Origin of the sequence: Pseudomonas sp. MWU16-30323, from assembly GCF_020515595.1 — a bacterium.
In the GTDB taxonomy this organism is placed as follows: domain Bacteria; phylum Pseudomonadota; class Gammaproteobacteria; order Pseudomonadales; family Pseudomonadaceae; genus Aquipseudomonas; species Aquipseudomonas yamanorum.
In genome coordinates, this window is record NZ_JAIWYM010000009.1 from 115,344 (window position 1) to 227,670 (window position 112,327).

The 112,327-nt window shown below is 61.4% G+C and carries 104 protein-coding genes and 3 pseudogenes (1 of these 107 running past the window's edge); 51 read left to right on the forward strand and 56 right to left on the reverse strand.

The window, feature by feature from the left end:
- The 4 genes from LIY45_RS13385 to LIY45_RS13400 all read left to right on the forward strand — a co-directional run.
- A protein-coding gene (locus tag LIY45_RS13385) for a colicin E3/pyocin S6 family cytotoxin (RefSeq protein WP_226476597.1) crosses the window boundary here: on the forward strand, positions 1-1,130 show its 3' portion. Its footprint begins 34 nt before the window's first position; 1,130 of the gene's 1,164 nt are visible here — the last part of the coding sequence; the start codon falls outside the window, past its left edge; its stop codon occupies positions 1,128-1,130.
- Complete coding sequence (locus tag LIY45_RS13390; RefSeq protein ID WP_260525325.1) at positions 1,127-1,414, forward strand: cloacin immunity family protein; 288 nt, start codon at positions 1,127-1,129, stop codon at positions 1,412-1,414. The genes LIY45_RS13385 and LIY45_RS13390 overlap by 4 nt, the downstream gene beginning before the upstream one ends.
- A 153-nt stretch (positions 1,415-1,567) precedes the next feature.
- Positions 1,568-1,846, forward strand: coding sequence for a colicin E3-like toxin immunity protein (locus LIY45_RS13395; RefSeq protein ID WP_226476598.1), 279 nt, complete (start codon positions 1,568-1,570; stop codon positions 1,844-1,846).
- A 9-nt stretch (positions 1,847-1,855) separates the two neighbouring features.
- Entirely contained in the window at positions 1,856-2,326 is a 471-nt protein-coding gene (locus LIY45_RS13400; protein WP_226476599.1) for a hypothetical protein, read from the forward strand.
- On the opposite strand, the gene LIY45_RS13405 is transcribed toward LIY45_RS13400, so the two are convergent.
- Both LIY45_RS13405 and LIY45_RS13410 read right to left on the reverse strand, forming a co-directional pair.
- Entirely contained in the window at positions 2,283-3,680 is a 1,398-nt protein-coding gene (locus LIY45_RS13405) for a sensor histidine kinase (protein WP_226476600.1), read from the reverse strand. The genes LIY45_RS13400 and LIY45_RS13405 overlap by 44 nt on opposite strands.
- Positions 3,677-4,339 (reverse strand): response regulator, encoded by a 663-nt coding sequence (locus tag LIY45_RS13410; RefSeq protein ID WP_201141075.1) that lies wholly within the window; start codon positions 4,337-4,339, stop codon positions 3,677-3,679. Before LIY45_RS13410 ends, LIY45_RS13405 begins: the two co-directional genes overlap by 4 nt.
- Positions 4,340-4,486: 147 nt before the next feature.
- On the opposite strand from LIY45_RS13410, the gene LIY45_RS13415 reads away from it, so the two are divergent.
- The 9 genes from LIY45_RS13415 to phnX all read left to right on the forward strand — a co-directional run bounded on the left by LIY45_RS13415 (position 4,487) and on the right by phnX (position 13,639).
- Positions 4,487-4,753, forward strand: a complete 267-nt coding sequence (locus LIY45_RS13415) for a PepSY domain-containing protein (RefSeq protein WP_017476120.1) — start codon at positions 4,487-4,489, stop codon at positions 4,751-4,753.
- The gene (locus LIY45_RS13420; protein WP_226476601.1) at positions 4,753-5,298 is read left to right on the forward strand and encodes a cytochrome b/b6 domain-containing protein; all 546 of its coding nucleotides are present in this window, start codon (positions 4,753-4,755) and stop codon (positions 5,296-5,298) included. Before LIY45_RS13415 ends, LIY45_RS13420 begins: the two co-directional genes overlap by 1 nt.
- A 23-nt stretch (positions 5,299-5,321) precedes the next feature.
- Entirely contained in the window at positions 5,322-6,590 is a 1,269-nt protein-coding gene (locus LIY45_RS13425) for a sialidase family protein (RefSeq protein WP_226476602.1), read from the forward strand.
- Entirely contained in the window at positions 6,590-7,189 is a 600-nt protein-coding gene (locus tag LIY45_RS13430) for a hypothetical protein (protein ID WP_226476603.1), read from the forward strand. Before LIY45_RS13425 ends, LIY45_RS13430 begins: the two co-directional genes overlap by 1 nt.
- Positions 7,189-9,207, forward strand: coding sequence for an LTA synthase family protein (locus LIY45_RS13435; RefSeq protein WP_226476604.1), 2,019 nt, complete (start codon positions 7,189-7,191; stop codon positions 9,205-9,207). Before LIY45_RS13430 ends, LIY45_RS13435 begins: the two co-directional genes overlap by 1 nt.
- A gap of 126 nt (positions 9,208-9,333) precedes the next feature.
- Positions 9,334-10,425 (forward strand): iron-containing alcohol dehydrogenase PsrA, encoded by a 1,092-nt coding sequence (gene psrA / locus LIY45_RS13440; protein WP_226476605.1) that lies wholly within the window; start codon positions 9,334-9,336, stop codon positions 10,423-10,425.
- 93 nt (positions 10,426-10,518) lie between these two features.
- Positions 10,519-11,814 carry an MFS transporter gene (locus LIY45_RS13445; protein ID WP_226476606.1) on the forward strand — a complete coding sequence of 432 codons (1,296 nt, stop codon included), beginning with the start codon at positions 10,519-10,521 and terminating at the stop codon, positions 11,812-11,814.
- A 36-nt stretch (positions 11,815-11,850) separates the two neighbouring features.
- Complete coding sequence (locus LIY45_RS13450; RefSeq protein WP_017476113.1) at positions 11,851-12,723, forward strand: LysR substrate-binding domain-containing protein; 873 nt, start codon at positions 11,851-11,853, stop codon at positions 12,721-12,723.
- A gap of 88 nt (positions 12,724-12,811) precedes the next feature.
- Positions 12,812-13,639: a phosphonoacetaldehyde hydrolase gene (gene phnX / locus LIY45_RS13455; protein WP_226476607.1), complete on the forward strand. Its 828-nt coding sequence runs from the start codon at positions 12,812-12,814 to the stop codon at positions 13,637-13,639.
- A 39-nt stretch (positions 13,640-13,678) separates the two neighbouring features.
- On the opposite strand, the gene LIY45_RS13460 is transcribed toward phnX, so the two are convergent.
- Complete coding sequence (locus tag LIY45_RS13460; protein ID WP_226476608.1) at positions 13,679-14,644, reverse strand: oxidoreductase; 966 nt, start codon at positions 14,642-14,644, stop codon at positions 13,679-13,681.
- Positions 14,645-14,741: 97 nt separating this feature from the next.
- On the opposite strand from LIY45_RS13460, the gene LIY45_RS13465 reads away from it, so the two are divergent.
- The gene (locus tag LIY45_RS13465; protein WP_226476609.1) at positions 14,742-15,686 is read left to right on the forward strand and encodes an AraC family transcriptional regulator; all 945 of its coding nucleotides are present in this window, start codon (positions 14,742-14,744) and stop codon (positions 15,684-15,686) included.
- Here LIY45_RS13465 and LIY45_RS13470 read toward each other — a convergent pair.
- From LIY45_RS13470 to LIY45_RS13485, 4 genes and pseudogenes are all read right to left on the reverse strand, one after another.
- Positions 15,650-16,096 carry an NUDIX hydrolase gene (locus tag LIY45_RS13470; RefSeq protein ID WP_226476610.1) on the reverse strand — a complete coding sequence of 149 codons (447 nt, stop codon included), beginning with the start codon at positions 16,094-16,096 and terminating at the stop codon, positions 15,650-15,652. The two genes, LIY45_RS13465 and LIY45_RS13470, sit on opposite strands and share 37 nt — an antisense overlap.
- A gap of 30 nt (positions 16,097-16,126) precedes the next feature.
- Entirely contained in the window at positions 16,127-16,510 is a 384-nt protein-coding gene (locus LIY45_RS13475) for a cytochrome c family protein (protein WP_017476110.1), read from the reverse strand.
- Positions 16,507-16,941 (reverse strand): VOC family protein, encoded by a 435-nt coding sequence (locus tag LIY45_RS13480; RefSeq protein ID WP_226476611.1) that lies wholly within the window; start codon positions 16,939-16,941, stop codon positions 16,507-16,509. The genes LIY45_RS13475 and LIY45_RS13480 overlap by 4 nt, the downstream gene beginning before the upstream one ends.
- A gap of 23 nt (positions 16,942-16,964) precedes the next feature.
- Positions 16,965-17,162, reverse strand: a pseudogene (locus LIY45_RS13485) (GNAT family N-acetyltransferase); the annotation flags it as partial.
- Between the two features lie 109 nt (positions 17,163-17,271).
- Between LIY45_RS13485 and LIY45_RS13490 the strand changes: the two are divergent.
- The 3 genes from LIY45_RS13490 to LIY45_RS13500 all read left to right on the forward strand — a co-directional run bounded on the left by LIY45_RS13490 (position 17,272) and on the right by LIY45_RS13500 (position 20,605).
- A complete protein-coding gene (locus LIY45_RS13490) occupies positions 17,272-17,649 on the forward strand; it encodes a response regulator (protein WP_226476612.1) in 378 nt (125 codons plus the stop codon).
- A 101-nt stretch (positions 17,650-17,750) separates the two neighbouring features.
- The gene (locus LIY45_RS13495; protein WP_017476106.1) at positions 17,751-18,365 is read left to right on the forward strand and encodes a biliverdin-producing heme oxygenase; all 615 of its coding nucleotides are present in this window, start codon (positions 17,751-17,753) and stop codon (positions 18,363-18,365) included.
- Complete coding sequence (locus LIY45_RS13500; protein ID WP_226476613.1) at positions 18,362-20,605, forward strand: ATP-binding protein; 2,244 nt, start codon at positions 18,362-18,364, stop codon at positions 20,603-20,605. The genes LIY45_RS13495 and LIY45_RS13500 overlap by 4 nt, the downstream gene beginning before the upstream one ends.
- A 306-nt stretch (positions 20,606-20,911) precedes the next feature.
- Here the strand turns inward: LIY45_RS13500 and LIY45_RS13505 are convergent, their stop codons facing one another.
- Positions 20,912-22,231, reverse strand: coding sequence for an ATP-binding protein (locus LIY45_RS13505; RefSeq protein WP_226476614.1), 1,320 nt, complete (start codon positions 22,229-22,231; stop codon positions 20,912-20,914).
- Positions 22,228-22,938, reverse strand: a complete 711-nt coding sequence (locus LIY45_RS13510) for a response regulator (protein WP_226476615.1) — start codon at positions 22,936-22,938, stop codon at positions 22,228-22,230. The genes LIY45_RS13505 and LIY45_RS13510 overlap by 4 nt, the downstream gene beginning before the upstream one ends.
- A gap of 164 nt (positions 22,939-23,102) precedes the next feature.
- Between LIY45_RS13510 and LIY45_RS13515 the strand changes: the two genes are divergently transcribed.
- The 5 genes from LIY45_RS13515 (at position 23,103) to LIY45_RS13535 (ending at position 27,665) form a co-directional block, all read left to right on the forward strand.
- Positions 23,103-23,891 (forward strand): VacJ family lipoprotein, encoded by a 789-nt coding sequence (locus LIY45_RS13515; protein ID WP_226476616.1) that lies wholly within the window; start codon positions 23,103-23,105, stop codon positions 23,889-23,891.
- Positions 23,881-24,159 carry a hypothetical protein gene (locus LIY45_RS13520; RefSeq protein ID WP_226476617.1) on the forward strand — a complete coding sequence of 93 codons (279 nt, stop codon included), beginning with the start codon at positions 23,881-23,883 and terminating at the stop codon, positions 24,157-24,159. The genes LIY45_RS13515 and LIY45_RS13520 overlap by 11 nt, the downstream gene beginning before the upstream one ends.
- A 112-nt stretch (positions 24,160-24,271) precedes the next feature.
- Complete coding sequence (locus LIY45_RS13525; protein WP_226476618.1) at positions 24,272-24,478, forward strand: hypothetical protein; 207 nt, start codon at positions 24,272-24,274, stop codon at positions 24,476-24,478.
- 114 nt (positions 24,479-24,592) lie between these two features.
- Positions 24,593-26,512: an alkaline phosphatase D family protein gene (locus LIY45_RS13530; protein WP_226476619.1), complete on the forward strand. Its 1,920-nt coding sequence runs from the start codon at positions 24,593-24,595 to the stop codon at positions 26,510-26,512.
- 139 nt (positions 26,513-26,651) lie between these two features.
- On the forward strand, positions 26,652-27,665 hold the full coding sequence (locus tag LIY45_RS13535) for a diguanylate cyclase (RefSeq protein ID WP_226476620.1): 1,014 nt from the start codon (positions 26,652-26,654) through the stop codon (positions 27,663-27,665).
- Between the two features lie 5 nt (positions 27,666-27,670).
- On the opposite strand, the gene LIY45_RS13540 is transcribed toward LIY45_RS13535, so the two are convergent.
- Entirely contained in the window at positions 27,671-28,699 is a 1,029-nt protein-coding gene (locus LIY45_RS13540; RefSeq protein ID WP_017476097.1) for an amino acid ABC transporter substrate-binding protein, read from the reverse strand.
- A 170-nt stretch (positions 28,700-28,869) separates the two neighbouring features.
- Here LIY45_RS13540 and LIY45_RS13545 point away from each other — a divergent pair, with 170 nt between their 5' ends.
- Positions 28,870-29,760, forward strand: a complete 891-nt coding sequence (locus LIY45_RS13545) for a LysR substrate-binding domain-containing protein (protein ID WP_026077801.1) — start codon at positions 28,870-28,872, stop codon at positions 29,758-29,760.
- Positions 29,761-29,849: 89 nt separating this feature from the next.
- Entirely contained in the window at positions 29,850-31,100 is a 1,251-nt protein-coding gene (locus LIY45_RS13550) for an aspartate aminotransferase family protein (RefSeq protein WP_226476621.1), read from the forward strand.
- Positions 31,101-31,144: 44 nt separating this feature from the next.
- On the opposite strand, the gene LIY45_RS13555 is transcribed toward LIY45_RS13550, so the two are convergent.
- On the reverse strand, positions 31,145-31,528 hold the full coding sequence (locus LIY45_RS13555) for a DUF1640 domain-containing protein (protein WP_017476094.1): 384 nt from the start codon (positions 31,526-31,528) through the stop codon (positions 31,145-31,147).
- The gene (locus tag LIY45_RS13560) at positions 31,518-31,787 is read right to left on the reverse strand and encodes a hypothetical protein (RefSeq protein WP_226476622.1); all 270 of its coding nucleotides are present in this window, start codon (positions 31,785-31,787) and stop codon (positions 31,518-31,520) included. Before LIY45_RS13560 ends, LIY45_RS13555 begins: the two co-directional genes overlap by 11 nt.
- 292 nt (positions 31,788-32,079) lie before the next feature.
- Between LIY45_RS13560 and LIY45_RS13565 the strand changes: the two genes are divergently transcribed.
- From LIY45_RS13565 to LIY45_RS13580, 4 genes are all read left to right on the forward strand, one after another.
- Positions 32,080-33,417 carry a carbohydrate porin gene (locus LIY45_RS13565; protein ID WP_226476623.1) on the forward strand — a complete coding sequence of 446 codons (1,338 nt, stop codon included), beginning with the start codon at positions 32,080-32,082 and terminating at the stop codon, positions 33,415-33,417.
- A 101-nt stretch (positions 33,418-33,518) separates the two neighbouring features.
- Positions 33,519-35,936: a glucose/quinate/shikimate family membrane-bound PQQ-dependent dehydrogenase gene (locus tag LIY45_RS13570; RefSeq protein WP_226476624.1), complete on the forward strand. Its 2,418-nt coding sequence runs from the start codon at positions 33,519-33,521 to the stop codon at positions 35,934-35,936.
- A gap of 244 nt (positions 35,937-36,180) precedes the next feature.
- Positions 36,181-37,038 (forward strand): 2OG-Fe(II) oxygenase, encoded by an 858-nt coding sequence (locus tag LIY45_RS13575; protein ID WP_226476625.1) that lies wholly within the window; start codon positions 36,181-36,183, stop codon positions 37,036-37,038.
- A gap of 34 nt (positions 37,039-37,072) precedes the next feature.
- Positions 37,073-38,497 (forward strand): pyridoxal-dependent decarboxylase, encoded by a 1,425-nt coding sequence (locus tag LIY45_RS13580; protein ID WP_226476626.1) that lies wholly within the window; start codon positions 37,073-37,075, stop codon positions 38,495-38,497.
- Positions 38,498-38,527: 30 nt separating this feature from the next.
- Here the strand turns inward: LIY45_RS13580 and LIY45_RS13585 are convergent, their stop codons facing one another.
- The 9 genes from LIY45_RS13585 to LIY45_RS13625 form a co-directional block, all read right to left on the reverse strand.
- On the reverse strand, positions 38,528-40,864 hold the full coding sequence (locus LIY45_RS13585; protein ID WP_226476627.1) for a bifunctional diguanylate cyclase/phosphodiesterase: 2,337 nt from the start codon (positions 40,862-40,864) through the stop codon (positions 38,528-38,530).
- Between the two features lie 203 nt (positions 40,865-41,067).
- Positions 41,068-42,240 (reverse strand): PotD/PotF family extracellular solute-binding protein, encoded by a 1,173-nt coding sequence (locus LIY45_RS13590; protein ID WP_063033037.1) that lies wholly within the window; start codon positions 42,238-42,240, stop codon positions 41,068-41,070.
- Entirely contained in the window at positions 42,237-43,211 is a 975-nt protein-coding gene (locus LIY45_RS13595) for a GTP-binding protein (RefSeq protein ID WP_017476088.1), read from the reverse strand. Before LIY45_RS13595 ends, LIY45_RS13590 begins: the two co-directional genes overlap by 4 nt.
- Entirely contained in the window at positions 43,208-43,507 is a 300-nt protein-coding gene (locus LIY45_RS13600) for a hypothetical protein (RefSeq protein ID WP_017476087.1), read from the reverse strand. The genes LIY45_RS13595 and LIY45_RS13600 overlap by 4 nt, the downstream gene beginning before the upstream one ends.
- 13 nt (positions 43,508-43,520) lie before the next feature.
- A complete protein-coding gene (locus LIY45_RS13605) occupies positions 43,521-44,270 on the reverse strand; it encodes an SDR family NAD(P)-dependent oxidoreductase (RefSeq protein ID WP_226476628.1) in 750 nt (249 codons plus the stop codon).
- A 144-nt stretch (positions 44,271-44,414) separates the two neighbouring features.
- Positions 44,415-45,176, reverse strand: a complete 762-nt coding sequence (locus LIY45_RS13610) for an SDR family NAD(P)-dependent oxidoreductase (RefSeq protein ID WP_226476629.1) — start codon at positions 45,174-45,176, stop codon at positions 44,415-44,417.
- An 11-nt stretch (positions 45,177-45,187) separates the two neighbouring features.
- Entirely contained in the window at positions 45,188-46,528 is a 1,341-nt protein-coding gene (locus LIY45_RS13615; protein WP_226476630.1) for an MFS transporter, read from the reverse strand.
- A 42-nt stretch (positions 46,529-46,570) separates the two neighbouring features.
- Complete coding sequence (locus tag LIY45_RS13620; RefSeq protein WP_003234086.1) at positions 46,571-47,449, reverse strand: polysaccharide deacetylase; 879 nt, start codon at positions 47,447-47,449, stop codon at positions 46,571-46,573.
- Positions 47,450-47,460: 11 nt separating this feature from the next.
- Complete coding sequence (locus tag LIY45_RS13625; RefSeq protein ID WP_226476631.1) at positions 47,461-48,804, reverse strand: amidase; 1,344 nt, start codon at positions 48,802-48,804, stop codon at positions 47,461-47,463.
- 335 nt (positions 48,805-49,139) lie between these two features.
- Here LIY45_RS13625 and LIY45_RS13630 point away from each other — a divergent pair, with 335 nt between their 5' ends.
- From LIY45_RS13630 to cmoB, 6 genes are all read left to right on the forward strand, one after another.
- On the forward strand, positions 49,140-50,129 hold the full coding sequence (locus tag LIY45_RS13630) for a GntR family transcriptional regulator (RefSeq protein ID WP_017476082.1): 990 nt from the start codon (positions 49,140-49,142) through the stop codon (positions 50,127-50,129).
- A gap of 157 nt (positions 50,130-50,286) precedes the next feature.
- Entirely contained in the window at positions 50,287-52,707 is a 2,421-nt protein-coding gene (lon, locus tag LIY45_RS13635) for an endopeptidase La (protein ID WP_226476632.1), read from the forward strand.
- 202 nt (positions 52,708-52,909) lie between these two features.
- Entirely contained in the window at positions 52,910-53,302 is a 393-nt protein-coding gene (locus LIY45_RS13640; protein ID WP_063033042.1) for a protease inhibitor I42 family protein, read from the forward strand.
- Position 53,303: 1 nt separating this feature from the next.
- A complete protein-coding gene (locus LIY45_RS13645) occupies positions 53,304-53,960 on the forward strand; it encodes a lysoplasmalogenase (protein WP_226476633.1) in 657 nt (218 codons plus the stop codon).
- Positions 53,961-53,996: 36 nt separating this feature from the next.
- Positions 53,997-54,740 carry a carboxy-S-adenosyl-L-methionine synthase CmoA gene (gene cmoA, locus LIY45_RS13650; RefSeq protein ID WP_093201534.1) on the forward strand — a complete coding sequence of 248 codons (744 nt, stop codon included), beginning with the start codon at positions 53,997-53,999 and terminating at the stop codon, positions 54,738-54,740.
- On the forward strand, positions 54,737-55,693 hold the full coding sequence (gene cmoB, locus LIY45_RS13655; protein ID WP_226476634.1) for a tRNA 5-methoxyuridine(34)/uridine 5-oxyacetic acid(34) synthase CmoB: 957 nt from the start codon (positions 54,737-54,739) through the stop codon (positions 55,691-55,693). Before cmoA ends, cmoB begins: the two co-directional genes overlap by 4 nt.
- 138 nt (positions 55,694-55,831) lie before the next feature.
- Here the strand turns inward: cmoB and tadA are convergent, their stop codons facing one another.
- The 10 genes from tadA to lptF form a co-directional block, all read right to left on the reverse strand.
- On the reverse strand, positions 55,832-56,323 hold the full coding sequence (tadA, locus tag LIY45_RS13660; protein ID WP_010176928.1) for a tRNA adenosine(34) deaminase TadA: 492 nt from the start codon (positions 56,321-56,323) through the stop codon (positions 55,832-55,834).
- Positions 56,323-57,705 carry a multicopper oxidase family protein gene (locus LIY45_RS13665; protein ID WP_226476635.1) on the reverse strand — a complete coding sequence of 461 codons (1,383 nt, stop codon included), beginning with the start codon at positions 57,703-57,705 and terminating at the stop codon, positions 56,323-56,325. Before LIY45_RS13665 ends, tadA begins: the two co-directional genes overlap by 1 nt.
- A gap of 226 nt (positions 57,706-57,931) precedes the next feature.
- A complete protein-coding gene (gene pdxJ, locus LIY45_RS13670) occupies positions 57,932-58,675 on the reverse strand; it encodes a pyridoxine 5'-phosphate synthase (RefSeq protein WP_063033049.1) in 744 nt (247 codons plus the stop codon).
- A gap of 52 nt (positions 58,676-58,727) precedes the next feature.
- On the reverse strand, positions 58,728-59,417 hold the full coding sequence (recO, locus tag LIY45_RS13675) for a DNA repair protein RecO (protein ID WP_226476636.1): 690 nt from the start codon (positions 59,415-59,417) through the stop codon (positions 58,728-58,730).
- Positions 59,418-59,675: 258 nt separating this feature from the next.
- Entirely contained in the window at positions 59,676-60,578 is a 903-nt protein-coding gene (gene era, locus LIY45_RS13680) for a GTPase Era (protein WP_003210432.1), read from the reverse strand.
- Positions 60,571-61,260: a ribonuclease III gene (gene rnc / locus LIY45_RS13685; protein WP_003210434.1), complete on the reverse strand. Its 690-nt coding sequence runs from the start codon at positions 61,258-61,260 to the stop codon at positions 60,571-60,573. Before rnc ends, era begins: the two co-directional genes overlap by 8 nt.
- Before the next feature lie 147 nt (positions 61,261-61,407).
- Positions 61,408-62,262, reverse strand: a complete 855-nt coding sequence (lepB, locus tag LIY45_RS13690; protein WP_226476637.1) for a signal peptidase I — start codon at positions 62,260-62,262, stop codon at positions 61,408-61,410.
- 5 nt (positions 62,263-62,267) lie between these two features.
- Positions 62,268-64,067, reverse strand: a complete 1,800-nt coding sequence (gene lepA, locus LIY45_RS13695; protein WP_003210439.1) for a translation elongation factor 4 — start codon at positions 64,065-64,067, stop codon at positions 62,268-62,270.
- Positions 64,068-64,219: 152 nt separating this feature from the next.
- Positions 64,220-65,299 carry an LPS export ABC transporter permease LptG gene (gene lptG, locus LIY45_RS13700; RefSeq protein ID WP_226476638.1) on the reverse strand — a complete coding sequence of 360 codons (1,080 nt, stop codon included), beginning with the start codon at positions 65,297-65,299 and terminating at the stop codon, positions 64,220-64,222.
- Positions 65,292-66,410, reverse strand: coding sequence for an LPS export ABC transporter permease LptF (gene lptF, locus LIY45_RS13705; RefSeq protein WP_226476639.1), 1,119 nt, complete (start codon positions 66,408-66,410; stop codon positions 65,292-65,294). The genes lptG and lptF overlap by 8 nt, the downstream gene beginning before the upstream one ends.
- A gap of 282 nt (positions 66,411-66,692) precedes the next feature.
- Between lptF and LIY45_RS13710 the strand changes: the two genes are divergently transcribed.
- From LIY45_RS13710 to rlmF, 5 genes are all read left to right on the forward strand, one after another.
- Positions 66,693-68,183: a leucyl aminopeptidase gene (locus tag LIY45_RS13710; RefSeq protein ID WP_226476640.1), complete on the forward strand. Its 1,491-nt coding sequence runs from the start codon at positions 66,693-66,695 to the stop codon at positions 68,181-68,183.
- Positions 68,184-68,234: 51 nt separating this feature from the next.
- Positions 68,235-68,663, forward strand: a complete 429-nt coding sequence (locus LIY45_RS13715) for a DNA polymerase III subunit chi (RefSeq protein WP_226476641.1) — start codon at positions 68,235-68,237, stop codon at positions 68,661-68,663.
- Between the two features lie 7 nt (positions 68,664-68,670).
- Complete coding sequence (locus tag LIY45_RS13720) at positions 68,671-69,075, forward strand: DNA polymerase III subunit chi (RefSeq protein WP_226476670.1); 405 nt, start codon at positions 68,671-68,673, stop codon at positions 69,073-69,075.
- Positions 69,076-69,304: 229 nt separating this feature from the next.
- Complete coding sequence (locus LIY45_RS13725) at positions 69,305-72,151, forward strand: valine--tRNA ligase (RefSeq protein ID WP_226476642.1); 2,847 nt, start codon at positions 69,305-69,307, stop codon at positions 72,149-72,151.
- 248 nt (positions 72,152-72,399) lie between these two features.
- The gene (gene rlmF / locus LIY45_RS13730; RefSeq protein ID WP_226476643.1) at positions 72,400-73,422 is read left to right on the forward strand and encodes a 23S rRNA (adenine(1618)-N(6))-methyltransferase RlmF; all 1,023 of its coding nucleotides are present in this window, start codon (positions 72,400-72,402) and stop codon (positions 73,420-73,422) included.
- Between the two features lie 3 nt (positions 73,423-73,425).
- Here rlmF and LIY45_RS13735 read toward each other — a convergent pair.
- Both LIY45_RS13735 and LIY45_RS13740 read right to left on the reverse strand, forming a co-directional pair.
- Positions 73,426-73,536 (reverse strand): annotated as a pseudogene (locus LIY45_RS13735) (outer membrane lipoprotein carrier protein LolA); the annotation flags it as partial.
- A gap of 61 nt (positions 73,537-73,597) precedes the next feature.
- Entirely contained in the window at positions 73,598-73,879 is a 282-nt protein-coding gene (locus LIY45_RS13740) for an HU family DNA-binding protein (RefSeq protein ID WP_017476062.1), read from the reverse strand.
- 397 nt (positions 73,880-74,276) lie between these two features.
- Between LIY45_RS13740 and yejK the strand changes: the two genes are divergently transcribed.
- Together yejK and LIY45_RS13750 are read left to right on the forward strand one after the other, a co-directional pair.
- Positions 74,277-75,281, forward strand: coding sequence for a nucleoid-associated protein YejK (gene yejK / locus LIY45_RS13745; protein ID WP_003212745.1), 1,005 nt, complete (start codon positions 74,277-74,279; stop codon positions 75,279-75,281).
- Positions 75,281-75,631, forward strand: a complete 351-nt coding sequence (locus LIY45_RS13750) for a glutaredoxin family protein (protein ID WP_226476644.1) — start codon at positions 75,281-75,283, stop codon at positions 75,629-75,631. The genes yejK and LIY45_RS13750 overlap by 1 nt, the downstream gene beginning before the upstream one ends.
- Before the next feature lie 195 nt (positions 75,632-75,826).
- On the opposite strand, the gene LIY45_RS13755 is transcribed toward LIY45_RS13750, so the two are convergent.
- The 6 genes from LIY45_RS13755 to LIY45_RS13780 form a co-directional block, all read right to left on the reverse strand.
- Positions 75,827-78,067 carry a TonB-dependent receptor gene (locus LIY45_RS13755; protein WP_226476645.1) on the reverse strand — a complete coding sequence of 747 codons (2,241 nt, stop codon included), beginning with the start codon at positions 78,065-78,067 and terminating at the stop codon, positions 75,827-75,829.
- A gap of 273 nt (positions 78,068-78,340) precedes the next feature.
- Positions 78,341-79,330, reverse strand: coding sequence for a FecR family protein (locus LIY45_RS13760; protein WP_226476646.1), 990 nt, complete (start codon positions 79,328-79,330; stop codon positions 78,341-78,343).
- The gene (locus tag LIY45_RS13765; RefSeq protein ID WP_226476671.1) at positions 79,327-79,890 is read right to left on the reverse strand and encodes an RNA polymerase sigma factor; all 564 of its coding nucleotides are present in this window, start codon (positions 79,888-79,890) and stop codon (positions 79,327-79,329) included. Before LIY45_RS13765 ends, LIY45_RS13760 begins: the two co-directional genes overlap by 4 nt.
- An 8-nt stretch (positions 79,891-79,898) precedes the next feature.
- Entirely contained in the window at positions 79,899-80,225 is a 327-nt protein-coding gene (locus LIY45_RS13770) for a DUF3325 domain-containing protein (protein ID WP_063033063.1), read from the reverse strand.
- Positions 80,226-81,800: a PepSY-associated TM helix domain-containing protein gene (locus LIY45_RS13775; RefSeq protein ID WP_226476647.1), complete on the reverse strand. Its 1,575-nt coding sequence runs from the start codon at positions 81,798-81,800 to the stop codon at positions 80,226-80,228.
- Positions 81,797-82,099 (reverse strand): DUF3649 domain-containing protein, encoded by a 303-nt coding sequence (locus tag LIY45_RS13780; protein ID WP_017476055.1) that lies wholly within the window; start codon positions 82,097-82,099, stop codon positions 81,797-81,799. Before LIY45_RS13780 ends, LIY45_RS13775 begins: the two co-directional genes overlap by 4 nt.
- Positions 82,100-82,258: 159 nt before the next feature.
- Between LIY45_RS13780 and LIY45_RS13785 the strand changes: the two genes are divergently transcribed.
- From LIY45_RS13785 to fecA, 3 genes are all read left to right on the forward strand, one after another.
- Positions 82,259-82,747: a sigma-70 family RNA polymerase sigma factor gene (locus tag LIY45_RS13785; RefSeq protein WP_226476648.1), complete on the forward strand. Its 489-nt coding sequence runs from the start codon at positions 82,259-82,261 to the stop codon at positions 82,745-82,747.
- Positions 82,744-83,685 carry a FecR family protein gene (locus LIY45_RS13790; protein ID WP_226476649.1) on the forward strand — a complete coding sequence of 314 codons (942 nt, stop codon included), beginning with the start codon at positions 82,744-82,746 and terminating at the stop codon, positions 83,683-83,685. Before LIY45_RS13785 ends, LIY45_RS13790 begins: the two co-directional genes overlap by 4 nt.
- Before the next feature lie 90 nt (positions 83,686-83,775).
- Entirely contained in the window at positions 83,776-86,121 is a 2,346-nt protein-coding gene (fecA, locus tag LIY45_RS13795) for a TonB-dependent Fe(3+) dicitrate receptor FecA (RefSeq protein ID WP_226476650.1), read from the forward strand.
- Here the strand turns inward: fecA and LIY45_RS13800 are convergent, their stop codons facing one another.
- Positions 86,122-86,994, reverse strand: a complete 873-nt coding sequence (locus LIY45_RS13800) for a LysR family transcriptional regulator (protein ID WP_226476651.1) — start codon at positions 86,992-86,994, stop codon at positions 86,122-86,124.
- Positions 86,995-87,098: 104 nt separating this feature from the next.
- Between LIY45_RS13800 and LIY45_RS13805 the strand changes: the two genes are divergently transcribed.
- On the forward strand, positions 87,099-88,607 hold the full coding sequence (locus LIY45_RS13805; protein WP_226476652.1) for an MFS transporter: 1,509 nt from the start codon (positions 87,099-87,101) through the stop codon (positions 88,605-88,607).
- A gap of 68 nt (positions 88,608-88,675) precedes the next feature.
- Here LIY45_RS13805 and LIY45_RS13810 read toward each other — a convergent pair whose 3' ends face one another.
- Positions 88,676-89,086, reverse strand: coding sequence for an HPF/RaiA family ribosome-associated protein (locus LIY45_RS13810; RefSeq protein WP_017476049.1), 411 nt, complete (start codon positions 89,084-89,086; stop codon positions 88,676-88,678).
- A gap of 211 nt (positions 89,087-89,297) precedes the next feature.
- Complete coding sequence (locus LIY45_RS13815) at positions 89,298-90,245, reverse strand: LysR substrate-binding domain-containing protein (protein ID WP_017476048.1); 948 nt, start codon at positions 90,243-90,245, stop codon at positions 89,298-89,300.
- 137 nt (positions 90,246-90,382) lie between these two features.
- Between LIY45_RS13815 and LIY45_RS13820 the strand changes: the two genes are divergently transcribed.
- The 3 genes from LIY45_RS13820 to LIY45_RS13830 all read left to right on the forward strand — a co-directional run bounded on the left by LIY45_RS13820 (position 90,383) and on the right by LIY45_RS13830 (position 93,733).
- Entirely contained in the window at positions 90,383-91,759 is a 1,377-nt protein-coding gene (locus LIY45_RS13820; RefSeq protein ID WP_226476653.1) for an L-serine ammonia-lyase, read from the forward strand.
- A 60-nt stretch (positions 91,760-91,819) separates the two neighbouring features.
- Positions 91,820-93,115 carry a serine/threonine transporter gene (locus LIY45_RS13825; RefSeq protein WP_226476654.1) on the forward strand — a complete coding sequence of 432 codons (1,296 nt, stop codon included), beginning with the start codon at positions 91,820-91,822 and terminating at the stop codon, positions 93,113-93,115.
- Between the two features lie 300 nt (positions 93,116-93,415).
- The gene (locus LIY45_RS13830; RefSeq protein WP_226476655.1) at positions 93,416-93,733 is read left to right on the forward strand and encodes a DUF3509 domain-containing protein; all 318 of its coding nucleotides are present in this window, start codon (positions 93,416-93,418) and stop codon (positions 93,731-93,733) included.
- Here LIY45_RS13830 and LIY45_RS13835 read toward each other — a convergent pair.
- From LIY45_RS13835 to LIY45_RS13850, 4 genes and pseudogenes are all read right to left on the reverse strand, one after another.
- A complete protein-coding gene (locus tag LIY45_RS13835) occupies positions 93,730-94,218 on the reverse strand; it encodes a phosphate-starvation-inducible PsiE family protein (protein WP_017476044.1) in 489 nt (162 codons plus the stop codon). The two genes, LIY45_RS13830 and LIY45_RS13835, sit on opposite strands and share 4 nt — an antisense overlap.
- 172 nt (positions 94,219-94,390) lie before the next feature.
- Positions 94,391-94,659 (reverse strand): annotated as a pseudogene (locus LIY45_RS13840) (type II toxin-antitoxin system RelE/ParE family toxin).
- Complete coding sequence (locus LIY45_RS13845) at positions 94,649-94,840, reverse strand: antitoxin (RefSeq protein ID WP_226476656.1); 192 nt, start codon at positions 94,838-94,840, stop codon at positions 94,649-94,651. Before LIY45_RS13845 ends, LIY45_RS13840 begins: the two are co-directional and overlap by 11 nt.
- A 173-nt stretch (positions 94,841-95,013) precedes the next feature.
- Positions 95,014-95,349 carry a DUF6124 family protein gene (locus LIY45_RS13850; protein ID WP_226476657.1) on the reverse strand — a complete coding sequence of 112 codons (336 nt, stop codon included), beginning with the start codon at positions 95,347-95,349 and terminating at the stop codon, positions 95,014-95,016.
- Between the two features lie 455 nt (positions 95,350-95,804).
- Between LIY45_RS13850 and LIY45_RS13855 the strand changes: the two genes are divergently transcribed.
- Entirely contained in the window at positions 95,805-96,065 is a 261-nt protein-coding gene (locus LIY45_RS13855; RefSeq protein ID WP_003212789.1) for a YebG family protein, read from the forward strand.
- Positions 96,066-96,329: 264 nt separating this feature from the next.
- Here the strand turns inward: LIY45_RS13855 and LIY45_RS13860 are convergent, their stop codons facing one another.
- Positions 96,330-97,055: a dienelactone hydrolase family protein gene (locus tag LIY45_RS13860; RefSeq protein WP_226476658.1), complete on the reverse strand. Its 726-nt coding sequence runs from the start codon at positions 97,053-97,055 to the stop codon at positions 96,330-96,332.
- 137 nt (positions 97,056-97,192) lie between these two features.
- Positions 97,193-98,212 carry a Glu/Leu/Phe/Val dehydrogenase dimerization domain-containing protein gene (locus LIY45_RS13865; protein ID WP_010176963.1) on the reverse strand — a complete coding sequence of 340 codons (1,020 nt, stop codon included), beginning with the start codon at positions 98,210-98,212 and terminating at the stop codon, positions 97,193-97,195.
- 186 nt (positions 98,213-98,398) lie between these two features.
- Here LIY45_RS13865 and LIY45_RS13870 point away from each other — a divergent pair, with 186 nt between their 5' ends.
- Positions 98,399-99,202: a transglutaminase family protein gene (locus LIY45_RS13870; protein ID WP_017476041.1), complete on the forward strand. Its 804-nt coding sequence runs from the start codon at positions 98,399-98,401 to the stop codon at positions 99,200-99,202.
- On the opposite strand, the gene LIY45_RS13875 is transcribed toward LIY45_RS13870, so the two are convergent.
- The 4 genes from LIY45_RS13875 to hmgA all read right to left on the reverse strand — a co-directional run bounded on the left by LIY45_RS13875 (position 99,126) and on the right by hmgA (position 103,802).
- A complete protein-coding gene (locus LIY45_RS13875) occupies positions 99,126-100,511 on the reverse strand; it encodes an aromatic acid/H+ symport family MFS transporter (RefSeq protein WP_226476659.1) in 1,386 nt (461 codons plus the stop codon). The two genes, LIY45_RS13870 and LIY45_RS13875, sit on opposite strands and share 77 nt — an antisense overlap.
- A gap of 63 nt (positions 100,512-100,574) precedes the next feature.
- Positions 100,575-101,216 (reverse strand): maleylacetoacetate isomerase, encoded by a 642-nt coding sequence (gene maiA, locus LIY45_RS13880; RefSeq protein WP_226476660.1) that lies wholly within the window; start codon positions 101,214-101,216, stop codon positions 100,575-100,577.
- A gap of 12 nt (positions 101,217-101,228) precedes the next feature.
- The gene (gene fahA, locus LIY45_RS13885) at positions 101,229-102,515 is read right to left on the reverse strand and encodes a fumarylacetoacetase (RefSeq protein WP_226476661.1); all 1,287 of its coding nucleotides are present in this window, start codon (positions 102,513-102,515) and stop codon (positions 101,229-101,231) included.
- Positions 102,516-102,518: 3 nt separating this feature from the next.
- Positions 102,519-103,802, reverse strand: coding sequence for a homogentisate 1,2-dioxygenase (gene hmgA / locus LIY45_RS13890; RefSeq protein ID WP_226476662.1), 1,284 nt, complete (start codon positions 103,800-103,802; stop codon positions 102,519-102,521).
- 119 nt (positions 103,803-103,921) lie between these two features.
- Here hmgA and LIY45_RS13895 point away from each other — a divergent pair, with 119 nt between their 5' ends.
- On the forward strand, positions 103,922-104,713 hold the full coding sequence (locus LIY45_RS13895; protein ID WP_226476663.1) for an IclR family transcriptional regulator: 792 nt from the start codon (positions 103,922-103,924) through the stop codon (positions 104,711-104,713).
- Positions 104,714-104,848: 135 nt separating this feature from the next.
- Here the strand turns inward: LIY45_RS13895 and LIY45_RS13900 are convergent, their stop codons facing one another.
- The 4 genes from LIY45_RS13900 to LIY45_RS13915 all read right to left on the reverse strand — a co-directional run bounded on the left by LIY45_RS13900 (position 104,849) and on the right by LIY45_RS13915 (position 112,146).
- Positions 104,849-107,329 carry a LuxR C-terminal-related transcriptional regulator gene (locus tag LIY45_RS13900; protein WP_226476664.1) on the reverse strand — a complete coding sequence of 827 codons (2,481 nt, stop codon included), beginning with the start codon at positions 107,327-107,329 and terminating at the stop codon, positions 104,849-104,851.
- Positions 107,330-107,568: 239 nt separating this feature from the next.
- Entirely contained in the window at positions 107,569-108,936 is a 1,368-nt protein-coding gene (locus LIY45_RS13905; RefSeq protein ID WP_017476034.1) for a DUF1329 domain-containing protein, read from the reverse strand.
- A 26-nt stretch (positions 108,937-108,962) separates the two neighbouring features.
- Positions 108,963-110,750 (reverse strand): DUF1302 domain-containing protein, encoded by a 1,788-nt coding sequence (locus LIY45_RS13910; protein WP_226476665.1) that lies wholly within the window; start codon positions 110,748-110,750, stop codon positions 108,963-108,965.
- Between the two features lie 484 nt (positions 110,751-111,234).
- Entirely contained in the window at positions 111,235-112,146 is a 912-nt protein-coding gene (locus tag LIY45_RS13915; RefSeq protein ID WP_226476666.1) for an SDR family oxidoreductase, read from the reverse strand.
- Between the last annotated feature and the right edge of the window lie 181 nt (positions 112,147-112,327).

Sequence of the window (112,327 nt, forward strand, 5' to 3'; positions counted from 1 at the left end):
AGCAGCTGAAACGGCGAATTCTGACGCCGCAGCCTAAGCAGATTCCGTATTCACCGTTCATTGATTTGTATGAAGCCCCTCCCGCGCCCACGCCTGAACCCACGAAGATTCCAGGCCATGTGTTCGCCAAGTCGTGCCATCTGCCCGACGGGATCATCAGCTACAACAATCCCACCGGCTATGTGCCGCTTGAGCTGATCAAGGACTACGGCCACTTCACGCTTTTAGGCGGGCGGGAGATGGACAGCCACGGCGGCGTCTCCCTCAAGAAAATCAGTGGTAGCACCCTACCCGTTGGGCTAGGCCAGCTTGTACTGCGCACAGCCGTGTTGGAATCCACGGCTGCGGCGGTCGGTGCCGCCGCAGGGGGTTTGCTTGCAGGGCTGGTGGCTCTGGCATGGCCATCGGAGCTTGGCGACAGTGCGCTCTATAGCGAAGAGCAGCTTCGTCACCTGCAAAAAGCCCGCTCGCGGATGCGGTTGCATATCGAGCAACGCGCCGACGGGACGCTGAAGGGGTATGGGTTTTATACCGGCAAAAACGCCGACTGGCAGATGATCGATGTGGTGCAGTTTCAGAGTCGTGACAGCCAGTTTGTGGCGGATCTTGGCGAGGGTGTGGAGCTGATTTGGACGCCGGCCATTGATCCTGGCGACACCCTTGGCATACCGGCATTGGAGGCTGCACCGCAAGCTCCGGTGATGTGGATTTATCCGCCGACGGAGGCGGCCAAACAAATTCTGGTGAACCCGATTTATCCGCCGGAGTACCGGGATTTTATTCTGGTGTTTCCGGTGGAGTCGGGGGTTCGGCCGCTGTATGTGGTGGTTAGCGAGCCACGAAAGGGGCTGAAAAACCCGGACCATGATTATTTCCCGGCCCCTAGAACCGAAGACATAACTGGTTTCCCAGGTTTGATAGAGCAAAAGAGAAAGACCCCACGCCAGGGTGGCGGTGGCTTACGTGAGCGTTGGAAGGACGCTAAAGGAAGGAGGCTTTATGAATGGGACTCCAAAAAGGGCGAATTGGAAGCGTATCGCTACAGCGACGTCAGTCACCTAGGCTCATTTGACCCCTATACCGGCGAGCAGCGCGGCCCAGCAAAAGATGAAAGGCGTATAGAAAAATGAATGGGGAATTGATTGTGGCTATGAAAATCCGACTGGAATGGTTCAACAAACTTACGGCAAATCTGGAGGGCGATGAATACTCGGAAAACTTTGAACATGATGACATCATTCTTAAGTCATTCGGGCTGGAGGAAGAACCGCAAATTTACGCAGGAGGATTCGACGTTCTACCTGCTTGGATAGCGATCCTTCAGCCCTATTTTCAGCACGTGATTGATCCTCGCCTATTCGACTACCAGATATCGTTTCGCTACCAAGGCAGTTGGCCCCCTCCTCCCAAGTAACCAAACCTTTACGCCATGAAGCATATGGTTCTTGTAGGTCTATGGCGACGGTGACGTTGTTCACCTCGGCGCCTTTGGTCCATACACCGGCGAACGTCGAGGTCGAGCTAAACCCGAACGCCGCCTATATACAGAGAAAGTGGAAAACACATCATGGTTATGAAAGCCAGGTTGCGCTGGTACGACAAGCACAGCAATTACGTGAAGGCAGATGAATACTCGGCAGATTTTGATAATGCGGAGAGCTTTTTTGAAAGCCTAGGGTTGAGTCAAGAAACAGCCGTATACGCGGACGTGTTCAATGTTCTCCCAGGCTGGATAGCGATTATCCAACCGCATTTCAAACACATAATTGAACCCGCGATCTTCGATTACCAAATCTCTTTCAGTTACCAAGGCACATTGCCTTCCCAAGCCTTCGAGAGGTCATAAAGGAACCCAATGAAAAAGCCCCCTCTCTATCGCTCAGTCAACACCCGCACGTACAACGTGCATCACGGAAGTTGCCGCACCTATAGGCAACAACGCCATAGCAAAAGCGAAAAGAACTCCACCCTAAGCCGTGGCTCGATGCACAGCCATCACCGGCACGGCTTCGATTACACACCATTATTCCGGTTTCTCCTGTCCAAGGTCGGTCATCGGTGGGATGAAGTTTTCAGCGAGGCCAATGCCCGCCTGGATCGCCCGGAACCTGTGTTCTGGATGGTTGCCGTGTGTGAAAGCGACAAAAACGAGTACGTGCGAATCGGCGAGTCCACCTATTACAGCGGCTTATACGTCGACGAGGCGGGCTTGCTACAAAAGGTTAACCCGCAATTGACACCCGCGTTCATGAAGCCGTTTTGTAACTGCTGCACCCACACCTTCAACGGTGTGGTATTCCCACCGGTTTCAGCACGCAGGCGCTAAAACTCAACCGCGCACACAACCCACCCACCTCCCGGTTATACAACTCCAACCGCCCCCCAATCTTCCCCACGATCATCTGCACAATCGCCAGCCCCAACCCCGCTCCATTCGCATTCCCGCGACTATAAAACCGCTCGAACAACCGCCCGATCTCCTCTTCATCAATCCCCGGCCCTGCATCCTCCACACACAGCCGCACCACTCCCGAATCCGAACCCCGTACCACCACCCGCACTTCACTCCCCGCCGGCGAGAAATTCAGCGCATTGGTCACCAGGTTCTGCAAGGCAATCGCCAACGCCACCGGATCCGTTTCAATCCAGCCTTCCTCATCCCCTTCCAGAACCAGTTCAACGCCCTTCTCCATCGCCAGGGGCGTCAGTTCCGCAAGTTCTTCGCGTACCAACTCCGTCAACGAAATACGCAGGCGAACGGTGTTGTTCAACTGCGGCTCGATCCGCGCCATGGTCAGCAGCTGGCTGCCAATCCGCGTCGCGCGGTCCACGCCATTGACCAGAAAGCCCAATGCCTCTCGCCGCTCTTCCTCGGTGCCCGCGCTCTGGGCGTTCTGCGCATGAATGCTCAATATCGCCAACGGCGTGCGCAACTCATGGGCCGCATCCGCAATAAACCGTCGCTCGCGCTCCAGCAGGTCGTCCACTTGCACCAGCAGGCGGTTCAGCGCGGTTTGCATCGGTTCCAGGTCCGCCGGCAACGGTTCAAGTTGCAGCGGCCGCAATGTCTCGCTATCTCGCCCGCGAATCGCCTGGGCCATGGCGCGCAGGGGTTTGAGGCCCCAGCCGATGGTCAGCCAGATCAACAGTGCCAGCAGCGGTACGCCAATCAGGATGGGCCAGAGGGTGTGGCGGATGATGCGCTGGATCACGTCCTGGCGAATGTCGTCGCGTTCGCCCACCCAGATCAGCAGGCCTTGTTGCATGTCGGCGAGCATGAACGCGCACCAGTCGTTGCCGTTTTCCATCAGGTCATGCGGCCCGAGGGTGGTGGGCGGTGTGTTGAGGATCGGGGCGTCGGTGGAGCGCACCAGCAGTTGGCCGTCGGCGCGCCATACCTGGAAGGTCAGGCGGGTTTCATAAGGGTGCGCGGCGCCGTCTTCGCCGACGCGGCTCATGGCCTGGTCGAAGGCCTGGTAGAGGCGCTCCCAGTCGGCATCGCCGGGGTCGCGCTGGCGCAGTACGCCTTGCAGCAAACGGGCACTCTGGGCGAGTTGGGCGTCGTAGACTTCTTCGATTTCGTGGTGGCTGTCCCGCAGAACGAGCCAGCTGATCAGGCCATCACCCAGCAGGATCAGCACCAGCACCGGGATGAGGATGCGCGCGCGGACCGAGTTCATGGCTTGAGTTCCACCACGTAGCCAACGCCACGCACGGTGCGGATCAGTTCGGTGGAGAGTTTTTTGCGCAGGTTGTGGATAAGGACTTCGAGGGTGTTGCTTTCGACGCGGTCCTGCCAGCCGTACAGCGCGCGGGACAGACGTTCACGGGTGACGACTTTGCCGGGGCGCACCATCAGTTGATGAAGCAGTTGGTATTCCATCGGCGTGACCACAACATCCTCGCCTTGATAGCTGACCTGTTGGGTCGCCGGGTCCAGGCTCACGCCCGCATGCTCCAGCAGTGGCTGCGCCCGGCCCAGGCTGCGGCGCAACAGAGCGCGCACACGGGCCTTGAATTCTTCGACGTCGAAGGGTTTGACCAGGTAGTCGTCGGCGCCGGCGTCCAGGCCGGCGATGCGCTCGGCGGTGCCGTCGCGGGCGGTGAGGATCAGCACCGGCAGGTCGTATTGCTCGGCACGCAGGGTTTGCAGGAGGGTCAGGCCGTCGAGGCGTGGCAAGCCCAGGTCAAGCAGCAGCAAGTCGAAGCTTTCGGTGCGCAGCGCGTGCAAGGCGCTGACGCCATCCTGCAGCCAGTCCAGGGTGTAGCCTTCGGCGCCCAGGGCTACACGGATCCCTTGGCCAAGGGCACGATCATCTTCGACAAGGAGCAGGCGCATAACTGATTCTCTGTAGGAAACGGCCGCATGATGCCGCGTAACGGCCGGGGCCATTTTGGGAAAGATGTTACGGGCCGTTGCCAACTAAGCTTTCGCTAAGGTTGGTTTAGCACAGTGAAATCTCCCACATCTGCTGAGAGCGTTTCCATGCGTAAAATTCTCTTGCTGTCGCTGATTATCGCCAGCCCCATGGCCATCGCCGGCCCGCAATGCACCACTGCCGAGCGCTCGCAATGGCAGGACCAGAAGGTTTTTCAGGAGCAACTGAAAGCCCAAGGCTACGAGATCAGCAAATTCAAGGTCACCGATGGCAACTGCTACGAGATCTACGGCTTTGACAAGGACAAGCGCAAGGTCGAGATCTACCACGATCCAGTCACCGGCAAGGCCGTGAAGACTGAGATCAAGGGCTGATGCCAGCCACCTCCCTGCGCCTCTGGGACCCGGTGGTGAGGGTGTTTCACCTCTCCATCGCCGGCGTCTTTGTGGCCAATTACTTCTTCAACGAAGCAGGCGACGACTGGCATGTATGGCTGGGTTATTACGCCATGGCCTGGTTGCTGGTGCGGTTGGTGTGGGGATTTGTCGGACCGCGCAGCGCGCGCTGGTCGGACTTCTGGCCGACGCTGGAACGGCTCAAGGGCCATGCACGTTCACTGCTCAACCGCCGACCACAGCATCGCCTGGGCCATTCGCCCATCGGCGCGCTGGTGATGATCCTGATGTTGCTGGCGCTGCTGACCCTCGGTGTCAGCGGCTTTTTGATGCAGGAAATCGACGCCCTGTGGGGCGCCGATTGGCCGCTGCTGTTGCACGAAACCGCCGCCAATGTATTGGCCGGCCTGGTGGGCGTGCATGTGCTGGCGGCGGTGTTTGAAAGTATCCAGGTGCGGGACAACCTGCCTTTATCCATGCTCACCGGCCGCAGGAGGCGCCTGCCGGATGACCGTGCGCAGTAATCCTTTTCCCCGACAGGTTCTCTATGCGCCCGTTTCTAATGATCTGCAGTCTGTTAGCGGTATTTGCCGCCGCCTGGCAAAGCCATCCGCCCCACGTGCTGTCGCCGTTTGCTCAAGCCCCCAAGGACAACTCGCCAGCCGCGGCCACCCCGCAATACAGCAGCCGCTTTGTCTCCTCGCAGCTCAATGACTTTGTGCACTCCTCCTCGCTCACTGCGCTGCCCGGCGGCGACCTGATGGCCGTATGGTTTGCCGGTTCCCGCGAAGGTGCCGCCGATGTGCAGGTGCGCACCGCGCGCTTTGACGCCAAAAGCGCCGAATGGGGCCCGGAGCAAGTACTCGCCACCCGGGAAAGCACCCGCGACGGCACCCAGCGGTACATCCGCAAGCTGGGCAACCCGGTGATCGCCCTGGCGCCGGACAATCGCCTGTGGATGTTCTACGTCTCGGTATCGGTAGGCGGCTGGGCCACCAGTGCGATCAACGTGATGGTCTCGGACGATCTCGGCACCCACTGGTCTGCACCTCGGCAATTGGTCACTTCACCGTTTTTCAACATCAGCACGCTGGTGCGCGCCGCGCCGGTATTTCACGCCGACGGTTCCATCGGCCTGCCGGTGTACCACGAGTTCATGGGCAAATTCGCCGAGTACCTGTACTTGAGCCCCGACGGTGCGGTGGTCGACAAATTCCGGATCAGCCGCGGGAAGAATTCGCTGCAACCGACCATCGTCCCCCAGGACGGCCAGCGCGCCATCGCCATGCTGCGTTACGCCGGCGAGACCTATCACAAGGTCCTCGCCAGCCGCACCGAAGACGCGGGCCAAACCTGGAGCGAGCCCTACCCACTGGAGCCGTCCAACCCCAATTCCTCGTTGGCAGCCGTCAGCACTGAAGGCGACGGCTTGCTGGTGGCCCTCAACGACCTGCAGGACGGCCGCTTCAAGCTGAGCCTGTACGGCACCGATGCCAAGCTCAACCAGTGGCGCACCGTGGTGGAACTGGACCAATCCCCCGACCCATTGGGCCAACCGTTCTCTCCCGAGGCCTACAAGGAAATCATCGGTGAAGGCTTCCGCGCCTCCAGCGGTGCCCTGCGCCTGCCGCTGGAGCAACGTTTCCTCAGCAGCCTGGATTACCGGGTGTGCAAGCCCCGTGGCTGCGATTTCGAATACGAGTACCCGTACTTCAGCCGCAGCCCGGACGGCATGTACCACCTGGTGTACTCGTGGAATAACACCTTTATCAAACATGTCAGCTTCAATGAAGCCTGGCTGTCGGAGCGCCTGTGATGGTTTCTGTATGGCAAGCGCATTTGAGTTTTGTGCTGTTGGGTTTTGTATTGCTGAGCCTGCTGCGCGTAACGACGCCCTGGCGGCCGTGGTTGCTGCCGGTGTTGGTGGTGGTGAGTTTTATCCCGGTCAACGAGCTGCCGCTGGCGGCGTATGTGCGCAGCTTCACCGACGACCTGGCCATCAGCACCCTGGTGTTGTTGGCGTGGGTCAGCCTGTGCCGTTTGGGCGTGGTGCAGCCGCTCCAGCGCCCGCAGAAGGTCCAGGTATTGCTGCTGTTTGGCGCCCTGAGCCTGGTGCTGTACCCCGCAACGATGGGCCTGACCTATTTCGATCCCTACCGCTGGGGTTTCAACCCTCGGCCGATGATTGTACTGATCGGCGTGACGGCGCTGTTGATGCTCTGGCTGCGTAATACGTTGGCGGTGTGGATGCTCGCGGCGGGCACCCTGGCGTTTGCACTTCGGCTCAAGGCCTCGGAAAACTACTGGGACTACCTGATCGACCCACTGCTGACGGGCTACTGCCTGGTGGCCGGGTTGTGGATGCTGGCGATGGCTGCCTGGCGCCCTCTTTTAAAACTGCACAGAGGTCAATGATGGGATGGTTGTACTCGCGCCGCCTGCGCTACGGCGTGGGCGCGATCGGCTTGGTATTTGCGTTGCTGGCGGCACTGCGGCTGCTATTTGTATTGGGATTTTCCGGGGTCGATCTCAGGGAAACTGCACTGCTGGAAACCTTCGGGATAGGCCTGCGTTTCGACCTGCGCCTGGCGGTGCTGATCCTGCTGCCCCTGGCCCTGCTCGCCTGGCTGCCACGCTGGAACCTGCTGACCGTCCCCGCCCTGCGCTGGCTGGCACGGGGTTATCTGCTGCTAGCGCTGAGCATCGTCGGGCTGGTGTACATCATCGACTTCGGCCACTACGCCTACCTCGGTGTGCGCATCAACGCCACGGTGCTGCGTTATCTGGAAGACGCGCAGATTTCCCAGCAGATGGTGTGGGAAACCTACCCGGTGCTGTGGATAACCTTGAGCTGGCTTACCGCGGTCGGCCTGTGGACCTACGCCCTGGTTCGCCTTGAACGCATCACCCTGGATGGCGAACGAAAACCCATCGGCAAGCTGACCATTGCATCCGTGGCCACCGTTGGCGTGATCGCGGTGTTGCTGGCCCTGCTCGGCCGCGTCGCCAACCTCAACCTCGAAAACCCGGTGCCCCTGCGCTGGAGCGATGCGTTCTTTTCCGGCAACAACCAGATCGCTGCCGTAGGCCTTAATCCGGTGCTGTTTTTATACGACACCCTCAAGGTCGGCCAGTCGCAATTCGACGAGGCGCGGGTGCGCGAGCATTACCCGGAAGTTGCGCGTTATCTGGGGGTCAGCCAACCCGATCCCGAGCAATTGAGCTTCGTCCGCGAACAAGCCGTGCAACCTTATCGGCTCAAGGGCGAAAGCCCGCCGAACGTGATTTTCGTGATGCTCGAATCCCTCGGTACCAGCGCTGTGGGCGCCTACGGCAACCCGCTGAACCCCACGCCGAACCTCGACAAACTGGCGAAGGAAAGCTGGTTCTTCAAACACTTCTACGTGCCCGTCACCGGCACCGCCAAAACCGTGTGGGCGAGCATCACCGGCGTACCCGACGTCACCCGCCAGGAGACGGCAACCCGCAACCCGCTGATCACCCGACAACACACCGTGATCAATGCGTTCGAGGATTATCAGAAGCTCTACATGATCGGCGGCAATGCCGGCTGGGCGAATATCAACGCGCTGATCCGCCAGAGCATCGACAGCGTGAAGCTCTATGACGAAAGCCATTGGCGCTCGCCACGGGTGGATGTGTGGGGCATTTCCGACCTGGACCTGTTCAAGGAAGGCGATGAACTGCTGCGCGCCATCCCCAAGGACCAGCCGTTCTTCGCCTACCTGCAAACCTCCGGCAACCACCGCCCGTTCACCATCCCCAAGACCAACGACGGCTTCAAGGTGCACGACCTGACCGTGGAGCAAGTCCAGGCCGCAGGCAGTCGCAGCGTCGAGCAATACAACGCCGTACGCCTGCTGGACTTCAACATCGGCCGCCTGATGGAAATCGCCAAGGCCGGCGGTTACTACGACAACACCATCTTCGTGTTCTTTGGCGACCACAACACCCGCATCAGCCAGATCCCACACATGGCGCCGGCATTCGAGCAGCTTGGCCTGGAAAGCAACAACGTGCCAATGATGATCCACGCCCCCGGCCTGCAACCCCGGGTGATCGAAGAAGCCGTCGGCCTGGCAGACCTGCTGCCGACCGTCGCCGGCATGGCGGGCATTGCGTTCCGCAATGGCGCGATGGGCCGCGACATCCAGCAGCCTGCGCCGGAAGGCGAGCGGGTGGTGCCGCTGGTATTGCGCGAGGGCACCTTCCCGCTGATCGGTGGCGTGACTAAAGACTTCCTGCTGCAAATGGAACATGACGGCAGCTCGCCTACCCTGCATGACCTGGCGTCGCAAACACCGAGGGAAGATGTGGCCCAGGAATACCCGGAAGAGTTTCAGCGCTTGCTGGGACTGACTCGGGGGCTGCATGAGAGTGCGCGCTTGATGTTGTTCCGGAACGTTCGCTGAAAGCACTTGGCGGCTGGGCTTTACTATCGGCCCAGCCAATCCATCACCCCAATCTATCGATTTGAGGTCCACTTCACCCTCCCCGACTATGGCGGCACTTCCAATAACAAAAACCAGGAACCCGCCATGACTGCCCGCTTCCACAACCCGGTAGACACCCGCTTCGGCTGGGGCTGCCTGCAAGCACTCGCCACCCTCACCGAAGGCCAGAGCGTCGCCCTTGTCACCTTCCCCGAAGCCCGCGAGCTCGGTCTGGTCGACCGCATCCAGGCCCTGCTGGGTGACCGCCTGGTGTACGTGATCGAAGACGTGCAGCCCAACCCCGACGTGGCTCAACTGCGCGACACCTACGAGCGCTTCTGGCAGCAGGCCGGTGACTGCCAGGTGGTGGTCGCCGTCGGCGGGGGCAGCGCCATTGATACGGCCAAGGCCTTGATCGTCGGCACCGAATCGGGGGATTTCGACGAGTTGCTGGCGTTACTGTCCACCGGAAAACCTTTCGTACCGGCGCGTCACAAGCAACTGATTGCCGCACCGACTACGGCCGGCACCGGCAGCGAAGTCACGCCATGGGCGACCATCTGGGATTCCGCCAGCCTCAAGAAGTATTCGCTGCACCTGGACTGTACTTGGCCAAAAGTGGCGATCATTGACCCGCAGTTGATGTTGACGGTGCCGGCCGGAGTCACGGTGTCCACCGGGCTGGATGCCTTGTCCCATGCGCTGGAATCGATCTGGAATATCAACGCCAATCCGATCTCGGACACCTTCGCCGTCTCCGCCATCGAAGACATCCTGGAATGCCTGCCGCGCTTGCGGCGCGACCTCGGCAACCAGGAGCTGCGCTCACGGATGGCGCTGGCGGCATTGAAAGCTGGCCTGGCCTTTTCCAACACCAAGACCGCCCTCGCCCACTCCATCTCCTACGAGATGACCCTGCACCACGGCCTGCCCCACGGCATCGCCTGTTCCTTCACCTTGCCGCTGGTGCTGGGCCTGGCATGGGGGCACGACGCCGCGCGTGACCGCACCCTGCAACGCATATTCGGCACCGACCTGCTCCAGGCCCAGACGCAATTGCGCGACTTCCTCCACAGCCTGGACGTGAAGACCGAGTTTGCCGACTACGGCGTGAATGCCAGCGAGGCCGAGGCGATGATCCGCTTCGCCCTGCAAGGCGCACGCGGCAAGAATTTCATCGGCGCGCAAGCGGCCTAGACTCATCGTAATTCGGTCGTTTCCTGTTGCACCTATCAAGAGTGCCCCCCGGCGGCTGCGGTCGCCGGGGCGAATAACAATAAGGAAAACATCATGAATCGTGCACACGTGCTGCCTGTTCCTGCCGTCCGTACTTCATCGTTCCGCTTTACCCAGTGGCGCATGCTGCTGGCAGCGATGTTTTGTTATCTGTTTTTCTACACCGGCCGCCAGACCTTTGGTTTTGCCATCCCCGGGATCCAGGCCGAGTTCGGCCTGACCAAGGAAACCCTCGGCTGGGCCTCGGCCGCGATGCTCTGGGCCTACGCGATTGGCCAGGCCATCAACGGCAACCTCGCCGACAAGTTCGGCGGGCGCCGCATCATGACCCTCGGCGCGGTGCTGTCCTGCGGGGCCAACTGGGTCACCAGTTTCGCCAGCGGCTTTGCCGGGTTGATCCTGCCGTGGGGCATCAACGGTTACTTCCAGGCCCTCGGTTGGGCGCCCGGCAGCCGGCTGATTTCCAATTGGTGGAGCGCCGGCGAGCGCGGCAAGGTGTATGGCTTTTATGTGTTCGCCGCCGGGTGCGCCTCGGTCCTGTCGTACGTCACCTCCATCGTGGTGCTGGAAGTGTTCCAACTGGAATGGCGCTGGATCTTCCGCCTGCCGGTGCTGTTGATGTTGGCGGGCGGCATCATTTTCTACCTGGTGGCCCGCGAGCGGCCCCAAGACATGGGCTTCGAGCCCCTGGCCGATACCGGCGTGGCGAATGCCGAAGACAAGAATCATGAAGTGGCCCACGGCGAAGTCGAAACCTCGGCGCAACGCTACAAGGCCGTGCTGAAAAATCCGCGGCTGATCATCGCTGCCCTCTCCCTGGGCTTCCAGAATGCCGCCCGCTACGGCCTGATCGTCTGGGTGCCGGTGCACTTCCTGGGCGCCAACTGGAAAAGCGGCGACAGCATGATCGACCCCAAGTGGATCACCGTGGCCCTGCCGGTGGGCATGGCCATCGGCGCCCTGAGCAATGGCTGGGTCTCGGACAAGCTGTTCGGCTCCAAACGCTACCTGGCGATCATGCTCTACATGTTCCTCGGCGCCGCCACCAGCCTGTGGATGTGGAGCCTGCCGCCCCACAGCGCAATCGGCCTGGTGGCGTTGTTCCTCTGCGGGTTCTTTGTATACGGTCCGGCGTCGAGTTTCTGGGCGCTGTGCCCGGACCTGGTGGGAGCCAAGCGTGCGGGTACGGCCACCGGCGTGATGAACTTCTCATCCTATCTGTTCGCCGGCCTGGCGGAACCGCTGATCGGCAGTATGCTCGACAGTACCGGCAACACCTCGCTGATCTTCATCGTCGTGACCTCGGCCTGCCTGTGCAGCGCGGCGGTGGCGTTGTTTATCCGACGTTGATGACCGGCCCGGCGGACCTCAGGAACAGGACTCGTTATGTACCAGTACCACAAGTGGCTGCGCTCGTTTCATGCGGTGGCGAAGACCGGCAGTTTCACCCTCGCCGCCGAGTACCTGAGCGTCGGCCAGCCGACCGTCAGCGAGCAGGTCAATGGGCTGGAGAAGCAGTTCTCGGTGGAGCTGTTCCACCGTCGCGGGCGGTTTATCGAGATGAGCGCGGCCGGGCACGCCCTCTATGGAATCACCCAGGGGCTGTTCGGCCAGGAGGATGAAGCCATGCAACTGTTGCAGAGTTTCAAGCAGCGCAAGACCGGGCTGCTGCGCCTGGGCGCGGTGTCGCCGCCGATCGCGATGAACCTGACCTACGAGCTGATGCAGCGCCACCCGGACATCGAACTGGAAACCTCGTTTTCCCCGGAAAAGGAAACCCTGGACCGACTCTTCAACTTCGATATCGACGTGGCGATCCTGGCCCTTTCGGAGTTCGACCAGCGCTTCGATACCCAGCTTTACCGGCGCTATCCGATCATTGCAGTAGTACGCGATGACCATCCATGGGCCCAACAGAAAGAGGTGCATGTGGAGCAGATCAGCCGCGAAAAGTGGGTGATGCGCGAGAAAAGCTCCCGCACCCGGCAACTGGTGGAAGAAAGCTGCAAGCGTCAGGGCGTCGCCGTGAACTGCGTGATGCAGTTGAACAGTCGCGAAGCCATCGTGCACGCGATCACCAAAGGTATCGGCATCGGTTTTGTGTCCGCCGTGGAATACGCCGAAACCCCGGGCACCACGCCGATCACCTTCGTCGACCACCCGTTTTTCATCGACTACCACCTGTGTTGCCTGGGGATCCGGCGCAACCGACCGATGATCGCGGAGTTGTTCGAGGCCAGCCCGATCCCGGTGACCTGATCGCCTTACCCGTTTAAACCCGCACCAGGCGCTTACCTCTTCTTCGACAGAGGGACGGCCTGCTCACACCTGAAAATGGAGACTTGCCATGCACTACCAACAACCTTCCAAGCTGCAAGCCGTGGTCCTGGATTGGGCCGGCACCGTCGTCGACTTCGGCTCCTTCGCCCCCACGCAGATTTTTGTCGAGGCGTTCGGCGAGTTCGGCGTCGCCGTTTCCCTGGAGGAAGCGCGCGGCCCGATGGGCATGGGCAAGTGGGATCACATCCGCACCTTGTGCAACCAGCCGCAGATTGCCGAGCGTTATCGGGCGGTGTTTGATCGCTTGCCCACCGACGACGATGTCACCGCACTGTATGAACGCTTCATGCCGTTGCAGATCGAAAAAATCGCGCTGCATTCGGCGGTCATTCCCGGGGCTCTTGAGGCGATCAAAAACCTGCGCGAACAGGGGTTGAAGATCGGCTCCTGCTCCGGCTACCCGGCGGTGGTGATGGCCAAGGTGGTGGAGCTGGCGCGGCAGAATGGCTACGTCGCCGACCACGTGGTGGCGACCGACGAAGTGCCCAACGGGCGCCCGCATCCGGCGCAGGCGTTGGCCAACGTGATTGCCTTGGGCATCAGTGATGTGGCCGCGTGCGTGAAAGTCGACGACACCTGGCCGGGGATTCTGGAAGGCCGCAGCGCAGGCATGTGGACGGTCGCGTTGACCTGTTCGGGCAATGCACTGGGTTTGACCTACGAGCAATACAAGGCACTGCCCGCTGCTGAGCTGGCGCTGGAGCGCGCGCGTATTACACAGATGTTCGAGTGCTCTCGGCCGCATTACCTGATCGACACCATCGTCGAATTGCCGGCGGTGATCGAAGACATCAATGCGCGTTTGGCGCGCGGGGAGACACCGCAGGGTTCTTGATGGGCCGATGGGGTCAGTGCGCTGACCCCACACCGCGGCCTACCGTCCTGCGACAAGCTCTTCGCTGAGTGTCCACAACTGCTGTGCCAACCCCGCATCCACTGCCCACGGCCTGACACCCAGCTGTTCTTCCGATTCCGCACTCATCGCAACCGCCACATCACAGTTTTCACAATAAACCCCACCCATTCCCGCCAACTGCCCGCTCACCGCACACCACACACTGGTGGCCGCACCTTGCTCCGGGGTTTTCATGTTTCGCTCAGGGTCGATCACCGGTTTCCCGTGCTCGTCTACATAGCCCGAAGCCTGCAGGATTTCAGCCTTCATATGCCGCACCAGGTCGGTAATGATTCCGCCAGGATGAACCGCAAACGCCCTCACCCCGCTGGCCGCACCGAGGGTGTCCAAATGCACGGCGAACAGTGCATTGGCGGTCTTGGACTGACCGTAAGCCTTCCATTGATCGTAGGTTTGGCGCTCGAAGTTCCAGTCGTCAAAGTCGACGGCACCGTGCACGTGTCCCCGTGAGGACAGCGCCACCACCCGCGCGCCTTCGGCGCGTTGCAAGGCCGGCCACAGACGCTGGGTAAGCAAGAAATGCCCGAGATGATTGGTGGCGAACTGGGACTCGTAGCCCTGGGCGTTACGACTCAGCGGCGGCGCCATGATGCCCGCGTTGTTGATCAGCAGGTGCAGCGGGCGGCCAGTCGCCAGAAAGCGCTCGGCAAACTGCTCGATGGAGTGGGCGTCCATCAGGTCGAGGGGTTCAAGTTGCAGCTGTGGATAAGGTTGGAGTGCGGCGCGTGCCTTGACCAAGTCACGCGCCGGGACGATCACGTGTGCGCCAGCGGCGGCCAGGGTACGGGCGGTGACCAAGCCAATTCCCGAGTAGCCACCCGTGACAATCGCCACCTTGCCCGAGAGATCAACGCCTCGGATTAGTTCGGCAGCAGTGGTTGCCGCTCCATAGCCGCTATGGATCGGTGTTTGTGCTGTGGGCATGACAGAGCCTCCATTAGACGTGTGGTTAACACGCTACGCCCGGAAAGCCGTACTCTGAATACTCAAACATCCCGTTTACCTGCGCAAAAGTACGGATATGCACAGCGACCCGTTTTCCGAGATTCTCACCTTCGTGAATGCTCAGTCGGTGATGACCGGCGGCTTCAGCGCGGGCGGCGCCTGGGCCCTGCGTTTTCCGGCGCCGGACAAGATCAAGTTTTTCGGGGTGGTGAAGGGGCAGTGCTGGCTGTGCCTGGATGGCGAGGCTGCGCCGGTGTTGATTGAGGCGGGCGATGTGTTCCTGCTGTGTGCACAACGCGCGTTTGTGCTTGCGGGCGATGTGTCGGTCACGCCTTTGGAAGCGCGGCAATTATTCGCTGACGCCGGCCGCTTCCCGCAAATCGGTGACGGCCAGGGCTGTGTGCAAATAGGCGGCTACGTGCAACTGGATCCGGAAAGTGGCGGACTGCTGGCCAACGCACTGCCTCCCCTGATCCATGTGCGGGCCACGGCGCCGCAGGCGGCGATCGTGCAATGGCTACTCGGCCAGTTGGCACATGAGGGGCAAGCCAATTTGCTCGGGGCGAGTCTGGCATCGGCGCAACTGGCGCAGTTGATGTTTATCCAGATCCTGCGGGCCTACGTCGAGACCTCGGGCGTATTACCCGAAGGCTGGCTGCGCACGGTCAGCGACAAGCGCCTGGCCCCCGCGCTGCGCTTGATGCACAGCGAGCCGGGGAGTGCCTGGACGCTGGAAGAATTGGCTGCGGCGGCTGCGATGTCGCGCACTACCTTTTCGCAATACTTCAAGAGCGTTGCCGGGGTGCCACCGCTGGCGTACCTGACCGAGTGGCGCATGCGCCTTGCGCAACGAACGTTGCGCGAGGGGAATCTGTCAGTGGGCGTGTTAGCGCTGTCGTTGGGGTACGGGTCTGAAAGCGCGTTCAGCAATGCCTTCAAGCGAGTAACAGGAAAGGCCCCGAGACATTATCGGGATGCGTGCCGTCAATCCAGTAGCGCGGCGCCTTTGAGCAGCGCGTAAAGCCCTTCCGGCACCAGTGGCGACTGCGCAGTAAAGCTTGAGCTGTCCTTCCAACTCACCGTGAACGCAAAACCGTGGCTTTCGGCACCGTCGAGGTACGGTTGCTCGTACAGGCTCTGGTCCTCAAATTGGCCATCGTAGACCTGGACGATCTCGTGCCCGGGGTGGCCGTCGTAGGTGAAGATACTTTCAAGCGTGCCGAGCAGGCGCAGGCTGTGAATCGGCTGCGCCAGTTCCTCCTGGACTTCTCGCACGATGGCCTCGGCGCTGTGTTCACCGAATTCGATGCCACCACCGATGGGGCGAAAGACTGTCTGCTGTTTCACCGCATCCTGGAATTCGTGAACCAGAATTCGACCGTTGCGGTGAAAGATGCAAAGGGCAAGCGCCCGGATACGCGGTGCGTCCATGGGGTGAAACCCTTGTCTCGGGATCGTTGTTTATTGCGCCTGAAATGTCGCAAGGTACGCCAGCAAGTTGTCGATCTTCTCCTGATCACTGATCCCCCAGAAAATCATCCGGGTGCCACTCACCACCTTTTTCGGCGCCTCGATATAGGCGGCCAGCTTGTCCCGCGTCCAGACCACGCCTGAATTCTTCATCGCATCTGAATACTGATAGTCAGTGGTGGTGCCAGCCGGTCGACCAATGATGCCGTTGAGTTGCGGCCCGAAACCGCCCCGGGCATTTTCGCCGATGCTATGGCAACCGCCGCAGGTCTTGCTGAACAGTTTTCCACCGGCTTCGGCATCGCCTTCTGCAACAGCCTGAAGACTGAAAGCCCCACCGATGAAGGCAATGGCCAGTAAAGCGGCGTATTTCATGAATGACTCCCCACAGGTCGTTCGCCCAACCGCTGCACCAGACGCACCAGATAGCCGTCCGGGTCTTGCACGATGAACTGCCGCTGCCCCGCTTCCACCTCACCCGCCCGGTACCAGGCGTCCTCAACGTCGCGGAACAGCGGCCAGCCGATGGCAGCCAGACGCTGCAGAACAGGCGCCACGGCAGGCACATCGATTTGCAGGTTGATGCCTCGTCCCAAGGGTTTTTCCAGGGGAGCGGTCAGCCACTGGCCGGCATCCGGGTCGTATTGCTCCAGCATGATTTGCGCGCCTTGCAGGTCGAGGTAAGCAAAGCCTTCTTCAGGACGCTGATAGGCGATGTCGAATCCCAACTGGGTGACCCAGAAGTCGAGGCTGCTCGTGAGGGCCGTCACGATGAGTTCGGGGACGAGAGGGTTACGGATAAACATGAGAATCCTTGGGGTGCCTTTACTTAACGCGCTACGACCTGCCATGACATGGCACAGCGACTGCCCGGCGCAAAACCGTGACGATACTCCTCACGCAGAGCCTCTGCCATACGATGGTCCGGCGCCAGCGAGTGCTCTTGCTGAAATCCCAGCCGCTGGTAGAACGGGGCATTCCAGGGCACATCGCAAAACGTGGTCAAGGTGACGGCCCGCAACTGGCGCAACTCCAAGACAACCCAATGACCACCCATCGCATAAAACACATCCAATCGAACCTAATCAACGGCGCCCCACTCCACCTTACTTAACCCGGATGGTGGAGTAAGGATCATGGCTCAGCCATCGATATTGGTGCTGGAAGACGACGAAATCATTCGCTCGTTGATGGTGAATGTACTGGAGGACTTCGGCGCGGTGGTGACGTCGTTCCCGTCCGCAGACGAAGGGATGATTTTTCTGGAGCGGGCCAGTGATCCGGTAGACTTGATTGTCAGCGATATCCAGATGCCGGGCTTGCTCAATGGCTACGATTTGAGCAAGGTAGTCGCCCATCGCTGGCCGACGCTGCCAGTGGTACTGACTTCGGGCAACACCAAAATAGCTTCGCAGTTGGGTTGCACCGTGCGGTTCTTACCCAAGCCATGGACCACCCAGCGCCTGCTCGATTGCGTGCAGTCGGCCCTGGTACAGGTTCCGCCCATGCATTGATAGCATCGCGATATCAGCTAACCCGAACTTCGCGGCAGTTCCTGCGGTCAGTTATTAGGCAACCCTACATGGCCAGCAGGCCCCCAGTTCGAGTTTACTGAATGCATTCACAGGCCCATGACGTTGGTGCGCCACCTGTACTTGAAGCCCTGCGCTCGGGTACTGCGTTACTGCACGTCGCCCTGGAAAAGCGCTTGCCGTTTTTCTCTCCGCAGCTGGATCACGACGGCTACCGACGCCTGCTCCAGGCCTACTACGGGTTCTACAAACCTCTGGAAGCAACGCTGAACGACAGCGGATTGATCCCTGCGGGATTTGATCAGGTGCTGCGTGTGAAGACGCCAACCTTGCTGATGGATCTCCACGCTCTGGGCCTGGACGACCAAGCCATCGCTTCGCTCCCCCTCTGCTCCTCGCTGCCGCCCCTGGACACACCCGCAGCCTGCCTCGGCGCGCTTTACGTGGTGGAAGGCGCCACTCTGGGCGGGCAGATCCTGCGCCGGGAGATGGCCCGGCGCCTGGGACTGGGTGCCGACAATGGCGGCGCGTTTCTCAATGTGTATGGCGCTGAAACCGGCCGGCGCTGGAAAGACTTTCTCGATTACCTGAGCCATGTGCCCCTCGACGCGCACGCCAAACTGCGCGCCGTAAACGCGGCCCGTTCAACATTCAGCTGCTTTGAGCAATGGCTCGACAGCCAGGAGGTACTGCTATGAAACCCGACGATTTTGAAGAATTGCTTGCCAACTGTGCCGACGAACCCATCCGCTTCCCGGGCGCTATCCAGCCTCATGGCGCGCTGCTGACCTTGTCCGAGCCTGAGCTGCATATCGTGCAGGTCAGCGCCAACGTGGCCGAGCTGTTCAACCACTCACCGGAATCCCTGCTGGGCCAGCCGCTGCACACCTTGATCGGCATTGAACATGCCGAAGCCGTGCGGGCCACGGTCACGCAAAACAGCTTTTTCGACGCCCCACCGCTGCACATGACCCTCAACGGCGCCGAGTTCGAAGGGCTGCTGCACCGCCATCAGGATGTGCTCGTACTGGAGTTCGAGCCACGGCTCAAGGATTTCCAGCCGCGGGCGTTCAATGGCCGGACCAGCAACCTGGGCAAGATGCTGCAACGCCTGCAGGCGGCGAAAACCCTGCAAGCCTTGTATGAAATCAGCGTCAACGAAATCCAGGCCATGACCGGCTACGACCGCGTGCTGATTTATCGCTTCGAAGAGGAAGGCCACGGCCAGGTGATCGCCGAAGCGTCAGCCCCGTCCATGGAGCTGTTCAACGGCCTGTTCTTCCCGGCTTCCGACATCCCCGAACAAGCCCGGGAGTTGTACCGCACCAACTGGCTGCGGATCATCCCCAATGCCGACTATGAGGCAGTGCCGCTGGTGCCCAGGTTGCGCCCCGACACTGGCCAGCCACTGGACCTGAGCTTCGCGACCCTGCGCAGCGTGTCGCCGATTCACTGCCAGTACATGAAAAACATGGGGGTGCTGTCGTCCATGAGCATTTCCCTGATGGCCGGCGACAAGCTCTGGGGCCTGATCAGTTGCGGCAACCGCCAGCCGCTGCTGGTGCCCAATGACTTGCGCACCGCATGCCAGACCATTGGCCAGGTGCTGTCGTTGCAGATCAGTGCCATGGAAGCCCTGGACCTCAGCCGCCAACGCGAAGAAAAGGTCGAGGCCCTGGCCCTGCTCAACGAGGCCATGCAGGCCTCACCCGCGAACGTCTTCGACGGCCTGGCGCAGCGCCCGCAACTGCTGATGGACCTGACCCTGGCAGGCGGTGTGGCGATCATCGAAGACAAACAACTGCACCGCTACGGCAACTGCCCGGAACCTGCGCAAATCCGCGCCCTGCACAAGTGGCTGCAAGAGACGGGTCAGCCGGTGTTTGCCAGCCATAACCTGTCCTCGGTGTACCCGCCGGCAGCTGAGTATCAGCACGTCGCTAGCGGTGTGCTGGCCATGAGTCTGCCCAAGCCGGTGGACAACGGCGTGTTGTGGTTTCGCCCCGAGGTGAAGGAAAACATCAACTGGAGCGGCGACCCGAATAAACCGTTGGACCTGGAAAGCACCGACGCGGGCCTGCGCCTTCGCCCACGCACCTCGTTTGAAATCTGGAAGGTGGAAATGGCTGGCATCTCCACCAAATGGAGCCACGGCGATCGCTTCGCCGCCAACGACCTGCGCCGCTCGGCCCTGGAAAACGACCTGGCCCGCCAGGTGCTGCGCGAACAACAAGCGGTACGCGCCCGGGATGAACTGGTAGCGGTGGTCTCCCACGACCTGCGCAACCCGATGACCGTCATCTCGATGCTCTGCGGCATGATGCAAAAAGCCTTCAGTTCCGAAGGCCCACACACCTCGCGAAGGATTTCCTCGGCCATCGACACCATGCAACAAGCCGCCGGGCGCATGAATGTGTTGCTGGAGGATTTGCTCGACACCTCGAAGATCGAAGCCGGGCGCTACACCGTCAAGCCGGTGGCCCTGGACGTAAGCCAGATGTTCGAGGAAGCCTATTCTCTGCTGGCGCCCCTGGCGATGGAAAAGGGCATCGATTTGTCCTTCAACGCCGAGCCCGGGCTACGAATCAATGCCGACCCGGAACGGCTGTTCCAGGTGCTGTCGAACCTGATCGGCAACGCCATCAAGTTCACCCCGCGCCAGGGCAATATCGGCATCAGTGCGTTGAGCAATGGCGAGGAGATTGTGTTTTCGGTGCGTGATTCCGGCGAAGGGATCGCCCCTGATCAGTTGCCTCATGTGTTTGATCGCTACTGGACTCAAACCGAAAACAATCCCACCGGCAGCGGCCTGGGGCTGTACATCACCCAAGGCATCGTGCAGGCCCACGGTGGGCGGATCGAGGCTGAAAGTGAGTTGGGGCGGGGCAGCGAGTTTCGATTTACGGTGCCCAAGCCGGCTGAAACGCCCCCTCAGTAAGCCGGCGAAGCAAATGGAAACCCAAAGGCCCGGAACGTTGGACCGGGCCAAGGCCACTGATCAGGACGCACTCAGAGGGAGTTGATGCGCAACGCCAATTTCCTATCAAGCGAGAGGTACGTCCATGATCGTCGGTAGCGCTTTTCACACCCAATCCCTGATTCAGCCCTTTCAGCCCGCCAAGCCGGTTCAACCCGTTCAGCCCGTACAACCCGCCTCCCCACCCAAGGACGAGCCGTCAGGTCGTAAGGAAGGCGGCGCGCTAAGCGGCTTGGGAGGCAGCTTGCTCTGACTGTTCAAACGCTTCTAAACCGGTAACACCACCACGGCGGCCAACCCGCCACACGGGCGACTTTCCAACGTCAGCGTTCCACCGTGTTCCAGGACAATCGCCCGTGCCGTAGAGAGCCCCAAACCGACCCCGCCGGTACTTTTATTGCGTGAGCCTTCCAGCCGAAAGAACGGCAGGAACACCTGCTCATGCCGCTCCTGCGGGATGCCCGGGCCACGGTCTAGTACCCGCACCGTCACCACGCCGGGACTCTGTTGCAGTTCGATTTCCGGCGCCCGCCCGTAGTGGATCGCATTGTCCATCAGGTTGGTCATCACTCGCTTGAGCCCCAGCGGGCGACCGAAATACACCAGCCGTGGCGGGCCATTGAAGGTGATGTCGATGGACTGGTCGCGGTAGTCGTCAATCAGCGTTTGCAGCAACTCAGCGAGGTCCAGTTGGGTGGCCTGTTCCAGACGCGCATCGTCGCGAAAGAATTCCAGCGCGGTGTTGATCATCGCCTGCATCTCGTCGACATCCCGGAACAGGCGGTGCTGCTGGTCGGCATCCTCGATAAATTCACCCCGCAGGCGCAGGCGGGTCAGCGGCGCACGCAGGTCATGGGAAATCGCGGCGAGCATCTGGGTGCGGTCCTGGATGAAGTGCTGCAACTGCGCCTGCATGCCGTTGAACGCGAGGATCGCCTGGCGAATTTCATGGGGGCCGACCGGCTCAATGGGCGGCGCACGAAAGTCGGCGCCGAAACGGCGCACGCCCTGAGTGAAATGCTGTAACGGTCGGGCCAGGCGCCGGGTGGCAATCAGCGTGACCAACGCGGTGGAAATCAGCACCAGCATCAGCACCACCAGGCTGCGCGGGCCTTCCGCCAGGCCCCAGCTGCGCGAAGGTGCGCTGAACATCAGCCAGGATTCATCCACCAGTTGCACCACCAGCGCATAGCGCCCGCCAGGGCCAGGCCAGTCGGACGGTTCATAGGCTTCCATCCGCCGCTCCGGCCCCTTGAGCAGCTGTTTGAACACTTGATCGGAGTGAAAAGCCGAGTCTTTCAGAACTGGCAAATCAATGCCCATGCGGGTCGAAGACCAACTCACACTGAAACTGTCATCGCCCACCGCCTGCGTCAGTTGTGCACGCTGGGACGGCTCCGCCGCTTCGATCATCCGCACGATCACCGCGACCTTTTCCAAAAGACCGGTTTCACCCAACGGCGGCCTGGCCCAAACGCCTGCCAGTTGCACGAACAACGCGTTGAAGGCCAGCGCCGTGAGCATCGCAATCAGGATGGTCAGGGCAATCCAGCGGGCCACGGTGTCCCGGGGTTTGAAGCGGCTCATGGGCGGGTCACCGCGACGGTGAACTGGTAACCGCCGTTACGCACAGTACGTATCATCGCCGGGCGCTTGGTGTCGAATTCCAGCTTGCGTCGCAGGCGGCTGACCTGCACGTCGATGCTGCGGTCAAACGCGTCGTGGCTATGGCCCCGCGCCAGGTTCAGCAATTGCTCGCGGGTCAGCACGCGCTGAGGGTGTTCGACGAACACCAGCAGCAGGTCGAACTCTCCGGACGACAACGGGATCATCACCTGGTCCGGCGAGCGCAACTCCCGGCGCGTCAGGTCCAGTTGCCAACCGGCGAAGCGAATCAGCGGACGCGACGCGTCACCCAACGTCGGCCGGCTTTCACCCGCCCGACGCAGTACAGCGCGCACCCGCGCGAGTAGTTCACGGGCGTCGAAAGGTTTGCTCAGGTAGTCATCGGCGCCCATTTCCAGGCCCACCACGCGATCACTCAGTTCGCCCATGGCGGTCAGCATGATCACGGGTGTTGCGTATTGCTGGCGCAGGCGCTGGCACAGCAACAGGCCGTTATCCCCCGGCAGCATCAGGTCGAGGATGATCAGGTCGGCAGGCATACGCTCCATGGCCGTCCACAGGTCTGCGCCATTGGCGGCAGTCTCGACCGTGTAGCCATGTTGCAGGAAGAATTTCTTCAGCAGGGCGAGGACCTCTAGGTCATCGTCCACGATTAAAAGATGGCTCACCGGTGGGCATCACTTGGTCTTGTCGATGCGCCATCTAAAACCATTCGACGCGGCCCGTCATATATTTCAATCGTGCAATAAAGCGTCAACGGCGCAATAAAGCAGACATCTTTGCGCAAGCCTCGAATGCCAGCATCGGCCTCCTTTTTCCGGAGACTGTGCTTATGCGTTCGCTGACGTACCCCCAGCACCTGGCTCGCCAGGCCGTGCTGTTGCTGACCGTGTCTTACCTGACAGGCTGCGCAAGCCCGGCCAACGTGGCGAGTACCACACGCTGCGCAGAGGTTTCCTACCCGGTGTATGACCCTGCCGAGCCGGTCAACCGGGGCGTCTTCGCCTTCAACCGCGCGGTGGATGACTACGCCCTGGCGCCTGTAGCCCGCGGCTACCGATACCTGCCGGAGTTTTTCCAGCAGGGTGTGCATAACTTTGCCAGCAACTTCAGCGAACCCAAGGTATTTATCAACGACCTGCTGCAAGGCAACCCTCGGCGCTCGGTCAACACGCTGGGACGCTTTGCGGTGAATACCACCGTGGGGATCGTCGGGCTGATTGATGTGTCGGACCCGCTGGGCATCCCTCGTCACACCGCCGACTTCGGCCAGACCTTTGGCGTGTGGGGGATTGGCAACGGCCCGATCGTGGAGCTGCCTTTGCTGGGCACCGGCAACAGCCGCGATGCGGCGGGCAAGGTCTTGAACTTCCTGGTGGCGCCGCTGGGCGACAGCGATACCGTACAAACCCTGGACACCATCAGCCTGGTAGGCGGTACGGTGGATACACGCGCGTCGTTGCTGCCGCTGACCGACAGCCTGCAAAAGTTGCCGGACTACTACAGCGCGTTGCGTAATGTGGTAGCCGAACACCGCGCGGCCTTTGTGCTGGAGGGCAAGCAGGGGGCGACGTCGCCCCGGGCCGATGATTGCGCAAAGGGAGCGGGCGATGATTTCTGATTCAAGCTCACTGATTCTGCAACATCAGGTCCGCAGACGCGGGGCCAACGCCCTGCTCTGCCGGGAAACGCGCCTGCATCTCTCTGGCGACCAGAATCGGCTGATCCTCAGTCGCTATGTCGAACAGTACAGCCCGCAGGGTGTGCGATGGGTCGAGCGCCAACACAGCGTGGCACTGGCCGATGTAATGCGCTGGCTGATGACGTCGGGAGAAGCATCCGTCACGAGCCATGAACCCCATAAGCAGGTGAATCTGACAACGTCATAATTTGACGCGAGACGTTTATAGCGAGGCAACCAGGGGATGCGTAATTTCTCGCTCTCCTTGATAGCGCTGGCTATCAAGGCAGACATCCTCTCTTTTAAAAAGGCACATCGCCATGATCCATGCTATGAACAGCTTCTTTGCACAATTGCCCACCCCATCGGTCTCCACTGAACAACCTGCGTCGGTACGAAACAAGCGATGCCTTGAACCGTTCGCCGAAGCGAGGAATACCCTTGACTACAACGGCGTCTCGGCCAGCGACCGGAGTCGTAAAAACTCCGGCGGCCTGGACAACCTCGGCGGCGGCCGCCTGCCCTGATCCAACAACCGGAGGGCGGTATCGCTGCCCTCTCACTGGGTGTCATGCCTTGACAAAACACTGACATCCATTGCGTTACCCTTTACCCCCAACCTGTAATCAGCCGTGGCCTTCATGCTACAACCCGCCCACCTTCCTGCCGTACTTGCTGGCCCGCTGCTGCGACGCCTGGAGCCCCAGCGCCTGGTGATGTGGCTGGTGGGAAGTCGTACCCTGGCATTGACCCTGAGGCTGCACGTCGCCCAAGGCGAGACGCTGGATATCGATCTGGACGCCAGCTGCTGCCAGGTCGTACCCGTCGGGCGCCAGGCCTTTATCCACCTGATCGACGTGCCGTTGGCCGAGGCACTGCCCCAGGATGTGAGCATCAGCTACGACCTGCTGGTAAACGGGGCCGGCATCGCCGAATGGGCGCCCCACCTGCTCTACCCGGGCGCCTCAAGCCCGAATTTCATCCTGCACAGCCATATCCACCAATTGGTCCACGGCTCATGCCGCAAGCCTCACCACCGCGCCGATGAAGGGTTGCTGTGTGTTGACCGGCTGTTGGCCGAGTCGAGCACTGTCGAAGCACGCCCGGCCCTGTTGATGATGAGCGGCGACCAGGTGTATGCCGACGATGTCGCGGGGCCAATGCTGCGGGCCATTCATGCGCTGATTGCCCGCCTCGGCCTGTTCGACGAACACCTCGAAGGTGCGGTCGTCGACAACAGCGCAGCACTCTATGAGCATGCCGCCAGCTACTACCACCGAGCCGATCTGTTGCCCGCCCTGGAGAGCAACGAGACCTTGCGCGAGCGTTTTTTTGGCGGCGTGAAGAAGCCGATTTTCACCAGCAGCAGCGCCGATAACCACCTGGTGACCTTCGCCGAAGTCATGGCAATGTACTTGCTCGCCTGGTCGCCCGTGCCGTGGGGCCTGATCAACCCGCAAGCGCCTCAACTGCGCGCCGAAGGGCACGTCCGCTACGCCCACGAGCAAGTGCAGATCGACAAGTTTCGGGACGGCCTGGGTGGCGTGGCCAGGGTATTCGCCCACCTTTCGTGCCTGATGATCTTCGATGATCACGACATCACCGACGACTGGAACCTCAGCGCCCAATGGGAAGAAACGGCCTACGGCCACCCGTTCTCCAAGCGCATCATCGGCAACGCGCTGTTGGCTTACCTGCTATGCCAGGGCTGGGGCAATAACCCGGATGCGTTTGACACCGTGCTAGGCAAAACCCTGGCCCTGACTACGCAAGCCCATGGCAACTACCTGGATGCGGTCGCTCAGGATGAGCTGGTAGACGAACTGCTGACGTTCCAGCAATGGCATTACGTGCTGCCCACCACGCCTGCGCTGGTAGTACTCGACACCCGCACCCGGCGCTGGCGCAGTGAGTTCAACCTCAAGCAACCGTCGGGCCTGCTGGACTGGGAAGCTTTAAGCGAACTGCAACAGGAACTGCTGGATCACCCTTCGGCGATCATCGTTTCACCCGCGCCCATCTTTGGCGTCAAGCTGATCGAGACCGTGCAGAAGGCCTTCAGTTGGTGCGGCTACCCGCTGCTGGTAGACGCAGAAAACTGGATGGCCCATCGCGGTGCGGCGCAGGTGATCCTCAACATCTTTCGCCATTCCCGCACCCCGGGCAACTACGTGATCCTGTCCGGAGACGTGCACTACTCGTTCGTCTACGAAGTACTGATCCGCCACCGCAATGGGGGCCCGAAGATCTGGCAGATCACCAGCAGCGGCATCAAGAACGAATTCCCACCGAGGCTGCTGGAATGGTTCGACCGCCTCAATCGCTGGCTTTACTCGCCTCGCTCACCGCTGAACTGGCTGACCCGACGCAGGCCCATGCAGGTTGTGCCGCATATTCCGGAACACGCCGAGGCAGGCGAACGACTGTGGAACTCTGCGGGGATCGGCCAGGTGTTTTTTAACCAGCAAGGGCAGCCTGAGGCCATCTATCAGCACAATGCCAATGGGGCGCCCAGAACGAGGATGGTAGCGCCAAATAAAAGGCTGAAGCCCCACGAATAGTGGCCCAAAGCCACAACCCCAACTAGACCAAAGCCCCCCTTTCTAAGCGCCAAAGCGCCGTTGTACAGTACCGTCAGCCACGGAGTATCGGCGTCAACAGTAACTGGCCATGAGAGCCAGCCCACGCAAGGAGCGCGCAATGGACGATACATCCGGCCAAGAACCCTCAAGGAGCGACTTCACCGACCTCAACGCCGACATGCTGCACGCCATCATGGAGCTGGTCAGCGACGGGATCTGGGACTGGAACGCCAACACCGGTTTCGTCTACCGCAACCCCGGCTGGTACGAAATGCTCGGGTACGCCCATCACTCCCTGGAAAACAGCGTATTCACCTGGGAAAACGTGATTCATCCGGATGATTATCCTCAGGTAATGGTGCTGTTCGATAACTACATCAACCGTCGCACCACTCACTATCAAGCCGAATACCGCTGCCGCAAGAAAGACGGCTCCTACCTGTGGATCGAAGACCGTGGCTACGTGATCTCACGTAACGACGACGGCTCGGTGGCGCGCATGGTCGGTGTCCACCGCAACATTCAGGCACGCAAACAGTCCATCGAACAGCTGGAACGACGCAATCAATCCCTGGAAGCCCTGGTGGCCGAACGTACCCGCGAGCTGTCGCGGGTCAATCAACAACTGCAGTTGCAACTGGATGAGAATCGCTCCCTGGCCGAACGCGACGCGTTGACCCACGTGGCCAATCGTTACCGTCTGGAGCGGGTCCTGCTGGAAGAATGCGATCGCGCCCAACGCTTTCGCCTGCCGCTGTCGCTGATTGCCATGGACATTGATGACTTCAAGCCGATCAACGACCAGCACGGCCACGCCGTCGGTGATGAAACCCTGGTGCATGTGGTGGAATGCCTGGAAGCCTGCTTGCGCCACGGCGACTTGCTGGCCCGCTGGGGCGGTGATGAGTTCATGGTGGTCGTGCCCAAAAGCACGTTGGAAACCGCGCGGGAATTGGCCGAGCACATGCGATGTGCGCTCAGGGAGTTGCCCGCCGTGGGCAACTTCAAGGTGACGCTGAGCCTGGGCGTGGTGGAGCGACGCAACGATGAATCACCCACCAGCCTGATGGCCAGGGCCGATCAGGCGTTGTATCGCTCCAAGGCGGCGGGCAAGGACACCGTGTCTGAGTAAAACCTTCAGCGAACCGGCGGCGCGTACTGGATGCCGCCGTTGCTCCACAGCGCATTCAGGCCGCGCTTGATCTTCAGCACACTGCCCTGGCCGATGTTGCGCTCGAACACTTCGCTGTAGTTGCCTACTTGCTTGACGATCTGCACCACCCAGTCCTTGCGCAGTTTCAGGTCCTTGCCGTAGTCACCGTCTGCACCCAGCAGGCGGGCAACGTCCGGGTTCTTGCTGGATTTGGCTTGCTCTTCGACGTTCTGCGAGGTGATGCCCATTTCCTCGGCATTGAGCATGGCGAACAGGGTCCACTTGACGATACTGAACCACTCGTCATCGCCCTTGCGTACCAACGGGCCCAGCGGTTCCTTGGAAATCACTTCCGGCAACACCACGAACTCATCCGGGTGAGCCATCTTGATCCGCTGGGCGTACAGGCCCGACTGGTCGGTGGTCAGCACGTCGCAGCGGCCGGCTTCGAGGCCCTTGGCGCTTTCGTCGGCGGTGTCGAAGGTGATCGGCGTGTACTTCAGGCCGTTGGAGCGGAAGTAGTCCGAGACGTTCAGCTCGGTGGTGGTGCCGGCCTGGATGCAGATGGTCGCGCCGTCCAGGTCCTTGGCGCTCTTCACGCCGAGCTTGGTGTTCACCAGGAACCCGATGCCGTCGTAATAGGTCACCCCGGTGAACACCATGCCCATGCCCGCATCACGGGAACTGGTCCAGGTGGTGTTGCGGGAAATCAGATCGATCTCGCCCGACTGCAACGCAGTGAAGCGCTCCTTGGCGGTCAACTGGCTGAACTTCACTTTCGACGCATCACCAAACAGCGCGGCCGCGACGGCGTGGCACACGTCCACATCAATGCCGGTCATCTTGCCGTTGGCGTCCGGCACGCCGAAACCCGGCAACCCATCGCTGACCCCACACTGGATAAATCCCTTCTTCTGGATCGCATCCAGGGTCGCCCCCGCGTGTGCGCTCCCGGCCAGCCCCAATACTGCAGCGGCGGTGAATGCCGCCAACGTGGATTTCATGTGCTTCATGCAAGGCGCTCCCTGTCGGTCTTTATTATTCGGCGCCACAAACCCACGCCGTTTATAGTGTTGCCGGTCAGTATCAACGGCTTTACACCTTGGCCACAAACGACGTTTAGGCTTAGGCTCCTTCCGATTTGGAATGAACTCGGCTATTTGAAAGGATCTGCGATCCCGTGATCTCAAAACGCTTGACCCCTTCGATGACCGCCTTGCAGTGCTTCGAAGCCGCCGCCCGCCACTTGAGTTTCACCCGCGCCGCCGAAGAGCTGCACCTGACCCAGAGTGCGGTGAGCAAGCAAGTGGCGCAGTTGGAAGAGATGCTCTGTCACCCGCTGTTCCAGCGAGTGCGCCAGCGTTTGTACCTGTCGCCGGCGGGCTCGCTGTACCTGGAGGAAGTGCGCAAGATCCTCAACCAGGTGGATATTTCCAGCCGCTACATCCTGACCTACGGTGGCGAAACCGAAGTGCTGCGCATCGCCACCCAGCCGACCTTTGGTGACCGCTGGCTGGTGCCCAAGCTCAAGGACTTTGCCGCGCGCCATCCCAACATCCACCTGGACGTGCGCAACGAACTGGAGCCGTTCGACGTGTTGCAGGCCAAGGCGGATATCGCGTTTTTCTTCGGCCAGGGGGCGTGGCCGGGAGCGACCTGCATCGAGCTGTTTCGCGAAGCCGTGGTGCCGGTCTGCGCCCCCGGGTTTGTTGCCGCTGGCAGCGATGCCTCGTCCCGTCACACGTTGCTGCAATGCACCTCGCGTCCGGAAGCCTGGCACGAGTGGTTTCTGGAACAAGGCCTGCACTCGCAAAACAGCTACCACGGGCCGCGCTTCGACACGTTCTACATGTGCATTCGCGCAGCCCAATCGGGGTACGGCGTGGCGTTGGTGCCGCAGTATCTGGTGGCCGAGGAATTGGCCAACGGCAGCCTGATGATCCCTTGGGATTACACGATGCCCAGCGCCGGCGCGCACTTTATCGCCCATGCCGAACATGCCGGGGAGATTCCGAAAGTGAAGGCCTTTTTGAGCTGGATGGTGGAGTACCTCACAGCACATCCCGACTTTTAATAATGACCCGGCGACTTTATTTCGTTTGCGGGGCAAGGCGGCTCACGGCTTAGATAAAAGGACGCATCCCATTCTTGAGTCCCGGATCCATGAGCCGCGAAACCATCAGCCAGTCGATTTCCATCGTCCACCCCATCAGCCTCAGCCACGGCAAGAACGCCGAAGTCTGGGATACCACGGGCAAGCGCTACATCGACTTTGTCGGCGGCATCGGCGTGCTCAACCTGGGCCATTGCCATCCGCGTGTGGTGGAGGCGATTCGCGAGCAAGCGACCAAACTCACCCACTACGCCTTTAACGCCGCGCCTCACGCGCCCTACATCGAACTGATGGACCGTCTCACCGCATTTATTCCGGTGGACTACCCGGTCAGCGGCATGCTCACCAACAGTGGCGCGGAAGCGGCGGAAAACGCCTTGAAAATTGTCCGGGGCGCGACTCGCCGTACCGCGGTCATTGCCTTTGACGGGGCGTTTCACGGGCGCACCCTGGCGACGCTCAACCTCAATGGCAAGGTCGCGCCCTACAAGCAAAAAGTCGGCGTATTGCCAGGGCCGGTGTTCCATCTGCCCTTCCCCAGCCGCGACAACGGCGTGACCTGCGGCGAAGCGCTGAAGGCAATGGACCGGCTGTTCAGCGTGGAAATCGACGTCGACGACGTGGCCTGTTTCATCATCGAGCCGGTGCAGGGCGAAGGAGGCTTCCTGACCCTGGACGTGGAATTCGCCCAGGCCCTGCGACGCTTTTGCGACGAGAAAAACATCCTGCTGATTGCCGATGAAATCCAGTCCGGCTTCGGTCGTACCGGCCAGCGTTTTGCCTTCTCACGCCTGGGGATTGAGCCAGACCTGATCCTGCTGGGCAAAAGCATCGCCGGCGGTGTGCCGCTCGGCGCAGTAGTAGGTCGCAAAACGTTGCTCGACAACCTGCCCAAAGGCGGCCTGGGCGGCACCTATTCCGGTAACCCGATTGCCTGCGCGGCGGCGTTGGCGACCCTGGATGAAATGACCGACGAACACCTGCAAAGTTGGGGCGCCCAGCAGGAAGAAGCGATCGTCAGCCGTTATGAATCATGGCGCTCGAAAAAGCTCTCGCCCTACCTCGGCCGCTTGACCGGCGTGGGCGCCATGCGTGGTATCGAACTGGCCAACGCCGACGGCAGCCCGGCCCCACAACAGCTGACCCAACTGCTGGCCCTGGCCCGCGAGGCGGGTTTGCTGCTGATGCCCAGCGGTAAATCACGGCACATCATCCGCCTGCTGGCGCCGTTGACGATTGAGGCGGCGGTGCTGGAGGAAGGGCTGGATATTCTTGAGGGGTGTTTGGCGAAGTTGGTTTAAAAGCCAGAAAGCCCGGCAGGGAGCCGGGCTTCGAACGGAAAGCGTCAGTGAACGAGTCGGGCGACGCCAAATGCGATGGCAGACAAGGCTCCAGCCGTTCCGACAAACCATTTCAACAGCCGGGTTTCCAACGATTGCATATCCGTTCTGAAATTGGCGATTGAAAGATCCAATCTAGAGGTCGCTTCAAGCAGGTCGATTTTGGTCTGCATCAGATCGGACTTGGTAGTCATGTGCTCTTGCATGCCATCCAGCTTCGTCTCGACGCGCTCCAGCCTTGCCTCAACTTGCGAAATACGCTTTTCCAAATCGCTTTCTCCTCCGTTGCCCCCACCGCCTGCGCCGCCTTTGCGGTCGCAGCCTGATGACGAACCTTGACGGTACTCCTGGCGAAGATAGCTCACATTATCCTTGAGGTCATTCGCCATTTCCGGCCTCCTTCTTCTGGGTCAAAGCATTCAATCCATCAGCTACACCCTCCATGCAGTCGATAAACTCATTCAGCTTCGCCCATGCTTCATCTGCTGCCTGTTTTACATCGGCGTCTTCACTACGTCTGAGCACGCCGGCCAGGCTGATGATGCCGGAACCGAGTCTCACAATTGCACTGTGATACTGGCCAAGAATAATGACTAATTCCCGGGCCGTTACGGCCTCTGCCTCACCCACCATGTCATCGCCGTCCATGTCGACTCCCATCCGTTTTGGTGACGCAGAAAACCACGCCTTCAAACGCAAACCAATGAACAGTTTGCTACCAAATCCGACGACCCAACCCACTATTACCAAATCCGAAAGAATCCATCTTCCGTTTAGCCCTTTCTCTCCCCTCGCCAGCGCTTTATCCTTATCAGTAACAAAGTGAAACGTTTCATCATTCCATCAGACCACCGACCGCCCGTGTTCAACGCCTTTGTGCGAACGCGCCAGGCCGCTGTTGGCGTTTCAAAACCATAAATATTAAGACTCCATTTTGCCTATGCCTGCTTTCCCAAACCTGCGCCTGTGCGCTGCGCTGCTACCGTTCGGCCTGTTCAACTGTGCCCAGGCCGCCCCTGCCTTTGACGCTGAATCACCGTGGATGCTGGGTGATTTCGGCGGCACTCGGACAGCGCTGTCTCAACAAGGCTACGACTTCAAGTTCGACTACACCGGCGAGATGGGCAGTAACCTGCACGGCGGCTCAGACCACGACCGTACCGCGCGCTACAGCGATCAGTTCGGCCTGGGCACGCACCTGGATCTGCAGAAGATCCTCGGTTGGCACGACGCGGAGTTCCAGTTGACGGTGACCGAGCGCAGCGGCAACAACATCACTAACGACCGCGTTAACGACCCGCGTATGGGCGGGTTCACCTCGTCCCAGGAAGTCTGGGGCCGTGGCCAGACCTGGCGCCTGACGCAGATGTGGTATCAGCAGAAGTTCTTCGACCAGAAACTCGACATCAAGGCCGGGCGTTTTGGCGAAGGCGAAGACTTCAACAGCTTCCCCTGCGACTTCCAGAACCTCGCGTTCTGCGGCTCCCAGGTCGGCAACTGGGTGGGCAGCATCTGGTACAACTGGCCGGTGAGCCAGTGGGCGTTGCGGATCAAGTATCACCTGACGCCTGAGCTGTACGCCCAGGTCGGTGCCTATGAACAGAACCCGTCCAACCTGGATCGCGGCAATGGCTTCAAGCTCAGCGGCAGCGGCACCCAAGGGACCCTGCTCCCGGTGGAACTGGTGTGGACGCCCACGCTCAACGGCCTGCCCGGCGAATACCGCGCCGGTTACTACTACAGCAGCGCCAAGGCCAGCGACGTCTATAAAGACCGCAACGACCAGCCGGCGGCCCTCAGCGGCGAGGCCTATCGCAGCGCCTCCAGCAAACACGGGGTGTGGCTGGGGGTGCAGCAGCAAGTCACCAGCCTGGCCAGCGACCATTCGCGAGGCTTGAGCGTGTTCGCCAACGGCACGATGCACGACAAGAAAACCAACGCTGTGGATAACTACGTGCAGGCGGGTGTGGTCTACAAGGGCCTCTTCGATGCCCGCGCCAAGGACGATATCGGCTTTGCGGTCGCCCGGGTGCACGTCAACCCGGCCTATCGCAAGAACGCCGAGGCGACCAACCAGGCCCGCGCCGTCTTCGACTTCGATGACCCGGCCTACCTGCCCCTGCAACACACCGAATACAGCGCCGAGCTCTATTACGGCGTGCACGTCACGAACTGGCTGACGGTGCGCCCGAACCTGCAATACATCCGTCATCCCGGGGCCGTGGCCCAGGTGGATGACGCGCTGATTGGCGGGATCAAGCTGCAAAGTTCCTTCTGATTGCTGAATAAACCTAATTTGCCCTGAACCATGCCTGCGCCGGAACGTCATCTACAGTGAACTGTGCGCAACCAATTCAAAACGTAACGGAGAACCACACTATGAGCACTGATGGTGCTTCAAGTCCAAGTCGCCTGCTGCCCAGGCTGCTGGGGATCTTGCTGCTGATAATGGGCCTGGCCTTGTTGGCCGGGGGGATCAAGCTGAGCATGCTCGGCGGGTCGCTGTATTACCTGCTGGCCGGCCTCGGTATCACCGTCACCGGTCTGTTGCTGCTGGCAACACGCCGCGCGGCGCTGGGCTTGTACGCACTGGTGCTGTTTGCCAGCACCGTCTGGGCACTGTGGGAAGTCGGCCTGGACTGGTGGCAGTTGGTGCCGCGCCTGGCCCTGCTGTTCGCCCTCGGCATCGTCATGTTGCTCCCGTGGTTCCGCCGTCCGTTGCTGCGTGGCCAAGCCTCGCCGTTGGGCACTGGCGCCCTGAGCGTCGCCGTCGTGCTGGCCGGTGCCGCCGCCTTGGCCAGCCAATTCACCGACCCGGGTGCCATGGTCAAGAAAGGCCAACTGGACCGCGATGCGGTGCCAGGCATGGCCAGCGCCGCACCGGCCCAGGCCGAGGGTGACTGGAACTCCTATGGCCGCTCGGCCTTCGGTGATCGTTACTCGCCACTCGCGCAGATCACCCCGGAAAACGCCCACAAGCTGGTGCCAGCCTGGACGTTCCGTACTGGCGACATCCCTGGCCCTGGCGATCCCGGTGAAACCACCGCGGAAAACACCCCGCTGAAAGTCAACGGCATGCTCTACGTGTGCACGCCTCACAGCCAGGTGATTGCCCTGGATCCAGACACCGGCAAGGAAATCTGGCGTTTCGACCCGAAGATCAGCACCGAAGGCGCTGCAAACTTCAAGGGTTGGGCGCACATGACCTGCCGTGGCGTGTCGTATCACGATGACGCCGTGTATGCCTCCGAGCAGAGCCCGACTGGCAGCGCCAGCCCGGCCGCCGCGCCGAATGCCTGCCCGAAACGCATCTTCGTACCGACCGCCGACACCCGTCTGATCGCCCTGAACGCCGACACCGGCAAGATGTGCGAAGACTTCGGTGACAAGGGCCAGGTCGACCTGCGTGCCAACATCGGCACCTTCGCCCCGGGCGGTTACTACTCCACCTCGCCACCGGCTGTTACCAAGAACCTGGTAGTGATCGGCGGTCACGTGACCGACAACGTCTCCACCGACGAGCCTAGCGGCGTGATCCGCGCGTTCGACGTGCACACCGGCAAGCTGGTGTGGAACTGGGACAGCGGCAACCCGGACGACACCACCCCGTTGGCCGAGGGCAAGACCTACACCCGCAACTCGCCAAACATGTGGTCGATGTTCGCGGTCGACGAAAAACTCGGCATGCTCTACCTGCCGATGGGTAACCAGATGCCCGACCAGTACGGCGGCGACCGGACTCCGGACTCCGAGAAGTACAGCGCCGGCCTGACGGCCCTGGACATCGACAGCGGCCACGTGAAATGGACCTTCCAGTTCACTCACCATGACCTGTGGGACATGGACGTGGGCGGCCAGCCTTCGCTGATCGACATCAAGACCGCTGACGGCGTGAAGCAAGCGGTGATGGCGTCGACCAAGCAAGGCAGCATCTACACCCTGGACCGCACCAACGGTCAGCCGGTGGTGCCGATCAATGAAATCCCTGTACCGCAAGGCGCAGTGGCCGGCGATCACACCGCACCGACCCAACCGAAATCCGACCTGAACTTCATGCCACCGCCCCTCAAAGAGCGTGACATGTGGGGCGTGACGCCGTTCGACCAGATGCTGTGCCGGATTGACTTCAAATCCATGCGCTACGACGGTCCGTTCACCCCGCCATCGCTGCAGGGCTCGATTGTTTACCCAGGTAACTTTGGCGTGTTCGACTGGGGCGGCATTTCCGTCGACCCGGTTCGCCAGATTGCTTTCGTGAACCCGAGCTACATGGCCTTCAAATCGAAACTGATCCCGGCCGCCGACATCGCCAAGCAAGGCCCACGGGTCAGCGAAACCGAAGGCGTGCAGCCGAACAAAGGCGCGCCATACGGCGTGATCCTCGAAGCCATGCTGTCGCCACTGGGCCTGCCGTGCCAGGCGCCGGCGTGGGGTTATGTGGCCGCGGTCGACCTGACCAACCACCAGACCATCTGGATGCACAAGAACGGCACCGTGCGTGACAGCTCGCCGGTTCCGATTCCACTGACCATGGGCGTGCCAAGCCTGGGCGGGACTTTCACCACTGCCGGTGGCGTGTCCTTCCTCAGCGGTACCCTTGACCAGTACCTGCGTGCCTATGACGTGAAAAACGGCAAGCAACTGTGGGAAGGTCGCCTGCCAGCAGGCGCGCAAACCACACCGATGACCTACACCGGCAAGGACGGCAAGCAGTACGTGCTGGTCATGGCCGGCGGTCATGGTTCCCTGGGTACCAAACAGGGCGACTATGTGATGGCGTTCAAACTGCCGGATTAAGCAAAACCGGCAGTAAGAAAAAGGCGGCTACCTGAGTGGGTAGCCGCCTTTTTTTATGCGTGAAATAAAGCGATGCAACAGCGCCGATGTATTTAAAAGTTTACTCGGAAAAGTCCTATACCTCCCCAAAAGTCTTTCTCCCTACTTTGGCCCTGCGCCATCCGACGTTCACTGTCGCTAGTAAATCCCCCGCCCAACAAACGTTATCTATATGACGTGCTGTAATTAACATGGAGTTTTCATCATGACGGACCTCAACAGCGTTGAATCAATACCTTCAGTCCCGCATAGCCAGACGCCACGGATCCTGGCGCTTGAGCAACTCGACACACTCAGCCTGGAAAAACTTATTCGTGGAGAAGTACTCGCCATCCGGGTACCTGACTACGCGAATGAACAAACCAGCGAAGTATTAAATAAACATATCAACGAAACGGCGACACTCCAGGAATATAACCACGAGACGTATGAGCACGGAAAAGTTGTCCAGCATTTCTATGGTGTCCATCGCTGGGGAACACCGTTCAACTCCACCTACGGCAAGGCCGCAGACAGCTATTCGCAACAGAAATACTACGCAGACGCCACCCACATGCGCGTTGTGATCGATGACCTCTGTGCCCCTCGCAACCCCCCCATCCATCTGCTGATGGAGCATATCCGGAAGGTGTGGCCAGAAGGCGCGACAACCGCGGCGTTCCAGGGCCAGCCGATGTTCTGCGGCATTATCCGCGCCATGTTCCCGGAGACAGCCCACCTCTCGGAAACAGTCCCCCATGTAGATTGCCTGCCCTTGTCGATTGCCGAACTGGAACATCAATTCAGCGCGAATATTTACCTCGAAGTACCACCGTCGGGAGGTGAACTGGTCATCTGGGATACCGAGGCGTTTACCTACGACGAGGTCATACGTTTCGAAGGGGCGGAACTGCCCGAAGATCGCTTGCAAAAACCGCTGCGCATCCAGCCGCAGAAAAACGAACTGGTGATTATCAATACTCGCCGTCCCCATGCCATTTGCGGTTTCGATTCAGGCAAGCGCATCAGCATCCAGTCGTTTATCGGCTATACCACTGGCCAGCCGTTTTACTTCTGGTGCTAACGCCTTTACTTCTCTTCCTGACGGACACCCTGATATGACACCTGAAGAATTCCGCCGACATGGCCACGCCATGATCGACCTGATTGCAGACTATCGACAAAACATCGAGCAACGCGGCGTGCAACCCACCACGACCCCGGGCGAAATCAGGTCCGCATTGCCGGCCAGTCCGCCTGAGACAGCCGAACCGTTCGAACAGATCATGGGCGACGTTGAAAAACTGATCATGCCCGGTCTGTTGCATTGGCAGCATCCAAGTTTTTTTGGGTTCTTCCCGTCGAATGTAGAACTGTCCTCCGTCCTCGGCGATTGCTTGAGTACCGGCCTGGGCGTGGTGGGATTGTCGTGGCAATCGAGCCCGGCCCTGACCGAAATCGAGGAAGTCACCACCGATTGGCTGCGCGACATGATCGGCCTGAGCGCCAACTGGAGCGGCGTGATCCAGGACTCGGCCTCGACCTCCACCCTGGTGGCGCTGATCAGCGCCCGCGAACGCAGCTCCCACTACGCGCTGATGCACGATGGCCTGCAAAACAGCGGCGCCCCCTTGATCGTCTACACCTCGGCCCACGCCCATAGTTCAGTGAACAAGGCCGCGATCCTGGCGGGGTTCGGCCAGAACAATATCCGTACCGTGGCAACCGACGAACACAATGCAATGTCACCGCATGCATTGGAGCGGGCAATCGAACAAGACCTGGCTGCCGGGAACAGACCCTGTGTGGTGATTGCGACCACCGGCACAACGGCAGCCATGGCCATCGACCCCCTGGAAGCCATCGGCGCCCTGACGCAACGTCACGGCCTGTGGTTGCATGTCGACTCAGCCATGGCCGGAGCCGCGATGATCCTCCCGGAATGCCGCGCGCTGTGGCACGGCATCGAGAACGCCGACTCGCTGGTCCTCAACCCTCACAAATGGCTGGGGGCGGCGTTTGATTGCTCGGTGTACTTTGTACGCGACCCCGAGCACTTGATTCGCATCATGACCACCAACCCCAGCTATCTACAGTCCAAGGCTGACGGCCAGGTCAGGAACTACCGCGACTGGCGGATCTCCCTGGGCAGCCGGTTCCGCGCCCTGAAACTGTGGTTCCTGATCCGTGAGCAAGGCGTCAGCGGCCTGCAGGCCCGGCTGCGGCGTGACCTGGCGAATGCCCGCTGGCTGGCAGAACAGATTGAAGGCAGCAAACACTGGAAACTGGTGGCCGCCGTCACCCTGCAGACCGTGTGTATTCGCCACGAGCCACCAGGCCTTGATGGTGAGGCGCTGGATAACTACACCCGGGCCTGGGCAGAAAAGCTCAACCATTCAGGCAGCGCCTACGTCACCCCCGCCGTGCTCGGCGAGCGCTGGATGGTACGCGTGTCCATCGGCGCGCTGGGGACAGAGCGCCACCATGTCGAAGGCTTGTGGGAACGGTTGCAAAGCCTGGTCGATATGACGGTTGGGCACTGAAAGACCGGCGTCGGTGCAGCCACCGACGCCCTAGACCGGCACGCGCTCGCGGCGCATCCACATCTCAAACGCCATGGCATTCAATGGCCGGCTGATCAGATAGCCCTGGGCCGTGTCGCACTTCCAGAGCTTGAGCAGCTTGAGGCTGGGCTCGAACTCCACCCCTTCAGCCACCACCTTGAGCCCCAGGTTGTGGCTCATTTCGATGGTCGAGCGCACGATCACGCCGTCGCCGGAAGTGCTGTCGAGGTTGCGCACGAACGACTGGTCGATCTTCAATTCCTGCACCGGCAGGCGTTGCAGTTGCGCCAGGGATGAATAGCCGGTGCCGAAGTCGTCCACCGACAGGCTGATGCCACAACCGCGCAGTTGCTCCAGCACGCTGAGGGCCTGCACCGGGTTGTGCATGATCGCGCTTTCGGTGATTTCGAAAATCAGTTGCCGGGCCGATACGCGGTAATGCGCCAGCAACTCGGTCACCCGCAGGGCCAGGCCGTCATCGGCCAGGTCATCCACCGAGATGTTCACCGACAACTGCACCTGCAACCCGCGCACGTCCCACTCGGCCAATTGCCGAATGGCTTCTTCGATCACCCAGTGGGTCAGGTTGCCCATGCTGCCGGTGCGCTCGGCCAAGGGAATGAACTCGGCGGGAGATACCAGCCCGAGGGTCGGATGCTCCCAGCGCAGCAGCGCTTCGGCCTGGCTCACATGCCCATGGTGCAGGTCGAGCTTGGGCTGATAACACAGGTACAACTCGCCCTCCGCCGGCGCCCGGCGCAGGTCACGGATCAGGCTGATCTGCCGTTGGTGGGCGAGGTCGCGGTCCTGTTGGTAGATCTGTAAATAACCCGGGAATGCTGCCGCATCGTGACGGGCAATGGCGGCGCGGCTGATCAGCTCTTCAACCTGCTGGCCGTCGGCCGGGTAAGCGGCAATGCCGATGCTCACTTCGTGGCGCAGTTCATCACCGCCGATGCGCTGGGGCTCGGTCAGGAGCCCATACAGGCGGTCAGCCAAGGCCACGACACGGTCGATCTCGGTGTTTTCCAGCAGCAGCAAAAACTCGCTGCCGGTGATACGCGCAGCGGTGTCACTGGCCGAAAGGCTCGACAGCAGGCAGCGGCTGGCTTCGCGGAGCATTTCTTCCACGCCTTCCGGGCCGTAGCCTTCGTTGATCACGCGGTAGTTCTCGATCCCCAGGTACAGCAACACCACAGGCCGACCGGCGCTGATGGCACTGCCCAGGCGTTCCATGGCCAGCGCCCGGTTGGGCAGGCCGGTGAGCGGGTCATGCAGCGCGTTGTGGGCCAGTTGCCGCTCGCGCACCGCGATCCCGGTTTGCATGGCGTTGAAGGCCTGGGCCAGCAGGCCGAACTCATCATGGCTGCGAACCCGCACCGGCGTCCGGTAGTCACCGGCACCGATGCGTCCGGCCGCCTGCACCAGCGCATTGAGTGGGCGCGAAACCCGCCGCGCCAGGAACAACGCCCCCGCCAGCGACACCAGCAGCACCACCAAGGCTATTGCGAGAAATTGCCGGTCCAGCGGCGCGAAGGATTCAAGGGCGTGGTCCAGCGGGCTTTGCAGCAGCACCCGCACCTCACCGCCGTCTGCGGTGTTGCCCAAAGGCAGCACCTGGCTGAGATAACGCCGGCCGTGAAACAGGTTCAGTTGCGCCTCAGGATTGATGTACGGAGCCTGCAAGTCGCTGGCAATTGATGCCTGGAATACCTCGGGCTGAGTGCTGAACAATTCGCCAGGCTGACCGCGCTGCACACTGAGGAACGACACTTCCAGGTTGCTCATGGAGCGCAATTCACTGGCGAAGATTTCGTCCATGGGCAGGCCCATGACAACAAGGGCGATCGGTGTGGGGTCGACGACTTCCTGCTGCACCAGCAGAAAAGGCCGGCCATCCAGGGCCACGATCAACATTTGCAGGCCGCTGCGCCGGGCCTGGCGCAAGGCTTCGTTGTAGGGAAAGGCCTGGCCGGGGGTCAACGCCTGTAACGTACTGACCATCACCTTGCCATCGAGGCCCAGCACAAACACTTCACTGGACGTCAGGCCGGTGCCATGCCGGCGCAGGGCAGCGAGAATCTCGGCGGGCTCGCCCTCGGCGACAGACTGGCGGAAGGGCAGGTCTGCCGTGAGCCAGTTCAAACCGTATTGCAGACGCCGGCCACGCAGGTCGAGCAAGCGTTCGAACACCTGGCTGCCGGTTTGCAGTTGCACCTGAGCCTGGTTTTCTACGGCGCGGTTGGTCGCAGTCTTCACGGCGAAGTACACCGCAGCCACCACCACCAGTAACAGCAACGCCAGCACCCCGGCGATCCGGGTTTGAAAGGTATGGCGCCACCTCATTTTGGTGCCCTCTGGCAGCGCCTGTCCCCTCCAGCCGAAATGTCCCTTCGTCATACGCGTCCCTCGCGACAGCTGAACCGGCGTCAAATAAACGTCCTTTTTAAAAGGACATTCGAACTATCCAGACTAGCTGCGCAAGGGAAGAAGTGCATCCAATAAATACGGGAACCTGGGTGTCATTAAATTGGCGACAAGCCTCTGCCTCAGCCACGCGCCCGCATGAAATCCCCCCAGCGCCGCACCAGGTAGTTGTGCTCGTCCATCACCGAGTTCCACACCGCGATATGCCCCATGCGCTGCTCATAGGAGCCCCCGTCGCGCACTTCGCCCACATCAATCAGCGGCAAGCCATCGCTGCCCAACAGCTCCTCCCGCGCGGGCAGGCCAGCGTACCAGTAGTCCCACTCGGCGCTGCTCAGGTGATCACGGCTGCGGGCCGGGTTGCCGATGTAATAACCCTGGCGCGCCATCACCGCACCCGGCCAGCCGGACAGCCACCAGTTGAGGTAGGCATAGGCCGCATCCAGCACCGGGCCCTTGGCATGGCGCGACAGCGACAACCCGCCGAACCACGCGCGGTAGCCTTCACGGGGTACCGCCAAGCGGTATTTGACCCCGGCCCGATGCAAGCGCATCAGGGTCGGTGACCACAGGCTCTGAATGTCGATGCTCGGGCTGAGCATCAATTGCGCCGCCTCTTCGTCATCGGACCAGAACGCCGCGAAGTGCCCTTCCTTCTGCTTGCGCACCAGGATATCCGCCAGCACATCGATCTCTTCGATGCTCATGTTGCCGATGTCCTTGAAGCTCGCGAGACCCGCGCCTTGCACCGCCAGCGCCGCGTCGAGGGCACCGATGGCGGCGTCGCTTTGCAGCGCCGTGCGTGCGCCCCAGGCCGGGTCGAGCAGCCAGCCCCAGCTCTCGTTGGCGCGGTTGAACCCTTCGGGCAAGCGCTCGGGACGGTAGGCGAAACTGTCGGCGTTGTGGGTCAGGGGCAGCATGCTGATGCGTTCGGTCACGGTGCTGCCGAGGCTGCCATCGTGCTGCACGAAAAGGCGCTCGCTGGGCACACTGCCGCTGCCCAGGCGGTCGTTGGCGGACAAACGTCCGCGCTTGGGCAGGTCGTTGATCTCATGCCATAGCGCGATGCGCCGGGTGTCGATCGGCTGGATCGCCCGGGCCGGCCACACGAAATCGACGTTGTGAAACCATTGGTCGTAGAGGTCGTAGCTGTCCGGCTGCATCACCGCGATGCGCTGGGCCTGCTCCACATCGTGCACCTGGTACACCAGACGAATACCCAGCTCTTTTTCCGCTCGCACCCGCAGGCATTCGAGCAAGGTCACCGAGGTACCGAGGACGCGAAGCGTGATCATGCGGCGAACCTTCTGGAGAACACTTCAAAGGAGCGACGCAACAACGCCGGGTCAAGACCGCGCAGGATAAACACCAGGCGTGATTGCCGATCGGTCCCCGGCCAGGCAGGCAGGTGAACCGGGGCATGCAGGCAATGCTGCACGCCATGAATGACGATGGGAGCGTTACTGGCGTTCACGTTGAGCAGTCCTTTGACGCGAAGAATACGTTCGCCGTGGCATCTTAACAGCATCGATAACCAGACCCCGAAGCCGACCCAATCCAGCGGCTGATCGAAGGTCAGGCAGCAGACTTGTGCGGCGCCGTGGTTGGCGGCGGTGGTTTGATGGAGTTTCCAGCGGCTGACTTCGGCAGCGGGTTCGGCGCTGCGCAGCCCTTCGCCAAGCAGCAGCTGTTCACCGCTGTCGATATCGCAGGTATTGAGGATCGGCGTACCGGCGTTCAGTGCCTGCAAGTGCGTGCGCAACGGGCCGCAGTCTTCGACGAGGTCGGTCTTGCTCAACAGCAAGCGATCGGCGGCGGCCACTTGCGCCAGCCATTCCGGGTGCAAGCGCTCTTGCAAAGCGGCGTGGCTGGCGTCCACCAGCGTCACCACCAGCCCGATATGAAAGCGCCCGCGCAGTTGCACGTCGTTATTCAAGGTGGCGAGAATGGGCGCCGGGTCGGCCAGGCCGGTGGTTTCCAGGATCACCCGTTTGAAGGCCGGAATCTCGCCGCGCTCACGGCGCTGCAACAGGCCGAGCAAGGCGTCTTTCAACTCGCCGCGAATCGAACAGCACACGCAGCCGCTGGGCAGCAGTACGGTGTCCGGCGCGACTTCCTCCACCAACAAATGGTCGATGCCGACGTCGCCGAATTCATTGATCAGCAACGCCGTGTCACCAAGGCTTTCGCCTTGCAGCAAGCGCTTGAGCAAGGTGGTCTTGCCGCTGCCGAGGAAGCCGGTGATGACGTTGAGGGCGATGCTCATGGCTGTTGCTCCAGATGATCCAGCAGTCGCGGGTCCAACGGGTCCAGCGGCCGACCGAGCATGGTCTCTGCCGCCCGCCACAGTTGATCCAGGCCGCTGGCCAGTTCCTGTTTGCCGGTGGCACCCAGCAGCAAATAAGACGCGCCCTGGAAGTCTTCAACCTTGAGCCGGAACACCGCCAGCACCTGGTTGATCGCCGCGATGCGGCGCAGGCGTTCGCGGCGACGGGGCAGCTCATCCCCCAGGGGATCGCTCCAGTGCAAATCTTCGCCCAGCAGGCCGCAGAGTCCACACATGCTTAGTGCCCGCTCATGGCATGACATCGCCGGAGTTCGGGCCGAGGGTCTGGCCGACGAACAGATTGCCGCCAGGCTCGCTGGCCAATAACACAGCGGTGGGCGCCACTTCGTCCGCCAGGCCAAAACGGCCCAGCGGCAGCTCGGCGGCCTTGGCGCGTTTCCAGGTGTCGCTGATGCCGCCGACCAACGGCGTCTCAATCGGCCCGGGCGCGATGGCGTTGACCAGGACGTTGTCCTTGGCCACTTCCAGGGCCAGGGATTTGGTGAAGCCGATCACGCCGGCCTTGGCCGCTGCATAGTGCGTCAGCTCGGCGCCGCCCTTGATCCCCAGTTGCGAAGCGACATTGATGATCCGGCCCCAGCGCTGGGCGATCATGTGGGGCAAGGCGCGCTGGCTGGCGACGAAAACGCTGGTGAGGTCGACGCGCAGCATGTCGTTCCACATGTCGAGGGTGAGATCGACACACCGGGCCTGGGTCAGCATGCCGGCGTTGTTGACCAGGATATCGATGCCGCCGTAGTGGGTGACGCAGGCATCGACGCTGGCCTGGGCGCCGTCAACGGTGCCGACGTCGGCCACGCACTCGAGGACTTCGGCGCCGAGGTTACGGCAGGTGATGGCGGTTTCGGCGAGGGTGGCGGCGTCGCGGTCGGCCAGCAACAGGCGCGCACCTTCGACGGCGTAGGCGCGGGCGATGGCGGCGCCGATGCCGCTGCCGGCACCGGTGATCACGGCACGGCGGCTAGAGAGTTGGGGCATTGTTATTCCTCTACGGGTCGAGTGTTACCTGTGGGAGCTGGCTTGCCTGCGATGGCATCACCTCGGTGTTTCTGAAGGACCGAGTTGCCTGCATCGCAGGCAAGCCAGCTCCCACACTTGAATTGCATCAGACTTGAATCCGCATCAATCCGGCCAGCGCACGGTCAAGCCACCATCAATCACAATGCTCTGCCCGGTGAGGTAACTCGATTCCTCACTGGTCAAAAACCGCACCAGGGACGCGACTTCATCCGCCCGCCCTACCCGGCCCAGCGGAATCGCCCGCGCCGCTTTCGCCAGGCCTTCCGGCCCCAGGGAGTTCTTCGCGTCCAGCGACTGCGGCGTCTCGATCAACCCCGGAATCACCGCATTGCAACGAATCCCCAACGACGCCAATTCCACCGCCAGCGACCGACACAACCCCGGCACGCCGGCCTTGGCCGCCGCATAGTGCGCGTGCTCCTGCCAGCCATACACGCCACCGGCAATCGACGAAATCGCCACCAGCGCGCCGCCTTCGTGCATGTGCCGGGTCGCCGCCCGGAAGGTGCGCATCACCCCGGTCAGGTCGACGTTGAGCATCTCGTTCCACAGCGCGTCTGTCATCTCCAGCAGTGGCGCACGGCGCAACAACCCTGCGTTGGCCACCGCGTAATCGAGGCGACCGAAGTGCTGGACCGCCTGCGCCGCCAGGTTATCCACCGACGCGGTATCGCCCACGTCCAATGGCACCATCAGGCATTCACCGCCGGCCTCTTCCACCAGCGCAACCGTGTGATGCGGGTCATGGGGATCGGCCGGGTAATACCCGCCCACCACCGCCACGCCGCTGCGGGCATACGCCACCGCGAGGGCCTGGCCGATGCCGCTGGCGGCACCGGTAATCAATGCAACTTTACGACTCATCAACTGACTCCTTACTGGACGGTTTCCGGACGCACATGGCGCGCGGCAAACATCAACGCACCGGACAGGAAGCACGGCAGCGCGCCGAACCACAGCGCAGCGGTCTGCCAGTCACTGCCGGCCGACAACACTTGGGTCGCGCCAAACCCGGCAACCACCGCACCAATGGGCCCCATGGCATGGATGATCGCGCCGCCGGTGGCCCGGATGCTGGTGGGAAAACTTTCGCTGATGAAAAACAGTGCCGCCGAGTACGGCCCGATCAGGAAGAACAGGCCCAGGCTGTAGAGCCCGACCACCATTGCCATGTTGCTCGGGCCAAACAGCATCCCGGCGAACGACAGCCCACCGAGCATCCAGCCCAGGCCGATGACGTTGCGCCGGCCGATCTTGTCGCCCATCCAGCCGTGGCTGAGGTAGCCGCAGTAACCCACCAGGTTCGACAGCACGAGGATGATCAGCGAGTTCTCGAACGAGATGTGGTGCACGCTGACGATCACCGACGTACCCAACACGCTGAACACCTGGATCGCGGCCCAGTTGAGCAACAGCGCCGCACCAATCACCAAGGTTGCACGGCGGGCCGGGCCACGGAAGGCGGCCTTGAGTCCCGCCTTGCTGTGTTCGTCATAGTCCACGCCGTAGGTCACGGCGACGTTTTGCGCTTCTTTCACCGAGCCGCTTTTGCGCAGCTCGCTGATGCGCTGGTGAATCTGGAACTGCGGGCTCTCCTTGAGCTTGCGCGCCATGACCGCAATCACAACCGCCGGGATCGCCGCAAACACAAAGCAACCCTGCCAACCAATCACCGGCAGCAACAGCGCGGTCAACCCTGCCGCGATCAACGCGCCCACCGGCCAGCCACCTTGCACCAGGCTGTAGATAAAGCCACGGCGCTTGGCCAGTTTCGGGTCGTCCGAGGCGGCGTACAGCTCGCTCAGGTAAGTGGCGTTGACCGTTTCCTCGGCATACCCCAGGCCGCCCAGCGAGCGGATCAGGATCAGCGAAGACTTGCCCCACGCGCCGCCAATGGCGGTCAGTGCCGAGCAGATTGCCGAACCGGCCACGGTGAAAATAATCCCTTTGCGCCGGCCCAGCTTGTCCACGATGGGACCGATGGCCAGCGCGACCACGGCGGTGCCGACCGCCACCCATGTCGCTATCTGCGCTTGCTCCACTTCACCCCAATTAAAGTGCCGCCCGATTTCCGGCAGCAAAGTGCCGAAAAGAATGAAGTCATACACCGCAAACACCCAGGCGAGAAACGCGATCCAGGTGGCGAAACGCACTTCCTTGGGCGTCAGTTGCCGGGGTTTCCAGCCAGTCAGATCAAGCTTGTTGTAGATAGACATGAATCGCGCCTCGGGAGGTTGGCCAGGGTTTAGGTACAGGTGTCAGGTACGCGGTTGGCGGCGGATAAAGTCATCGGCGATTTCGTCGAAGGTGACGAAGCGCACGCCGGCATGGCTCTGGATATGTTCGATCAGCCGCTCAAGCATCAGCAGCACTTGCGGGCGGCCGGAAACGTCGGGGTGGATGGTCATGGTGAACACCGCGTGTTCGTGCTCGCGGTAGACCCAGTCGAACTGGTCGCGCCACATTTCTTCGAGGTGACGCGGGTTGACGAAGCCGTGGCTGTTGGGGGCTTTCTTGATGAACATCATCGGCGGCAGGTCGTCGAGGTACCAGTTGGCCGGGATCTCCACCAGGTCGGTTTCTTCGCCGCGCACCAGGGGTTTCATCCAGGTGTCGGGGTGCTGGCTGTAGTCGATCTTGGTCCAGCTGTCGCCCTTGCGCACGTAGTACGGATGGAAGTCGTTGTGCATCAGGCTGTGATCGTACTTGATGCCTTTTTTCAGCAGCAGTTCGTTGGTGACCTTGCTGAATTCCCACCAGGGTGCGACGTAGCCGGTGGGGCGTTTGCCGGTGACCTGGGTGATCAGTTCGATGGACTTGTCGAGGACGATTTCTTCCTGCTCGGCGGTCATCGCAATCGGGTTTTCGTGGCTGTAGCCGTGCACGCCGATTTCGTGGCCAGCGTCGGCCACCGCCTTCATTTGCTCGGGGAAAGTTTCCATCGAGTGGCCGGGGATAAACCAGGTGGTACGCAAGCCGTAGCGCTCGAACAATTTGAGCAGGCGTGGCGCACCGATTTCACCGGCGAACAGACCACGGGAAATGTCGTCCGGGGAGTCTTCGCCGCCATAGGAACCGAGCCAGCCGGCGACCGCGTCGACGTCGACGCCAAATGCACAGAGGATGTCTTTAGCCATGATGTGTCTCCTTAAAAAGTGAGTGCGGTTTCGACTGACAGCGCGGCCCGAAGCAGGCGCGCGTCTTCGCCGCTGGGGGCGCTGAGCAGCAAACCCGTGGGCAGGCCCAGGGCATCGCGGCCGCTGGGCAGGCTGACGCCGGGCATGTCCAGCAGGCTGCCGGGCATGGTCAGGCGCAGGGTGGCGAGGTTGGTGCTGACGAACAGTTGGTCGTCGGCTTCCAGCGGCGCCAGGGCCGGGGCCACATGGGCCACGGTGGGGGTGATGAGGATCGCGCCGTCGAGTTCGTCGACAAGCTGCCGTTGCAGGCGGCGACGGGCGTCGTACAGCGCCAGCAGTTGGCTGGCCGGCAGCGTGCGGGCCGCTTCAAGGCGACGGCGTACCCGGGGGTCGAGTTGCTCGGCATCAGGGCTGTCGAGCAGGGCTTCGTGGAGGGCGAAGGCTTCGAAAGCGCCAAGCCAGCCTTGGTGCTGGATCAGGTCGAGGGTGGCCTGGAAAGTCTTCGAGGGGCGCAGATCAATCAGTGCGCCGTGCGCCTTCAATTGGTCCACGCAACGTTGCAGGTTGTCGCGCACCGCAGGTTCAACCCGTGCGTCTTCCAGCACACTTTGCTCGACCCGGAACCGCTGGCCATTGAGGCTGCGGGGCTGGCGTGGCGGGCGCTGGTCGCGACCATTGAGCAGGTCGTCGATGGCCAGCGCATCGCGCACGCTGCGGGTCAGCGGGCCGAGGCTGTCGAGGGTGTGAGCCAGGGGGAAAACACCATCGCGGCTGTAGCGCCGGCAACTGCTGCGGTACCCCACCACGCCATTCAGCGCAGCGGGAATACGGATGGAGCCGGCGGTGTCGGTGCCCATGGCGATCGGTACGATGCCTGCCGCCACGGCGACCGCCGAACCCGACGATGAGCCGCCAGGCATCCGTGGCTGATCGACGCTGCTCGGGTTATGCGGCGTGCCGAAATGCGGGTTCAGGCCCAGGCCGGAGTACGCCAGCTCGCTGAGGTTGGTCTTGCCCACGCTGACCATGCCGGCGCGGCACAACAGGCCTACGCTCGGCGCATCCAGCAAGGCGGCTGGCGCGTGGCTGCGATAGGCCGCGCCCGCCGTGGTAATGCTGCCAGCCACATCAAACAGATCTTTCCAGGCCAGGGGCACGCCGTCGAACAGGCTCAACGGCTGGCCCGCACGCCAGCGGGCGGCAGACGCTTCGGCCTCACGGTGGGCGCGCTCGGCAGTCAGGGAGATGAATACGCTGGGGACTTGGCTCGCGTGAGCAAGTGCCTGTTCGAGGGCCTGCACCGGGTCGCTGCGGCCGCTGGCAAAATCCTCGGCCAGTGAAGTGGCGTCTGACATGGGAATGACCTTCTAAAACGTACATATTAATAAAATGTACATTTTACAAAGGCAGCTTTCGTGCCAGTCTCGTAGGCACCGTATTGGGCGCATTCGACGGCTTCGAGCAGATACACGGGCTAGATGGGTTTCAGACATCAAAAGAAATATCGGTTGAGTTCCAATCCTAGCCCACAATGAAATAATGTATCTTTTATTAATAAGTACATTTTGGTGCAAAAAAGTAACAACCCTCCTTTGAAGGCCCCAAAAAAGTGCCACCGACGTGGCGCAGAGTGACAGGCGCAACTATGAGAGAATCCCCGGCCACCGACCCGTTTGCTCCAGAGAACCCGATGAAAGCAGTGTCAGCCTCGGCTTCCCGTTACGCGATGATTCACCAGGTTTTGCGCGACGCCATCACCCACGGCACCGCCCGCCATGGCCTGGTGTTGCTGGAAGCGCCGCTGGCCGAGCTGTTCGGCACCAGCCGGGTGCCGGTGCGCAAAGCCCTGAACCTGTTGCATGACGAAGGGTTGATCTGCCGCTTCGATGGCCGGGGTTACCTGATCAACCCCGACGGCCTGGACATGGAGCCGCTGCGCCTGCCCCTGAGCCATGCGCACCTGGGCCTCAACGGTGAAGATGAGCTGGTGGATACGCGGCCACTGGGGGAGCGGATCGTCGAGGAAATCGGCGCAGCGCTCTCGACCTGCATCGCCTTCGGGCATTACCGCCTCGATGAACAGGCCGCCGCCGAGCACTACAACGTCAGCCGCGCGGTGGTGCGTGAAGCGCTGATGCGCCTGCGGGACCGTGGCCTGGTGGAAAAGGAACCCTATTCCCAATGGCTGGCCGGGCCACTGACCGCCCGGGAAGTCACCGAAGACTACGAACTGCGCGCCTGCCTGGAGCCGGAAGCCCTGCGCCAAAGCGCGCCGAACCTCGACCGCGACCTGCTGCAAGCCATGTTGCAGCGGGTGCTTGATGCGCAAGAGAGCGCCCACTGCAGCCTGGAGGAAATCGAGCAGATCGAGGAAGACCTGCACCAGCACTGCCTGGCGGGCCTGCAAAACCGCAAGATCGCCGCGCTGATCCGCCAGGGCCAGAGCCCGATGATCATCAGCCGGATTTTCTACCGCCTGCTGGGGATTGGCGCCGATCCGGCGATGCTGGCCGAGCACAGGTTGATCCTGGAGCTGTTGCTGCATGGCGCCTTCGACGCCGCCGCGCTGAACCTGCGCGAGCATCTGCAACGGGCTCGGCAGCGGATGTTGCAGCGTTTGAAGGTGCTGTCGGTGCTGCCCGAACAACCTTTACCGGCCTACTTGCACAAACTCAGCTGACGAAATGCAATCGAAAATGTGGGAGCGGGCTTGCTCCCACACTTGTTCAGCGGCGCTCTTGAAAATATTGTGCAATATGTTGCTATCTCACCCCACCCATTGAAACCACGGCTGACCTGCCCCATCTAACTTGCATACTTCCTTATGCAGGTGCCCCATGAGCGACCAGCAAGAATTCCCGGACATCGACCTCAACGACTACGCCGATCCGGAAAACGCTGAACACACTTCCTCCAACACTGGCCTGGCCCTGCCAGGGCAAAACCTGCCCGACAAGGTCTACATCATCCCGATCCACAATCGGCCGTTCTTCCCGGCGCAAGTGTTGCCGGTGATCGTCAATGAAGAGCCCTGGGCCGAAACCCTGGAGCTGGTGAGCAAATCCGACCACCACTCCCTTGCCCTGTTCTTCATGGAAACCCCGCCTGAAGACCCGCGCCACTTCGACACCTCCAGCCTGCCGCTGTACGGCACCCTGGTGAAGGTGCATCACGCCAGCCGCGAAAACGGCAAGCTGCAATTTGTCGCCCAGGGCCTGACCCGCGTGCGGATCAAGACCTGGCTCAAGCACCACCGCCCACCGTACCTGGTGGAAGTCGAATACCCGCACCAGCCGACCCAGCCGACCGATGAGGTCAAGGCCTACGGCATGGCGCTGATCAATGCGATCAAGGAACTGCTGCCGCTCAACCCGCTGTACAGCGAAGAGCTGAAGAACTACCTCAACCGCTTCAGCCCCAACGATCCGTCGCCGCTGACCGACTTCGCCGCCGCCCTCACCTCGGCCACCGGCAATGAGCTGCAGCAAGTGCTGGACTGCGTGCCCATGCTCAAGCGCATGGAGAAAGTCTTGCCGATGCTGCGCAAGGAAGTCGAAGTCGCGCGCCTGCAAAAAGAAATCTCCGCCGAAGTGAACCGCAAGATCGGCGAGCACCAGCGCGAGTTCTTCCTCAAGGAACAACTCAAGGTCATCCAGCAAGAGCTGGGGCTGACCAAGGACGATCGCAGCGCCGACGTCGAGCAGTTCGAACAACGCCTGGTGGACAAGGTACTGCCGGCCCAGGCGCAAAAACGCATCAGCGAAGAAATGAACAAGCTGTCGATCCTGGAAACCGGTTCGCCGGAGTACGCGGTCACCCGCAACTACCTGGACTGGGCCACCTCGGTGCCGTGGGGCGTGTATGGCGAGGACAAACTCGACCTCAAGCACGCCCGCAAAGTACTCGACAAGCACCACGCCGGCCTGGACGACATCAAGAGTCGCATCCTCGAATTCCTCGCGGTGGGCGCCTATAAAGGCGAAGTCGCCGGTTCCATCGTGTTGCTGGTGGGGCCGCCGGGTGTGGGCAAGACCAGTGTCGGCAAATCGATTGCCGAATCCCTCGGCCGGCCGTTCTACCGCTTCAGCGTCGGCGGCATGCGTGACGAGGCCGAGATCAAGGGCCATCGCCGCACCTACATCGGCGCGATGCCGGGCAAGCTGGTGCAAGCCCTCAAAGATGTGGAAGTGATGAACCCGGTGATCATGCTCGACGAGATCGACAAGATGGGCCAGAGCTACCAGGGCGACCCGGCCTCGGCCCTGCTCGAAACCCTCGACCCGGAACAGAACGTCGAATTCCTCGACCATTACCTGGACCTGCGCCTGGACCTGTCCAAAGTGCTGTTCGTGTGCACCGCCAACACCCTGGATTCAATCCCCGGCCCATTGCTGGACCGGATGGAAGTGATTCGCCTGTCGGGCTACATCACCGAAGAAAAGGTTGCGATTGCCAAGCGCCACCTGTGGCCAAAACAGTTGGAAAAAGCCGGCGTGTCGAAAAACAGCCTGTCCATCAGCGACGGTGCACTGCGCGCCTTGATCGACGGCTACGCCCGGGAAGCCGGTGTGCGCCAGCTGGAGAAGCAGCTAGGCAAACTGGTGCGCAAGGCGGTGGTCAAGCTGCTGGATGAGCCGGATTCGGTGATCAAGATCGGCAACAAGGACCTGGAAGCCTCCCTGGGCATGCCGGTGTTCCGTAACGAGCAAGTGCTGTCGGGCACCGGGGTGATTACCGGCCTGGCGTGGACCAGCATGGGCGGCGCGACCCTGCCGATCGAGGCGACGCGCATTCACACACTGAACCGTGGCTTCAAGCTCACCGGGCAACTGGGTGACGTGATGAAGGAATCGGCCGAGATTGCCTACAGCTACATCAGCTCGAACCTGAAGTCGTTTGGCGGTGACCCGAAGTTCTTCGATGAAGCCTTCGTGCACCTGCACGTGCCGGAAGGTGCCACGCCCAAAGACGGCCCGAGCGCGGGCGTGACCATGGCCAGTGCGCTGCTGTCCCTGGCACGTAACCAGCCGCCGAAAAAAGGCGTGGCGATGACCGGTGAGCTGACGTTGACCGGGCATGTACTGCCGATTGGCGGGGTGCGCGAGAAGGTGATTGCGGCGCGGCGCCAGAAGATTCACGAGTTGATTCTGCCGGAGCCTAACCGCGGGAGTTTCGAGGAGCTGCCGGAGTACCTGAAGGAAGGGATGACGGTGCACTTTGCCAAGCGCTTTGCGGATGTGGCGAAGGTGTTGTTCTGACAGTTATGCAGTGCCTGGACTGACGCCATCGCGGGCAAGCCCGGCTCCCACAGGGATCGGTGTTGTGAATGACAACCCGGACAAATGTGGGAGCGGGCTTGCCCGCGATGGCGCCTTTCCTATCAACACAACTTCCTCGCTTGTCACACCTTGTCTCATCTTCGGTTATGCTCGCCCTTCGTCGTCAAACAACGGAGCCTCCATGACCGCTGCCCGCCTGCTTCTCCCCCTGAGTCTTTGCCTGCTCGCCGCCTGCGCCAGTGCGCCGAAGCAAAACGTCACCGTGGAAAAACAGAGCGCCTGCCCGCTGCAACTCAAGACCGGGCAAAACCTGATCCTGACCCTGCCCAGCAATCCCACCACCGGTTACCGCTGGGCCATCCAGGACTCGGCCGGCGGCGTGCTGCGCAGCCTGAGCCCCGAGGTCTACAGCAACACCGAAGGCACCGGCGTGGTCGGCAGTGGCGGTCAATCCACCTGGCGCTTCCAGGCCTTCAACGCCGGCCAGGGCCGCTTGCGCCTTACCTCCCAACAACCCTGGGAGCCGGAAGCAGAGCCGGCCGAAACCTTCGACTGCGCCATTACGGTGAACTGATATGCCATGGATGATCCTTGCGTTGATGGGGGCGGTAACCTTTATCTACGGCCTGAGCACCCACGCCACCCTGCTCTGCCTGTTGGTAAAGCCATTGCCGGTACTGGCGCTGCTGGGCTGGTTGCATGATGCGCCGCCCACCGACTATCGACGCTGGATCAGCCTGGGGCTGATTTTTTCCCTGGTGGGCGATGTGCTGCTGGCCTGGCCCGGCGACCTGTTCATCTTCGGCCTCGGTGCGTTTTTGTTCGCGCACCTGGCGTACCTGAAAGCCTACTTGAGCGACTGCCGCCGCCCGGCCATTTTGCCGCTGGTGTTGGCGCTGGTGGTGGGTGCGATCTTGCTGAGCATCCTGATTTCCCATGGCCTCGGCCCATTGCTGGTGCCGGTGGTGGTGTATGCGCTGGTGATCAGCGCGATGCTGTGGCGAGCGTTGGCCCGATTGGGCAGCGATGTGCCCAAGCGCTCGGCGTACCTGGCGGCGGCAGGCGCCGCGTCGTTCGTGTTCTCCGACACGCTGATCGGCATCAATCGGTTTGTGGTGGCGTTTGAAGCGGCACCATATTTACTGATCGTCAGCTACTGGCTGGGGCAGTGGGGCATTACCGCCTCGGCGTTCCATCAGACAACCCGCGCATCCGAAGACCAACTTGGCTAAAATGCCGGGCTTTCCCCCTTCGTCGCCGGAACAGCCGTGAGCAAAGAACCCGATCGCCTATTCGCCCAGCCCCTGCCCCAGGTGCCGGACTTCGCCTTCAACGAAGACGTGGTGCGGGTTTTCCCGGACATGATCAAGCGCTCGGTGCCCGGTTACCCGACCATCGTCGAGAACCTCGGCGTGCTCGCGGCGCAGTTTGCCCAGCCCAATAGTGTGCTCTACGACCTCGGTTCATCCCTCGGCGCGGTGACCCAGGCCCTGCGCCGTCATGTGCGCACCGACGGTTGTCGGGTGATCGCGGTGGATAACTCGGCGGCGATGGTCGAGCGTTGCCGCGAATACCTCAATGGCCAGGACTCGATGTTCCAGGAGTTGCTGCCAGTGGAGGTGATCGAGGGCGATATCCTCGCGCTGCAATTCCAGCCGGCGTCGGTAGTCGCGTTGAACTTCACCCTGCAATTCATCGCCCCCGAACAACGCCTGGCGTTGCTCTCGCGCATTCGCCAATCGCTGCTGCCGGGCGGCGCGCTGATCCTTTCGGAAAAGCTGCGCTTCAATGACCCGGAAGAACACGCGCTGCTCACCGATTTACACATCGCCTTCAAGCGCGCCAACGGCTACAGCGAACTGGAAATCGCCCAGAAGCGCAGCGCCATCGAAAACGTCATGAAGCCCGACAGCCTCGAAGAACACCGCGAACGCCTGCTGGCGGCCGGGTTCTCGAAAGTCGTGCCGTGGTTCCAGTGTCTTAACTTTGCCTCGTTGATTGCCTTGCCATGATTGATCTGTCGCCCCTCGCCCGCCACCTGGTCGGCACTCCCCTGGCCGTTTGGGCCCAGGGCCTGCAAGCGCAACTCGATGCGAAAATGGAAAAAGGTCATGGCGACCTGGAGCGCTGGCAAAGCGCGCTGGATGCGCTGCCAAAGATCATGCCCAGCGAAATCGACCTGCTCAATGGCCTGGTACTCGACACCGATTGCGACGAAGACACCCGTGCGCAAATGCGCACCGCGCTGATGGGATTGTGCCCGTGGCGCAAGGGGCCGTTCGATCTGTTCGGCGTGCACGTCGACACCGAGTGGCGCTCGGACTGGAAGTGGTCACGGGTCGCGCCGCACCTGGACCTCAAGGGCAAACGCATCCTCGATGTGGGCTGCGGTAACGGCTATTACATGTGGCGCATGCTCGGCGCCGGGGCGGACAGCGTGATTGGCGTCGACCCGAACTGGCTGTTCTTCTGCCAGTTCCAGGCGGTACAGCGTTACCTGTCAGAGCCGAGGGCCTGGCACCTGCCGTTCCCGTTTGAAGACCTGCCGTCGAACATGGAGGGCTTCGATACGGTGTTTTCCATGGGTGTGTTCTACCACCGACGCTCGCCGATCGAGCATTTGCTGGCGCTGAAGGATTGCCTGGTCAAGGGCGGTGAGCTGGTGCTGGAGACGCTGGTGGTTGAAGGCGATCAGCAGCAGGTGCTGGTGCCGGAAGACCGTTACGCGCAGATGCGCAACGTGTGGTTCCTGCCGTCGGTACCGGCGCTGATGCTGTGGCTGCGCCGCGCGGGCTTCAGTGAGGTGCGCTGTGTGGATGTGAGTGTGACCACAGTCGAGGAACAGCGCGGCACGGAGTGGATGAAGTATCAGTCCCTCAGCGACTTCCTGGACCCCGAGGATCACAGCAAGACCATCGAAGGGCTGCCGGCGCCGATGCGGGCGGTGATTGTCGCGAAGAAATAAGACTGCTGTTGTGTTGAAGAAATAAAACTGCTGTTGTGGCGAGGGAGCTTGCTCCCGCTGGAGTGCGCAGCGCTCCCCAGATTTTGGGGCCGCTACGCAGCCCAGCGGGAGCAAGCTCCCTCGCCACAGGGTATCGCGTCAGCCTTTGGCGCGGCGTGCCTTGAAGAACTCGCTCAATACCGTCCCGCACTCTTCAGCCAACACTCCACCTTCATACAGCACCCGATGGTTGAGAAAGCCCTGGGTAAAAAACTGCCCCTGGCTTTGCACAATCCCGGCTTTTGGCTCCAGCGCGCCGTACACCACTCGGGCAATCCGTGAATGCACGATCAGCCCGGCGCACATGCTGCACGGCTCCAGCGTGACGTAGAGCGTGCTGCCCGGCAGCCGGTAATTGCTGACAGCCTGGGCGGCGGCCCGAATCGCGACCATCTCGGCATGCGCACTGGGGTCATTGCCGCTGATGGGGCAGTTGAAGCCACGCCCGATGATTTCTCCGTCCTGTACCAGCACCGCGCCCACCGGCACTTCCCCCAGCGCGGCGCCTTGGGCAGCCAAGGCCAGCGCTTCACGCATGAAGTCCTGGTCGCGGCTGCGGTCGATAATCGCCGTGGGGCGAAACTGGCGCATCACGCCACCTCGATGGCGGCCATCAGGCCGGTTTCCATGTGGTCGATCACATGGCAGTGGAACATCCAGACACCCGGGTTATCCGCCACCAGCGCCACCCGGGCACGTTCGTTCTTGCCCAGCAGGTAGGTGTCGGTGAAGTACGGAATCACCTTGTGGCGGTTCGAGGCGATGACCTTGAAACTCATGCCGTGCAGGTGGATCGGGTGTTGGTACTGAGTCATGTTCTTCAATTCGAAAATGTAGCTCTTGCCCTTTTCCAGCTTGGCAATCGGCCGGTCCGCGCAGGTCTTGTCGGTGATGTCCCAGGCCTGGCCGTTGATCTGCCACAGGCTCGGCGGCTTGCCATTGTCCACGTTCACCGAGACCGATCCCACCCATTCGAAATTGAAGTTGAGTTTCTCGGCATTGGCCAGGTCCGGCTCGGCAATCGGGTTGGCGGGCAGCGCGGGCGGCCACTCGCTGGGCGCGTCGGTGCTGGCCACTGAGCGGAAGGTGCCCAGGCGCACCGGCCCGTTGCGGATCGACAATTCTTCACCGGCGGGAGGTGCCTTGATCGCCAGGCAGATACGCATGCCCGGGCCCAGCCAGTATTCCTTGCCCAACGGGCGCGGCTCCACGGGATTGCCGTCCAGGGCATAGATCTGCGCTTCAACGTCGGGGATGTTGATGCGATAGGTCAGGGTGTTGTCGAGGTTGAGCAGGCGCACGCGGGTGATCTGCCCGGCGGGTAAATCGATCACCGCCTGGGACACGCCGTTGATGGTCGACAAACGCCCGGCAGTACCGCCACGGGCCGCTTCACGCGGAACGCTGAAGGCCACGAAGGCGCCCTCTTCGTCCACGTGCCAGCTTTTCAGGCTCAGGGTGCGTTCGTGCTTGAAACCGGTGGGTTCGCGCTCTTCGATGATCAGCGGGCCCACCAGGCCACGGCCCAGTTCTTCGCTGCTGTTCACGTGAGGGTGATACCAATAGCTGCCGGCATCGGGCACGCGGAATTTGTAGTCGAAGTATTCGCCCGGCAGTACCGGCAGTTGCGAGACGTAAGGCACACCGTCCATTTCCAGCGGCAGGCGAATGCCGTGCCAGTGGATGGTGGTGGCGACCGGCAGGTGGTTGATAAAGCGCACCCGCAGCCATTCACCCTGGCGCACCCGCAACTCGGTACCCGGCGCCGAAGGGCCGAACGCCCAGGCTTGGGTCTTGTGCCCCGGCACCAACTCCACGTCCAACGGCGCGGCGATCAACTCGTAATCGTGCCCCGCCTCAGCCTCGGCGACCTTGCCCAGCCAATAGCGGTAAGCACCACCGGCACCGACGCCCACTACCGCGAGACCGGCAAGACCACCCAGGATTTGTCGACGGGAAAACGATTGGGACACAGCAACCTCACGTATCTGCCGCGGGTCCGAGACCCGCAAAGGGCAGATACCATACACCGGCATCACCTAAACAGTAAGGGTTCGCATTGACACATGTGGGAGCGGGCTTGGTGTGGGAGCTGGCTTGCCTGCGATGGCATCACCTCGGTGCAACTGAAATACCGAGGTGATGCCATCGCGGGCAAGCCCGGCTCCCACACAAGCCACACATTGGATCTTCGTTACTTCAGGCCTTGGCGGCGGCCAGGATCAAGGCTTTCATCTCGGCGACGGCACCTTTGAAGCCGACGAACAGCGCGTGCGCCACCAGCGCATGGCCGATGTTCAGCTCGTTGATGCCCTTGATCGCAGCCACCGCTTCGACGTTGTGGTAGTGCAGGCCGTGGCCGGCATTGACGATCAGGCCTTCGCCCAGGCCGCAGTTGACGCCGTCGATGATGCGCTGCAACTCATCGGCGACTTCGGTCGGCGTGGTGGCATCGGCATAACGGCCGGTGTGCAGTTCGATGGCCGGGGCCCCGACACGGCGCGAGGCTTCGATCTGGCGCTCGTCGGCGTCGATGAACAGCGAGACTTCGCTGCCGATCTTCGACAGGCGCTCCACGGCGGCCTTGATCCGCGCTTCCTGGCCGGCCACATCGAGGCCGCCTTCGGTGGTCAGTTCCTGGCGGGTTTCCGGCACCAGGCAGATATGCGCCGGGCGGATGCGTTCGGCGAACGCCATCATTTCTTCGGTGACGCCCATTTCAAAGTTCATGCGGGTTTGCAGCACATCCTTGAGCAGCAGCACGTCGCGCTCCTGGATGTGGCGGCGGTCTTCGCGCAGGTGCACGGTGATGCCGTCGGCGCCCGCTTCTTCGGCGTCCAGCGCGGCCTTGACCGGATCCGGGTAACGGGTGCCCCGGGCCTGGCGCAGGGTGGCTACGTGGTCAATGTTCACGCCGAGAAGAATGCGATTGCTGGTGGTCACGAAAAGCGCTCCTGAAGAGGGAAGGAATCGCTGCACAGCATACACGGGGATGTCAGGGCTTTCGAAACAACTCGCGGCTGACCAAGGGCCGACCGCCCAAATGCACGGCCAGGGCCTGGCGCATCAGGCGCTTGGCGGCAGACAAGGCGCCGGGGGCGGTCCAGTCGGCTTCGCTCATCGCAAGCAACTCGGTGCCTTGAAACAGGCCGGGTTGCAGCAGGTAGACCCGCTCCAGGCCTGCGTCCACTTGCAGGCGGTACAGGCCGTCGGCGGCGATGGGGTCGCCATGCAGGTCGTTGCTCAGTTCGAAGCCGTAGCCCAAGTCATCCAGCAGACGCCATTCGAATGCGCGCAGCAGCGGTTCCAGGGGACGGCCTTCGGCGAGGGCGAGCAAGGTGGCGGCGTAGTGATCGAAGACGCCGGGGTGCGGGTCTTCGGCGGGCAGCAGGCGGATCAGCAATTCGTTGAGGTAGAGGCCGCTGAACAGCGCCTCACCATTGAGCCAGTTGGAAGCGCCGGCGGCTTCCATGCGGCCGACGTTCTTCAGCTCGCCACGTCCACGAAACTCCACTTCCAGGGCCACGAAGGGCCGCGCGAGGGTGCCGGCCTTGCCGCGGGCGCTGCGCAAGACCGCGCGCAGCCGGCCTTGGGGTGTGAGGAAGTCCACCAGGGCGCTGGTCTCGCGGTAGGCGCGGCTGTGCAAGACGTAGGCGGGTTGGCCGGTGGGCGGGGTTTGGGACATGGGGTGTAAGAGTCTCTAAAGAGAGGCCAATGTGGCAAAGCGCTTTTGTGGCGAGGGAGCTTGCTGTGGCGAGGGAGCTTGCTCCCGCTGGGCTGCGAAGCAGCCCTGAAACCAGGCACCGCGTTTTAACTGATGGGGCCAGGCGAATGGATTGGGGGCGCTTCGCGCCCCAGCGGGAGCAAGCTCCCTCGCCACAACAAGCTCCCTCGCCACAACAAGCCCGCTCCCACATGGGTCCTGCGGTGTTCCGCAGACCTGTTACAGGTCGCCGTAACCCAACGAACGCAACGCGCGCTCATCATCAGACCAACCACCCTTAACCTTCACCCACAGATTGAGCATGATCTTGGAATCAAACAGCAATTCCATGTCCTTGCGCGCCTCGGTGCCGATGCGCTTGATGCGCTCGCCCTTGTCGCCAATGATGATTTTCTTCTGGCCGTCACGTTCAACGAGGATCAACGCGTGGATATGCAGGGTCTTGCCCTGCTGCTTGAACTCTTCGATTTCGACGGTGATCTGGTACGGCAGCTCGGCGCCCATCTGGCGCATGATTTTCTCGCGTACCAGTTCGGCGGCGAGGAAACGGCTGCTGCGGTCAGTGATCTGGTCTTCCGGGAAGAAGTGCTCGTTCTCCGGCAGGTACCCGGCGATCACACGCTCCAGGGCTTCGAGGTTGTGCCCGTGCTGGGCCGAGATCGGCATGATCTGGGCGTTCGGCAGTTGTTCCTGCAGCCAGCTCAGGTGCGGCATCAGCTCGGCCTTGTCTTCGATGCGGTCGGTCTTGTTCAACGCGACGATCAACGGGCCGGTGACGTACTGCACGCGCTCCAGCACCATCTGGTCTTCGTCGGTCCACTTGGTGCGGTCGACCACGAAGATCACCACGTCGACGTCTTTCAACGCCGCCGAAGCGGTTTTGTTCATGTAGCGGTTCAGGGCCTTTTCGCCGCCTTTGTGCATGCCCGGGGTGTCGACGTAGACCGCCTGTACGGCGCCTTCGGTCTTGATGCCCAACATGTTGTGGCGGGTGGTCTGAGGCTTGCGCGAGGTGATCGCCAGCTTCTGTCCCAGGATGTGGTTCAGCAACGTGGACTTGCCCACGTTCGGACGGCCGACGATGGCAACATAGCCACAGCGAGTTGCGGTTGAATCAGTCATGGCCATTCTCCACGCCCAGGGCAATCAGTGCTGCAGCGGCCGCTACCTGTTCGGCAATACGACGGCTCACACCCTGACCTCGGCTTTTTTCATTCAGTAAGGTGATTTCGCATTCGACGAAGAACACTCGGCAATGCGGTTCACCCTGGATATCCACCACTTCGTAACGCGGCAGGTCGCAACCACGGGACTGCAGGAATTCCTGCAGGCGGGTTTTTGGATCTTTGTTGGTGTCTACCAGCGTCAGGCTTTCGATCTCGGTCGACAGCCAGGCGACGACGCGCTCCTTGGCAGCTTCCATGCCTGCATCGAGGTAGATCGCGCCGATCAGTGCTTCCAGGGCGTCGGCCAGGATCGACTCACGACGGAAACCGCCGCTCTTCAGCTCGCCGGAACCCAGGCGCAGGTAATCGCCCAGGTCGAAACCACGGGCCAGTACGGCCAGGGTCTCGCCTTTCACCAGGCGCGCACGCAAGCGCGACAACTGGCCTTCGCGGGCCAGCGGAAAGCGATTGAACAAGGCTTCGCCGGCGACGAAGTTGAGGATGGCATCACCGAGGAATTCCAGGCGCTCGTTGTTACGCCCGGCAAAACTGCGGTGTGTGAGGGCAAGGATCATCAATTCCTGATCCTTGAAGGTGTAACCGAGCTGACGCTCGAGACGGCTTAGAGAAACGCTCACGGTTTACCCACATTCAGTTCGAGGCACCGGTGGCCTGCGACGATTAACGCTGTGTTCAAATTCAAATCCTGATGGTTGCTGCATGGGACCAGACTTTGTCCAAGCCCCAGAAAAGCATTCGGCGCTGTGTTCACAGCGCCGCATGGATTACTTGATCAGCCCGACCCGCGAGAAGTTCGGCAGGTGGCTGAGCTTGGGTTCCGGCCAACTCATCCAGACCGCGAAGGCCTTGCCGACGATATTCTGGTCGGGAACCATGCCCAGCAGGTCCTTGGGAATATTGGGATCATCCCAGTAGCGGCTGTCATTGGAGTTGTCGCGGTTGTCGCCCATCATGAAGTAGTGCCCGGCAGGCACTGTCCATTGGTTGTCAGGCGGCGAACGGTAGCGGCTCATTTCCTTGCGGATTTCGTGCTCTACCGCTCCGAGTTTTTCCTGGTACAGCTCGGCGCTGCCCAGGGTGTTCGGCTCGGAACCGATCAGTTTTTCCGCCACCGACTCGCCATTGACGAAAAGGCGCTTGTCGCTGGTGTAGCGAATCACGTCACCCGGCAGGCCCACTACGCGCTTGATGTAGTTGACGTTCGGGTCGCTTGGGTAGCGAAACACCATCACATCGCCGCGCTGCGGGTCACCGATCTCGATGACTTTCTTGTCGATCACCGGCAAGCGGATCCCGTAAGAAAACTTGTTCACCAGGATGAAGTCGCCCACGTCCAGGGTAGGTTTCATCGATCCCGAAGGGATCTGAAACGGTTCCACCAGGAACGAACGCAGCACCAGCACGATGAACAACACCGGGAAGAACGACTTGCCGTATTCAACCAGCATTGGCTCTTTGTTCAGTTTCTCGACCACTGCCACATCGGGCTGGCTGACGCTGCCCTGATAGGACGCGATGGCAGCCCGGCGACGCGGGGCGAAGAAAATAAGATCGAGCAACGCCAGGAGACCGCAAACGGCAACGGCAATGACCAGCAACAGCGGGAAATTTAGTGACATAGGACCTAACTATCCAACCTGAGCACCGCAAGGAAGGCTTCTTGTGGAATTTCCACGTTGCCCACTTGCTTCATGCGTTTTTTACCGGCCTTTTGCTTCTCGAGCAGCTTGCGCTTACGGCTGACGTCGCCGCCATAGCATTTGGCCAGTACGTTCTTTCTGAGTGCCTTGACAGAGGTCCGCGCAATGATCTGCCCGCCAATGGCGGCCTGGATCGCGACGTCGAACATCTGGCGCGGAATCAGTTCTTTCATCTTTTCGGTCAACTGGCGACCTTTATAGTGCGCGTTGTCCTTGTGCACGATCAGCGCCAGGGCATCGACCTTGTCGCCGTTGATCAGCACATCCAGCTTCACCAGATTAGCTGATTGGTAACGATCAAAATGGTAATCCAGCGAAGCATAGCCGCGGCTGGTGGATTTGAGACGGTCGAAGAAGTCCAGGACCACTTCGTTCATCGGCAAATCGTAGGTCACTTGCACCTGGGTACCGAGGAACAGCATGTCGTGTTGTACGCCACGCTTTTCGATACACAGGGTAATGACGTTGCCCAGGTGTTCTTGCGGCACAAGAATATTGGCCCGCACGATCGGCTCGCGCATGTCTTCGATGGAAGACAGATCCGGAAGCTTGGACGGGTTGTCGACGTAAATCGTTTCACCGGTTTTCAGCGCCAGCTCAAAAATAACCGTCGGCGCGGTGGTGATCAGGTCCAGGTCGTATTCGCGCTCGAGGCGCTCCTGGATGATTTCCATGTGCAGCATGCCCAGGAAACCGCAGCGGAAGCCGAAGCCCAAGGCGTCGGAGCTTTCCGGGGTGTACTGCAACGACGAGTCGTTGAGGGTCAGCTTCTGCAGGGCTTCGCGGAAATCCTCGAAGTCGTCGGAGCTGACCGGGAACAAGCCGGCGTAGACCTGCGGCTGGATGCGTTTGAAGCCCGGCAGCACGTCGACGTCAGGGGTGGAGCTCAAGGTCAGGGTGTCACCTACCGGTGCACCGTGGATGTCCTTGATACCGGCGATGATGAAGCCCACTTCGCCGGCTTTCAGATCAGTGGTCGCGGTGTGCTTGGGGTTGAACACACCGACGCTGTCCACCAGGTGGATCTTGCCGGTGGATTTGACCAGGATCTTGTCGCCCTTCTTCACGCGGCCGTGGCGCACGCGTACCAGGGAAACAACGCCCAGGTAGTTGTCGAACCAGGAGTCGATGATCAACGCTTGCAGCGGATCTTCGTAGTTGCCGGTAGGCGCGGGAATGGTCTTGACCAGGCGCTCGAGCACTTCGTCGACACCCAGGCCGGTCTTGGCACTGCACTCGACGGCGTCGGTGGCGTCAATGCCGATGATCTTCTCGATCTCTTCCTTGACGCGGTCCGGATCGGCCTGTGGCAGGTCGATCTTGTTCAGCACCGGCATCACTTCCAGGCCTTGCTCGATGGCGGTGTAGCAGTTGGCTACGGACTGGGCTTCGACACCCTGGCCCGCGTCCACTACCAGCAACGCGCCTTCACAGGCCGCCAGGGAACGGCTGACTTCATAGGTGAAGTCGACGTGGCCCGGGGTGTCAATGAAGTTGAGCTGGTACTTGATACCGTCTTTGGCGGTGTAATACAGAGTAACGCTGTGGGCCTTGATGGTGATCCCGCGCTCGCGCTCGAGGTCCATGGAGTCCAGCACCTGGGCTTCCATTTCACGCTCGGCAAGGCCGCCGCACATCTGGATAAATCGATCGGCCAGCGTCGACTTGCCATGGTCAATGTGGGCGATGATGGAGAAATTGCGGATATGACTCAAATCACTCACGGATCAACACTCAAAAAGGCTGCAGGCAGACTGCCCGCTGAAAAATAGCCGGGAATTGTACCTGATGCGCAGACCTGACGTCATCCATGGTGACCAAGAACAAAAATGCCCCGGTCGTTCGAACGGGGCATTTTTTGTTCATAAGCGCGGGCTCAACCGGCCCGACGCAACAGCCAGAAGCCGGCCAAGGCGCAAATAGCCGTCGGCACCAGCACCGCAAACAACGGCGAGAAGCCAAATACCAGGCTGGACGGCCCGAGCAGGTCCTGGGCGATACGGAAGGTGAAGCCCACCAGCACGCCAGTAAACACGCGCTGGCCGAGGGTTACGGAACGCAACGGGCCAAAGATGAACGAAATCGCCATCAGCACCAGCGCAGCGGTCACCACCGGCTGCAACACCTTGACCCAAAACGCCAGCCAGTAACGACCGTTGTTCAAGCCCTGGTCCTTGAGGTAATGGATATAGCTCCACAGGCCAGAGATTGGCAGGCTTTCCGGGATCATCACCACGGTGTTCAGCAATTCGGGCTTGAGGGCAATGTCCCACGGCTCCGTCGGCACATTGATGACTTCAGTGCTCGACGCCGCGCCCTTGCCGATTTCACGGAAATAGGTGGTGGTCACATCGCTCAGTTGCCACTTTTCGTCGCTGTACTGTGCGCGTTTGGCGAAACTGGACGACAACAGGTGACGTTCTTTATCGAAGCGGTAGCGAGTGACACCGACCAGCAAGCCGTCTGGTTGCACGGCGTTGATGTGGATAAATTCCTCACCCTGGCGGTGCCACAGGCCATGCTTGGAGCTTTGGGCATCCCCCGAACCCTGGGCCAGGGCACGATTGGCCTGGGCGGTGGACTCGGCAGGGGGCGCCACGTATTCACCGATCAGCACGCTGACCGCCATCAGCAACAGCATCGGCTTCATGACCGCCCACACGATGCGGCCGATGGAAACACCCGCCGCGCGCATGATGGTCAGCTCGCTGTTGCTGGCCAGGCTGCCCAAGCCGATCAGGCAGCCGATCAGCGCGGCCATCGGCATCATGTCGTAGAGACGACGGGGTGCCGTCAGCGCCACGTAGCTCAGGACGTCGGTTACGGTGTAGGTATCGCTGACGTTGCCGACTTCATCAATGAAAGCGAACAACGAGGCAAGCCCCAGAATAATGCCCAATACCGCAAGGATTGCGACCAGGACGCTGCTACCAATGTAGCGGTCGAGCTTAACCACGAGCCATCTCCTTCATGCTGCGACGACTCTTCATCTTCAGGCGCAACGGTTCCCAATAAAGCAGGCCCAGGCCAATCGCCAGGAAGATCCCGTGGACCCACCACAACCCAAGAGCGGGCGGCAGCTTGCCCTTCTCCAGGGAGCCACGGGCGGAAATCAGGATGGTCAGGTAAGCCATATAAAGCAGGATTGCCGGCAACAGCTTGAGGAAGCGGCCCTGGCGCGGGTTGACCCGGGACAGCGGCACGGCCATCAAGGTCACGATAAAGACCAGCAGCGGCAGGGAGATCCGCCATTGCAGCTCGGCGATCGAGCGCAATTCCTTGCTGCCGATCAGGTCTGGCGTCGGGATCGCGTCACGGTCGGTGACCTCGTCGCTGACATCCGGCCGGGCCAGCATCACACCATAGGTGTCGTACTTGATTGCGCGGTAATCCGCCTGGCCGGGGCTGCCGTCATAACGATAGCCGTCTTCCAGGATCAGGTAGCGGCTGCCGTCCGGGCGCACTTCCTGACGTCCCTTGTCGGCCACCAGAATCGAAATACCCCGGTCTTTCTGGTTCTGGCCGAGGTTTTTCTGGGAGATGAACACACCGCCCAGGTTGGAACGGTCATCCGTCATTTGCTCGGTATAGGTCACCCGTGTGCCATCGTTGAGCGCTTGAAAGCGGCCCGGCTCCAGGGTGTCGAATTCGGTCATGGCGTCCTGTTTGTTGAGCACCAGTTGGAACTGCAGGGCACCCTGGGGCGCCAGGCTCAAGCTCAACCAGGCCACGACCAGCGCGATACCGGTGGCCGGAACCATGGTCATGGCCAGCAAACGTTGCTGGCTCATGCCGGTGGCCGATAACACGGTCATTTCGCTTTCAAGGTACAAGCGGCCATAGGCCAGCAGAATCCCGAGAAACAGGCCCAATGGCAGGATCAGCTGCAGGAAGCCCGGCAGGCGAAAGCCCATGATCAGGAACAGCGAGCCCGGATCCAGGGCGCCCGAGGCGGCCTGGGCGAGGTATTTGACGAAACGACCACTCATGATGATGACCAGCAATACCGCACTCACGGCACTCAGGGTCAACAGGACTTCGCGGGACAGATAACGGAAGACGATCAAACCAGACACTCCAGGGTTGTCAGGCTAAGGCGGCCAAACAAGCAAGCATATCGAGTCGACCCATTGCTGCAGGCCGGCTAAAAAGATGGCGCATTATCCTGTGATTGACCGCACCTGTCACGGAGCTTGCTCATACGCGTGCACAAAGCTGCCCACAAGGGTTGTCAGGCTCGGGCGGCGAGGTTCAAACTGCGGCCTTTGTCGCGGGCGGCCTACAGGCTGTCAAGCTTACAAGCCGGAGTACAGACTCCTGGCTCACTGACCTTTATAAGGGACCCGAAAATGGAACTGGTTGTAAAAAGCGTTAGCCCCGAAACGTTGAAAACCGCCACCCTCGTGGTCGCTGTCGGCGAAGGCCGCAAGCTGAGCACTGCCGCCAAGCAGCTGGACGAACTGAGCGGCGGCGCCATCAGCGCGGTCCTCAAGCGCGGTGACCTGGCCGGCAAGGTTGGCCAGAGCCTGCTGCTGCAAAGCCTGCCGAACCTTAAAGCCGACCGCGTATTGCTGGTGGGCGTTGGTAAAGAAGCCGAACTGGGCGACCGCCCGTTCCGCAAGATCATCAGCGGCATCCTCACGACCCTCAAAGGCCTGGGCGGCACCGACGCAGCCCTGGCACTGGACGAAATCGTGGTCAAGGGCCGCGACAGCTACGGCAAGACCCGCCTGCTGGCCGAAAGCCTGCTGGACGGCGGCTACGTCTTCGATCAGTTCAAGAGCACCAAGGCCGAACCCCGCGCCCTGAAAAAAGTCACCCTGCTGACCATCAAGGCGGCCCAGGCAGAAGTCGAACGCGCCGTGACCCACGCCCAGGCCATCGCCGGCGGCATGGCGTTCACCCGTGACCTGGGCAACCTGCCACCGAACATCTGCCACCCGACTTACCTGGGCGAGCAAGCCAAGGCGCTGGGCAAGGAATTCAAGGGCCTGAAAGTCGAAGTCCTGGATGAGAAAAAGATCAAGGAACTGGGCATGGGCTCGTTCTATGCCGTGGGCCAGGGCAGCGACCAGCCGCCACGGCTGATCGTGATGCAATACAACGGCGGCAAGAAGTCCGAAAAGCCCTATGCCCTGGTGGGTAAAGGCATCACCTTCGACACCGGCGGCATCAGCCTCAAGCCAGGCCTGGGCATGGACGAAATGAAGTACGACATGGGCGGCGCCGCCAGCGTGTTCGGCACCCTGCGGGCCGTGCTGGAACTCAAGCTGCCGATCAACCTGGTGTGCATCCTGGCCTGCGCCGAGAACATGCCGAGCGGCGGCGCGACCCGTCCGGGCGACATCGTCACCACCCTCAGCGGCCAGACCGTGGAAATCCTCAACACCGACGCCGAAGGCCGCCTTGTGCTGTGCGACGCCCTGACCTACGCCGAGCGCTTCAAGCCGCAAGCCGTGATCGACATCGCCACCCTGACCGGTGCCTGCGTGGTTGCCCTGGGCGCCCACACGTCGGGCCTGCTGGGCAACAACGACGAACTGATCGGCCAACTGCTCAGCGCCGGCCAGGCGGCTGACGATCGCGCCTGGCAACTGCCGCTGTTCGATGAGTACCAGGAACAGCTGGACAGCCCGTTCGCCGACATCGCCAACATTGGTGGCCCGAAAGCCGGCACCATCACCGCCGCGTGCTTCCTGTCGCGTTTCGCCAAGAACTTCAACTGGGCCCACCTGGACATCGCCGGCACTGCCTGGACCAGCGGCGGCAAGGACAAGGGCGCCACTGGCCGTCCGGTTCCATTGCTGACCCAGTACCTGCTGGACCGCGCCAAAGCCTGAAAATGAAGATCCCCGGGCGCCTGTAAAGCCGCCCGGGGCTCAGGAACCGCAATGACCCAAGTCGACTTCTATATATTGCCCAGCGCCGATCCTTCCGCGCGCCTGGACTTTGCCTGCAAGCTCACCGAAAAAGCCTGGCGCATGGGTCACCGCATCTACCTGCATTGCAGCGATGCCGCCCAGCGTGATGACCTCGACGCCCGCCTGTGGCGCTTCAAGGGCGAAAGCTTCGTGCCCCACGGCCCCGCCGAATCAGAGCCGGAAGGCCTGGTGGTATTGGGTTTTGGCGACAACTGTGGCGATCACACAGACCTGCTGGTCAACCTCGACGTGAAAGTACCGGCCTTCGCCAAGGGTTTCGCCCGCGTGGCGGAAGTGGTGGTGGAAGACCCGGCTATTCGTCAGGCCGCACGGGAGAGTTTCCGTTTCTACCGTGAACAGGGCTATTCTCTGCAAGATCACCGGCTACAACGACTTTGAGCACATGATGGACACTCCAAACCCGCTAAAAGACCCTGACCACCTGCTGGACGACCTTGAGTCGATCCGCAAGCTGCTCGGTGATGATGACCTGCAACCGCCGCTGCTGACCGATGCGGTCAACGGTGACGTACAAATTCCCCTGTTGTTCGATATGGTCGGTGGCAAGCCTGTTGCGCCGGAGCCTGTCGAAACGCCCGTGGAGCAAGCAGTCCCCGCGCCGGCGGTTGCCGTGCCTGCGGCGGAGAAAGCGCCCGACGCCCTGCTGCTGCACCTGGACAACGAACTGCGTGCTGCTGCGCAACTGATCATGCAAGACGTGATCGACGATTTTGCCCCGCATATCGAAACCGAGATCAAGCGCCGACTGGATGCGCGCATGGAGCGGTTGTTGAGCCAGTACCAGAACTAAGGCTGACACCTATCCCCTGTGGGAGCGGGCTTGCTCGCGAAAGCGGTGGTTCAGTCAATACATTGGGTGACTGTTACACCGTCTTCGCGAGCAAGCCCGCTCCCACACCAGCCCGCTCCCACATTTGATCGGCGCCACCGTTAAGCCCGTCTTCAACTCGCCCTCTCCCCTATCCCCCGTTATACTTGTCGGCTTTCCTGAATTAATGCCAACTAGGGTCCCGCCGCGCATGGATAAGACCTACCAGCCGCACGCTATTGAAACTTCCTGGTACCAGACCTGGGAGTCCGAGAATTATTTCGCTCCGCAAGGCGCGGGCGATGCCTACACCATCATGATTCCGCCACCGAACGTCACTGGCAGCCTGCACATGGGCCATGGCTTCAACAATGCGATCATGGATGCCCTGATTCGTTTCCGCCGCATGCAGGGTCGCAACACCCTGTGGCAGCCAGGTACCGACCACGCCGGTATCGCCACCCAGATGCTGGTGGAACGCCAACTGGAAGCCACCGGCCAGAACCGTCACGACCTGGGTCGCGAAAAATTCCTGGAGAAAATCTGGGAATGGAAGGATCAGTCCGGCGGCAACATCAGCCGTCAGATTCGTCGCCTGGGTTCGTCCGTCGACTGGAGCCGCGAGCGCTTCACCATGGACGACGGCCTGTCGGAGGCCGTGAAAGAAGCCTTCGTGCGCCTGCATGAAGACGGCCTGATCTATCGCGGCAAGCGCCTGGTCAACTGGGACACCAAGCTGCACACGGCGATTTCCGACCTTGAAGTGGAAAACCACGACGAGAAAGGTTTCCTGTGGAACCTCAAGTACCCGCTGGCTGACGGCGCCAAGACCGCCGAAGGCAACGACTACCTGATCGTCGCCACCACCCGTCCGGAAACCATGCTCGGCGACGCCGCCGTCGCGGTTAACCCGAACGACGAGCGCTACCAGGCGCTGATCGGCAAGTTCGTTGAGCTGCCGCTGGTTGGCCGTCGCATCCCGATCATCGCAGACGACTACTGCGACCCTGAATTCGGCACCGGCTGCGTGAAAATCACCCCGGCCCACGACTTCAACGACTACGAAGTCGGCAAGCGCCATAACCTGCCGCTGCTGAACATCTTCGACAAGAACGCTGCTGTTCTGCCGGCCTGTCAGGTGTTCAACCTCGACGGCACGCTGAACGAGAGCATCGACGGCAAGATCCCGGCCGAATACGCCGGCCTCGACCGTTTTGAAGCACGCAAGCAGATCGTTGCCGCCTTCGACGCCGCCGGCCTGCTGGTCAGCGTTGACGACCACGCCCTGAAGGTGCCGAAAGGCGACCGCTCCGGCACCGTCATCGAGCCTTGGCTGACCGACCAGTGGTACGTGTCCACCAAGCCTTTGGCTGAGCCGGCAATTGCCGCCGTGGAAGACGGCCGCATCGCGTTCGTGCCCAAGCAGTACGAAAACATGTACTTCTCGTGGATGCGCGACATCCAGGATTGGTGCATCAGCCGTCAGCTGTGGTGGGGCCACCGGATTCCGGCCTGGTACGACGAGTCGGGCAAGGTCTACGTTGGCCGCGACGAAGCCGAAGTACGTGCCAAGCACAACCTCGGCCCGGACGTGGCGCTGCAACAGGACAACGACGTACTGGACACCTGGTTCAGCTCGGGCCTGTGGACGTTCTCCACCTTGGGCTGGCCGCAACAGACCGAATTCCTGAAGAAATTCCACTCCACCGACGTGCTGGTCACCGGTTTCGACATCATTTTCTTCTGGGTTGCCCGGATGATCATGCTCACCATGCACTTGGTGAAGAACGAAGACGGCACGCCACAGGTACCGTTCAAGACCGTGTACGTCCACGGCCTGGTGCGTGATGGCCAGGGCCAGAAGATGTCCAAGTCCAAGGGCAACGTCCTGGACCCGCTGGACATCATCGACGGCATCGACCTGGAAACCCTGGTGCAGAAACGCACCTCGGGCCTGATGCAGCCGAAACTGGCGAAGAAGATCGAGAAGCAGACCCGCGAGGAATTCGCCGACGGCATCGCCAGCTACGGCACCGACGCCCTGCGCTTCACCTTCTGCTCGCTGGCGTCCACCGGCCGCGACATCAAGTTCGACATGGGCCGCGTCGAAGGCTATCGCAACTTCTGCAACAAGATCTGGAACGCCGCGCGCTACGTGCTGGATAAAGGCGAAGACTGCGGCCAGAACGGCGAGGCCATCGAGCTGTCCCTGGCGGACCGCTGGATCATCTCCCAGTTGCAGCGCACCGAAGCCGAAGTGACCCGTCAACTCGACCAGTTCCGCTTCGACCTGGCGGCACAGGCCTTGTACGAGTTCATCTGGAACCAGTATTGCGACTGGTACCTGGAGCTGTCCAAGCCCGTGCTGTGGGACGAGAACTCGCCGATCGAACGTCAGCGCGGCACCCGTCACACCCTGGTACGCGTACTGGAAGTGGCGCTGCGCCTGGCGCATCCGTTCATGCCGTTCATCACCGAAGAAATCTGGCAGCGCATCGCGCCGCTGGCGGGCAAAGACGGCAAGACCATCATGCTGCAACCTTGGCCGGTGGCCAACGAAGCCCGCATTGATGAGGCGGCCGAAAGCGATATCGAGTGGCTCAAGACCCTGATGATGGGCACGCGCAACATTCGCGCCGAGATGAACATCGGTCCGGGCAAGCCACTGGCCGTGTTCGTGAAAAACGCCAGCGCCGAAGATCAGCGTCGCCTCACCGAGAACGACGCGCTGCTCAAGAAGCTGGCGAAGCTGGAGTCGATCACCGTATTGTCCGCTGGCGCCGAAGCACCGCTGTCCGCCACCGCACTGGTTGGCGAGATGGAAGTGCTGGTGCCGATGGCCGGCCTGATCGACAAAGGTGCCGAACTGGCGCGCCTGGACAAGGAAATCCTGCGCCTGCAAGGCGAAGTGCAGCGAGTGGGCGGCAAGCTGTCCAACGCGGCGTTCGTCGACAAGGCTCCGGCGGAAGTGATCGAGAAAGAACGCGCCAAACTGGCTGAAGCTGAACAGGCTTTGGGCAAGCTGGCGGAGCAGCACGCGCGGATTTCCAGCCTGTAAGGGGCAGCCCGTGTGAAAAAAGAGACCTTCGGGTCTCTTTTTTTTGCTTGGAAAAACACCGTTATTTCTCTTTGGAAACCCGATCAATGTGGGAGCTGGCTTGCCTGCGATGGCATCGCCTCGGTCTGGTAGATACACCGAGTCGCCTGCATCGCAGGCAAGCCAGCTCCCACATTTGACCGAGTTCGACCAAGGAATGTGTGACAATACCCGCCACTTTTGAAACAAACGCAGAATCGACGCAGCCCATGACCGCCCCCAGCACACCCAAAGCACCGCGCAAGAAGCCTAAACCCAAGACGCCGGCCTTGCCCGTCGTTCCGCGCAAAGAGGCCACCTTGCACCCGCGTAATCGCCACCAGGGCCGTTACGACTTCCAGGCGCTGATCAAGACCACGCCGGAACTGGCGCAATTCGTGATCATCAACCCGTACGGCAAGGAAAGCATCGACTTCGCCAGCCCCGACGCGGTGCGGGTGTTTAACCGGGCGCTGCTCAAGGCGTTCTACGGCATCAATCACTGGGACATCCCGGCTGATTACCTGTGCCCACCGGTTCCGGGGCGTGCCGACTACGTGCACTTCCTCGCCGACCTGCTGGCCAGCGTCAACGAAGGCGTGATCCCCCGTGGCGCGCCAGTGAAGGTGCTGGACATCGGCATGGGCGCCAACTGCGTCTATCCATTGATCGGCTACAGCGAATACCGCTGGAATTTCCTCGGTTCGGAAGTCGACCCGACGGCCGTGGCTGCCGCCAAGGCGATCGTGCAGTCCAACGGGCTGAACAAGGCCATCCAGCTGCGCCAGCAAACCAATCCCAAGCAGATCCTGCTGGGCCTGCTGGAGCCGGGTGAGCGTTTTGACCTGACCCTGTGCAACCCGCCCTTCCACGCGTCCATGGATGAAGCGACCAAGGGCAGCGAGCGTAAATGGCGTGCACTGGGCAAGGCTGATCCGAAACGCAAGTTGCCGGTCCTGAACTTCGGAGGCCAGTCCGCGGAATTGTGGTGTGAAGGCGGTGAAGCGCGGTTTGTGACGCAGCTGATCGCTGAGAGCGCGCATTTCCAACATAAAGTGCTGTGGTTCAGCACCCTGGTGTCGAAGGCGTCAAACCTGCCGGCGATCCAGACGGCGCTGAAAAAGGCCGGTGTGCTGGAGAGCCAGGTGGTGGAGATGTCCCAGGGCCAGAAGCAGAGTCGCTTCGTCGCCTGGACTTTCCAGACCCCGAGCGAGCAACAGGTGTGGCGCCAGCGCTGGGCGCGTAAAGACTAACCCTGTAGGAGCGAGCTTGCTCGCGAAGAACCAACAGGCGCCGCGGGGTATCAGATACCCCGCATTATCGTTGACGATCTTCGCGGGCAAGCCCGCTCCCACAGTTAAAACCAAACCGCAGGCAACAAAAAACCGTGCCCGGATCGCTCCGGAGCACGGTTTTTTTTGCTGCGTCTTACTTGTTAACAGCGTCGGTCAGGCTTTTTGCCACAACCAGCTTGATAACTTTCTTGGCAGCGATTTCGATGGCAGCGCCAGTCGAAGGGTTACGGCCAGTACGGGCAGGACGCTCGGTCACTTTCAGTTTGCCAACGCCTGGCAGAGTGATTTCGCCGCCGTTTTCCAGCTGATCAGCAACGATCTGGCTCAGTTGTTCAATCACTGCACGCACTTGAACTTTGGTGGCGCCAGTGGATTCAGCCAGATCAGCGATCAGTTGGTCTTTAGTAATAGCCATTGTGGTGTTCCTTCCCTATCAAATTCATTTGGATTGCAGAGTGCAGTGTCAGCCATCGAGCCCTGCCATCAAGGCCTGGCACCCAAGGGCTATAACCACGAAGATCGGGGTTATAGATACCTGAAACCGGGTTTGGTTCGACCTGACAAATGCTGAATGCACGCTTAACGCCCAGACTGCGCGTAAGACGGGGCAAAACTAGCACAGAGACGGGGAAATATCCGCCTCAACATACCCATTTGGTCAGCTTTATCGCTCTAAACCGTGAAAAAAAGGCATATGGCCCGTCGGATAGCGCTCAAAACGCCCTCCGAACAGCGCCATCCCCAGCGGGTGCGGTACACTGGCGACTTTTTCCGGGAGCCCGACCACTCCCCTTCAACCAGCCGAGAAGCCCATGCCGATCCGTCATTGCATCGTCCACCTGATCGACAAAAAACCCGACGGCACCCCCGCAGTTCTCCACGCCCGCGACTCCGAGCTTGCCGAGTCGGCCGCGATCGAGAACATGCTTGCCGACCTCAACGAGAGCTACAACGCCAAACAAGGCAAGGCCTGGGGCTTTTTCCATGCCGAGTCCGGCGCGCACCCGTTCAGCGGCTGGTTGAAGGAGTATTTCGACGGCGGCAAGGATTTCACCGCGTTCAGCCGCATTGCGGTGGAACACCTGCAGAAGCTGATGGAGGAGTCCAACCTCTCCACCGGCGGCCACGTGCTGTTTGCCCACTATCAACAGGGCATGACCGATTACCTGGCGATCGCCCTGCTGCACCACAGTGAAGGCGTGGCAGTGACCGATCAGCTTGACGTGACGCCGTCGCGCCACCTCGACCTGGGCCAACTGCACCTGGCCGCGCGGATCAACGTGTCCGAATGGCAGAACAACAAGCAGTCCAAGCAGTACATCTCCTTTATCAAGGGCAAGAATGGCAAGAAGGTCTCGGAGTACTTCCGCGACTTTATCGGCTGCCAGGAAGGCGTCGACGGCCCAGGCGAGACCCGCACCCTGCTCAAGGCCTTCAGTGACTTCGTCGAAAGCGAAGACTTGCCGGACGAGTCCGCCCGCGAGAAAACCAAGACCCTGGTGGACTACGCCAGCAGCCAGGCCAAGCTCGGCGAGCCAATGGGCCTGGAAGAGCTGTCTGGGTTGATCGATGAAGATCGGCCAAAAGCCTTCTACGATCACATCCGCAACAAGGACTACGGCCTGTCGCCGGAAATCCCGGCGGATAAACGCACCCTGAACCAGTTCCGTCGCTTCACCGGCCGCGCCGAAGGCTTGTCCATCAGCTTTGAAGCGCATCTGTTGGGCGACAAGATCGAATACGACGAAGCCGCCGGCACCTTGATCATCAAGGGCCTGCCGACCCAGCTGACCGACCAGCTCAAGCGTCGCAACTGATGCTGGGCGGGGTTCTGAAGAAAGTCCTGCTGGTGTTGCTGGTGGTGGTGGTTTTCCAGAACTGGGGCAAGATCGAGCGGCTGTTCAACCCCTCGCAGGTGGTGCCGGAACAGACACGCGCGGCGGCGCGCGTGGTGCTGTATTCCACCGAGTGGTGCGGCTACTGCAAGCAGATCCGGCGCTTTCTGGATTCCAAGGGGATTCCCTACCAGACGTTCGATATCGAGAAGGACGCCCAGGCGCGCAAGGCGTATGAGGCGCTGGGGGGCGGCGGGATTCCGTTTGTGGACGTGAACGGCACGCTGATTCGCGATTACAACCCTGAAGCGATCATGGCGGCCCTGAAGTAACCCAGTCCGTGCGGCCTGCACCAGAACCTGTGGCGAGGGAGCTTGCTCCCGCTGGGCTGCGCAGCAGCCCCAAAACAGGCGCCCGGGCTCCTCCAGGTTGAACCCGATTGCCGGGTTTAGGGGCGCTTCGCGCCCCAGCGGGAGCAAGCTCCCTCGCCACAGGCCATTCGCGGCCATTCATAACCGTATAGAACCCTAGAAATTGGCCTCCAGGGAAACCATCGCCGTGCGCTCCTCACCCACGTTGTAATAGGCCGAGCTGGCCGCCAGGCCATTCACTGGCGCCGAGTTGAACGACACGGTGCGCGCCGAGCTCAAGTATTCCTTATCAAACACGTTGAGCATCGAGAAGCGCAGCGCAGCCGACTTGAAGACCTTCTTGTCCACCGGCAGGTAGATACCGGCGTTGAGGTCGAACACGGTGCGCCCGGAGATTTTCTCGTTGTTGGTCAAATCGCCGTAGAACGCCCCGACATACTTGCCGGCAATGTTGCCGTAGTAGCGCTTGTCGTCGTAACCAAACACCAGGTTGAGCATGTTTTCCGGCACGTTGGCCAACTGGTTGCCCTTGGTCGGCAACAACACGTTCTTGCTGACAAAGTCGTCCTGCTGCTCGGACTGGGTGTAGGTGTACGACGCGTAGTAGTTGAAGTTGTATGGCAGCAGGCCGCTCCATTCCAGCTCCAGGCCTTTGTTGGTCACATCACCGACGTTGGCCATCACGTAGTCACCGTTCAAGTCGGTGGTCGACAGCTGACGATCCTTGAAGGTGATGTAGAACAGAGTGGCGCTCAAGGCCATTTTCTCTTCGGTGTAGCGCCAGCCCAGTTCCTGGTTCCAGCTCAGCTCGGGGTTGAGGCTGAGGGAGTCACCCTTGTTGTACAGCACGTAGTTCTGCGGGGTGCGCATGTTGCGGGTGACGTTGTAGAACGCCTGGTTGCTCTCATCGACCTGGTACTTGGCACTGAAGTTCGGCAGGAACTGGTGGTAACGGGCGTTACGCTTTTCCGGCTTGTCGTACAGGCTGCCCAGGTTGTCGCCGTCACGCTCGACGTACTGGTACGCCAGCCCGCCGACAAAACTCAGGTCTGGCGTGGCTTGCCAGCTGTCCTGCACCCACAGTTTCTGGGCCGGGGTCACGGTGTAATAGTGACGTCCCTGGACGGTCTTGCCGTTCTTGTCGACCACCTGGCCGCCGCTGTTGTAATCGCCCCAGATGTCGTCCGGTGCACCTTCGCTGTTGATCCCGATATACGGCTGGGTCTGGCGCTGGCGAGCGCGCTCGTACCAGTAGCCGTAATCCAGGCTGTGTTCCTCGTTGATGTCCCATTTCATTTTGACCGTGACGCCAGGGCGCCAGGTTTCGGTCCACGACGGCCGGTAGTAGTTGGCCGACTGGAGGTTACCCAAGTCGTAGTTACCGGCCTTGTCGGACTTCGGCCCCAGGTTGGTCGCGGTCTGGCCGCTGAAACTGCCGCCGTTGCCCCAGTAGTAGTAAGGCGCAACCGTCAGGGCCAGGTCATCACGCAGGCGCCAGCGCTGGGTGAAGGTGGTCATGACACTTTCGAAGGGGTTGCGGTTGAGCTTGTAGGAAGACGACAGCAAGCCGTTTTTGTAGACCGGGGTTTCCGCGTAATCCAGGCGCCGCCCCTGTTGTTGGAACTGGGCCTTGCTCAGGGTGTTGTAGTTGTAGTTTTCCTGCTTGTTGTACTTCATGGTGAAGTTGCTGGAGTTGCCATTGTCGTCTTCGAACAGCGTGCTCCACTCCACCTTGTCACCGCGCACAGTGCCCTTGCCGCGCCACTTGTCGCCTTCGGTGTGAGAGGCCGAGACCCAGGTCTTGAAGCCGCCCAGGTCGCCGGTGTTGAGCCGTGCGAAGGACTTTGTCAGGTTGTTCGAGCCGATGGATTGTTTGACGAACAAGCCTGGCTCTTTGGTCGGCCGGATCGTGACCATGCCGATATTGCCGCCGCTGGAACCAATGTGCGGGCCGTCCGCTTCCGAGGAGCCCTGGGTGACAAACACTTCGCCGACGTTTTCCGGATCGCCCAACTGGTTGGCGTACACGCCATAGCTGCCGGAGTCGTTGATCGGCACGCCGTCCATGGAAACCCCGACCTGGTCGGAGTTCATGCCGCGCATGGTGAAACTGGTGCCGCTCATGCCGCTGGCGTCATCGTTGGATACGTTGATGCCCGGGGTGTACTTGAGCTTGTCGATGGCGTTGGCCGTCGGGGACATTTCGTCCATGGCTTCCTTGGTCACGGTGGACCGGGCCTTGGCACTTTCTTCCTGAATCATGTGGCCGGTGCCCAGGGTACGTTCGCCGGCGACGTGCACCGAACCGACATCCTGGGAGTCGTCTGCCAGAACCAGCGGCGCAAAGCCGCCCAGGCCCGATGCTAAAAGCAGGGCATAGAGTTTGTTGTAGGTCACGGGTAGATCCCTTACATGCATCTATCTGTTGTTATGGGGGAGGTATTGGCGGTTTTGGCTGGGTGAACAGCGCCGCCAATCTTCCTGACCACCTGCTCAGGAATCCGAGGATCATCCGTGCATCACGTAACGATTTGGTTACAGGTTTTGGCGATTGCGATGAAGGTTAAATGAAAGGTCTACGGGCACCGATGTGCCGAGGCGTGGGGATCTTCGAGGAAGGAAGGTGCAAGTAATGACAGCGCTACGCTATTGCGGCGTAGCGCTCTGTACCTAGCGCAATACGATCATCCGACCGAGCAGCGTGTGCTGTTCAAACCCCAAGACGGCCTGCAGCGCATTGAGCACCGCCTGGGGATCCTTGCTCGGGAAACTGCCACTGACACGCCGAGCGCCGAGGTCGTCATTGAGCAGGAGAATACGACCGGGATAGTAGCGGCCGAGGTCTTGCACTACGTCGGCCAGGGGCGCCTTGTAGTAGTTGAGCCAGCCATCGCGCCAGGCCAGGCGCGATTCGCTGTCGACCGCGTGCAGCTCATCGGCGACACCATCGGCGTAGGCCACTTGCTGGCCGGCCGTCAGAATCTGTTGCTGCCCATACTTGGATGGCGTAACGCCAACCCGGCCGGACAACACCGTCACCTGCGCACCCGCCGGTTGCAGGCGTACTTCAAATTGAGTGCCCAGCACCCGTGCTTCACCGCTACCCGCTTCGACCACGAAGGACTCGCCCGTGTGGGTCACACTGAAAAAGCCGGCGCCACGCCGAAGTTGGATATGGCGCTCACCATGGCTGAAATCCACCGCAATGGCGCTGTCGGCGTCCAGAGTGACCTGGCTTTGATCGGCCAGGGTCACGGTCTTCACCTGACCCGGCGCGGTGACGTAATCCGCGCCGAAATCATCGACCCAGCGCGACGGCTGCCAGCCGGCGCCCATCGAGATCATCAGCATCAGGCAGGCGGCCATGGCCAGGGCGCCAGACCAGCGCCGCACGCTGGAGCGTTTCGAGGTATTCATCGCGCTCAAGTAACCCTGCAACGCCAGGGCATCCTCATCCGCCAACGTTCTGGCCGGTACTTCACTCAATTCCCACAGCACCTGGGCCTGGGCGTAGGCCTCGACATGCGCCGGATCGGCCCGCAGCCAATGGCTGAACGTGGCCTGGTCGCCACTGCTGGGCTGGTCGTGCAACAAACTCAGCCAGGCCAGTGCGGCCTGTTCCTGGTCGGGCGTCGGGGTGACGCGGGCAGTGGCGTTCACGGGGCTTTCCTTGGCGATGGTTCACGAAGGCTGGCCTTGCAGGCTTCGAGGGCACGCATCATATGTTTTTCCACGGCACTTTGGGACAGGCCCATGGCCTTGGCGATTTCCGCGTACTTGCGGCCATGGATGCGGTTGAGCAGGAAAATCTGCCGGGTACGTTCCGGCAGGCTGCGCAGGGCCGCTTCGACATGGCGCAGATCGTTGCCCGCCTCCAGCGCAGCCTGGGGCTCGGAGCCCTGGTTGTCCTGCTGTTCCGGCAGCCAGCCTTCACTGCTGCGCACCCGGGCGCCTTCGCTGCGCAGGTGGTCGATGGCGATATTGCCGGCGCAGCGCAGCAGGTAAGTGCTGAGTTCCTCGACCTGTACCAGTGGCCGGCGCCAGAAGCGCAGGAACAAATCCTGCACCAGGTCCGCCGCCGTCGCACGGCAACCCACCCGGCGACTGACCAACGCTTCCATCTGCGAACGCTGGGACAGGAACACCTGCAGGAAATGCGCACGGCCGCCTGCCGCGTCTGCGTGCGGCTCTTGAGGTTCGGGAGGCGTGGAGATCATCAACGGTGGACTCAAAGGGTCGCGAAGGCCGCAACCGGACTGGCCAGCAGGCCGACGCCCGCCAGGATCAAGGCCAGCCTTGGCCGATACGGCAACAGCAACACCAGCAGCAACCCGCTGAGCATCAGCACCGCGCACCACTCCACCAGGCCCTGGCTCCAGCCGGTCGCGAGCACCGCCGGCCAGATCGAGACGATCAACAGCAACCAGCCGCCCACGCGCAAACCCAGGCGCCGACGGGGCGTGGGTTTACTGTGCAGCAATTCGCCATGGTGCCGGTCCATGGACAGGCACAACGCGGTAAACCCGGCGTAACACAGCAGCAGCGCCAGGAGCATTCAGTTCACCTCGCCCTTGAGGGTCAGTGGACGGGCACGTTCGGCCTTGGGCTGAGGGACACGGCGGTGCTGCATTTTCCACGCAGCCCAGGCGAGGAACACGCCGCTGCCCAGGCACGTCAGGTCGAAGCCGGCCATGGCCCAATCGCCGTTGGCCAGGGACACCCCCAAATGCTGGGACGTGGTCAGCGCGTTGAGCACCGGTACGCCAATAAACAGCAGCGCGCCCAGGTTCAATTGCTCAACCCAGCCGCGGCGACCCTGGCGGACAATCGCATGCACAACGCTCAAGCCCCAGGCAATAAAGAAGGCTTGTACTTCCCCGTCCGAGCGCCCGGCAAAGCTGGCCGGTAACAGGCGGTTGGCCCAGAAGAAGGCGGCGATGGCGATCATCAGGCCGGACATGCTGGCGATATTCAGTACTTCCACCAACCGCAGTTCAAAGGGCATCACACCGGTTTTGGCGTGCTTGAGCTGACGCTTGCCCAGCCACATCACCAGCCCGGTACCGATCATCGCGGTGCCCGCGAGGCCGCAGATGAAATACAGCCAGCGCAATACCGGGCCGGCGAAGTGGCCCATGTGCAAACCGTAGAAGCTGCCACCCATTGCCGCCGGCAGCGACTGCTCGCCGCTGACCCGCAGCAGCTCGCCGGTGGTGCCGTTGAATGAGACGGTGCTGCCAAAGTCGTGCACCACTCGATCCGACCCGGCGCGGAATACATTGACCGAGGCGTTCACATCGCCTGGATTATTCACCACCAGCCGTCCGACATGCCCACCGGCCCATTGCTCACGCGCCTGCTCGTACATCGGCCCCAGCGGCAACAGCTGCCCGGGTTGGCCAAGGGCTGGCGCGTTGTCGGTGGCCGGGAACACATCATTGAAGAACGCACGGGTGTCGTTGCCGTAAGAGGCGAGAATGCTCGCCGGCATCACCATGCTCATGAAAATCACCAGGCTGCTGTAGGTGATCATCAAGTGAAATGGCAACACCAGCACGCCCACGGCGTTGTGCCCGTCGAGCCAGGAGCGCTGGCCTTTGCGCGGGCGGAAGGTGAAGAAGTCCTTGAAGATTTTCTTGTGGGTGATGATCCCGGTGATCAGCGCCACGAACATCACCATCGCGGCGATGGTCGACAGCCAGCGGCCCCACGGATAGGGCATTTGCAGCTGGAAGTGGAAGCGATAGAAGAATTCGCCGCCCATGCTTTCCCGGGCCTGGATCTGCTCGCCGCTGACGGGATCGATGAGTTTTTCGATGAAATTGCCGCGCTTGCCCGGGTCGACCTTGTCTTGCCACATCACCGACAGGCCCGGCTCCCGGCGGCTTGGCAAGGTGATAAACCAGCGCGCAGCATTGGGCGCCTGTTGTTGCAGATAGGTTTGGGCGGCGGCCAGGCTACGGGCGTTGTCGACGGGATGCGCCTGCACTTCGGGCTGCATCCAATGGGTAATTTCGTCCTTGAAATAGGACAAGGTGCCCGTCAGGAAAATCGCAAACAGCAGCCAGCCAAAGATCAGCCCAGCCCAGGTGTGCAACCAGGCCATGGCCTGACGGAAGCCCTCTTTCATGTGCGTGCCATCCAGTACGTCAACCCGGCGAACGTGGCCAGCATCGCGCTGGGCAGCAACACGCCGAACCAGGCACGCCAGGCAGTGCGGCAGGCAAAACACCAGATCACCGCCAGCAGATAGAACACAAACGAACTCAGCATGCCGCTGATCACTGCATCGGCGCGGCTGGTGGGCAACCAGAACGCCATGCACACGCTGGCCAGGGACGCCAGCAGGTAACCGCCGACCACAGCCGCCAATACCCGCGAAGTCACGGCAAGACGGTAGGAAACGGGAAGTGAAGTTTTGCGTTTCATGCACAAGGCGCCAGGTTCGTCAGCGCGCAATATTAATGATAAAGGTTCTCATAAGCAAAAGAGAACGCATCACTGGCAATTGCCGAACCCGCCTACGCGCCCTACAATGCGAACAATTCTTGTTCTCTAAAGCATGCCCATGCTGCCGGAGTGTGCGCGTTGCAGCCGTCCAACACTGTCGAAGTCCTGTACCACGACCATCACCACTGGCTCACCGGCTGGTTGCGACGCAAGCTCGGCTGCCCGGAAAGCGCCGCCGACCTGGCCCAGGACACCTTCATTCGCGTGCTCACCGCACGGGAAACCCCGACGCTGATCGAACCCCGCGCCTTCCTCACCACCATCGCCAAACGTGTGCTGTTCAACCATTACCGCCGCCAGGACCTGGAGCGCGCCTACCTCGACGCCCTGGCGCAAATGCCCGAGTACGCGGCACCGTCGGAAGAAGAGCGGGCAATCATCCTGCAAACCCTGATGGAGCTGGACCAGTTGCTGGATGGCTTGGCGCCCCTGGTGAAACGCGCGTTCCTGCTGGCCCAGCTCGACGGCCTGACCTACGCGCAAATCGGCGCGGAACTGGGGATCTCCATCGCCACGGTCAAGCGCCACCTGAACAAAGCAGCGATGCGCTGCTACTTCGCCCTATGAATGTCTCAACGCAAGTCGCCGAACAAGCGGTGCACTGGCTGATGGAAATGCAGCAGGGCCCACTCAACCCGCGCAAACAGGCGGCCTGGCAACACTGGCTGGACGCCCACAGCGAACATCAGCGGGCCTGGGAGCAAATCCAGCGGGTGAACCAGCGGTTGCGCGGGATGCCATCACCCCTGGCTCACGCGGCCTTGAATGCACCGAAATCCAACAGTCGCCGCCAGGCCCTGAAGCTGTTGCTGATACTCGGCGCCGGGTCGGCAGCGGCCTGGGGTTTGCGCCAGCAACATATCCTGCCGCCGTTGAGTGCCGACTACCGCAGCCCCATCGGCCAGCGGCGCACGTTCCAACTGGCGGATGGCAGCCAGTTGCAGCTCAACACCGGCAGTGCGGTGGATGTGCATTTTGAGGGTCAGCAACGCTTGATCCGCCTGCTCGAAGGCGAAATCCAACTGACCGCCAACACCGGCAACAGCCCGCTGCGGATCGTCACCGCCCAGGGCCTGCTCAGCCCCCAGGCGGCACGGCTGAACGTGCGGCAGTTCAATGATCACACCCAATTGGCAGTGCTCGACGGGCACGTCGACGTCATGCCCAACACCTATAGCGGTTTGCCGCTGTCCGTCGACAAAGCCCATCAGGTCAATTTCACCCGCAAAGGCTGGGACACCGCACGCCCCACCGATGCCGGCAGCGGTGCCTGGGCCGACGGCATGCTGGTGGCGGCCCACATGCGCCTGGAAGATTTCCTCGCCGAACTGAGCCGTTATCGCCGTGGCCAGCTCCATTGCGACCCGGAAGTGGCCAACCTGCTGATTTCCGGCAGCTACCCGCTGGACGACAGCGAGCGAATCCTGGACCTGCTGCAAGTCAGCCTGCCGGTCAAGGTCCGGCGATTTACCCGCTACTGGGTCACCGTCGAATCCCGCGCCTGAATTATTTTCAAAACCCGTGAGCCATTTTCCGCACCTCGCGTGACAGAGAAGGAAAGCCACCTTGATCCTACCTTCTCAGGACCGCACTTCATGCCCCAGCAACCGACTCGCCTGACGCCCCTCGCCCGCACCCTGCGCCACTTGTTGTTGGGGGCCAGCCTCAGTTTCAGCACCCTGCCCTACGTAATGGCGGCCGATGCCAAGCCCTACCGCATCGCCCCTACGTCACTTGAAGCAGCGTTGAACCAATTTGGCCGTGAAGCCGGCGTGCTGATTTCATTTGGCTCCGATGTGACCGCCGGCGTGCAAAGCCACGGCCTGTCAGGCAACTACACCGCTGAAGAAGGCTTGAATGCCTTGCTCAAAGGCACCGGCCTGCAAGCCCGCGCCGAGGGCAACAATGCCTTCAGCCTGCAACCGGCGAATGCTCCGGCCACCCTTGAATTGGGCACCTCCAACGTGGTCGGCGACTGGCTGGGGGACGCGGCGCAAACCAACGTTTTCGAACACCCGGGCGCCCGGGACGTGATCCGCCGCGAAGAATTCGAACGCCAGGGCGCCACCCAGGCCCGCGATGTGCTCAACCGCATTCCCGGGGTCAACGCCCCGGAAAACAACGGCACCGGCAGCCACGACATGGCGCTGAACTTCGGTATTCGCGGGCTCAACCCACGCCTGGCCTCGCGCTCCACCGTATTGATGGACGGTATCCCGGTGCCGTTTGCGCCGTATGGCCAGCCGCAGTTGTCGTTCGCGCCCATCAGCATGGGCAACATGGACGCGGTGGACGTGGTACGCGGCGGCGGCGCGGTGCGTTATGGCCCGCAGAACGTCGGCGGCATCGTCAACTTTGTCACCCGCGCGATTCCCGATGCGCCGACGGTGAAAGGCGGCCTGCAGACCGAAACCAGCCCGTCCTCCAGCCACGACGGCTTCAAGACCACCGGCAACCTGCTGGCCGGTGGCACCGCAGATAACGGCCTGGGCGGCGCCATCCTGTATTCCGGCACCCGTGGCGGTGACTGGCGCGAAAACAGCGACACCCGCATCGACGACCTGATCCTCAAGGGCAAGTACCAACTGGACGACGCCAACAGCTTCAACGCCATGGCGCAGTACTACGAAGGCAAGGCCGATATGCCCGGTGGCTTGAGCGCTGCCGCCTACAAGGCCGACCCGTACCAGTCCACCCGCCCCTACGACCAGTTCTGGGGTCGCCGCACGATGTTCAACGCCGGTTACCGCTACCAGGAAGATCGCCGGGAATTCACCGTCAACAGCTTCTTCACCACCACGCTGCGCAGCGGTTACCTGGACCAGGGCAACTTCCTCTCCCTGTCGCCTCGCGAGTACTGGGTGCGCGGCCTGGAAACCCGTTTCGCCCAAGGCTTCGACCTCGGCCCCACCACCCACGAAGTGGGCGTGGGCTACCGCTACATCAACGAAGCCGGCCACGAAATGCGCTACCGCACGCCAATTACCGCCAATCAGCAACTGCCCACCACCGACAGCCGCAACGACCGCGACACCCGGGGCAGCACCGAAGCCAATGCGTTCTTCGTCGACGACCGGATTGATATCGGCAAGTGGACCATCACCCCAGGCATCCGCTACGAGATGATCGAGTCCCAGCAGACCAACAACCTCAGCAACGTCAAATACAAGGGTGACTACAACACCGCCCTGCCGGCGTTGAACGTGCTCTACCACCTGACGGACGACTGGAACCTCTACGCCAACACCGAAGGTTCGTTCGGCAGCGTGCAGTACAGCCAGATGCCCAACCGCGTGACCAGTGGCGAAGTGAAGCCGGAAAAAGCCCGCACCTGGGAGCTCGGCACCCGTTACGACAACGGCACCCTGCGGGCCGAGATCGGTGCGTTCCTGATCAACTTTGACAACCAGTACGACAGCAACCAGACCAACGACACGGTGATTGCCCGTGGCGAAACCCGTCACCAGGGCATCGAGTCCAGCATCAACTATGCCCTCGACGGCTTGAGCCCGGCCCTGGCGGGTTTTGATGTGTACGCCACTTACGCCTACGTCGACGCCACCATCCGCGAAGACGGCCCGAACAAAGGCAACCGCGTGCCCTTCTCCTCCAAGCACAAAGGCACCCTGGGCGTGGGTTACACCGAAGGTCGCTGGAAGTTGAATATGGACAGCAGCTACCAGAGCAGCCAGTTCGCCGACAACGCCAACACGGAAGCAGAAAGCGCCGACGGCAGCACCGGGCGCATCCCTGGCTACATGCTGTTCAGCAGCCGCGCGGCGTATGACTTTGGCCCGCAGCTGTCGGATTTGAACGTGGCGGTGGGTGTGAAAAACATCTTCAACAAGCAGTACTACACCCGCTCGTTTGACGATAACAACAAGGGCAAATACGTCGGCGAGCCACGCACGCTGTATGTGCAGACGTCCATCGCGTTCTGATCAGCTACCCGCCAGGCACGACGGTGTGCCGGCCACCAACGCGTCGATGGCGCACCGGGTCTTGGCCGGCATGTGCGTCGCCGTGGGCCAGATGACATGGATCGGCATCGGCTGCTCGCGGTGGTCCGGCAGTACCGCCTGCAGTTGCCCACGCAGTACGTAGTGGGCGATCAGCCAGCTGGGCAACCAGGCCAGGCCGACCCCGGCGATGGCGGCATCGGCCACGGCCTGCAGGTCATCCAGAATCAATGGCGAGGTCACCCGCTCCCGGTGCGGGGCATTGCAGCGGTAGGCAATGCCCCGGTGCCCGGCAAGGTCCGCGATGGAGTCGATCCGGGCCGTACGCTGCAAGTAAGCGGGTGACGCCGCCAGGGCGATGGCCTGTTCGCCCAGGCGCCGAGCGCTCAAGCGATCGGTGTCGGGCAATTCGCCGATGCGCACCGCCAGGTCGAAGCCTTCCTGGGCCAGGTCGATCAGTCGATCGGAGAAGGAAATCTCGATCTCCAGTTGCGGGAAATGGTCCATCAGCCCCCACAACGCCGGCGCCGCATAATGGTGGCCGAACGCCAAAGGCAAGCTGGCCCTTAACCGTCCGCGTGGCTGCTGACGGCCACTTTCCAGCACCGATTCGGCGGCTTCCAGTTCCGCCAGCGCGCGCAGGCAATGCTCGTAATAGGCCTGCCCGTCCTCGGTCAGACGCTGACGCCGGGTGGAGCGTTGCAACAAGGACGTGCCCAACCGCGCCTCCAGGCGCGCCAGGCCTTTGCCCACCGCCGAGCGCGTGAGGTTCAGCCGCTCGGCGGCCTCCGTCAGATTGCCGCTCTCGACGATCTGCAAAAACAATTCAACACCATCAAAACGCGGAGTGGCCATGGTTGTTTGTCGCCCTAAATTCCCTTATTGCAGGAATAAGTATCGCTAATAAAGAATCAAATTCCCGTGAAAATGACACCTTCCCCCATCGAAAGGAAGAGGCCATGTCATCCGACGCCGTTGTATCCGCCATCAACCCGCCGCGTACCGCCAGAGACGGCCTGGCGCTCACCGCCGTGTGCCTGGTGGCGCTGATGTTCGGGCTGGAGATTTCCAGCGTGCCGGTCATCCTGCCCACCCTCGAACAGCAACTGGGCACCGGCTTCCAGGACGCCCAATGGATCATGAATGCCTACACCCTGGCCTGCACCAGCGTGCTGATGGCCGCCGGCACATTGGCCGATCGTTTTGGCCGCCGACGCATGCTGGTGCTGTGCCTGTGGGTATTCGGGCTGGCGTCGCTGGCCTGTGGGCTGGCCAACGATGCGTCCACGCTGATCGCGGCGCGTTTTGTCCAGGGCGTGGGTGGCGGGGCGATGATGATCTGCCAGTTCGCGATCCTGTCGCACCAGTTCCGCGAGCCGGCGGCGCGGGCGCGAGCCTTTGCGGTGTGGGGTGTGATAGCGGGTGTGGGCCTTGGCTTCGGGCCGATGGTGGGAGCGTTGATCCTGGCCGTCGCAGATTGGCGCTGGGTGTTCCTGGTGCATGTGCCGCTGACCTTGTTCACCCTGGTGTTGCTGCGCATCAGCGTGCAGGAATCCCGCGACCCGGCCGCTCACCGCCTCGACATCGCCGGCATGGCCACCCTGACCCTGGCGGTGTTCGCCCTGGTCTATTTCATCACCCAGGGCACCGAGAGCGGCTTTGCCACCCCGGCGATGCTCGGTTGGGCCGGGTTGTCGGTGGCCAGCCTGCTGTTATTCGTGGTTGTCGAACGGCGCAGCCCACATCCGATGTTCGATTTCTCGGTGTTTCGCATCCCGCGCTTCAATGGCGCGCTGATGGGCTCGATCGGCATGAACTTCAGTTTCTGGCCCTTCATGATCTACCTGCCGCTGTATTTCCAGGCCGGCCTGGGCTACGACACGATGCTCACCGGGCTCGCCCTGCTCGCCTACACCCTGCCCACGCTGGTGGTGCCGCCGCTGGCCGAGCGCCTGGCCCTGCGCTGCGGCGCCGAACGCATCATTCCGTTGGGCCTGGGCCTGATGGGCGTGGGGTTTGTCGCCATGGCCGCGATCAACCATAGCGGCCAGCCCAGTGTGGTATCGATCCTGATCGCCTGTGGGATTGCCGGCAGCGGCTTGGCGTTTACCAACTCGCCCACCACCAACACCACCACCGGCTCAGTCTCACCCGACCGCGCGGGGATGGCCTCGGGCATCGACTTCAGTGCACGGCTGATCACACTCGCACTGAACATCGCGCTGATGGGGTTGGTGTTGATACTCGGGATCGCTCACTACCTGGCGGGCGTATTGCCCGACACCGCGCCATTGGCCACCCTCAGCCAGGACATCGCCGCCGGCAAGCTGGAGGTGTTGCCGCAGGGCCCGGTGATTGCCCAGGCCGCGCTGCGCAACGGTGCCGGTTGGGCCATGCTGTATGCGGGCTTGGGGGCGTGCGCACTGTCGGCCTTGAGCGCCTGTTTTTTCCGGCGCAGCCCGCGCTGACGCTTTAAACGAAAAACGGGCCTGCATCTGCAGGCCCGTTTTCAGTGGGGTTGAAAAAGTATCAGCTATCAGCCGTTAAGCGCAGCCTGTTCGTTTTCCAGGAATTCCTCTTCAAGCTCGGCCTCGTCGGCCTTGGTAGTGGGCAGGCTTTGACCCGCGGCGCGTGGTTTGCCGCGCAGTTTGCCGTACAGATGCTCCAGGGCATGCTCCAGCTTGGTAGCGGCGCCATCGATCGCCTGTTCCAGCGTATCGGCTTTATGGAGGACCGAAATCGGTTGATGGCCTTTTGGCCGTGCTTCCAGTCGGCAACTCAGATCGTGTGGACCGGGCTTGTCACCGTTCTCGTCCCGCAGGTAAACCTCGACGCGGGTCAGATCTTCTTCATAACGTTCGAGCGTGCTCTCAATGGTGGTACGTACCCACTCCTCCAGTCGGATGCTGCTTTCAATATGGTTATCGCTATTGACTTGGATTTGCATAGTTTTCCCTTATTTCAGCTAGCTCGCCGAAGGCCATTCCTGCTTCACCGGATGGGTGAAAACCATGACCTCCTGATTACACAATTGAGCAGACCGAGGAACATTTCAACCCCTTTGCAAAGATAAATCCCACATTACAAATTAACCCTGACTACAACCAAAAACGCTGTTAGGGTGGGGAGTTGGTTACATCTTCTTACCGCCAACTTCCTTACCGTTGCCCCTCTCCCAAGGGGTGCAATCCGCGAAAAATCTCCGCTTCCTCCACCAGCCAGTCATGCACTGCCCGCACGCCCGGATGGCTCAGCGCCCCTGGTGCGTACAGCAGCACATAACGTTTGTGGTTGGGGACGGCGAGGCCGAACGGCACGATCAAGGTACCGCGCTCCAGTTCGTCATTGAGCAAGGTGCGCCGGGCAATCGCCACGCCCATGCCGGCAATCGCCGCCTCGATGGTCAGGTGGTTGCGGTTGAAGGTATGCCCGCGCCGTACGTCGGCGGCGTCGTAGCCGATGGCATTCAGGTAGAACTCCCACTCCGCGTACTCATAACTCCCACGCCAGGCGGTAATGTCGTGCAGCAGCGGGAAATGCACCAGGTCGGCGGGGCCATGCAGCGGCGGCCGCCCGCGCAACAGGCTCGGTGCGCACACCGGGAAGATCTGCTCGTCCAGCAAGGCTGTGGATAACAATCCGGGATAGCTGCCATCGTTCAGGTCGATGGCCAGGTCAAAGTCGCCCTCATGCAGGGCAACGCTGCTGTCTTCGGCGACCATGCGCAGCTGGATATCCGGGAACCGCTGCTGCAAACGTGGCAAGCGCGGGGTCAGCCATTTGCCGAGAAACGACGGGATCGAGCGCAAGCGCAAGGTGCCGCTGATCATCCCGGCATCCAGCCGCTGCAACTCGGCATCGATGCTGCCATAAGCCTCGCCCACAGTGATCGCCAGCCGCTGGCCTTCTGCGCTCAGCTCAACCCCGCGCGCCCGTCGATGGAACAGGCGAAAGCCCAGCCGCTCCTCCAACTGGCGTATTTGCTGGCTGACTGCGCCCGGGGTGATGTGCAGTTCCTCGGCGCAGCGGGTGAACGACAAATGCCGAGCCGCGCAGGAAAAAACGTGCAACCAGACGTAAGTCTGGCCATGAAGCGGGCGAGCCATAGGGTTTAGTCCTGCTAAAGGGTGTCTTAGGATAATTCGTTGGTCAGTGCCGATCCAGAGGCTCAGTATCGCGCCAATTCCGCTTGTCCTACAAAAGATGGCAGCGATTCCTACTCCATTGCTTGTAAGGGTTTAGCATGGCTATCAGTGTTTTCGATCTATTCAAAGTGGGCATTGGGCCTTCCAGCTCCCATACCGTCGGCCCGATGCGGGCAGCGGCGACCTTCGTCCAGGCGTTGATCGACCAGCAATTGCTCGACGAAACCCGTCGCGTCGAAGTGCGTTTGTACGGCTCGCTGTCCGCCACCGGCGTCGGCCACGCCACCGACCGCGCCTGTGTGATGGGCCTGATGGGCGAATGGCCAGACAGCATCGACCCCACCAGCATCGGCCTACGCATCCAACAGCTGCGGGAGTCCGGTCAATTGCTGCTCGGCGGCCGCACGTCGATTGCCTTCAACTGGCAACACGACCTCCTGCTGCTGGACGAAAGCCTGCCCTACCACCCCAACGCCATGTCCCTGCATGCCTACGGCGAAAACGGCCTGTTGAGCGAACAGACCTACTACTCGGTGGGCGGCGGTTTCATCATCGAAGCGGCGGAAGCTGAATCCGGCATTGCACCGGCCAGCGAAGTGCAATTGCCTTACGACTTCTCCAGCGCCGTCGAGCTGCTGGCCTTGTGCAACAAGCACGGCCTGCGGGTTTCCGAACTGATGATGGCCAACGAACGGGCCTGGCGCAGTGATGCCGAGATCCGCAGCGGCCTGCTGCATATCTGGTCCGTGATGCGCGAATGCGTCGAACAAGGCCTGCGCCACGAAGGCATCTTGCCCGGTGGCCTGGACGTGCCACGGCGCGCCGCGAAATTGCACCGCAGCCTGTTGGAAATCGGCAAGCCCAACGTCATCACGTCAACCTTGTCGGCCATGGAATGGGTCAACCTGTTCGCCCTCGCCGTCAACGAAGAAAACGCTGCCGGCGGGCGCATGGTGACGGCACCGACCAATGGCGCGGCGGGGATTATCCCGGCAGTGCTGCACTACTACATGAAGTTCAACCCGGACGCGTCCGACGATGACGTGGTGAATTTCTTCCTGGCTGCCGCCTCCGTCGGCATCCTCTGCAAGAAAAACGCCTCGATCTCCGGCGCCGAAGTCGGCTGCCAGGGCGAAGTCGGTTCCGCCTGCGCCATGGCCGCTGCCGGCCTTGCAGACGTGCTCGGCGCATCCCCGGAGCAACTGGAAAACGCCGCCGAAATCGGCCTGGAACATAACCTGGGTTTGACCTGCGACCCGGTTGGCGGGCTGGTCCAGGTGCCGTGCATCGAGCGCAACGCCATCGCGGCGGTCAAGGCGATCAACGCCACGCAAATGGCCCTGCGCGGCGACGGCAAACACTTCATCTCCCTGGACCGGGTGATCCGCACCATGCGCGACACCGGCGCCGACATGCACGACAAATACAAAGAAACTTCACGGGGCGGCCTGGCCGTCAGCTGGGTGGAGTGCTGAGGAGCATTCCCTGATCGCCCCAACGTGAGCCCGCGCAAAAATAATAACGAGGCAATAACGATGACCGATGTACGTACACCTGCTGCCGAAAATCCCGCTGTAGACCTGACGCCGACCACCGTTACACAAGGCTGGAACAAACACGACACCACCTGGATGCTCGGCCTCTACGGCACCGCCATCGGTGCTGGCACCTTGTTCCTGCCGATCAACGCCGGCGTCGGCGGCTTCTGGCCGTTGATCGTGCTGGCGCTGCTGGCCTTCCCGATGACCTTCTTCGCCCACCGTGGGCTGACGCGCTTTGTGTTGTCGGGCAAATCCGGCGACATCACCGACGTGGTGGAAGAACACTTCGGCATCGGCGCCGGCAAGCTGATCACCCTGCTCTACTTCTTCGCGATCTTCCCGATTCTGCTGGTGTACAGCGTGGCGCTGACCAACACCCTGACCAGCTTCATGGAACACCAACTGCACCTGGCGCCGCCGCCACGGGCGATCCTGTCGCTGGTGCTGATCCTCGGTTTAATGGCCATCGTGCGTTGCGGCCAGGGCGTGATCGTCAAGGCCATGAGCGTGCTGGTGTACCCGTTCGTCGCCGCCCTGCTGCTGTTGGCGGTGAGCCTGATCCCCAACTGGAACGGCGCGTTCTTCGCCTCCGCCCGCGAAGGCATGGCGCTGCCGGCTTTCTTCAAGACCTTGTGGCTGGCAATCCCGGTGATGGTGTTTTCCTTCAACCACTCGCCGATCATCTCCGCCTTCGCCGTCGACCAGAAACGCGTGTACGGCCCGCAGGCCGAGCGCAAAAGCAGCGGCATCCTGGCCACGGCCCACAGCATGATGGTGCTGACGGTGATGTTCTTCTGCTTCAGCTGCGTGCTGGCCCTGTCGCCGGCTGACCTGGCCGCCGCCAAGGCGCAGAACATCTCGATCCTGTCGTACCTGGCGAACCACTTCCAGACCCCGGTCATCGCCTACGCCGCACCGCTGATCGCGCTGGTGGCAATCACCAAATCCTTCCTGGGCCACTACATCGGCGCCAGCGAAGGCTTCCAGGGCCTGATCGTCAAATCCCTGCGCGGGCGCAACCGTTCGATGTCCGCCAAGTGGCTGGAGCGCTGCACCGCGCTGTTTATGGTCCTGACCTGCTGGGCCGTGGCCACCTTCAACCCGAGCATCCTCGGCATGATCGAAACCATGGGTGGGCCGATCATCGCCTGCTTGTTGTTCCTGATGCCGATGTACGCCATCCGCCGAGTGCCATCTTTGCGCCAGTACTCGGGCCAGGCGTCCAACGTGTTTGTGGTGTTGATCGGTCTGATTGCGCTGTCTGCGATCGTTTTTTCGGTCATGCCCTGAAACGGATCACCGCGCGCAAAAACACCGCCAATCCAATGTGGGAGCGGGCTTGCTCGCGAAAGCGGTCCTTCAGCCGAGTATTCATTGGCTGACACACCGCATTCGCGAGCAAGCCCGCTCCCACAAGGGTCATTCGATGGCAGGCAGATTGCTGTACGGCACGCCCTTTGCTGTACAGCTACTGAGGAAAACGGACCTTGTGAAAACCTCAGCGAGCGAATGGCCAGTGGTCAGGAAACGCGAACTAATCCCGACACCGGTCGTCAATGACTGCATGTTCTTATCAGGCGGTAACGCACCATGGACAACCCTTTTCAGATCATCACCGACACCTTCGCCCCGAAATACCGGGTCAATTTAAGCATCCAGCGGCTGGACGGCAGCATCATGCTGACCCTGTCCGATGAAGACGGCGTCGTGGCCAAACGCATGATCAGCGCCGAACAACGCAACGACCCGCAGCGCCTGAAACGCCTGGTGCAGAGTGTGCAATTCGGGATTGCGATTGAGCAGGGGCACAGCGCCATTGAGATATTGGCGGTGATGACCGACGGGGACAGTCACAAAGTGTTGCAGCGGCCGCCGGTCAACCGGCCGCCGCTGAGTGCCAGGCTTTAAAGCTCGCCTTTCTCTGTTTCAAGGCTCGCTTGCCCTTTGCGGCGCGGGCCTTCGACCTTCACCGACGGAAATGCCGACGAGGCATACCGCACCACCAGAATCGCGAACGCCAACAGCAGGATCCCACCGCACAGGTAGATGATGCCGAGGTCGGGCGGGTTGTGGTGGGAGACGTTGGAAATCAGCAGGCGCGTTAGCGCAGTGATCGCCACGTAGATCAGGAAGCGCACCGGCATGTGGTTGGTCTTGAAGTAAATCCCGACCATCGCCCCCAACTCCAAGTAGATGAACAGCAGCAAGATGTCATCGATCTTGATGTGCCCCGTTTCCAGCATCCCCAGAAATTCCATCACCGCGGCATAGGCGGTCACCGCACCAATGGCGAACAACGCCAGGTAGTGGAAGGTCTCGACGAACAGATTTCCCAAGGACTCGGCCAGGTGGTGCACGGTCTTGCGCAGGTTTTCAGCCCAGTTGATTTTCACGATGATGCTTCCTTAGGTCGGCTCGACCGGATAATGCGGGTTGGACGTGACGGTTTCCCTGCATGCAGAAAAAAGGCCAGGGAACAGGGAGTGAGAGGCTGGCGGGGTGACATTAGGCACGTGCGAAGGGCAAGGAGAACAAAAAACGCTCCTCGTCCCAACAATCAGCTTCTCAAGGGTATTGCTGACGCGCGTGTAAAACCGCCAGTACCCGAACAGAGTCGGTGACTTGGTAAACCACCAGGTAGTTGGGATGCACGACCATTTCTCGTGTGCCACCAACACGGCCTGTTCGGTAAAGATGAGGTCTGCGGGAGAGGGCCAATACTGAGGCTTCTATTGCTCGGTTGAGCTCAAGAGCTGCATTGGGATTGCGATCGCTGATGTAATCAAGAATTTCCAGAGTTGCGCCCGCGCAGCGGGTGCCCATTCAATCAGCATCGCCTTTCTTGCGTTTAGATTCGATCAGCGCCTGCATTTCGGCCATCACCTGATCGTGAGGGATGCCGGGACTAGGATCATCCAAAGCGGCTCGCACCTTGGCACGAAACCAGCGGTCGTAGCTGGCAGCTTGCTCCTCGGTTTCGGTCAGGGGAGCTCGAGGGAAAAAGGAAGTACTCATAGGGGCCTCCGTTGTCGATGAGAAAGGAGTCTAGTCGCTAGACTTTTCACTGTCGTGGGTCAAGCGATGAAGTGAGTAACAGAAAAAGTCGCCGTTTGGACTCAACCACTGAAAAGAACAGGCCTCGCACGAGCGTACTTAGCCTGCCTCCTCCGCTTATTTGGAATACCGGTTCAGGTTGGCGCGACCTGATCGAGCGCTTGACCGACCAATAAACCACTCATTTCCAGCAGTTGATGGATCGCCAAAAGCAAACTTCGCTGCGGCCCCTCGAGCTCGAAAGCCAGGCTGCTGGCCATTTCACGGGCACTGTTCAAGGTTTCGCTGGCGTTGGCGAGTAATGTTTCCGTGTCGGCATTGGGCGTAACGCTGAAAAGAATCGAGGAGGGTTCGGGAGGTGGTTCAGGTGTTTCAGGGCGCAGATAGTGATCAATTGCGCGGTTGGCGGCGGCTTGAAGACGGGTGTCAGTGTGTGAATCGTAAGGGGGACTCGGGGTAAGCTTTTTCATCGAACAGTTCCTTTAAATGGAACCGCCACCGTCTGCCGCCAAGCAGATTTGGGTGGCGGATTGCACAAGGTTGGCGGACCGGTAAAGGAACAACCCGGCACCCTGAAGGGTCCCTGCGCAACCCACCGTAAAAAGGAGTTCAGGCGCAAAAACGCCTGCAATCGTGTGGGGGATGCTGTTGTGCCTTATACCGAGCCGCCAAGCCCGTTCGCTGCATTTGCAGCGCCCGAGGAAGGTAAGCGAACGGACGAAGCCGGCGCAACCCCGGCAAGTTGTCAGAAATTTCTCTTGCTGCAAACCCCCGGATTCCAACTACATTAAAAAGCCACTACCCAAAGCCCATGGATTGGCTTATGCTTTTAGCTGTATATAAATACAGTAGTCGCGAGAACGCTTGGCGACACTCGAACCAAGGGCAACTCCCTTCAATACTGCACCGATGACGAGGCCGAAAAATGGCTGTTGAAACCCTGTATCGCAGTACCCGTGACCTGGAGACTACATTCGTGGATCGCAAACTTGCCGACGCACACGACCAGATGCTTGAACTGGCAGAGTCCCTGATGGAAGTGCTGTTGAAAAACGTCGAAGGCTTGAGCGAGAAGCAGGCTGAAGATGCCGGTATTTTCATGGCCAAGAACCGCGCGGCATTTGCGGCGGCGTTCAAGAACAATGCGAGTGCATTGGCGGAGATCGGGCAGCCAGCGGCTGAGTGATGCATTGCCTTTAGTGGCGAAAGGGCTTGCTGTGACTGAGGGGGCTTGCTGTGGCTGAGGGAGCATGCTGTGGCTGAGGGAGCATGCTGTGGCGAGGGAGCTTGCTCCCGCTGGAGTGCGCAGCGCTCCCAAGCTTTTGGGTCTGCTGCGCAGCCCAGCGGGAGCAAGCTCCCTCGCCACAGCAAGCCCCCTCAGCCACAGCAAGCTCCCTCGCCACAACAAGCTCCCTCGCCACAGGTTATGCGTTGATGCCTTTCACATGCGTTACGCCTGCCATAACGTCTTGCCGAAGAACGTCAACGTGCGGTCCCACGCCAGTTGCGACCAGGCGGCATCATATTGCGTGCCGGATATACGCCCATCGCCAATCGCGGTTTCATTGGCAAACGCATGGTGTGCCAGGTAGCGATGGAAAGTCGCGTCCACACCCGCCCCATGCAGTTTCGACTCCAACTCCGCCACGGTGTCGATGTTGAAGAAAGCATCCTGTGTGCCCCAATGCCCAATCAGCGGCGCCTTGATTTTCGACGCATCCAGGTATTCCAGCGGCGGGAAGCCGTACCACACCACGCCCGCAGCCACTTCCGGAATCGCGTTCAACGCCAGCAACGTCAACGCCCCGCCCATGCAATAACCGGTCACGCCGACTTTTTTCGAATCTGCCTGCAAGTACTGCACGGCGCCCTTGATGTCCTGGGAAACCGCATCGCCAAAATCCAGCCCATCCATCAGGTGATGGGCCTCTTCCTCTTCTACCGTCGACGCGCCGCGATAAAGGTCCGGCACCAGCACCCGGTAGCCGCACTCGGCCAGTCGATTGGCCACGCCCTTGATCTGCTCGTTGACGCCCCACCATTCCTGAATCACCACGATCGCCGGCGCGCCTTCGAGTACCGCTGGGCTGGCCAGGTAGCCGTTGACGTCCGCGCCATCCGGGCGTTTGAAGGTAATCATGCGCCCGCTGGAGCGCCCTGCTGTTTGTTTGGACATGCCAACCTCTGTCTCGGGAGTTGAGAAATCTAGCGTTCAACCACAATAGTAAAGTGCACGGCTACGTGGGTGTAACCATCTATTTCCCACGCAGGGCGAATGACAGTTACACGTCGACGGTTAAGCAGCGATTATCTTCAGCGGTACAGCAAGCGCTCCGCCAGCTCATCCGCTACCCGCGCGGGTGAGCGTTTTTCAGCCTGGGCATGGGCGAAGATTTCGGTCAGGCGCGTGCCGATGTTCGACAGGTGCGCGGTGATGGTTTCCAGCTCAGCGCCGCCGTGCTTGAGGGCCACGTAGATCAGGCCGCCGGAGTTGATCACGTAGTCCGGCGCGTAAAGAATCCCACGGCCTTCCAGTTGATCGGCCACTTGCAGGTTGGTGAGTTGCGCACTGGCAGAGCCGGCCACCGCCGCGCACCGCAACTGGGCGACCGTGTAGCGGTTGAACACCGCGCCCACACCGCAGGGCGCGAGGATGTCGCACGGGGTGCTGAGCAAGGCTTCATTGGCAATCGGGTGCGCGCCCAGCTGTTCCATGGCCAGTTGCACCTTGCCGTGGTCGATGTCGCTCACCAGCAATTCAGCCCCGGCCGCGTGCAGTTGCTCGGCCAGGGCATAACCGACGTTGCCCAGGCCCTGGATTGCCACGCGTAAGCCTTCCAGGTTATCGCTGCCCAGGCGGGCCATGGCGGTGGTGCGGATGCCGGCGAACACGCCCATCGCCGCGTGGGGCGACGGATCGCCGGCCGCCGTGGTGCTGGTGACATAGCGGGTCTGCTGGGCGATGCAATCCATGTCGGCCACCGAGGTGCCGCTGTCGATGGCGGTGATGTAGCGGCCATCGAGTTGCTCGATGCAGCGGCCAAAGGCTTCAAACAGCGCGGCGCGGCTTTCCACATGGGCGGGGCGGATGATCACCGCGTTGCCGCCACCCACCGGCAAACCGGCCAGCGCGGCCTTGTAGCTCATACCCTGGGCCAGGCGCGCGGCATCCGCCACGGCACTTTCATCGTCGGGGTAAGAGAGGTAGCGGCAACCTCCAAGGGCGGGGCCCAGGCGGCTGTTGTGGATGGCAATGACCGCCTTTAACCCGGTGGCAGGGTCGACACTCAGGTGCAGCGATTCAAGGCGTGTGCTGTGCATGAGCGCAAACATCGTCGGGCTCCCGAATCACTTCTGGTAGGCGCCAAGTATAGGACTGCCTGCGAAAGCCTGCTGAAGCGCGCAGGAATAAGGACGCCGGTTTTAAAGGGTTTGCGACATAAACAAGTAGGACGCTTCTAAAGGCACTGGACGAAAGTTCACAGCAAGGCTAAAACGAGGCATCCGCCGGAGAACCCAATGAAGCCCCGCGACGCTTTTTTTGCCTGCCTGGAACGGTCACCGCCCGCGCTGTTTGAAGCCGCGCTGTGGATGGCGGCCGAGCACGACCCGGCGGTGGACCCCGTGGCCATCCTGCAGGACTTCAAGGTGTTGCAGCAGTTGGTCAGCCTCAGCCTGCCGGTGCTGCCGGCGGATGAACTCGGGCAACCCTTGCTGCGGCGCATGAATGACCTGGGGTTCGCCCAGGACGACCACACCCCGCTGCGCCCCGCCGCCGCCCTGCTGGACAAGGTGTTGAAGCGCAAACGCGGGCAGCCGCTGGCCCTGGGGCTGATTGCGCTGGAGCTGGCACGACGCCTGGACATTCCGCTGGTCGGCGTCAACTTCCCGGGGCACTTCCTGTTGCGGGTGCCGGGTGCCGATCACCTGCTCGACCCGTGCGGCGGCCGACGTCTGTACCCCAACGATTGCCGCGACCTGCTGACTCGCCAGTACGGCCCCAATCTCAAGTTGCAGGCCGACCACCTGCACACTGCCGAGCCGCGATCAATCCTGCAACGGCTGTCACGCAATCTGCGCCAGTTGCACCTGTCCAACGACGACCACCTGGCCGCCCTGGTGGACGCCGAACGCGTGCTGGAGCTGGGCAATGCCAGCGCCGCCGATTACCTGGCCCGGGCCAGTTTGTATCAGCGTCTGGATTGCCCGAATGCCGAGCGTTTTGACCTGGAGCATGCCTTGATGCTCAGCGAAGACCCGATCCAGCGTCTGCGCCTGACCGAACGGCTGGGGCATTTGCCGCCGAACTCTGTGGTGCATTGACTGGCGAGCGCACCTGGATAATCAACAACGCCGCAATCACCGCCGGAATCGCGCAGAAGAAGAAAATCTGCTGCACCGGTATGTGCATCGCCAGCAACAGGCTGCCAAACAATGGCCCCAGGATCGAACCGAACCGCCCGACGCCCAACGCCCAGCCAGTACCGGTGGCCCGTACGTGAGCCGGGTAGAAGTTACTGGCGAACGCGTTCAGGGTCAGTTGACCGCCGATGATGCAGAAGCCCGCCGCAAACACACAGGCCACCAGATAACGCGGGTTGTCGTGATTCAGCCCCAGCAAAATGGTGCACACCGCAGCCGCTGCCAGCACGCCGGACAGCAGGCGGACTTTGCTTTTCAACCGATCGGCAAACCAGGCCATGCCGATGGCGCCCAGTGTCCCGGCGAACAGGAACATCGAGGTCACCAGGTTGGCCTCATTCAGGCCCAGGCCGCTTTCCAGTAACAGCGAAGGCAGCCAGCTGATCATGAAGTACAGCAGGATCAGGCTGACAAAAAACGTCGCCCACAGCAGCAAGGTCGGGCGCGCATAACCATGGCGGAACAGCTCCACCACCGTCAGTTTGCTGCCTTGCTCCTGGCGGTTTTCTGCCTCGCTCGCCGCCGGCGGTTGCCAGCCTGGCAGCATCCGCGCGGTGACTTTTTGCAGGCGCGCGTAAGGCGGCGCGTCACGCAGCAAGCGCGGCAGCGATTCAGGGAGCATCCAGGCGAGAAACGGAAACAACAGCAACGGCGTCACACCACCGGCGAGGAACACCGCCTGCCAGCCAAAGCTGTCGATAAACCCGGCCGCGACAAAACCACCGGCCGCACCGCCGAAAGAGAAGCCACAGGCCGCCAGCGTCACCATCAAGGTTCGCATGCGTGGCGGCGAATACTCCGACATCAAGGCCATGGCGCTGGGCATTGCACCGCCCATGCCGATGCCGCAGATGAAACGGGCGGCCATCAAGGTATTCAGGGAATTGGCGAACACCATCAGCACCGTGAGGCTGGCGTAGATCAGCACGCAGCACAGCAGGATGCGCCGTACACCGAAGCGGTCCGCCAGCGGTGTGACGGCCAGGGAACCGAGGGTCAGCCCCAGCAGGTTGGCGCTGAACACCGGGCCAAAGGCGGCCTTTTCCAGGCCCCAGTCCTTGGCCAGCGCCGGGACTACATAGCCCAGGACTTGGGCGTCGTAACCGTCGGTGACCAGCAACAATGCCAGCAACAGGAGAATCAACCACTGATAGCGCGACACCGGGCGGGCGTCGAGTGCCGCACGAAAGCTGGCAATCTGATTGTGCATCGCAAGGGACCTGTATTGTTTTTATAGTGGTGTAGATCGTTCCCACGCTCCGCGTGGGAACGATCAGACTGGAGGGGTATCCGGTTGGTTGGCGGGATGAGCCGCCATGAACGCCGGATGCTGCGCCGCCAATCCCGCTACCCGCTGAATGCGCGGGTACGCCGCCAGCGACACCTTGAACCGCTCGGCCGCATACAACTGTGGGATCAAAAACGTATCCGCCATCCCCGGCTGCTCGCCAAAGCAATACCCCTGATCACCGATCAACTGCTCCACCGCCGCCAGTCCCTGGCTGATCCAGTGCCCGATCCACTCCAGCACTTGCGCCTCATCGTGCCCCCACTGTTTGAGCAGATTCTGGGTACTGGAGTTGTGCAGCGGATGAATGTCGCAACCGATGATCGACGCCACCGCGCGCTCATGAGCGCGGGTCGCCAGATCCGTGGAGAGCAACGGCGCCTGTGGATAACGTTCCTCCAGGTACTCGATGATTGCCGGCGACTGGATCAACACATCACCTTCATCAGTGCGCAAGGCCGGCACACGACCCTGCGGGTTGATCGCCAGGTATTCCGGCTGGCGGTTGGCGCCGCCCTTGGGCACCAGCAGGTTGACCGGAACGGCGGTGAAGTCCAGGCCCTTGAGGGCCAGCGCGATCCGCACCCGGTAGGACGAAGTGGAGCGGTAGTAGGTATAGAGTTCCATGCCCCTGCCCTCTTAGCGCGCCGCGACCACGGTACCCCGGCATTCGCCGAAGCCGATGGAGGCAAACCCGTCGCGGCTGCAGCGGGCGCGCAGGATGATTTCGTCGCCGTCTTCGAGGAATTTACGCACTTCGCCGGAGGCCAGTTCGATCGGCTTTTTACCGCCTTCGGTGATTTCCAGCAGGCTGCCGAACTGACCCGCTTCCGGCCCCGACAAGGTGCCCGAACCGAACAGGTCACCGGCCTGCAACTGGCAGCCGTTGACGCTGTGGTGCGCAACCATTTGTGCGACGGTCCAGTACATGTGCTGGGTGTTGCTCAGGGTCAAGCGATGGGCCGGCAGGTTCTGCTCACGCATCGAGGCGGTGGTCAGCAGCACTTCCAGTTCGATATCAAAACCACCGGCCGCCTGGTCGCGCTTGTCCAGCAGGTACGGCAGGGGTTGCGGGTCGCCTTGAGGGCGCGCCGGTTGTGCCTTGCGGAAGGGTTCCAGGGCTTCAGCGGTCACCACCCATGGCGAAATGCTGGTGATAAAACTCTTCGACAGGAACGGGCCCAGCGGCTGGTATTCCCAGGCCTGGATATCCCGCGCCGACCAGTCGTTGAGCAGGCAGAAACCAGCGATGTGATCAGCGGCGTCGCCGATGGCAATCGAGTCGCCCATGGCATTGCCCTGGCCGATCCAGATGCCCAGCTCCAGCTCGTAGTCCAGGCGTGCGCAAGGGCCGAAGGTCGGCTCGGTTTGACCGGCTGGCAGCGTCTGGCCTTTAGGGCGGCGCACATCGGTGCCCGACGGGCGAATGGTCGACGCACGGCCGTGATAACCGATCGGCACATATTTGTAGTTGGGCAGCAGCGGGTTATCGGGACGGAACAGTTTGCCGACGTTTTGCGCGTGCTCGATGCCGACGTAGAAGTCGGTGTAATCATTGATTTTGGCCGGCAGGTGCATCTGGCAAGCGGCAGCCGGGTGCAGCGCTGATTGCAGTTTGCCTTGCAGGTCGCTGCCTTCCGCCAGCAGTTCCAGCAGGCGTTCACGCAGGGCCACACGCGGGCCACGGCCCAGTTCAAAAAACGCATTCAGTTGGCCACCAGCAGTGGCTTCAACGGCACGGCGGGCCTCGCCCTCAAAGAACTCCAAAGCAGCCTGCAGATCGAAAACATGGTCGCCGATCGCCACGCCACTGCGCGGTGCAGCGCCGTTAACGCTGAACACACCCAACGGCAGGTTTTGCAGCGGGAAATCCCGGTGACCGTTGGCGGAAGCCACCCAACTGCGGGTGAGATTAGGCTGAGTCATGGGTTATCTCCGATTCGGGTTGAAGGTTGCAGGGAGCGAGGCCCAGCAAGCGTCGTAAGCAGGTTGCAACTGTGAGCATTCCAGCGCGAATTGTGTAGGGCGCAGCACCTGGCTGGTCTCGAACATGAAGGCCATGGTGTTATCAATCTTGTGGGGCTCAAGCGTCGCGTTGATGGCCTTGGTGCAGGTCTCGCCATCCGGGCCATGGGCGCTCATGCAGCTGTGCAACGACGCGCCGCCGGGCACGAAGCCTTCGGCCTTGGCATCGTAGGCGCCCTGGATCAGGCCCATGTACTCATTCATCAGGTTGCGGTGGAACCACGGTGGCCGGAATGTGTTTTCGGCGACCATCCAGCGGGGCGGGAAGATCACGAAGTCGAGGTTGGCCAGGCCGTGCACACTGGTGGGCGAGGTCAATACGGTGAAGATCGACGGGTCCGGGTGATCGAAACTCACGGTGCCGATGGTGTTGAAGCGGCGCAGGTCGTATTTGTACGGCACGTTATTGCCGTGCCACGCCACCACATTTAGCGGCGAATGGTCCAGCTGGCAGCCCCAGAGTTCACCGAGGAATTTCTGCACCAGTAGGGTCGGTTGCTTGAGGTCTTCGTAGTGAGCGACGGGGGTGAGGAAATCCCGTGGGTTGGCCAGCCCGTTACTGCCGATTGGCCCAAGGTCCGGCAGGCGCAGCGGTGCGCCATGGTTTTCGGCGACGTAGCCGCGAGCTTGTGCGTCCAGCAGCTCGACACGGAATTTCAGGCCGCGGGGCAGCACGACAATTTCCAGCGGTTCCACTTCCAGCACACCCAGTTCGCTGGCGATGCGCAGGCGGCCCTGCTCGGGAACGATCAACAGTTCGCCGTCGGCGTTGAAGAACACGCGGTCCATGGAGCGATTGGCGCGGTAGGTGTAGATGCTGATGCCCGAAGGTTTTTCTGACCCGGCGTTGGCGACCATGCCGACAAGCCCGTCGATGAAATCTGTCGGCTCAGCGGGAATGTCCAATGGGTTCCAACGCAGGCGATTGGGCGTCACGGCGCCCAGCGGGCCACCGGCCAATTGCCGTTCCAGCTTGACGAACGCCGGGTGATTGGCCGACGGCTGGATGCGATACAGCCAGGTGCGTCGGGCTTCGCTGCGGGCCATGGTGAAGGCGGTGCCGGAGAAGAGTTCGGTGTACAGCCCGTAGGGCGCTTTCTGCGGGGCGTTCTGGCCAACCGGCAGTGCGCCGGGCAGGGCTTCGCTGGCAAATTCATTGCCGAAGCCTGATTGGTATTCGAGGGTCATGGATCGTCCTCTGAGCGGAAGTTGTTTTTATCGTAATCCAGTTACGCATAACGTAATTTGATACCTGTTGACCGTCAAGCTATAAAGACGCCCATTCGTCTTTCGGATTCATGCCCTCCATGGAAAAGCCGCCCGCCCCCCGCGACACCGGTAAACAGAAAGTCCGCTCGGCTGAAGTGGGCACCGACATCCTCAAGGCCCTGGCTGAACTGTCGCCGGCTACCTCGTTGTCGCGCCTGGCCGAACATGTGCAAATGCCGGCGAGCAAGGTCCACCGCTATTTGCAGGCGCTGATCGCTTCAGGTTTTGCCGAACAGAACACCGCCACCAACCATTACGGCCTGGGCCGCGAAGCCTTGCGCGTGGGGCTGGCCGCGCTGGGCAGCATGGACGTGCTGAAAGTCGCCGCCCTGCCCCTGGCGGAACTGCGGGACGAGTTGAATGAAACCTGCTTCCTGGCCGTTTGGGGCAACCAGGGCGCGACCGTGGTGCATATCGAGCCGGCAGTGCGCGCGGTGACGGTGGTGACGCAATTGGGCTCGGTGTTGCCGCTGCTCAGTTCGTCCACCGGGCTGGTGTTCAGCGCCTTCCTGCCGTCGCGGGAAACCGTGGACTTGCGGGAGCGGGAGATTCACGCGGGCATCGCCCATGCGTTGGCGGATGACCAGGCCTACGCCACCACCTGCGAGCAGATCCGCCAGCGTGGCCTGCACTTTGTGCACGGTTTGCTGATGCCGGGTGTGGACGCGTTATCGGCGCCGGTGTTCAACGCGGTCGGGCAAGTGGCGGCGGTATTGACCGTGGTGGGGCCGACGTCGCTGTTCCATGCCGATGAAGACGGCCCGGCGGCGAAGCGTTTGTTGGCGGCCACCCAGGCGGTGAGTTGGCGGATGGGTTATCAGCTTCCCTGACACAACGCCGCTCAACTGTGGGAGCTGGCTTGCCTGCGATCGCGGTGCATCAGGTTAGCTGTCTGTCACTGACACACCGTCATCGCGGGCAAGCCCGGCTCCCACATTAGCCTGCATTGATTTCGAGATGAGAGTTCAGGCCATCAACCCCAAGGTCTTGGCCTTGGCCACCGCCTGGGTACGCCGCTCCACCCCCAACTTGCTATGAATCCTCCGGGCATGGGTCTTCACCGTGTGCAGCGAGATAAACAACTGCCCGGCGATTTCCAGATTGGAATTGCCCTGGGCAATCAGTTGCAGCACCTCAAGCTCGCGCTGGCTCAGAGGGTTTTCCCCCGCCGTCGCCAGACACTCTTGCGGCTCCAGCCCCAGCGCACTCAACAACCCCGGCTGCCGGAGGCGCAACTCGCGAATCGCCTGTTGTACCTGGCAACGCCCTGCCAGCTCCAACCCGGCCTCCAGGGAGCGCACGGCCAACGGTCGATCGCCGACCTGCCAGGCCACTTCCCCCAACACCAAGTGCAACTCCGCCTCCAGGCACAGCATGCCGCGCTGACGGGCAGTCTCCAGTAACGCACGCAAGCGGGCGACAGGCTCTTCGGCGCGGTGCAATTTCACTTCGGCCAACACCTGCAAATACTCAAGGCGCGGGATCAGCTCCAGGGTGGCCGGCGGCGCCTGTTTGGCCTTCGGCCCCCGGTAGTGACGCAGCACGCGGGTCACCGCTTCCAGGGTCAGTTCGGCGCGGCCCTGTTGCAGCCAGAAATGCCCGCTGAGCAACAGCAACACGGCGCGGTACACGGTGTCGGGCACCTGGCGTTGCTGCATCAGGCGCTCGGCGTCCCGCAACTGGATAAACGCCTCGGCGTAATCGCCTTTGTTGGCGGCCAATAAAGCCAGACCGAGGTAGCCATAGAGCACGCGCTTGTCCTGGCTGTGCAAACACATGCCCAGGCCGGATTCGAAGCATTCGGCGGCCACGGCGTCGTGGCCCTGGCGCAGGGCCAAATGCCCCCGTCGCAACAAAATCCGCCCCACCAACGGCCCGGCCTTGAGTCGCTGTTGCACCAGCATGCGCTGCACGTTTTCCAGCAGGCTCTGGGCCCGATACGGCGCGCCGCGCTGTTCCAGCAACTGCGCATGATCCAGTTCCAGCAGCGCCTCCAGCAGCAGTGAGCCATGGGACCGGGCCAGGCACAACGCCTCGCGGTTCAGCGCCTGGGCCACGTCCAGTTCGCCACGCAGCAAGGCTTGCTGGGTCAGGCCCGACAGGCACATCAAGCGCGAGGTCCAGGCGCTCTCGGGCAAGTCTTGCAGGGCTTCAAGAAAATGCTCCCGGGCCCGTGCGGCTTCGCCGCCAAGATGCAGCAGCCAACCCCATTGCGCCTGCCAGCGAGCCAGCAGATAGCGCTGCGCATGCGCAGTCGGTTGCGGGGTGAAACGCGCCAGTTGATCGATGCATAAGGCCGCCTGGTCGAAGCGCCCGGCAAACAGCAACGCCGCCGTTACCAAGCCCACCAGTTGCGCCGAACCCAGCATCAATTCATCGCCATGCTGCTCATGCAGCCGCAACAGCAGCAAGGCGTTTTGCTGGCGGAACAAATCTTCAAAACTGAAGTGCTGCAACAGGCTCACGGCCACCTCGTACTCTTCGGCCAGCAGCGCTTGCTCAAACGCGGCTTGCCAGTCCTCGGCGGCGGTAAACCATTGGCAGGCGCGACGGTGCCAGGAGCGCTTGGCCGGCCAGGGTTCGTCGCGCATGAGCTGCGCCAACGGCGGAAAGATTTGCAGCCAGTCGGTGGAGCCCTCCCAGGGTTCGATAAAGGCGCCCAACGTCTGCAAGTCACGCAGATAATCACCGAAGCCGAACAGGTGATCACACAGGCTCGGGTTGAAACGTGGCAGGTGCGCAAGCACACGCCAGGCTTCGGCCAACTCCGGGGCCAGGCCGCTGAACAGCTCGTGTTGCAGGTAGTCGAGCAAGGTTTTGTCGGGGTGCCCGTCGCCTTCAAGCAATGCGATGCGCACGCCGGCGCACCAGCCGGCGCTGAACTTAAGCACCTTGTCGACGCAGGGCCCGGCCAAGTGCTGGATCTCGCTGTGATCAAACGCCAGCTCGGCCGCGTTGCACTCCCACAATTCATCGTCGAGTAACAGGCGTGGCCAATTGCACGCTGGCCGCCGCCGCGCACCAATCCACCAGGTTAATACGGGACTGCTGGCCGCCAGAATGCGATCGAGCAATGCATCCAGTTCAGGCGCCGGCACTCGGCAGAAGTCATCGAGAAACAGCCAGGCCGGCGCTTGCCAGCGATTGAGGGCCAGCAGCAGCCTGGGTTCGTCGACAAAATCCAGGCCGAGGCTTTGGGCCAGACGCTGACACAAATCCAAGGCCGCCCCATTGAGCGGCAACCAATACACCTGGCAATCCGCAGGCGCCTGTAATGCGCATTCGGCAAGCAACGCGCTCTTGCCACTGCCGGCCGGGGCGCAGAGCAACTTCACCCGCGCCGAGGCGTTGAGCAAAGGCCCGGCCAAACGCGGGCGTAGCAGATGATGGGGAGACAAACGTGGCATGAATCCAGGACGATCCAGACAACGGGTCATGGCGGTCATTACTGCGTCCCTGTTTTTTATTATTAGGCGGCGTGCCCCCTACCCTAGTCCTGTGGCTGGCGGTTGTTGAGGAGTATTCAGCAGACTGATTGCCGGGCATATGTTCCAAAGGTGGAACACAGTAAATGTGGGAGCGGGCTTGCTCGCGAAGGCGGAGTGTCAGTCACCGGATTATTGACTGATACACCGCTTTCGCGAGCAAGCCCGCTCCCACAGTTTGACCGTATTTCAATCAGGTTTTAGCGCACGCCTTCAGAGCGCAAGGCTGCTGGCGTGTAATCCGCCGCCTTGGCCGCAAAGCCGAACACGAAGCTGCTCTTCTCTTCGTTCTTCATCCCCAGGGCGATGTAGCGCCCGGCGATGATGTCGTACAGGGTTTCGACGGTGTAGGCCGGCACCTGGTGGTCGTAGTAGAACTGCGCGTGACCTTCAGCGACCCGCCACAGTTGGCCACGGCCGTCGTAGTGATCCACCAATGCCACTTGCCAGCTGTCTTCGTCGATGTACATGTGGCGCTTGGCGTAGATGTGCCGCTCGCTCGGCTTGACGGTGCCGATCACTTCCCAGACCCGATGCAGCTCGTAGCGGGTCAAATCCTGGTTGATGTGGCCGGCCTTGATGATGTCGTCGTACTTGAGGGTCGGCGAATCGAGCTTGTAGCTGTTGTAGGGGATGTACATCTCCTTCTTGCCCACCAGCTTCCAGTCGTAGCGGTCCGGGGCGCCGGAGAACATGTCGAAGTTATCCGAGGTGCGCAGGCCGTCGGCGGCGGTGCCCGGCCCGTCGTAGGCCACTTGCGGCGCACGGCGTACCCGGCGCTGGCCGGCGTTGTAGACCCAGGCCAGCCGCGGCTCCTTCACCTGGTCGAGGGTTTCGTGCACCAGCAGCACGTTGCCGGCCAAGCGCGCCGGGGCGGTCACCGACTGCTTGAAGAAGGTCAGCACGTTGGCGCCCTTGACCGGGTCCATGTCCGGGATCAGTTGCGGCACGGCCACTTCTTCTTCGAAGCGGATCGGCGTGTAGCTGCCATTGGTCTGCGGCGTGGCCTGGGTGATAATGCGGCGCAGGTTGCCGCCGTGGTAACGGGTGATGTGGTTCCACAGCACTTCCACGCCGTTCTTCGGAATCGGGAAGGCGTAGTAGCGGTTGCCGGTGAAGTTCTCCAGGCCATTGCCGTCGTTGATCGCATGCACGTTCAGCGCGCTGCGCTTGATCGACTCGTAGATCTCCGGTGGCAGGTTGACCGTGCGGTGGGTCGGATACACCGGGATCTTGTAGGTTTGCGGGTAGCGCTTGAACATCGCCACCTGGCCTTCGGACAGTTTGTCCTTGTACTTGTCGACCGTGGCGGCGGTGATCACGAACAGCGGTTTCTCACTGGCAAACGGGTCGGCGAGGAAGCCTTTGCTGTCCACCGCCCCGGCGTTTTTCGGGATGCCACCGGTCCATGCCGGGATCGAACCGTCGGCGTTGCCGGCCTTCTCGGCGCCCACCGGGGTCAGGGTGGTGCCGAGCTTGGCCGCTTCTTCCGGCGACACCGCAGCCATCACGTTGGCCGCCAACAGGCTCAGGGCCAACACGCCGCATTGCAGAATCATCTTGCGCATAGTCTCTTGTCCTTACTTAAGCCAAATCAGAAGTTCACGCCAAAGCTGAGGGCGATGAAGTCGCGATCGGTGAGGGTGTTGTAGTCACCGCCAAAAAAGTCGGTGTAGCTCAGGCTCGCGGTGTAGGTGTTGCGGTAGTCCGCATCCACGCCGACGCTGATGGCCTTGGCACCTTCGTTGAACAGGCCGTTGGGGCCATAGCCGCTGACATCCTGGGACCACGACACGTTGGGCTTGAGGTTGACCCCGGCGAACACGTTGTTGTAATCGAGGATCGCCCGGGCGCGATAACCCCAGGAGTTGGCCGTGACAAAGCCGTCGGTGTCGCCGCCGAAGCCGTATTGGCCGTAGACCGAATCGCGGCCATAACGCAGCTTGGATTTCGCCTCCAGCCCGCCCACATGCACGAAGGCCGCTTCGCCCACCAGGGTCAGGCGTTCGGCGCCCAGCACCTGGTCGAAGAACTGGGTCATGGTGCTCTGGATCTGGGTGATTTCCTTGCGGCGGTAGCCGGCGTTGTCGCCACCGAACGTACTTCTGATCGGTGAGGCGGTTGGGGACAACGGCGTCACCAGGGCCAGGGTCAGGTCAGTGGTGTTCAGTTGTACCGGAGCATTGGGGCGATAACTGATCTCACCAGTCCACGCGGTGCCGGTAGGCAAGGTGGTGGAGAAACTGGCGCCGAACAGGCGGATATTTTCCGGGTAGTCGAGGTAATACTGGCCATTCCCGAGCAGCGCGCTGGTGGCCAGGCCGACGCCATTGCCTGGGGCAAGTGCGTTGCCGGTATTGATGATTCTGCCAAGCGTCGCCAGGTTGGTGTTTGCGGTGATGGTGCCCACCGTCGGCGTGCGGCTGTGGTAGTTCATGAAGTACAAGCCGTACTCGGTGTCATCCCCCAGCCAGCGCAAGGCTGCGCCAAACTGGCCGCCATCACGGGCTTCACGATCCGGCGCACGCTGCACCACTACGCCTTCTTTCGTGACCTGGAAGCCTTGGCCAAACGCCGCCGCTACGGGTTGCAACGGCGCAATCGCCGGGCTGCCGACGGTGTAGTTACTGTTACAGCCGTGGGCCACCACGTCGTTGCCGAAGAAAGTGCCGCAGTTGTCCACCACGGTGTTTTCCCAGTTCAACTGGTAGAAACCTTCCACGCTGAGTTGGTTGGTGAGGCTTTGGGAAGCGAACACCATGTTGACCGGAATCAGGCCTTCCTTGATCTCGGCACCGGGCCGGCGGAACGCGGAAACGTCGATAGGGTTGATGCTGTTGATGGAGTTGCCGATGAATGTACTTTCACCCCAACTGACCACCTGCTTGCCGACGCGCACGTTGCCCGGCAAATCGCCGATGGAGTAGTTGTGATAGACGAAGGCATCGAGTAACTCGTAGCCGGAAGAGCGCGCACCTTCGTCGCGGTGGTTATTGCTGATCTGCTTGAATTCGCGGTCTTCGTCCTGCAGTTCGAAGTCGTACCAGTACTTGCCGCGCACGAACACGCCGCTGTCGCCGTACTTGAGCTCCAGGTCGTGGATGCCCTTGAAGATCTTGGAGAAGGTCTCGCCCTTCTTGAAGTTCAGGCGGCCGTCATCGCCGGTGGACGCCTGGCCGGTGCCGCCGTTGGGAATACCCACCAGCTTCTTGTCGGCGTCACGCATGCCCCAGCTGGCACCGACCGACAGCGAGGAATCGAATTGCCCTTCGATCTCGCCGATGTTGAACGAAACAGCCTGCGCCTGGGCACAGCAGCCCAAAGCAACCGCAGCGGCCAGCGCCTGTGGCCTGAAGATGGCGCGCATTGTTGTTCTTGTCATGCGTCTTCCCCGGTGGTGTGACAGAAGGCCCCACCCTACTGCCCGCGATCAGGAGCGATAAGCGCACCAAGGAGGTATTCGTGTTGTCGCTCGAAAGGATGAAGGGGCGCTCTGGCCGGGGTATTGGCGAGGGCATGGACGAGATGGATGAAGGATTATCAGGAGGATGGATGGGGCCTTCTCGCCACTGTTGCCGGTTTGGTAACAGTCCTTGTCTCGAATCGCTATTTTTCATTTTGTAACAAAAGCCTATTCTTGCTTGGCTTTCAGGGCAAACCGCCCGCTTCCAGAACCTGGAAGAACAGCAAGTTTTTATGGATTGATCAATACTTTCAATCTGTTACTGGTGTTCACTGACGTTGATTTATTGCTCCTTGATCAAACGTCTTACTTCAGCCGCTGCCTTTGCAGCGGCTTTTTTTATGCCTGAAATAAACCGGGGCGCCATGGCGCCCCGGTTGATTAAAACTTTTTCATGCAACGATCACAGGCTGTATTTCTGCAGATTGGCCATCATCTCCTTCAAGGCTTCGATGTTGTCCTTGGGGTGAGCGGCCCCGTCGAAGTCGCAGATTTGCTGCCAATGGGCGGCGACGTCATCCGGCGAGAAACCGGCCTCAGGGTCGAACCCAATACCCAGGCTGCGTTCCCAGCGGGTCTTGCCGATCCAGCCACCGCCCACCTCGAATAGCCCGGAGGTTTCCTGGCACGCCTCGCTGCCCAGGTACACCACCAATGGGCTGACCAGTTCCGGCTTGAGGCGTTCGAAGACTTGCGGCGGGATCAGGCCTTCGGTCATGCGTGTGCCGCCGGTGGGTGCGATGGCGTTGACCAGGATGTTGTTCTTGCGGCCTTCCAGCGCCAGGGTGCGGGTCAAGCCGTACAGGCCGAGCTTGGCCATGCCGTAGTTGGACTGGCCAAAGTTGCCGTAGATGCCTGAGGTGGAGGCGGTGAAGATCACCCGGCCGTAGGCTTGCTCGCGCAGGTGGGGCCAGGCGGCGCGGGTGACTTTGTAGGCGCCTTCGACGTGCACGCGGTAGACCAGGTCCCAGTCGCTGTCTTCCATTTTGTGGAAGGTTTTGTCCCGCAGGATGCCGGCGTTGTTGACGACGACGTCGATGCGGCCGAAGGCGTCGAGGGCGTTCTGGACGATTTTGTCGCCGTCGGTGACGGAGTCGTGGTTGGCTTCGGCGATACCGCCGGCCTCGCGGATTTCGGCCACGACGCGGTCGGCCGCCGAGGCGTTGGCGCCTTCGCCCTGGGTTGAGCCGCCAAGATCGTTGACCAGCACTTTGGCGCCGTGTTTGGCGAACAGCAGTGCGTGGGCGCGGCCTAATCCGCCGCCGGCACCGGTGACGATCACGACCTTGTCTTGGAACTGCACAGGCTCACTCATTGGGGACTCCAGGGGCGATTAGGGGTGGATGGGTTGAGTGTCAGGCACGGGGCTTGTAGTCACAATAAATACGGTTGGGGGTGAATGGTGCGCGATAAGGCTGGGGGATGATTGGCGGGGCCTCGGGGGTGAGTACATATCCGTTATTTAGGTAACGGCCGCTTATGGTTCCGCTCTTACA

What these genes read in the sequence shown, in the direction of transcription:
- LIY45_RS13500 (WP_226476613.1), top strand. Translation starts at nt 18,362, where the DNA reads ATGAAACCCGACGATTTTGAAGAATTGCTTGCCAACTGTGCCGACGAA.
- LIY45_RS13605 (WP_226476628.1), bottom strand. Translation starts at nt 44,270, where the DNA reads ATGCCCCAACTCTCTAGCCGCCGTGCCGTGATCACCGGTGCCGGCAGC.
- fecA (WP_226476650.1), top strand. Translation starts at nt 83,776, where the DNA reads ATGCCCCAGCAACCGACTCGCCTGACGCCCCTCGCCCGCACCCTGCGC.
- fahA (WP_226476661.1), bottom strand. Translation starts at nt 102,515, where the DNA reads ATGACTCAGCCTAATCTCACCCGCAGTTGGGTGGCTTCCGCCAACGGT.
- LIY45_RS13815 (WP_017476048.1), bottom strand. Translation starts at nt 90,245, where the DNA reads ATGGCTCGCCCGCTTCATGGCCAGACTTACGTCTGGTTGCACGTTTTT.
- LIY45_RS13850 (WP_226476657.1), bottom strand. Translation starts at nt 95,349, where the DNA reads ATGAAAAAGCTTACCCCGAGTCCCCCTTACGATTCACACACTGACACC.
- LIY45_RS13600 (WP_017476087.1), bottom strand. Translation starts at nt 43,507, where the DNA reads ATGTGTGGACTCTGCGGCCTGCTGGGCGAAGATTTGCACTGGAGCGAT.
- LIY45_RS13565 (WP_226476623.1), top strand. Translation starts at nt 32,080, where the DNA reads ATGCCTGCTTTCCCAAACCTGCGCCTGTGCGCTGCGCTGCTACCGTTC.
- LIY45_RS13750 (WP_226476644.1), top strand. Translation starts at nt 75,281, where the DNA reads ATGCTGGGCGGGGTTCTGAAGAAAGTCCTGCTGGTGTTGCTGGTGGTG.
- LIY45_RS13770 (WP_063033063.1), bottom strand. Translation starts at nt 80,225, where the DNA reads ATGCTCCTGGCGCTGCTGCTGTGTTACGCCGGGTTTACCGCGTTGTGC.
- LIY45_RS13630 (WP_017476082.1), top strand. Translation starts at nt 49,140, where the DNA reads ATGAAAGCAGTGTCAGCCTCGGCTTCCCGTTACGCGATGATTCACCAG.
- LIY45_RS13520 (WP_226476617.1), top strand. Translation starts at nt 23,881, where the DNA reads ATGATTTCTGATTCAAGCTCACTGATTCTGCAACATCAGGTCCGCAGA.
- LIY45_RS13515 (WP_226476616.1), top strand. Translation starts at nt 23,103, where the DNA reads ATGCGTTCGCTGACGTACCCCCAGCACCTGGCTCGCCAGGCCGTGCTG.
- psrA (WP_226476605.1), top strand. Translation starts at nt 9,334, where the DNA reads ATGACTGCCCGCTTCCACAACCCGGTAGACACCCGCTTCGGCTGGGGC.
- LIY45_RS13525 (WP_226476618.1), top strand. Translation starts at nt 24,272, where the DNA reads ATGATCCATGCTATGAACAGCTTCTTTGCACAATTGCCCACCCCATCG.
- yejK (WP_003212745.1), top strand. Translation starts at nt 74,277, where the DNA reads ATGCCGATCCGTCATTGCATCGTCCACCTGATCGACAAAAAACCCGAC.
- LIY45_RS13480 (WP_226476611.1), bottom strand. Translation starts at nt 16,941, where the DNA reads ATGTTTATCCGTAACCCTCTCGTCCCCGAACTCATCGTGACGGCCCTC.
- LIY45_RS13470 (WP_226476610.1), bottom strand. Translation starts at nt 16,096, where the DNA reads ATGGACGCACCGCGTATCCGGGCGCTTGCCCTTTGCATCTTTCACCGC.
- LIY45_RS13390 (WP_260525325.1), top strand. Translation starts at nt 1,127, where the DNA reads ATGAATGGGGAATTGATTGTGGCTATGAAAATCCGACTGGAATGGTTC.
- LIY45_RS13410 (WP_201141075.1), bottom strand. Translation starts at nt 4,339, where the DNA reads ATGCGCCTGCTCCTTGTCGAAGATGATCGTGCCCTTGGCCAAGGGATC.
- LIY45_RS13540 (WP_017476097.1), bottom strand. Translation starts at nt 28,699, where the DNA reads ATGAAGCACATGAAATCCACGTTGGCGGCATTCACCGCCGCTGCAGTA.
- LIY45_RS13865 (WP_010176963.1), bottom strand. Translation starts at nt 98,212, where the DNA reads ATGTTTGCGCTCATGCACAGCACACGCCTTGAATCGCTGCACCTGAGT.
- LIY45_RS13585 (WP_226476627.1), bottom strand. Translation starts at nt 40,864, where the DNA reads ATGAGGTGGCGCCATACCTTTCAAACCCGGATCGCCGGGGTGCTGGCG.
- LIY45_RS13900 (WP_226476664.1), bottom strand. Translation starts at nt 107,329, where the DNA reads ATGACCGCCATGACCCGTTGTCTGGATCGTCCTGGATTCATGCCACGT.
- LIY45_RS13775 (WP_226476647.1), bottom strand. Translation starts at nt 81,800, where the DNA reads ATGAAAGAGGGCTTCCGTCAGGCCATGGCCTGGTTGCACACCTGGGCT.
- LIY45_RS13400 (WP_226476599.1), top strand. Translation starts at nt 1,856, where the DNA reads ATGAAAAAGCCCCCTCTCTATCGCTCAGTCAACACCCGCACGTACAAC.
- LIY45_RS13615 (WP_226476630.1), bottom strand. Translation starts at nt 46,528, where the DNA reads ATGTCTATCTACAACAAGCTTGATCTGACTGGCTGGAAACCCCGGCAA.
- LIY45_RS13610 (WP_226476629.1), bottom strand. Translation starts at nt 45,176, where the DNA reads ATGAGTCGTAAAGTTGCATTGATTACCGGTGCCGCCAGCGGCATCGGC.
- LIY45_RS13530 (WP_226476619.1), top strand. Translation starts at nt 24,593, where the DNA reads ATGCTACAACCCGCCCACCTTCCTGCCGTACTTGCTGGCCCGCTGCTG.
- LIY45_RS13590 (WP_063033037.1), bottom strand. Translation starts at nt 42,240, where the DNA reads ATGATCACGCTTCGCGTCCTCGGTACCTCGGTGACCTTGCTCGAATGC.
- LIY45_RS13450 (WP_017476113.1), top strand. Translation starts at nt 11,851, where the DNA reads ATGTACCAGTACCACAAGTGGCTGCGCTCGTTTCATGCGGTGGCGAAG.
- LIY45_RS13435 (WP_226476604.1), top strand. Translation starts at nt 7,189, where the DNA reads ATGGGATGGTTGTACTCGCGCCGCCTGCGCTACGGCGTGGGCGCGATC.
- LIY45_RS13715 (WP_226476641.1), top strand. Translation starts at nt 68,235, where the DNA reads ATGACCCAAGTCGACTTCTATATATTGCCCAGCGCCGATCCTTCCGCG.
- LIY45_RS13640 (WP_063033042.1), top strand. Translation starts at nt 52,910, where the DNA reads ATGACCGCTGCCCGCCTGCTTCTCCCCCTGAGTCTTTGCCTGCTCGCC.
- LIY45_RS13645 (WP_226476633.1), top strand. Translation starts at nt 53,304, where the DNA reads ATGCCATGGATGATCCTTGCGTTGATGGGGGCGGTAACCTTTATCTAC.
- LIY45_RS13915 (WP_226476666.1), bottom strand. Translation starts at nt 112,146, where the DNA reads ATGAGTGAGCCTGTGCAGTTCCAAGACAAGGTCGTGATCGTCACCGGT.
- LIY45_RS13825 (WP_226476654.1), top strand. Translation starts at nt 91,820, where the DNA reads ATGACCGATGTACGTACACCTGCTGCCGAAAATCCCGCTGTAGACCTG.
- LIY45_RS13460 (WP_226476608.1), bottom strand. Translation starts at nt 14,644, where the DNA reads ATGCCCACAGCACAAACACCGATCCATAGCGGCTATGGAGCGGCAACC.
- LIY45_RS13875 (WP_226476659.1), bottom strand. Translation starts at nt 100,511, where the DNA reads ATGCACAATCAGATTGCCAGCTTTCGTGCGGCACTCGACGCCCGCCCG.
- LIY45_RS13595 (WP_017476088.1), bottom strand. Translation starts at nt 43,211, where the DNA reads ATGAGCATCGCCCTCAACGTCATCACCGGCTTCCTCGGCAGCGGCAAG.
- LIY45_RS13445 (WP_226476606.1), top strand. Translation starts at nt 10,519, where the DNA reads ATGAATCGTGCACACGTGCTGCCTGTTCCTGCCGTCCGTACTTCATCG.
- rlmF (WP_226476643.1), top strand. Translation starts at nt 72,400, where the DNA reads ATGACCGCCCCCAGCACACCCAAAGCACCGCGCAAGAAGCCTAAACCC.
- LIY45_RS13720 (WP_226476670.1), top strand. Translation starts at nt 68,671, where the DNA reads ATGGACACTCCAAACCCGCTAAAAGACCCTGACCACCTGCTGGACGAC.
- LIY45_RS13910 (WP_226476665.1), bottom strand. Translation starts at nt 110,750, where the DNA reads ATGACAAGAACAACAATGCGCGCCATCTTCAGGCCACAGGCGCTGGCC.
- recO (WP_226476636.1), bottom strand. Translation starts at nt 59,417, where the DNA reads ATGTCCCAAACCCCGCCCACCGGCCAACCCGCCTACGTCTTGCACAGC.
- LIY45_RS13790 (WP_226476649.1), top strand. Translation starts at nt 82,744, where the DNA reads ATGAATGTCTCAACGCAAGTCGCCGAACAAGCGGTGCACTGGCTGATG.
- maiA (WP_226476660.1), bottom strand. Translation starts at nt 101,216, where the DNA reads ATGGAACTCTATACCTACTACCGCTCCACTTCGTCCTACCGGGTGCGG.
- cmoB (WP_226476634.1), top strand. Translation starts at nt 54,737, where the DNA reads ATGATTGATCTGTCGCCCCTCGCCCGCCACCTGGTCGGCACTCCCCTG.
- LIY45_RS13425 (WP_226476602.1), top strand. Translation starts at nt 5,322, where the DNA reads ATGCGCCCGTTTCTAATGATCTGCAGTCTGTTAGCGGTATTTGCCGCC.
- LIY45_RS13550 (WP_226476621.1), top strand. Translation starts at nt 29,850, where the DNA reads ATGAGCCGCGAAACCATCAGCCAGTCGATTTCCATCGTCCACCCCATC.
- LIY45_RS13710 (WP_226476640.1), top strand. Translation starts at nt 66,693, where the DNA reads ATGGAACTGGTTGTAAAAAGCGTTAGCCCCGAAACGTTGAAAACCGCC.
- LIY45_RS13555 (WP_017476094.1), bottom strand. Translation starts at nt 31,528, where the DNA reads ATGGCGAATGACCTCAAGGATAATGTGAGCTATCTTCGCCAGGAGTAC.
- LIY45_RS13620 (WP_003234086.1), bottom strand. Translation starts at nt 47,449, where the DNA reads ATGGCTAAAGACATCCTCTGTGCATTTGGCGTCGACGTCGACGCGGTC.
- LIY45_RS13860 (WP_226476658.1), bottom strand. Translation starts at nt 97,055, where the DNA reads ATGTCCAAACAAACAGCAGGGCGCTCCAGCGGGCGCATGATTACCTTC.
- LIY45_RS13580 (WP_226476626.1), top strand. Translation starts at nt 37,073, where the DNA reads ATGACACCTGAAGAATTCCGCCGACATGGCCACGCCATGATCGACCTG.
- LIY45_RS13490 (WP_226476612.1), top strand. Translation starts at nt 17,272, where the DNA reads ATGGCTCAGCCATCGATATTGGTGCTGGAAGACGACGAAATCATTCGC.
- LIY45_RS13805 (WP_226476652.1), top strand. Translation starts at nt 87,099, where the DNA reads ATGTCATCCGACGCCGTTGTATCCGCCATCAACCCGCCGCGTACCGCC.
- LIY45_RS13575 (WP_226476625.1), top strand. Translation starts at nt 36,181, where the DNA reads ATGACGGACCTCAACAGCGTTGAATCAATACCTTCAGTCCCGCATAGC.
- LIY45_RS13740 (WP_017476062.1), bottom strand. Translation starts at nt 73,879, where the DNA reads ATGGCTATTACTAAAGACCAACTGATCGCTGATCTGGCTGAATCCACT.
- LIY45_RS13810 (WP_017476049.1), bottom strand. Translation starts at nt 89,086, where the DNA reads ATGCAAATCCAAGTCAATAGCGATAACCATATTGAAAGCAGCATCCGA.
- LIY45_RS13780 (WP_017476055.1), bottom strand. Translation starts at nt 82,099, where the DNA reads ATGAAACGCAAAACTTCACTTCCCGTTTCCTACCGTCTTGCCGTGACT.
- lon (WP_226476632.1), top strand. Translation starts at nt 50,287, where the DNA reads ATGAGCGACCAGCAAGAATTCCCGGACATCGACCTCAACGACTACGCC.
- LIY45_RS13830 (WP_226476655.1), top strand. Translation starts at nt 93,416, where the DNA reads ATGGACAACCCTTTTCAGATCATCACCGACACCTTCGCCCCGAAATAC.
- LIY45_RS13625 (WP_226476631.1), bottom strand. Translation starts at nt 48,804, where the DNA reads ATGTCAGACGCCACTTCACTGGCCGAGGATTTTGCCAGCGGCCGCAGC.
- LIY45_RS13505 (WP_226476614.1), bottom strand. Translation starts at nt 22,231, where the DNA reads ATGAGCCGCTTCAAACCCCGGGACACCGTGGCCCGCTGGATTGCCCTG.
- LIY45_RS13420 (WP_226476601.1), top strand. Translation starts at nt 4,753, where the DNA reads ATGCCAGCCACCTCCCTGCGCCTCTGGGACCCGGTGGTGAGGGTGTTT.
- LIY45_RS13535 (WP_226476620.1), top strand. Translation starts at nt 26,652, where the DNA reads ATGGACGATACATCCGGCCAAGAACCCTCAAGGAGCGACTTCACCGAC.
- LIY45_RS13820 (WP_226476653.1), top strand. Translation starts at nt 90,383, where the DNA reads ATGGCTATCAGTGTTTTCGATCTATTCAAAGTGGGCATTGGGCCTTCC.
- phnX (WP_226476607.1), top strand. Translation starts at nt 12,812, where the DNA reads ATGCACTACCAACAACCTTCCAAGCTGCAAGCCGTGGTCCTGGATTGG.
- LIY45_RS13560 (WP_226476622.1), bottom strand. Translation starts at nt 31,787, where the DNA reads ATGGACGGCGATGACATGGTGGGTGAGGCAGAGGCCGTAACGGCCCGG.
- LIY45_RS13430 (WP_226476603.1), top strand. Translation starts at nt 6,590, where the DNA reads ATGGTTTCTGTATGGCAAGCGCATTTGAGTTTTGTGCTGTTGGGTTTT.
- LIY45_RS13855 (WP_003212789.1), top strand. Translation starts at nt 95,805, where the DNA reads ATGGCTGTTGAAACCCTGTATCGCAGTACCCGTGACCTGGAGACTACA.
- LIY45_RS13475 (WP_017476110.1), bottom strand. Translation starts at nt 16,510, where the DNA reads ATGAAATACGCCGCTTTACTGGCCATTGCCTTCATCGGTGGGGCTTTC.
- LIY45_RS13725 (WP_226476642.1), top strand. Translation starts at nt 69,305, where the DNA reads ATGGATAAGACCTACCAGCCGCACGCTATTGAAACTTCCTGGTACCAG.
- tadA (WP_010176928.1), bottom strand. Translation starts at nt 56,323, where the DNA reads ATGCGCCAGTTTCGCCCCACGGCGATTATCGACCGCAGCCGCGACCAG.
- lepB (WP_226476637.1), bottom strand. Translation starts at nt 62,262, where the DNA reads ATGTCACTAAATTTCCCGCTGTTGCTGGTCATTGCCGTTGCCGTTTGC.
- LIY45_RS13895 (WP_226476663.1), top strand. Translation starts at nt 103,922, where the DNA reads ATGGAAAAGCCGCCCGCCCCCCGCGACACCGGTAAACAGAAAGTCCGC.
- LIY45_RS13405 (WP_226476600.1), bottom strand. Translation starts at nt 3,680, where the DNA reads ATGAACTCGGTCCGCGCGCGCATCCTCATCCCGGTGCTGGTGCTGATC.
- LIY45_RS13845 (WP_226476656.1), bottom strand. Translation starts at nt 94,840, where the DNA reads ATGAGTACTTCCTTTTTCCCTCGAGCTCCCCTGACCGAAACCGAGGAG.
- LIY45_RS13870 (WP_017476041.1), top strand. Translation starts at nt 98,399, where the DNA reads ATGAAGCCCCGCGACGCTTTTTTTGCCTGCCTGGAACGGTCACCGCCC.
- LIY45_RS13415 (WP_017476120.1), top strand. Translation starts at nt 4,487, where the DNA reads ATGCGTAAAATTCTCTTGCTGTCGCTGATTATCGCCAGCCCCATGGCC.
- hmgA (WP_226476662.1), bottom strand. Translation starts at nt 103,802, where the DNA reads ATGACCCTCGAATACCAATCAGGCTTCGGCAATGAATTTGCCAGCGAA.
- LIY45_RS13465 (WP_226476609.1), top strand. Translation starts at nt 14,742, where the DNA reads ATGCACAGCGACCCGTTTTCCGAGATTCTCACCTTCGTGAATGCTCAG.
- era (WP_003210432.1), bottom strand. Translation starts at nt 60,578, where the DNA reads ATGACTGATTCAACCGCAACTCGCTGTGGCTATGTTGCCATCGTCGGC.
- LIY45_RS13395 (WP_226476598.1), top strand. Translation starts at nt 1,568, where the DNA reads ATGGTTATGAAAGCCAGGTTGCGCTGGTACGACAAGCACAGCAATTAC.
- LIY45_RS13495 (WP_017476106.1), top strand. Translation starts at nt 17,751, where the DNA reads ATGCATTCACAGGCCCATGACGTTGGTGCGCCACCTGTACTTGAAGCC.
- LIY45_RS13905 (WP_017476034.1), bottom strand. Translation starts at nt 108,936, where the DNA reads ATGCGCAAGATGATTCTGCAATGCGGCGTGTTGGCCCTGAGCCTGTTG.
- LIY45_RS13570 (WP_226476624.1), top strand. Translation starts at nt 33,519, where the DNA reads ATGAGCACTGATGGTGCTTCAAGTCCAAGTCGCCTGCTGCCCAGGCTG.
- LIY45_RS13800 (WP_226476651.1), bottom strand. Translation starts at nt 86,994, where the DNA reads ATGGCCACTCCGCGTTTTGATGGTGTTGAATTGTTTTTGCAGATCGTC.